The following is a 115,343-nucleotide window of genomic DNA, read 5'->3' on the forward strand; positions in this document are numbered from 1 at the left end:
ACCCAAATTTATTATGTCGTATTTTTAAGTTTTTTTTCACTGTGGTGGAAAAGTGGACTTGTACGTATTCCCATTCATACAAGTCCTAAATCACCCCAATTAAAACCCAAATTTATTATGTCGTATTTTTAAGTTTTTTCACTGTGGTGGAAAAGTGGACTTGTACGTATTCCCATTCATACAAGTCCTTAAATCACCCCAATTAAAACCCAAATTTATTATGTCGTATTTTTAAGTTTTTTTTCACTGTGGTGGAAAAGTGGACTTGTACGTATTCCCATTCATACAAGCCCTTAAATCACCCCAATTAAAACCCAAATTTATTATTTTATTATATTTATCACTTTTTGATACACAAACCAATAGTCCAAAGCAATGCCAAAAATAAAAAACAAATAACAGACAAGCACTTACATATATATAATTAAACAATTTTAATTCAAAAAGAAACGCTTGTTTTTCAAATTGAAAAACAAGCGTTAAAAAAGGGATCTATAAATTAGATTTAGAAAAGGAAGTTATACTTAATTAATAAAGATTGGAAGAAAGAAACTCTACGTTCTTTCGATTCATAACCATTGAACGTACCTGGAGCACTTGTATTCACATCATTATCAGCATCAACTTGTACAAATACATCATAGTCCCAAAATAGATTGGTCATAAATGAGATTGACAAACCTTTAAACAAGAATACATCAACGTTAGTAATCCATTCTACATCAATATGCTGAGGCAATCTCAAGTAGTTACTATATAGATTTAGCGTAGTACTCAACACTAAGCGGTGCTTATCTTTGTCATCTTCTTTATACTTAAAGAATTTGTGCGCATATCCAGCTTTTAAAGTTGCTCCAAATTGAATATAGTTATGAGCATAAAATCCATTTCCATTCGGCAAAGCACCATCAGGAGAAACTCTCCACTCATCTATAAACTCTTGTTCTGTAACACCTGACGTATCAGATGTATAAGGGTTTCCATGAAGTCCTTGACTAGCAATATTATCATCTCCTACCATAATCATTTTTAATGAAGCAGGTGACAACAAAGCATTAAAAGTACCAAACTTTGTCTTTTTCTTATAAGCAATGCCTGGGGAAACGGTCAGTGTAGCTGGAGAGAAAAACTGTGCAATTGGCAATGCATTAGATCCTTGAGGAGCAGAAAGAAAGTTTCCGTCATAAGTAGGCGTTATCTGAGTTAATAACAAGGCGTCTAAAGAGTATCCAAATGGACTTGTTGGCGTAATTCCATAAGCAACATTTGAAGAAATTCGTAATTCATCTACTGACTTTTGGAATGGAACAACTCTTCTAAAAGAGCCTAAACGCTGCACACCAAACGTAAAACCAGCAAAATTATCCCAGCTAAAACGTTCTTTCTTATATTTAGCAAAGAAACTTATATTTCCACCTAAGCCTATTTTGTCTTCTCCTGCTCCAAACTTAGGATTTATAAAGAACATTTGTGCAAAATCAACTCCTACAGCGCCCCCTACTTTCCATAGCTTTTCATCCTCTTCTTCTTGAGCGATTACATCAGCATTAAAAGCAAATAATACAACGGTTAATAGTAATAAATACTTTTTCATGATTAAATTTTTTAGTTATGAATTAATATGTCTTGTTATATTACAATAAGTGTTACATGACATTATAGAACACTTGTCGAATGCCTAGTTATCCTGAACTTTTCTGCCCAAAAATATATGCATTTTGCAAGTACCCTTTATCTTTACAAAGAACAATATCTTTGTTTATCATTATAACCAAAGACGAATTCTTGCCAAAGTTTCAGGTAATTTTGCCAAATTTATCCTAAACGAAGCAAGTAACTCACAATCAATAGACTATTTTAATAACTAAAAAGCAACTCCAAACCCCATGGAGAAATATTCAGCTATAATTCGATGAGATTTCATTGTTATGGTAACAAATGGGACAGTGGGATTCTGATATGGATCTAAGAAATAATAACGTCCAGACAAACGGATTGACATAAACCAAGGTTGACCTACGTTCTGGGTAACATAAAATCCAACTTGTGCTAAAATAGCAAAACGCCCAATCATTATTTCGTCAGCAACAAAAAGCGTAATTCTGCTGGCTTGCCAATGTAGATCTTTTCCTTGATAGCCTCCATTTTGTCTAGTAAAAGCATAAGAGGAACCAATATAGTCGTATTCGATGCCAGCCTTTAGACGATTGTTTCTAGTAATGTACAAGCCCGCATCTATAGATCCATGCCATGCAGGATATTTAGGACCACTGTTTGTTCCAATTTCTGTAAATCCCATTGAGAAAAGAGCTGAAAATTGGATTCTTTTGTTCCGTTTAGGGCGTTCTGATTGCTCTAATCGAATATAATCTTCTTCCTCTACAGGATTAGGCATGTAGCAGATTCCTAATTGAAAACTAGGAATATTAATTCCTAAGTTGGGCAAAGTAGAAGCGGCATTGGAGTAATGATTGAACGTAGCAGAAGGGCGAATCTCAAAGTTTTTGTGAACACGCCAAGCAAGTCCTAGACGCAAAGATGTGTTGTTATTCAAATAAGACCCCACCATATTGTTGAGGGGGTTTGTTCTACGGTCAAAAGGGCGAGTTACAATCCCAAGACCAACTCCTAAACGTCCAAATATTCTAACTTTCTTACGTTTAAAAAAATCAACCGTTATATTGGGCAAAATGGCAAAACAATGCCCCATTTCTTTGGCATTGCCTGAGGATTGATAAGCAACTGCGACTCCCCAACGAGGAAAGCCGCAGCGCTGATGCCAATGTTTTTGACCATACGTTTTTACTTCCATGTTCACTTCACCTCCATAACTAAAGTCTGGAAAATCTATGGTAATTGTAGAGCGGTGCTTGAATGCTTTACCAAAGTGCAAACTTCCTTCTAGATATAGACCTTTGGGAAGATTTTGAGTTTGTGCACAGTAGGATGTAACACATAAGAGAACAATCAGTAATAAGCGCATTTGAGTATAAATTTATGCGTTACCAAAATCTAGTTTTGTAAGGATAGCGTTTTACATATAAGTCATTGATTAAGGATTTCAACTTTTCTCTCAACTCCTCTAAACCTTCCTTTTTCAATGCAGAGATAAAACAAGCATTTCCTTTTGTTTCCATATTCCATTGTGCTTTAAGTTCTTCCAACAATGTTGCTCGTTCTTCTTCCAATAAAAACTCATCCAAATTATTATCTTGGTACAAGTCCATTTTATTAAAAACATACAACATAGGAATTTCGCTTGCTCCTAAGTCTTTTAATGTCTTATTAACGACTTGGATATGTTCCATATGTTGGGGATGAGAAATATCAACCACTTGTATCAACAAGTCACTTTCACGTACTTCATCCAAAGTAGACTTAAAGCTTTCAACCAAATGATGCGGTAGTTTTCGAATAAACCCAACTGTATCCGACAGCAAGAAAGGCATTCTATCTACTACAACTTTTCGTACGGTTGTATCCAAGGTAGCAAATAATTTGTTCTCTGCCAAGACTTCTGCTTTTCCCAGCACATTCATCAAAGTAGATTTGCCCACATTCGTATAACCTACTAAAGAAACTCGAATCATCTCTCCACGGTTTTTGCGCTGAGTCCGTGCTTGCAAATCAATTTTTTCTAGTCGTTTTTTTAGCAACGCAACTTTGTCTCGAACAATACGTCTATCCGTTTCAATTTCCTTCTCTCCTGGTCCACGCATTCCAATTCCCCCTTTCTGGCGCTCCAAGTGATCCCACATTCCTCTAAGTCTAGGAAGCAAGTACTGCATTTGAGCAAGTTCTACTTGTACTTTTGCTTGTGCTGTTTGAGCACGAGCTGCAAAAATATCTAAAATCAATGTACTTCGATCTAAGATTTTGCGCTCCATACGCTCCTCTAAGATACCTACTTGTTTTGCGGTTAAATCATCATCAAAAATAACAATATCAATGTCATGCTCCTGTACGTATTCACGAATTTCTTCCGCTTTTCCTTTTCCTACAAAAGTACGATTATCAGGATGTTTTAATTTTTGTAAAAACCTTTTTTTTACTTGAGCTCCTGCAGTTTGTGCTAAGAATTCCAATTCATCTAAATATTCTATAGCTTGTTCGGTTGATTGATCTTGTGAAATCAAACCTACAAGCACTGCAGTCTCTACTTCTTTTACTAAGGCGCGTTTTTTTTCGCCTAAATTCCATTCGTTTGCCATATATATTATAGTTTAATTGCACATAGATGTAAAATTAAGGTTTTCAATTGAATAAGGTAACATTCCATTCAACGATCTCCAATACCTTGTACATTTATTTTAGTATACCCAACAATAATTTTCTTCCATTGATACAGCAAATTGATGTTGCTATATTATTGATAACAAAATACCTTTGCTTTTTTCTGAACAAACATCAAGTAGAGATACTTTTGCATCAATTAATTTGAAACGCTTGTTTTTTCTAAAAATAGACAAAAGTACACCAACAGGGCATAGATTTATTACGTCACAGTATACTTAGCCTCTAAAGTAACTGATAAAAGTTTAAATTAGGTGATAATGTGCAACTATTGTAAGAGAATAAGTTTAGGCTTACCTCTTTTGAAAAAGGTAACCCATTTTTTAAATAAAACAGCATATCTTTCTGTTTTATTTTAAGATAATACGATAGGTTCTATTTGAGTTAAATAGGTATATAAAAAATCATATTACTGACCTAGAGATAGGTATTTTAAAATTTGAAATGAATTTGAACACTTACACAAAACATTTTCCTACCCAATAGTTCCTTAAAGAACTTTATTTTTAAAAATAGGTCAACTTAATATAATTTACCTTGTTATTTTGATTAGTAGTTCACAGTACTTGCACTTTGTAGTCCATCAATATTTGAGCACTATTTTACTCATTTAAACAAGATTATTATGAAAAAGATGTTGTTACTTCTATTTATTTTTATAGTTTTTTCTCCTATACAAGCACAAACATCTTTAGATGAAATCAATCAAACTCGTTGTAAACACACCTTGAATGGGATGATTGCCTTTTCTAGTTGGACTGGGGCAAACCTTATTGCTGGTACGGTAGGAGTAATTACAACTAGAGGAGAACTACAACATTTTTTTGAAATGAACCTTTACTTTAATGCCATTAACTTGGGACTAGCCATTCCAGGGCTAATTGGAGCTGTAAAAGCCAAACGTACAGGGTTGAGCTTTGAGCAGTCTGTCAAGGAAGTACAAAAAATCAAAACCGTTTATTTGGTCAATGGTGCTTTAGACTTCACTTATATTACGGTAGGTTTTCTTCTACGGGAAATGAGTAAGAACAACCGCAATGATATCAAATTAAGCAACCGATTAGCTGGGTATGGAAATTCGTTTATTGTACAAGGAGGCTTTTTGTTAATTTATGATTTCATTGAATTTGGTGTCCATGCCATTAATGGCAAACGCCTCAATGAACATTGGGACAAGATTAGTATCAGTCCTTATGGTGCTTATGGTTTGGGTATGAGTATCCAATACAACTTTAGCCATATCGGATCTCAGCAACAGCCTATGGCTTTTTCTTCCTTTTAAACAGGTTGAGCCAACAACAGATAAACAATGTAACCTATTACAGCCATCAATAAAACGCCTGCTTGCCAACGGTCAATCGTGTACGTTAGAGAACCTCCCGTTGTAGGTTTCACCCTTGTGCCTATAAATAAAAAAGCTGTTAAAACAATTGTTGCTGATAATAAAAATCCAATATCAAAATTTGCTGCTGTATCGTACTCAATCAAAGTTGGTGAAATAGTCGAACTAAAACCTAAAACCAACAAAATATTAAAAATATTAGACCCAACCACATTCCCCATTGCTATATCGCTGTTCTTTTTCATGGCAGCCACAACGGAAGTCGCCAATTCTGGTAAAGACGTTCCTATTGCGATGACGGTTAAGCCAATGACTCGCTCTGTCATGCCAAAATATTTTGCAAAAACTAGCGAATTGTCTAAGACTAAATTTCCACCGATGATCAAACCAGCCATTCCACCTATGATATACAACAAGCTTTTGGGCAATGGAATTTCTTCGATAATCTCTATATTATCTGAATTATCAGCATTCTTAGAGCTGGTGTAAACATAGTATAAGAACGCACCAAAGAACAGTAATAAAATAATTCCATCAATATGAGAGACATAATTTTCACCTCCAAAAACCAATGCGTCATTAGCTAAAAAGAACATTAGCAATATAATAAATATAGAAAATGGCAGTTCTTTTCGTACAGTAGCTTTTTGTACTGCAAGCGGATAAATGAGTCCAGCAGCTCCGATGATTAGACAAGTATTAAAGATATTAGAGCCCAATACATTTCCTATTATCATAGCATTTTTTCCTTCCCAAGCAGCTCCTATATTAACCACTAATTCAGGGGCAGATGTACCAAAAGAAACAATGGTCAAACCAATTATCATATCCGATATATCAAACTTTTTGGCAACGGCAGATGCACCATCTACTAAAAAATCAGCTCCTTTAATTAAAATGGCAAAACCAAATATAAGTAGTCCTAATGCTATTGCTAAATTCATGATGGTATGTCTTAATTCGTTTTTTAACGTTCACTTTCTACAATAGTCCTTTGTATAATTTTATTGATTGGGTTCGTGTAAAACTATTTCTAAGTTGGATTTATATTTCCAAACCACCAACCCCCAAACCAACTACGAACTACTGCCTTTATTAACCGAACAAAGGTAACAGAATTATTTTGAAGATTTATTCTTTCTAATAAAAAAGCGCCCCAATACAGTTGGTACAATTCCCGCTTTTTTATACGCCAACCAGCTCACTAAGAACTCAAATAACAATAAGCCTATCAAGGTAGCATATCCTGCTCCTTCGATTCCATAAGAAGGAATTAAAATCAGATGCAAAACGATTGTAAAAAGGACACTTAATAGCAATATCCAAGTTGCTTCTCGTTCTAAATTCACCATCATCAGCAAATAGTTTACGGGTCCAACAAATACATGGACAAACTTGGTGATGCATAAGATGAGTAAAATGGGATACCCTTCTCTAAAGTTCTCACCAAACAACATCAAAAACCACTCTCCTCCCAATACCAAGCATAACAAAATCGCGCTAATCACTAAACAAGCTAATCGAGTTGTTTTGGTAAAAAAGTTTTGCAATTCTTCCATCCGATTATTGGCGTATAAAGTTGAAAACATAGGTGCTGTGACGGTATATAGTACTGCAAAGGGGATTAAAGCCATATCCGACAGTTTTACGGCTGCATTATAATAGCCGATCTCCGCTTCCGAAACTTGATACCAACTCAAAAACAGAATATCTATTCGAGTGTTAACAATATAAAGAAGAGAGGTGAGTGCAAAGTATCGACAACTTCCCCACCAGTGATGGCTATCATAACTTGCTTTTTCTTCTCGATATGCAGTTGTAAATTTAAATAAAAGCCATAAAGCAACGATGGCCGTTATCAAGAAAGAAAACGTCCGTGCTATGATGGCATGTTCATCTGTTAATTTATAATTCTGAGTGGCATAAAAAAGCATTAAAATTATAAAAAAAGAAAAGGGTTGCACAAATTTCTCTGCAAACTGCCCCCAACCAAATAGATGTAATCCTCTTAGAGCAGCTTGATTAATGTGCATTAACACAAATAATGGAATTACCCATACTGCCCAATAGAAATAATCTACATATTGATGAAGCATTTCTATATCGGATAATTCTGCTAATAGCAACAAACATAGAGCAGAAAACACACCAACGACTAAACCCAAGCCGTTTGCCCAAGACAAAATTCCCTTAATTTTTGTTCCTTGTTTCTTGTTGTGATAAATGGGGAGTTGTTTTAATACTAAATCGTCTAGCCCCAACGTAGCCCCAACACTAATAATAGAAATCCAAGTAAAAACCGTCGTATAAACACCAAATCCAGTATCTCCTGTTACTCGAGCAATGAATAGAGCGGTAAAGAAAGTTAGCAAAGCAATAGAACCTTGCATTACAACTGATTTGTAGGCACCAGTTAAGAAATAGTGCTTAATCTTAGCATCCAATTCCTTTCCAAGCAATGCCTGCAACACAACATTAATATATCTAAACAAGGCTTTCATTCAGTCCAGTTTAAAGATTTTGATTGGGTCTATCTTATACATTACTCCGTTGAAAAATCGTATTAGTTTGATTATCAGCAAGATGTACTTTTGTTAATTTTTACACTAAAAGACTGATAATCAAACTAATGCAAGATGCTTTTTTACGTTTTTCGTAGGAAAACTAAAAAATCAACGGAGTATTATTATAATAATCTACCACCAAAATATGGATTGATAGTATAATTTACTAATAGTTGACAGTGTGTATCTACCTCAAAAAGAAAAAGTCATCTCGAAATGATTCGAGATGACTTCTATTATTGTGCAAAAAGAAGATTATTCTTCCTCTTTGGTAGTATCATCAGTGTTAACTGCCTCTTCATTATCTTCAACAACTGTTTCAGTAGCAGTTGTAGTAGTGTCAGCAGATTTTTTCTTTCTACTACGACGAGTACGTTTTTTCTTCGTAGTCTTCGTTTCTAAAGCGTCTGTGTTGAAATCAACCAATTCGATGATACACATATCTGCAGCATCATTTTGACGGAAACCAGTACGCAAGATACGAACGTAACCACCTGGACGGTCAGCGATTTTCATTGCGATTTCACCAAACAAAGTTTTAACAGCTTCTTTGTTTTGCAAATGGCTAAAGATAACACGTCTGTGGTGTGTAGCATCTTTAATTTTTTCTTCACTAGCTGCTTTTCTAGCTCTAGTCAACAAAGGCTCAATATACTGACGTAAAGCTTTTGCTTTTGCTACTGTTGTTCTAATACGTTTGTGCTCGATCAAAGCGATAGACATATTTTTCAACAATGCTTTACGATGTCCTTTTTTTCTACTAAGGTGGTTAAACTTTTTACCGTGTCTCATGATTAATGATTATTTACGTCGCAGCACATACTCCTAATCTAAGATAGATGTTTCCGTTACTGCAATTTTTATAATAAAACAGCCGCATCAATAGATGCGAGCAAATTTAAATGCTTATTCTTCGTCTAATTTGTATTTAGACAAGTCCATTCCGAAAGAAAGGCTTTTTTCAACTAAAAGTTCTTCGATTTCTACCAAAGACTTTTTACCAAAGTTACGGAATTTTAACAATTCATGTGTTTCGAACTGTACCAAATCAGCCAAAGAGTTGATTTTAGCTGCTTTTAGACAGTTGTAAGCACGAACAGAAAGATCTAAATCTTCCAAAGAAGTTTTCAATAATTTGCGCATGTGCAAGATGTGCTCATCTACAATATTATCTTCTTTTCTAGAATCATCATCAAAAGTAATGTTCTCATCAGAGATTAACATCAAGTGTTGAATCAAAATTTTAGAAGCTTCTTTGATCGCATATTCAGGATGAATAGTACCATCTGTTTTTAAATCTATAGTTAATTTCTCATAATCTGTGTGTTGACCTACACGACTACTAGAAACTGCATATTTTACATTTTTGATTGGAGTATAGATCGCATCAATTGGAATATATCCGATTGGAGCATCCTTAGGCAAGTTTTCTTCAGCCGAAACATATCCTCTACCTTTGGTAACGGTCAATTCTACTTCTAAGGTAACAGAAGTTTCCATGTGACAGATAACTAGATCAGGATTTGTTACATCAAAAACATTGGTTGCCTCACCCAAATCACCAGCAGTAAATGTATCTTTACCACTAATAGTAGCATAAATTTTCTCAGCTTCTTCTCCTTCGCCCTCTAACAAATACTTCAAACGTACTTGTTTTAGGTTTAAGATGATGTCAACAACATCTTCAACCACTCCTTTGATAGAAGAAAACTCATGGTCGACACCACGGATACGAACCGCAGAAATCGCATGTCCTTCTAAAGAAGATAACAATACACGACGTAAAGAATTACCAATAGTTTGACCAAAGCCAGGCTCTAGAGGTTTAAATTCAAATTGACCATCAAAATCATCTGCTTTCTTAAGAAGGATTTTATCTGGTTTTTGGAAGTTTAATAAACTCATAAGATTATTAGTATCTGATGGTGGAGAATTTCTAATTAATTGACAATTGCCTTTAACGATTTTTAGGACTTCGATATGAAGTCCTAAAAACAGCAAAAGTATGTTCCTTAAAAAGGATTATTTCGAGTAAAGTTCTACGATTAATTGCTCGTTGATTTTCTCTGGAATTTCTTCTCTGTTAGGTGCTTGAATAAACACACCTTCCATTTTGTCTCCATTCCACTCCAACCAAGGGAATTTGCGAACATTTTGAGAATTTGTATTGATAGAATCCAAGATAGATTGCATTCCTTGAGATTTACCACGAACTTGAACAACATCACCTGGACGTAAGGTACAAGAAGCGATATTAGTTACTACACCATTAACAGCGATGTGTTTGTGAGAAACTAATTGACGAGCTGCTCTACGAGTAGGAGCAATACCTAGACGGTAAACTGTATTGTCTAAACGAGCCTCCAACAATTTGAACAAGTTTTCACCTGTTTTACCATCTTGTCTAGATGCTTTGTCAAACATTTTGCGGAATTGACGCTCTAATACACCATAAGTATATTTAGCTTTTTGTTTTTCCGTCAATTGGATTGCATAATCCGATTTTTGTTTGCGACGCTTAGAAGGACCGTGTTGTCCTGGTCCATATTTTTTCTTTTCAAAAACTTTATCGTAACCAAAGATTGCTTCACCTAGCGCTCTTGCTTTCTTTGATTTAGGTCCTGTGTACCTTGCCATTTTTTAATAACATTTGTGTTGCAACTACCAATCCCAGCAATAGAAGGGCATTTACAACTGATTTTGATTTTTATACTCTACGTTTCTTAGGAGGACGACAACCATTGTGTGGTATAGGCGTCACGTCCAAGATGGTCAAAACTTTGATTCCAGCAGCATCAATCGCACGGATTGCAGCTTCACGTCCAGAACCTGGTCCTTTTACATATACTGTTACACTTCTTAGACCACAATCGTATGCTTCTTTAGCAGCATCAGTAGCAGCAATTTGAGCAGCATAAGGCGTGTTTTTCTTAGAACCTCTAAAGTTAGCTTTACCAGCAGAACCCCAAGAGATTGTTTGACCCGCATTATTTGTCAATGTGACAATAATATTGTTGAATGATGCACGTATGTGAGCTTGACCTTGCGCTTCAACTTTTACGTTCTTCTTTTTTACTTTTTTAGACTTTGCCATAACTATATTATATAATCTAGTCGATTAGATTTTATTTATTATTTACCTGCTTTCTTCTTGTTCGCAACAGTCTTACGTTTTCCTTTACGAGTACGAGCATTAGTTTGCGTACGTTGTCCGCGCAAAGGTAAACCTTTTCTGTGACGTAATCCTCTGTAGCAAGCAATATCCATTAAACGCTTAATGTTCAATTGAACCTCTGTACGCAATTGACCTTCTACTGTATATTTATCAGCAAGAATTTGACGAATGCTTTTGATATCTTTATCATTCCATTCTCTTACTTTGACACTTTGATCAACACCAGCTTCATTTAAGATTTCTTTTGCTGATGTTAGGCCGATACCATAGATGTATGTTAGGCCAATTACACCTCTCTTGTTCTTGGGTAAATCTACCCCTGCAATACGAGCCATATCTAACTATTAAAATTTATGCTTCTATTAATTATCCTTGACGTTGCTTGAACTTAGGATTTTTTTTATTGATAATGTAAACTTTTCCCTTTCGGCGTACGATTTTACAATCGGCAGAACGCTTCTTGACAGATGGTCTTACTTTCATGATTCTAGTTAATTTTATTTATAGCGATAAATGATGCGCCCTCTGGTTAAATCATATGGAGACATTTCAACTGCTACCTTATCACCAGGCAATATACGAATGTAATTCATTCTCATTTTTCCTGAGATTGTTGCAATAATGATATGCTCATTTTCTAATTGAACCCGAAACATTGCATTTGACAATGCCTCAGTAATAATTCCATCCTGGCGGATTAATTCTTGCTTAGCCATAGATTTTCTTTTCGGACTGCGAATATCTAAATATTAATTTAAATAACCTAATTTTTAAATGTCTATTTAATAATAACTTACAAATAAATTAGGTTGTTTGATTTTATGCTTCTTATTTTTAGAGTACTGAATCTTCCGTTTCAGTAGTTCTAGTTCTTCCTTTGATTTTTCTAACATCATATCCATGCATAGATAGATGTCCATCAATTTGCTGTAGTGTATCCAAGACAACTGCCACAAGAATCAACAATGATGTACCTCCAAAGAAGATGGCAAAACCAACATTTGAAGTAATTGTTGCAGCAGCAACACCAGGAATAATAGAAATAACACCTAAAGCAATTGATCCAGGCAAAGTGACCAAAGTGGTTACCTCATCAATATACTCTGCTGTATCATTTCCTTGTTTAACACCAGGAATAAATGCATTTTGACGCTTCAAGTGGTCTGCATATTGTTGTGGATTTACAATCAATGCTGTATAAACATATGTAAATATAACAACTAGTAAAAAGAACACTACATTATAAGGTAAAGAGGTAAAGTCAGCCAAAACAGCCCAAAATCCACTCTCACTACCCAAGGCTCCAGCCACTGCTCCAGGTACAAACATTAATGCTTGTGCAAAGATAATTGGCATTACACCTGCTGCGTTCAATTTGATAGGCAAATAATCTCTTTCTGTACCAAGTTCAGTAAGATTATTACGACCGATCATATGCTTCGCAAATTGTATTTTAATTTTTCTAACTGCTTGTACCAAAGCAACACTTGCCATTACAACAGCAACAAACAAAGCCATTTCTAGTATAAAAATAACCAATTGTCCTGTTCCTAACTTTAAGTTAAATTCGCTTACAAAAGCACCTGGTAAAGCAGCAATAATACCCGCAGTAATCAATAATGAAATACCATTACCAACTCCTTTGTCAGTAATACGCTCTCCCAACCACATACAGAACACCGTACCAGCTGTAAGAATAATAATGTTAGCCAACCAGAATACCGTAGGAGGAATCTGAGGCATAATTACCCCTTGCTGAGAGTTCAAATAAGTCAAGTAAGCAGAGCCTTGTACGATTGTAATAGCAATTGTAATAACTCGAGTGATTTGGTTCAACTTTCTTTGCCCATTTTCTCCATCTTTTTGGAGTTTCTGGAAGTATGGCACAGCAAATCCTAATAGTTGTACAATAATAGATGCAGAGATATAAGGCATAATCCCCAGTGCAAATACAGCTGCCTTGAAGAAAGAACCTCCTGTAAACGTGTCTAACAGTCCTATTAAACCACCAGAATTAGTACCTACCGCATTAGCTAAAGCCTCTGCATCGATACCAGGCAAAATAACAAAACTTCCAAAGCGATAAACTGCAAGAAATCCAACAGTAAGAAGGATACGATTACGCAATTCCTCTACCGCCCAGATGTCTTGTAATTTTTTAATTAAACCATTCATTATCTTAAGATATTATTAGATGAAGCGCACAAAAAGAATTGAAGGAATACACCTTCAATTCTTTTTTATACTTATACCAAAGCTACAGATCCGCCAAGGGCTTCTACCTGAGCTTTAGCTTCTTCAGAAATTTTATTTACTTCTAGAGTAAGTTTGTTTGAGATTGTTCCCTCTGCAACAACATGTACAGCGTCGTCCTCTCCTACAAAACTGAAATGCTTGCGAATAAGTGCTAGATCTATTTTGTCTACACCATCTGCATCAGCAATACCTTGAAGTGTGTTTAGTTTTAATTCTACGAAAGCTTTTCCACCAGCATCCAAAATTGCTTTTTTAGCAGAAGCAGAAAAACGATTAGCAGTAACCTCCAAAGCCGTTTTCAACTCACCAGCACCTAAAACTTTGCAAGATGCTGTTCCAGAAATAACTCCTAATTCTCTCAATGTAGCAGAAGTAATTTCTGTTAAGTTGTGCTTACTTGCGAAGTATTCCAATTGACTCAAGTTCATTGGAGTAAAGTCAGTTGGTCTAGTAGATTGGTAACGACGGTGTGTGTTTTTGAATCCACGCTTAGGCACTACTTTTTGCAAAGGCATTTGACCACCTTCAAAGTATCTCATATTAGAGAACCCAGAACGAGATTTAGCACCTTTGTGTCCACGAGTAGCCGTGCGTCCAGAACCAGCACCTACACCACGAGCGATACGCTTTTTATTTTTAACAGAACCTTTAGCAGGTTTTAAATTATTAAGTTTCATCTTATTTGAAATTATCTTACTGATATAAAGATATCAATAATTATAATTATGAATAACACTATTGCAAAGAGATCACCAACTAAGCTTCCTCTGTTTTTACTAAGTGCTTAACTTTGTTAATCATACCCAATATTTGTGGCGTGCTTTCATGCTCTACAGTTTGGTTCATTTTACGTAAACCTAATGCTTGCATAGTTGCTTTTTGCCTTTTTGTGCGATCGATGACGCTTTTTACTTGAGTAACTTTAATTTTAGCCATTTTAAATTGTATTTAACGATTAGCCTTCAAAAACTTTCTTTAAAGAAATTCCTCTAGTTTTAGCAATATCAATAGGAGAACGTAATCTGCTCAACGCATCGATAGTTGCTTTAATTACATTGTGTGGGTTAGAGCTACCCAAAGATTTAGCCAATACGTTATGCACTCCAGCCATCTCAAGCACTGCACGCATAGCACCACCTGCGATTACCCCTGTACCATCAGCAGCAGGTTTGATCAAAACTTTACCAGCACCATACTTCCCATGCTGAGCATGAGGGATAGTACCTTTATATACAGGCACGTGAATAAGGCTTTTCTTAGCATCGTCAGCAGCTTTTGTAATTGCACTTGCCACCTCGCGAGCTTTACCTAATCCATGCCCTACTGTTCCATTACCATCTCCTACTACTACAATAGCAGCAAAGCTAAATGTACGTCCACCTTTAGTAACTTTAGCAACACGGTTAAGTGCTACTAACTTTTCCTTCATTTCTGATTCGGTAGATTTTACTCTATTATTTTTTTTCTTAGCCATTTTTTTCAGATTTAGAATTGTAACAATTCGTTGGTTCCATCTTCTTTTCGCTCGCCACGTGCACCATCAGCCAAAGCTTTTATGCGACCATGATAAATGTAGCCACTTCTATCAAAAACTACACTTGTAATTCCTGCTTCAAGAGCTTTGGTAGCTAATAAACGACCTACCGCTTTAGCTTGATCCATTTTTGTTCCTGCTTCAACTTCTTTAGACGCTACTGCAACCAAAGTGGTAGCAGTTTCGTCGTTGATTAGTTGAGCATAGATACTTTTGTTGCTTCTAAAAACCGATAATCTAGGTCTAGCTGCAGTTCCAGAGATTTTTTTTCTAATTCGTCTGTGAACTCTTTTACGACTACTTAGTGTCTTAGAACTCATGATTCTTATATATTTAAGAGAATATTATCTAACTATTTATTTAGCAGCTGTTTTACCAGCTTTTCTACGTATTTCTTCACCTTTGAAGCGAACACCTTTACCTTTGTAAGGCTCAGTTTTACGGAACCCACGGATCTTAGCCGCTACTTGTCCTATCAACTGTTTATCAATGCTCGTCAAAATAACAGCAGGAGCTTTACCTTTTTCAGATACTGTCTCTACTTTTACTTCATCTGGTATGTAAAACATAACAGGGTGAGAATAACCTAGAGCTAATTCTAACAACTGTCCAGTGTTTTTAGCACGGTAACCGATACCATGTAATTCTAATTCAATTTTGAAGCCATTAGATACACCTTCTACCATATTATAAACAAGCTGACGGTACAATCCGTGCATAGCTTTATGGCGTTTTTGTTCAGTTGTTCTTTTAACAATAACTTGGTTGCCTTCTTGCTCTAAAGAGATACCATCAGAGTTAATGTGTTGTTTCAACTCTCCTTTAGGTCCTTTAACAGTTACCCAATTATTGTCAATTTTAAACTCTACTCCGGCTGGCAAATCGATTGGAGTTTTTCCTATTCTTGACATTTTAATATATTTTAATTATTTATGGTCTTGTTTAATTCTGTCTAACTATTCTGTTCTAGTAAACATAGAATAGAACTTCACCACCTACATTTTCTTTTCTAGCTGTTTTTTCAGTTAATACACCTTTAGAAGTAGAAACAACAGCTGTTCCTAGTCCATTGATGATATTTGGTAGTTCACTTGCTTTTACATAGTGTCTCAAACCAGGTCTAGAAACTCTCTTCAACTTTTGAATAACAGGACGTTTTGTTTCTCTATCGTATTTCAAAGCGATTAAGATTTGACCCTGCTTATTTTCAGTCTCCTCAAATTTATATTTCAAAATGTAACCTTGATTGTACAAGATTTCGGTGATACTTTTTTTCAAGTTAGATGCAGGAATTGTAACCATACGGTGTCCAGCCATCTGTGCATTACGGATACGTGTTAAGTAATCCGCAATAGGATCAGTAAGTGCCATACTTTCTGTTTTAATCGCAATTATTATCCTGGAGAAGGATGTAATTACTGATTCAAAAAATAATTTTTAAAGCTTTAGTCTAGTTGACTGTGCTATTGAATATATTGTATTGTTGGATAATTTCTAAACGCTTACCAACTAGCTTTTGTGATTCCAGGTATAAGACCTTTAAGAGCCATTTCTCTGAACGTTACACGAGAAATTCCAAATTGGCGCATATAACCTTTTGGACGACCAGTTAGTTGACAACGATTGTGCAAACGAACTTTAGAAGAGTTTTTTGGAAGTTTATCCAATGCCTCATAGTCTCCTTTAGCTTTTAGTTCTGCACGCAATTTTGCGTACTTAGCCACCAATTTTTCTCTTTTTTTCTCTCTTGCTATTACTGCTTTTCTAGCCATTTTATTTATTGGTTTTTGAAAGGTAAACCTAAAAGTTTCAATAATTCTAGTGCTTCCTCATCTGTTTCTGCGGTTGTTACAAAAGTAATATCCATACCAGTGATACGAGGAATTTTGTCCAAATCAATTTCAGGGAAAATGATTTGCTCAGTAATACCCATAGAGTAGTTCCCTCTACCGTCAAAGCTCTTATCATTGATCCCTCTAAAGTCACGTACACGAGGAAGTGCGATAGCGATCAATTTATACAAAAATTCATACATTTGGTTGTTGCGTAGAGTTACTCTAGCACCAATTGGCATACCGTCTCTAAGTTTAAAGTTAGAGATTGATTTTCTTGCCACAGTCTTTACAGCCTTCTGACCAGCGATGATAGTCATCTCATTAACTGCATTATCAACAAGTTTTTTGTCAGAAGTCGCCAACCCAACACCTTGAGAAAGGCAAATTTTGGTTAGCTTAGGTACTTGCATTACAGAGTCATAATTGAATTTCTCCATCAATTGAGGGATTAATTCTTCTCTGTATTTAGTTTTTAATGTTGGTTGATAGTCCATTACTAAATTACCTCTTGTGTTTTCTTAGAAACGCGAACCAATTTACCGTTCTCATTTCTAGTTCTTTTAATACGGCTAGCCTCACCGTTAGCATCTACCAACATTAAGTTGGAAATGTGGATAGGAGCCTCTTTTTCGACAATGCCACCAGGTTGTTCAGCAGAAGGGCGTACATGGCGTTTAACCATATTAACACCTTTTACGATTGCTCTATAATCTTCTAAGAAGACTGCTTCTACAACACCAGTATCACCTTTGCTATCACCAGAAAGTACAACAACGTTGTCTCCTTTTCTGATCTGGCATTTGATTTTCTTATTTGATTTCTTCATGACTTTATTATAATACTTCAGGTGCCAATGAAACAATTCTCATAAAATCACGCTCACGAAGTTCACGCGCTACAGGTCCGAATATACGGCTACCACGAGGTTCTTCACTAGCAGACAACAATACAACTGCATTGTCATCAAAACGGATATAAGATCCATCTTTTCTGCGGATTTCTTTTTTAGTTCTAACGATTACTGCCTTAGAAACAGTACCTTTTTTTAGACCACCAGGAGCAGCGTCTTTGACAGTTACTACGATGATATCACCAACAGAGGCATATCGTCTTCTAGAACCGCCCAAAACCTTAATACAAAGCACCTCTTTGGCACCTGTATTATCAGCTACTTTTAGTCTACTTTCTTGTTGTATCATGACTTATTATCTATTTCGCACGTTCTATAATTTCAACTAATCTCCAGCGCTTGCGTTTGCTCAATGGTCGAGTTTCCATGATGCGTACTATGTCCCCCATGTTACAAGTATTTTCTTCATCATGAGCGATGAATTTTTTAGACATTTTTACAGTCTTACTGTAAATAGGGTGCTTTACACGACGCTCAACAGAGACAGAAATACTCTTGTCCATCTTGTTGCTGGTTACGACACCAACACGCTGCTTGCGTAAGTTTCTTTTATTATCTTCCATTGCGGAATTTATTTAAATTACTTTTTAATCTTTTTTGCTAACCTTCTTCTAGCTTGAATTTTGTCTCTTTTTTGAGTTGACTCAGCTAGTTCTTTTGCTCTGATTTCAGTTTTGATGCGTGCAATATTACGTCTTACTGTTTTAATTTCAGCAGTATTTTCTAAGCTAGAAACTGCATTGTTAAACTTCAACGAGTAATAGTGCTTTTGAGTTGTTTCCAACTCTTCATTCAACTCCTGAACACTTAAGCCTTTTAATTCTAATTTAGCCATTTCCTATATTAGTTTAAGCGTTATTATTCTGCGTAGTCATTACGAACTACAAATTTAGTCGGCACTGCAAGTTTTTGAGCGGCTAAACGAAGTGCTTCTTCTGCTACAGATTGTGGCACACCATCTAATTCGAACATAATTCTTCCAGGTCTAATAACAGCTACATAGTGAGACAAAGCACCTTTACCTTTACCCATACGTACTTCTGCAGGCTTTTTGGTAACTGGTTTGTCAGGAAAAATGCGAATCCACACTTTACCTTCACGTTTCATGTAGCGAGTCATAGCAATACGAGCAGCTTCTATTTGGCGGCTAGTTATCCAAGCACCCTCTAAGGCTTTTAGACCAAAAGAGCCAAAAGCGATCTTAGAGCCTCTGTGAGCAAGACCTCTATTGCGACCTTTTTGCTGCTTGCGGTATTTTGTTTTTTTTGGCTGTAACATCTCTCTACAATTGATTAATTTCCATTAATTTTAGTCGCAATGATTCCTATTTGTCTGACAAGCAGACAGTCAAAGCGAGTGCAAAAATATAAAAAACTTTTAGAAAGTTTAAATATTTAATGCTTTTATTTTCTTCTTCTACGATCGTTGTTTCCGCTACCTCTTCTACGGTTGTTATCTCTACCTCCTTGATTTCCTTTGCGGTCACGTTTAGCTGGTGTTGGGAACAAGTCTACTTTTTCGAAGATTTCTCCACGACACAACCAAACTTTGATTCCAATTTTACCATAAACCGTCAAGGCTTCAACCATAGCATAGTCAACATCTGCACGGAAAGTATGCAAAGGACTTCTTCCTTCTTTGTACTCCTCAGAACGAGCCATCTCTGCTCCGTTCAAACGTCCAGACAAACGCACTTTGATACCTTCAGCTCCTGCACGCATAGTTGATTGGATAGCCATTTTAGTAGCTTTACGATAGTTGATACGTGCTTCTACTTGCTTGGCGATAGTTTCACCTACGATTTGAGCATTTAACTCAGGCTTGCGAATTTCTACGATATTGATTTGAACATCAGTTTTTGTCAACTGCTTCAACTCTTCACGAATTCTATCTACTTCTTGTCCACCTTTACCAATGATGATACCTGGGCGAGAAGTGTGAATAGTAACAGTAATACGCTTCAAGGTACGCTCAATAACGATACGAGCAATCCCTCCTTTATCAACACGTACTTTTAGATAACGACGGATTTTTTCATCACCAACAACATTGTCAGCAAAGGATTTACCACCGAACCAGTTAGAGTCCCATCCACGGATGATTCCTAAACGATTACCTATAGGATTTGTCTTTTGTCCCATAATATTTAATTAGTGTTATACTTCTTTTATTATTCGGTTTCTTCTACTTCTTCGTATGCAACTTCTTCGCTAACTTCTTTAATTTCCAATGTTTTTGTATTGGTTACTTGAAGTGTTACGTGACAGAAGTGTTTGCGAATACGGTGTGCGCGACCATGTGGTGCTGGGCGGAAACGCTTTAACTGAGATCCTTGGTCTACCCAAATAGCAGAAACGACCAATTCATAATCATCTGCTTCTTCATCAGTCAATACACCCCAGTTAGCGATAGCAGAAGTCAATAGTTTATCCAACCATCTAGCAGCTTCTTTTTTGGTATATTTTAAGATACCTAGCGCTTTTTCTACTTCTACACCACGGATGATATCCGCAACCAAACGCATTTTGCGCGCAGACATCTGGCAGTTTTTTATTTTCGCAACAGCTGTTACAAACTCTTGATTTTGTTCCATAACTTTTATTTGAACTTTGCTATTGTATTAATTATTTCTTTTTATTTCCTCCGTGTCCTCTGTAAGTACGAGTTGGAGAAAACTCACCGAGTTTGTGACCAACCATATTCTCAGTAACAAATACAGGAACAAAAGTTTTACCATTATGAACAGCAATCGTTTCTCCTACCATAAATGGAATAATCATCGAAGAACGAGACCATGTTTTAATTACTGTTTTCTTTCTAGATTCTTTGGCCTTAGCTACTTTTTTCAAGAGCTTGTGATAAATATAAGGCCCCTTTTTTAATGAGCGTGCCATCTATTTTTTGATTTTTCTTCTTGTAACAATAAACTTATTAGAGTACTTCTTAGGCTTTCTAGTTTTTTGACCTTTAGCCATTACACCAGTACGAGAGCGAGGATGTCCTCCAGATGCTCTACCTTCACCACCACCCATTGGGTGATCTACTGGGTTCATCGCCACACCACGAACTCTAGGACGACGACCTAACCAACGGCTACGACCAGCTTTACCTAGAACTTCTAGACCGTGATCTTTGTTAGATACCTCACCTACAGTAGCTCTACAAGTAGCCAAAACTAAGCGAGTTTCACTTGATGGCAATTTGATCAATACATATTTACCATCTTTACCTGCCAATTCAGCACTTGCTCCAGCACTTCTTACCAAAACAGCACCTTTACCTGGACGTGTTTCGATAGCGTGAATTTTAGTACCTACTGGCATTTCACCCAAAGGCATACAGTTCCCCAAATCAGGAGCGATTCCTGTTCCAGATTGGATGATGTCACCTACTTGTAATTTATTAGGAGCAACGATATAACGTTTCTCACCATCAGCATATACCAAAAGAGCGATAAATGCTGTACGGTTTGGATCATACTCTATACTTTTAACAGTAGCTGGTACACCATCTTTGTTACGTTTGAAATCGATTACACGATAACGACGCTTGTGTCCTCCACCTCTGTGACGTACAGTTCTATGACCTTCGTTGTTTCTACCTCCTGATTTCTTCATCTTTCCCAACAAACTCTTCTCAGGTCTGTCTGTAGTCAACTCCGCAAAGCTATTTGCTACGCGAGTTCTAGTACCGGGAGTAATCGGATTAAACTTTTTAACTGGCATTGTTATTTACGAATTTATCAGTTCCGCGACTATAGTTATTAAATAATTTTTCTTTTCTAGGAGTTACCTCCAATATAGTTAAGCATTTGCTTCTTCTTCGTCCTCTAGAAGTTCGATATCATCGTAGTCTCCTTCACCATAGAAACCTTCGATAAACTCTCCTTCTGCAACTGTTACGATTGCTTTCTTGATCGCAGAAGTACGACCTTTAGTATGACGACCTTTTACCACACGTGCTTTTGCTTTGCCTGGACGGATAGAAGTGTTAACAGCTTCTACTGTTACACCAAACTGCTCTTCAACAGCTTTCTTAATTTCTATTTTGTTAGCTGATTTAAGTACTTCAAAAGTATATTGATTTAGAAGTGAATTTTCAGCTAACGCATTAGTTTTTTCCGTAAGAATTGGCCTAATTATGATATTTTTCATAGCCTTTTATCTCAATTTTAATTTTTCTAGAAACTCAATTTATGAAAGCATGCTAGCCAAGCGGTTTACAGCAGACTCAGAAACCACCAAACAATTTGCGTTCAAAATTTGATAAACATTTAGTGTTTTAGCATCTGCAACACTTGCTTTTTGTAGGTTACGGCTAGACAATACGATATTGTCATACGCTTTTTCTACTTTGTCCATGTGCGCATCCAAAGAAGCCTCATAAGTTGCTTTGTCTTCTTTGTATTGCTTCAAATCACTAGAGTAAGTTTTCATTGCTTCAGCAAAAGCAGCTCTTTTCTTAGCTCCTCTTGGTTTTGCAGGCAAACTTGGTTTTGTTGGAGCTGCCAATGCTTCTGGAGCATCCAATACTAATAAACTTTTTGTATCTGCCAACGTGTTTTCACCAACTTTCAAGCTGTTTAGCAAGTTAACATACGACTTCGTTTTAGCAGCATCAAAAGTAAAATCTTCTACTACGATGATAGCACCTTCTTTTACTTTAGCAGAAAGAGCCGATTTACGAGCCAATTGTTTTACTTTTTTATTCAATTGAATTCCGTAGTTTCTTGGTTGAGGACCAAATACACGTCCACCTCCACGGAATAAAGGGTTTTTCAAACTACCTGCACGAGCTGTACCTGTTCCCTTTTGTCTTTTGATTTTCTTAGTCGAACCTTTAATTTCACCACGACTCTTTGCCTTGTGAGTTCCTTGGCGTTGTGCAGCCAAATATTGCTTAACAGCAAGGTAGACAACATGGTCATGTTTTTCGTTCAACTCAAGCCCAAAAACATTATCGGGCAATTCAACCTCTCTACCGAGGTTTTCACCTTTGATATTATATACTTCTAATTTCATGACTATTTCTTCACAATTACAAGAGAACCCTTATGACCAGGAATTGCTCCTTTTATTAGCAATAAATTTTTCTCAGCAAAAATTTTCATTACTTGCAAACCGCTAGTAGTAACTCTATCACCACCTGTGCGACCAGCCATTTTCATTCCTTTAAATACTTTTGCTGGATAAGACGCAGCACCAATAGATCCAGGTGCACGACCACGGTTGTGTTGACCATGAGTAGCTTGTCCAACACCACCAAATCCGTGACGTTTAACAACCCCTTGGAAACCTTTACCTTTTGACGTTCCAGTTACTTCTACAACATCACCTTCTTCAAATACATCTGTTACAGTTACTGAATCACCAATAGCACTTTCCAAAGCACTATCACGAAATTCAGCTACTTTAATTTTTGGAGTTGTATTTGCTTTAGCAAAATGCCCTTTCATAGGGTTTGGTGTATTTTTTGCTTTGCGCTCTCCAAATCCTAATTGGATTGCATTATAACCGTCTGTTTCTTCTGTTTTCACTTGCGTTACGACACAAGGCCCAACCTCAACAACAGTACAGGCTACATTATCACCAGCTTCGGTAAAAATGCTGGTCATACCTATTTTTTTTCCTATTAAACCTTCCACTTTATTCTTTTTTTAAGAATTGTAGTCAAAATCTACAAATGAACAAATTACATTAATTTCACTTGGATATCTACCCCACTAGGTAATTCCAATTTTTCCAACGCACTTACCGTCTTAGCAGTAGAACTGTAAATTTCTATAAGACGTTTGTGAGTACGAAGTTGAAACTGCTCACGAGATTTCTTGTTTACGTGTGGAGAACGCAATACTGTGAAGATTTTTCTATGCGTGGGCAGCGGAATCGGTCCAGTCACAACTGCACCGGTGTTACGTACTGTCTTTACAATCTTAGCTGTAGATTTGTCTACCAAATTGTGATCGTAAGAACGAAGTTTAATTCTAATTTTCTGATTCATGCCTCGATGAATTGATTTATTATGAATGTTGAATGATAAATCCCGTTCCGAAGAACGGGATTTTTATGATTATTTATTATTTACTTATACAGTAGCTTTTGAATCTTCAATCACCTTCTCTGCAACAGCATTTGGAGCTGGAGCATAGTGAGAGAAAATCATGTTAGAAGACGCACGACCAGAAGTCAAAGTACGCAAATCAGTAATGTATCCAAACATTTCAGACAATGGTACGTCTGCTTTGATTACAATACCAATACCCTTAGGCTCTTGAGATTTCATGATACCACGACGACGGTTCAAGTCACCAATGATAGATCCCATGTACTCTTCAGGAGAAGCTACTTCTAAAGCCATAATAGGTTCTAACAAAACAGGCTTACATCCTTTTGCAGCTGCTTTGAAACCTTCTTTAGCACAAAGTTCAAATGCAATCGGTTTAGAATCCACTGCGTGCATTCCTCCGTCAAAAACACGTACGCTCATGCTATCCATGTTATATCCAGCCAAGATACCGTTGTCCATCATAGCATCAAATCCTTTTTGGATTGGGTTGATGTATGCTTTATCAATAGCACCTCCTTTGATATCCCATGTAAACTCTAAACGAGTTTTGTTATTTTTGAAGTCATCACTTTCTAAGAATTCCTCAGAAGCAGGACCTAATTCGAATTCCATATCGGCAAACAAACCTGATCCACCAGATTGTTTCTTCAAACGCTCACGGTGTGTTACAGTTTTTGTTAAAGCCTCTTTATAATTTACTTGAGGAGCACCTTCGTTCACCTCAACTTTAAATTCACGTTTTAGACGATCTACGATAATCTCTAAGTGCAACTCTCCCATTCCTGAGATAACTGTTTGAGCCGTATTTTCGTCAAATTTAGCTGTAAAAGTTGGATCTTCCTCAGATAGTTTAGCCAACGCCATACCCAATTTATCTACGTCTTTTTGAGTTTTAGGCTCAATAGCAATAGAAATTACAGGTGCAGGGAAGTCCATGCTTTCCAATACGATTGGGTGATCCAAGTCTGACAAAGTATCACCAGTTTTGATGTCTTTAAAACCAACACCAGCTGCAATATCACCAGCATAAACTGTATCAATAGGTTTTTGCTCGTTAGCGTGCATTTGGTAAATACGAGAAATACGCTCTTTTTTGTTAGAACGAGTGTTTAACACGTAAGAACCTGCATCTAATTTTCCAGAGTAACAACGGAAGAAGCACAAGCGACCTACATAAGGGTCTGTTGCAATTTTGAACGCCAAAGCAGAGAATGGTGCATCAAAATCAGCTGGGCGAGATTCTTCTTCTTCTGTGTCTGGATTAGTACCCGTTACAGCTTTAACATCCAATGGAGAAGGCAAGAATGCACATACAGCATCCAATACAGCTTGTACTCCTTTATTTTTAAAGGCAGAACCACACATAACAGGAATAATACTCATGTCACATACAGCAGCACGTACAGCAGCACGGATTTCGTCGTGAGAAATAGATTCTGGATCTTCAAAGTATTTCTCCATCAACGTCTCGTCATACTCAGCTACAGCCTCCAACAATTGTTCACGAGCTTCAGCAGCAGTATCAACCAAATCAGCTGGCATTTCAACTACTTCAAAAGTCATTCCCATGTCATGCTCATTCCAAACGATTGCTTGACCTGTAATCAAATCAACCACCCCTTTGAAATCATCCTCAGCACCAATTGGTACTTGTAAAGGAACAGCATTAGCTCCCAACATATCTCTCATTTGTTGGCAAACACCAAAGAAATCGGCACCTTGACGATCCATTTTGTTTACAAATGCAATACGAGGCACTTTGTAACCATCTGCCAAACGCCAGTTTGTTTCAGATTGAGGTTCTACACCACCAGAAGCACAAAACAAAAATACCAACCCATCTAGTACACGTAAAGAACGGTTTACCTCAACCGTAAAATCAACGTGACCGGGAGTATCGATAATGTTTACAGCATATTTTTTATCTTTCCAAGGCCATTCAGTCTTAGTTGCTGCAGATGTAATTGTGATACCACGCTCTTGTTCTTGCTCCATCCAGTCCATTGTAGCAGCACCATCATGTACTTCACCAATCTTGTGACTAATACCTGTGTAATACAGAACACGTTCTGTAGTAGTGGTTTTTCCTGCATCAATATGTGCAGCAATACCAATGTTTCGCGTATAGGTTAAATCTATTTTTGCCATGACTTATATATAGTGGCTTAAAATTTTATATAAAAATTGATTAATAATATATCTTAAGGATATGTCTTTGCTAAATAAAAAATTATTTAGACTTCGTTCTCTTACGACCGAAGTGAGCAAAAGCTCTGTTAGATTCAGCCATTTTGTGTGTATCTTCTTTTTTCTTCACAGCAGAACCTTCACCTTTAGAAGCTGCTAGTAATTCAGCGGCTAATTTAGAAGCGATTCCTTTACCACTGCGTTGGCGAGAATACTTGATGGTCCATTTCATAGCCACTGAGAGGCGGCGTTCAGGACGAATTTCGGTAGGAATTTGGAAAGTAGCACCACCGATACGACGAGAGCGTACTTCGAGAGCTGGCATTACATTCTTAATTGCTTTTTGGAAAATTTCATGAGGAGACTCTCCTGTTTTTTCTTCCAAAATATCCATCGCATCGTAAAAAGCTCTAAATGCAGTACTTTTTTTACCGTCTAACATTAGCATATTTACAAAACGTGTTACTTGCTTATCACCATAACGAGGATCTGGTGCGACTTGGCGCACTTTTGGTTTTCTCTTTCTCATCTTGTTGTTAAATCTTTTAAGCTGTTGTTTGAGCCTTGTTTTGTTTCAAAACATGTAGCCCAATCTTCAGTTCCGACTTATTCAGAACTTAGTCAACGTATGATCTTTTATCTTAATTCTTATTGAAACTCTCTATTATTTCTTAGCAGCCTTTGGACGCTTAGTACCATAACGAGAACGGGCTTGTTTTCTATCTGCTACACCTGCAGTATCTAAAGCACCACGTACAACTGTGTAACGTACACCAGGCAAGTCTTTTACACGACCTCCACGTACCAATACGATAGAGTGCTCTTGTAAGTTGTGACCTTCACCAGGAATATATGCGATAACCTCAATTCCGTTTGTTAAACGTACCTTTGCTACTTTACGTAACGCTGAGTTTGGTTTCTTTGGCGTAGTAGTATATACACGAGTACATACTCCACGTTTCTGAGGACAAGAATCTAAAGCTCTTGCTTTTGAAGCTAGCTTGATCACTTTACGTCCTTTTCTTACTAATTGATTTATTGTAGGCATTTATCAAATAATTACTACTTTTTTCCGAATCCCCCTATAAAAGGGGTTTACTTAAGCGATTGCAAAAGTACGATTATTTTTCAGAAAAAGAAAATTAAAGTGTTTTTTCTTAAAAAAAGTTACGCTTTCTATTTTTTAGCAACTTAAAATTCAGCATTTAATACATTTTTCTTCTCTTTTTGCTTAGAAATTCACATTCTATTGCTCTTCAACAAAATAAATAAATTATTATATAAATATTTCAACTAAAACAGAGCTCCGTTTCACAAATCCTCTGTCCATGTATTTCCTTTTCCCATCCTTTTTTGCTACATTTAAGAACCCACAAAATTTAGATAACCAAAATTAAAGATGGTCCCCACTATGCCATCTACACACCAATACATTTATAACCAACACACACTAAAAATTATGGCAAAGATCATAGACCTTTCTAAAACGATCCAATACGACAAAGAAGATCCTTGGTTCATGCGCATTAAAATCAAACACATCTCACATCTCAAAAACATGCGTTTGATTCGCTACATTCTAAAACTTCCCAAGAAACTGATTCCTGCCCGATTTCAAGGCTGGGCCAACGACAAAATAGTCAACATGGGCGTTCACGCTAGTACTCATATTGATGCACCTTGGCATTATGGTCCAGTTGTAGAAGGCAAAAAAGCCAAAACTATTGATGAAGTGCCTTTGGACTGGCTGTATGGCGATGGGGTTGTGATTGACATGAGTCATAAAGCAGATTTTGATGCTATTACAGTAGAAGATTTAGAAAAAGCTCTGGCACAAACTCAAACCACTCTACAACCAGGCAATATTGTCCTCATTCGCACCGATAGAGATCATCTAAAAGGCAAAGATGTGCTGGCACTGGGCACAGGCATGAGCAAAGAAGCAACCCTTTGGTTGATTCAAAAAGGCATTAAGGTAATGGGAATTGATCAATGGGGATGGGATTTGCCATTAAAATACCTTGTAGAAGAAGCTAAAAAAACCAATAACAAAGAGCTCTTTTGGGAGGGGCATTTGGTTGGTCTAGACCACGAATATTTACACATGGAACAATTAACCAATCTAAAGGCACTCCCTCCACATGGGTTCAAAATAGCTGTCTTTCCTTTAAAAATAAAAGGCGCTTCGGCAGCACCTGCACGCGTTGTTGCCATCATGGAAAGTGCTTAGCTACTTAAGCTCTACTACTCTAAAAAAAGCTTTGACCACAAGGATCAAAGCTTTTTTTCGTCTTTAGGATAAGGACAGTGTCGACAACCATTACCACAACAATACCCTCTTTTTTGATGGTATAGTGCCGTAAAAACATATAGACCATTCTCAATATAATAGTCCTGCCCTTCTACTAATGGTGCAGGCTTCTTTTCTGTAGGTTTATCCTTTCTTTTTATAAATTTAAACATTGTTTTGTTCTTATCGTGGCACCTCAACTTTTGCAATTATATCCTTAATAACATCTTGTACATCCATTCCTTCCATCTCTCGCTCTGGAGTTAGAATAATACGGTGGTTAAGTACAGGATATGCCACGTATTGAATATCGTCTGGTGTAACAAAATCACGTCCATTGATTGCCGCAACAGCTTTTGCGGTCTGCATAATTGCTAACGAAGCACGAGGCGAAGCGCCTAAAAATAAATCTCCATTGTTTCGAGTATTGTGCACCAAAGCAGCGATATAATCTAGCAATTCATCTTTAATGTGGATTTTTTCAACTATTTCTTGGCATTGTTTAATTTCTTTTGCGTTTAAAACAGCGCGAACATCTGAAATCTGGCGTTTTGAGAAATCATCACGGAATCGACGTAGAATTTGCTGTTCCTCACTCAATTGAGGATAAGTTAGTTGAATGCGGAATAAAAAGCGATCCAACTGCGCTTCTGGCAATTTATAAGTTCCCTCTTGTTCTATAGGGTTTTGCGTGGCAATTACCATAAAAGGAAAAGCCATTTTGTATGTTTTTCCATCAACTGTAACTTGCTTTTCTTCCATTACCTCAAACAAAGAAGCTTGCGTTTTGGCTGGTGCACGGTTGATCTCATCAATTAGCACCATATTAGAAAACACTGGTCCTTTATTGAACATAAACTCCGCTGTTTTCATATTGTACACACTTGTTCCAGTAACATCTGAGGGCATTAAATCTGGTGTAAACTGAATTCTAGAAAAATCTACATTCAAGGTTTGAGCCAGTAATTTAGACGCTAATGTTTTGGCAACTCCAGGCACGCCTTCTAAGAGAACATGTCCACCCGCAAAAATGGATATCATGATCAATTCTATTAGATTGTCTTGTCCAATAATAACCTTTTGGACTTCCTCTCTAACTTGATCTACCGTTTCTTGTATCTTAGCAACGGACACTTCTTCTGCGCCCCAAGAATAATCCTCATTCATGTTTTGTTTTAATTTTTATTGTTCTCTAGTTTTTTTCTAACTCTTGTTCTTTTTAACATATTCACCAATGCAGTGTATCTTCAAACAATAATTTTTAAACAACCTCTTTATCAACAAACTGCATTTTATGCACCTCCTGGTGAAATTTATCAATTAAGAGATAAAAGTTATTTAAAGTGTCCACATCTACTTTGGAGTAAGGTTGTTGCAATATTTTTCTTAACCTAAAATACTCTACAAATATGTCGTTAATAATTTCCTTATCTACTTTTGAGCGAACAGCAATTCTATGAATCAGCTTATCATCCAAATCTCTCGTCACCAAATGATATCGTTGTCGCAAGTGTGCCAAGAAAAGGTGCATTTGCTTTTTAATAATTCCTTTGTGATCTTGTTGCTGAAAATACAAACGACCTATAGTTTCTACAAATTCCAAAGAAGTATTTCGATTCGTTTCTAAAATTGGAATTTTACGTTGTCTGCGCTTGGCGCCAAATAAAACATAAATAATTCCTAAACTAATAAATAAATACCAACTCCACCTTAAAGCTGGCTGAGAGAAAATATACTCTAGAGGTGACTTAGCAGCAATTTGAGGCTTGTCATCCCTTTTAGCATCTTTAGCCTTGGGTCTCATAGCACTTTCTCTATCCCAATACAATTGATTGGTTTTGATATGAGAAAGTACATTATTGGCATAGTCAATTCCTGCTGTGTCAACCAAAAACAAATTAGAAAACATAACTGGATTGGTATGAAAATAGAAATGCCCCTCTCCTACTTTTAAACGAACAAAATTAATATACTCTTTTTCTTCTTGATCAACGAAAGTTCCCAATGAAGCTAAAGGGTAAGCTCTATATCTAGATTGGCTTTCATCGCTATCACAAAAGGCTGTAGAAGGGATAAAATGCCAATAATGTGCTCGTGCATAATTTTCATATAAATATTCGAACTCGTAATAATGATCGTTAATAGCAGGGTGTTTAAAACTTGCATACACTTTTTCCTTTGTTACGGTTCGGTTTCGACCGTCCCAGTTAGACAAGCCTCCACAATCTTCGGCATAGAGTAGAATTTCTGCTAAGCTATCATTTATATTTTCCGTAATAATAAAAGCGTCTCCTCCCGCTCGAACATACTCCCTCAAATGCCATGCTTCATCCTCTGTATATTTAGCTTGTTGACCAATATACAAATAGCTTGTTCCCTTTGCTTCTTCTTCTTTTTTTGATAATTTAGTCTCAACTCGCTCCTCCAATACATCCAATTCAAATTGGCTTTCTAATAAATCATACAATACTTTCATATCGTATGGATTTTCACCCTCTACCTCATAGCTGTGTTTCCAACGATAGTAACCAGGCTGATTGCTCGCAAAGTATACAATCAGTCCAATTAGGACGATACCACCAATCAATAATGGAGCAAATTTATTCATATTATAAGGCTACTTGATATTAAATGTATAAGGATTAAGGGTATTCGCATTGGTAATCTATTCATGCTTACATTGCGACTTTTAGTTTTCTATTGTTAATCTATTTTAGCATTACTTAATAGAAGCCAATAGGTTTTTAAAATTAATTCGAACTTCCTCAAACTGACCGCCATCAAACGCTGTATTACTATACCAAACGTACTCAAAAATTCGAGTAACGGCTTTAAAATCTTTTAATTTAGGATGGTTCTTGTTTCGGAGCTCTCTCATATAGTGTCCATTTGTTTTATCTTTTTTCCATTCTATCACCCCTTTCGCAGCTAACTCTTTGATAATTGCCAAGTAGTACAATCGTATTGCCAAGCGATAATCTTTGTCTGCCAATGCCTGTTTCAAAAAACCTTCAACATCCGCCTCTTGCAAGTTGGTCTCAATTTGCTCTAATGTTACTGGCTTGCGTCTCCTAACCTCTTTATTAACCAACACCGCATCCCCCGCTACTACTTTAAAAACAACAAAAGCAAGTATGATAACAGCCAAGAACACTAATAATGTTTGTGCAAAGTCTTTAAATGAAAAATTAGATGGTTCTCTTGGTGGTGGCGGTGCGACATTGCCAGTTCCACTGGTATTCTGTGTTACTTTCTTTTTCTTTGTTTTTTTAGCCTTTGGTTTCTTAGAATATTTCATTCCTTGGGCTGTCTTTTTCCATTCTGCTTTGTCAACAGTTCTTACCGTCAAGGTTTCATTTTGGTAAGCCTTTGTAGCATCATTGGCATAGAAAGTTGTAGAAAAACCAACCACAAACCATAAGATTAGACCTATATAGAGATTCTGTTTTTTCATTCTTTTTGATTTAACTTTCTTTTTCCATTCCATAAGAAATCTTGCGAACACCAATGTTGGGTATTTGTTCAAACAAATCTGTTGCTTCTTTCGTTTCTTTAAAACTAAAAAAGCCTATTCCCATAACGACAAAAACTAGTGGAAATAAAAAACAAAACATATAAGAATGCAAGAAAATATAAAACCCTTGACGTACCAATTCCAAATCTGTGATAGGCAGTGCATTGACCAATACTCCTAAATAAAAGCTAGCAATGGGCGCTGTTATCATAAATAAAAAGATCAAGCACATTCCTCCTATTACCAAATAAGCCCCCATCATAACCACCCAATTTCCTCCTACAACTGTTAACATTCTACCTATACCAGACAATAAATTAATGTTCTCATTAAACACGGTTGCCAAAGTCATTAATATCATCGGAATAACAAAAAGAAGTAGCAAAAACAACCAACCTTCTGTTGCTAATAAACACAGATGAGCAGCTGTTATGCACAATAAAGTAGCACTAATTGTCTTAAAAAAGAAGGCAGCATTATACACAACCCCCTTTTGCTTGTTGGCATCCTTTTGTACCCAGAAAAAGACAACGTAAGCCATAATGGTAGACGCAAGCACATTCAACCACCATGTCATTGAAAACTCACCTGTCAATAATAGTTGAGATACATTTGTCAAAGTATATTCTAACAACATCCACGGATTATCCAAAAACTGCTTAATACCAACAATTGTATTAAACGTGTAGTTGTCTCCTTGCCACAATAATAAAACGGTGTATATAGCTGCCAATAAAAAAGAAAGCAATGCTGTCGGTTTTATTAACTGGCGATAGAAGATAAAAGCATCGCTAAAAATCTGAGCACTATTCTTAATTTGATTGTATTTTATTTCAGTAGATTGAGCTGGTGGCAATTTAACTTCTCCAATAAATGAAGTGAACCCTTTTTGGGCTTTCATCCAAGGATAAACAATATAATAACTAATGATAAAGGCAAAAGAACCAAAAATAACGACTCCTCGAATAATATAGGATGCTCCAGTATAACGTGTGATAAACCCTTCTATAAATGCTGCTAAGACGATTAGAGGCAAAATGGTCAGCATAATTAAGAGTCCTCTTCGAGCAGACAGTTGCAAGCTTTGTATTCGGCTCAGTGTTTTTGGGAAAACTAGTCCGCTTCCCAACGTCAACCCTGCTGCTCCAGCAATTATGATACAGGAAATTTCTATCGCTCCATGCATCCATATTGTAAAAAATGATTGCATATAAATCCCTTCTCGAATAAAGAGATACTGAAATGCCCCTAGCATAATCCCATTCTGAACAATGACAAAAATAGTTCCTACGCCAAAAAACAACCCAACAATAAAACAAAGGGTCGCAACCATTAAGTTATTCTGTGCAATACGAAAAAACATCTCTCTAGCCTTAGGGTCTTCATAAACAGCCATTGGTTTTCCATTCGCAATGTTCTCCATTGTCATATCAATGTACTCATCTCCTAAGATAACTCTAGGAAAATCGGCATCCATATAAGACGAAAACACGCCAATAAATGCAGCTCCTAAAAAAAGCAATAGGGCTAAATAAAAAGCGTTTCGAGATTCATAAATTATTTGAGGGACCGTTTCTTTCCAAAAGTCCAAAAACTTAAACAGGCGTCCTTTGCGATTTTTATAGACACTATAAAAAACTTTTTGAGCTATATTGTTTAAATATACTCGAACCGAACGATTGGGGTAAAATGTTCTAGAATACGACAAGTCGTCGGTTATTTCTATAAACAAGTTACTCAACTCATCAGGATTGGCATCGCCTTTCCCTAAGTTTCGTTCAAATTTAGCCCACTTGTCTTTGTTTTGTTTTATAAAATGAGTTTCACGCATTTGAGATTGGGTTGTTAGAACTTGTACAAAAAGTTGCAAATTGATGGTCAAAAGCTAGTCTCTTCTCTTGAACAAATTTAATGCTAAGAAAATTCACTCTAACATCTTTTAGTTTTGTCTTAAACGACAATTTCCCTACCGTCTATAATATTCTTTATCAAAATGCTTATTTACATTAGTAGTTAGCTTTGTTACTCCCTTCGGTCATGAGCTCGCATAGCTCGGTTCGCTGCTACTTCGTGGTCGTTGCTTTTTTACTTTTTTACCAAAAAGATAAAAAAGCACATTTATATTAGTTTCAATTTAAAACTAGGGATTAAAAGAATTATAGCTTCTTGGGATTTCTTTTGTTTATTTTGTTGTTATGCTTGTATTGCCTTTTGAATGAGGATTAAATGACAAAAATTCAAGTAGGCACATTCTACAATATAAATAAGATTCTTTTTCTTTTCAACAATAGTCCACTAAAAAATCGCATTAAATCCCTTCCTACATGTTTGGTTGTTGGTCTCTTTCATACTATTTGGGGACCAACAAACCTTATAAAAAACTGACTAACAAATAGATAATAGATCTCCATTTCTTTTTTTCACAAAGAAAAACAAAGCAACTCTATGAACACGAATTAATTAGCAGGTAATGATTTCAATAGAATCCACATTTCTTATTTGCTTTTAACAACATTTTTTTTGTATATTTCATATACTATCAAATACCAAAATCCATTTACTTAAATGAAAACAATCGAAATCAATACCGCTCAAAAGGTAACCATTCAATACGAGTTGGCAACACTTGGCAATCGCTTTTTGGCATATTTTATTGATTTATTAATCATGGCAGGTATCATTACCTTTCTATTAATTTTGGGACGATCAGCCATTCAGAGCTACGACAATATGTTGGTATTTGTTTATCTAATTTTAGCTCCGATCTTTTTGTTTTATACGCTCTTTTCTGAAATTGTCATGCACGGGCAAACCATTGGGAAAAAATCAATGGGCTTAAAAGTCGTTAAACTCAATGGCGATGCTCCAACAACACACGACTATGTCATGCGTTGGATGTTTCGTTTTGTTGATTTGTGGATTTCTTTGGGCTCGGTTGGTGCTTTGTTAATCAACGCCTCTCCCAAAAGTCAACGTTTGGGTGGCTTGTTGTCTGGTACAACTGTAATTCGCACGACTTCTCAACGTACCTTCACTTTAAATGATATTTTGAAAATTTCTACTCTAGATACCTATAATCCCAGCTATCCACAAATTCGTAAATTTAACGAACAGGATATGCTATTTATTAAAAAAGTATTGGAACGTGAACGCCGCTACCCTAATCCTGCTCATAAAAAAGCTGTTGCTGAATTATCAAAACATGTTGCCCAGCAACTAGATATTGCTACTATTCCCAAAGATCAAAGTAAGTTCTTGCGCACACTTATCAATGATTATATCGTTTTGACGCGTTAAAAATAAGTTGAGCCCTCATCTTGTAGGATAATTAATTCCTTCTGTCCACTTCCTTTGTGATGTATTCAAAGAAGCACCTCTTTGTTAAACATTTGGTTAAACCTATTGTTAAAAAAGATACAACTGGATTTAACAAATAATTGGTACTTCTTCTTAATGCATCCTACTTATGACTACTCCATTACAAACACTCCAAACCATTCCTCAAGAACTAGATGCTTCTGATTGGCAACTAGAAATAGATCATACTGACATTCAAGTTTATTCTAAATCAAATGCGTCTAATTCGGGTGTTATTGGTTTTAAAACTATTACAGAGCATCCCATTCCACAAGCTGTTGTGATTAATCTACTCAAAGATGTTTGTGGCGCTATGCACCGCATCAACGATTTATTTGTTTTAGGAGAACAATTGCGCACATGGTCTGTGCCTATAGATTCTGAAGGTTCTTTGGTTCGCACTTCTTTTCAAATGCCTTTTCCTATGGTCAATCGGGAGTTTCTACATGGTCTCCATAGCCAAAAACTAGATGACAAAACTTACTTGGTTGGTTATACGCCTACTGAAGCTCTTGACATTCCTGTACAAAAAAACTATGTTCGTTGCCCGATGTCTATTTCGGGACAACGTATTTCTATTGTAGACAGTGGCACTACCAAAGTAGAACACCTAATGGTCTATCGTTTGGGAGGTGCTATTGGTCCATTTATTCAAGATCATTTTTTAAAAAAATCACATATCAATGCTTATATCAAAGAATGGCGTAATTTGAGAACATTTTTATATCCTACTCCTATAGATCAAATCAATTATACACAATTAGCTAATATTGCTCTAAATACCCTTCAAGTTAGTGCAACATGGGCAACCATTGGCAAACCCAAGGTAGGACAAGTCCGAGTTGGTCGCCTTCCTTATAGCCCTCGTTCTGCATTTCGTACCGATATTGTGGTTGAGGCACCTTTAACAAAAGTTGTAGATGTCATTGCTGACCAATCTTTAAAATACTTGCCTCAATGGAATAAGGAATTTATTCAAGGCAATGTTTTAAAAATTGTAGAAGAAAGCCCGAAAAAAATGGCATGGATTATTCAAGTTCATTATCAAACCCCTCCTTTATTGGCCAATCGGGAATATATTTATTACTTTTCTAGAGAATGGTTGAATGACAAAGAAGCATTAATTATTTATAACTCGATTCAACACCCTTCTCCTGTACCCAAAGGTTTCGTGCGAGGCTTGTTGTACCCAACAGTGCATCGTTGTATTTATCAAAGTGCCCATTCCACCAAAATAGAACATATTTTGGTAACTGATTTAAAAGGCAATTTATCTACCTTTCAAGATTCTTTATTAAAAGCAGGGCTAGCCCAAGCACATTGTAGGGATATGGAAAATCAAAACCGTCTATTTCAAGATTTGTCGTAGCATTACCAATGTACGGCTACTTTTCCGATAGACTTTCGCTCTCCTAAAAAATTGTGCGCCTTAGCAATATCATCTACAGAAAACTTGCCCCCAATAGTAGGGTTAAGAATACCATCATTAACCATTTGCACCACACTTTGGATACAATATTTCAGCGCATCGGGTCTATTATCAGCTACACGCAACATATTAACTCCTGTTACGCCTTGTGATTTTAATAAAAGTTCAACAGAAGCCAAAAAGCCAAAACCAAATACAAGCTTCAAATCACCAAAAACACCTTTGCTCTTGCCTGATCGGCTAGCAGCACCATAGCAAATGATCCGCCCTGTTCCTTTCGCTAATAATTTACGAGCTTTTTTAACCGCACTACCTCCTAAACTATCAAAAGCAACATCTATAGCATTTTTGCCCGATGTCTTTTCAATATAAGTCGCAAAATCTGTCGTATTATAATTAATCGGGTGATCAACACCAAGGCTTCGCAGGTAATCTAATTTTTCTTCTGAGCCTGCCGTTCCATATACAATACAACCCTTGTGCTTGGCCATTTGAACCAACGCTGTTCCAACACCACCCGCAGCAGCTTGAATCAACACATGTTCTCCTTTGTGCAATTGAGTCGTGTAAGCAGCACAAAAATAGGCAGTAGCATACTGTGTTGCTAGAGCAGCTGCTACACAATAATCCATTTCATCAGGTATTACAGCCGCAGCACGAGCATCTGCAACGGCATATTCCGCATAACCTCCAAAGCGAGTCAATGAAACAACTCGTTGCCCTACTTCAAAGTCTTTCACATCTTTTCCCACAGCATGAATTTTACCAACAACCTCATACCCTAATACTGTTGGTAGTGGTGGGCAGTCTTGGTATAAGCCTTGACGAGCCATTACATCGGCAAAATTTAGCCCAAAAGCTTCTGACTGAATACAGATTTCATGATCTTTTGGGGTAGGAATTGGACGTTCTTGTATTTCAAAAGCTTCTTCTGGTTTTCCAAATTTGGTTAGCACTACTGCTCTCATGATTATAGTTGTTTTGACGATAAGTGAGCTTCTATAAGTACCTAATGATATTTTTAGGGTGCTTACTTATTTTATAATTGGTGTGTGTTATTTTCTAGTGTAAAGGGTATAGTTTTGGCAATTTTTACATTGCAATTCCATCCAAAGCAGATTGCTTTCCTCCTCTTCTGTACTTTCAGCAAAACGCAACTTGGTTTCTTTGCTCTCACATACAGCACAAGGGTAGCCTAATGCAGGCATGTTTCCTCCTTTTCCTTCTGTAAATGCTTTATCGTTGACTTCTATTTTCCACTCTTCGCCCATTTCTTTTTGAATCGGTGCGGCTACTTTTTGCTTTTTTGCCATATTCTTTTTAAATCATTCCCCGAGATTTCATCTCTAGGTATTTGTTGACACTATTGACCGAAAGGTCCTCTGGTCGAGTCAAAATCACTTGAATGCCATACTGACGCAACTCTTGAACAATGCGGTGTTTTTCTTCTACAAATTTAGAAGCAATAGTTTTATAATAAATTTCTTCTGTAGTGGTTGCTTCTTGATGAGAATAGTCCACTATTTCTGTATTTTCAAAAAAGACAACCACTAATAAATGAGCGGTATTAATGCGGCGCAACAAAGGTAATACTCTAGCCATAGCCGAGTAACTTTCAAAATTGGTATACAAAAACATCAAGCTTCTTCTTCTTATAAATTGCTTGGTTGCCGTATACAACAGTTCGTAATTTGCCTCATAGTTTCGAGGCTGTTCCTTGTACAGCGTTTCAATAATTCGATTGAGTTGTTTGGGACCTTCTTCTGCTTTGACAGTCGCACCTATTTTATCAGAAAAAGTCATCAAACCCGCCTTATCGTGTTTTTGCAAAGCCACACTAGAAATAACCAAACTTGTATTGATCGCATAATCCAATAGGCTCATGCCATTAAAAGGCATTTGCATGGAGCGCCCTTTGTCAATCACAGAGAAAATCTGTTGAGAGCGTTCATCTTCAAATTGATTGATCATCAAATCATTTCTACGGCTGGTCGCTTTCCAATTGATACTTCTATAGTCGTCCCCTTTTACGTAATTTCTAATCTGTGCAAACTCATAACTTGTCCCCAATCGACGCACTTTTTTCACCCCTCTCATGGTAGATATTCGAGCAACTGCCATCAAAGAGAAACGATTCATCTGCATAATAGATGGGTACACTAAAATTTTTTGTTGTTGTCGTTTTTTAATTCTTCGCTCTACCAACCCTAAGACAGAGTGTATAAATAGATTTACATCAAAAAAAGTATACTCACCTCGAATTGTTGGACGTAGCTTGTAGGTATATGTTTTGGATTCATCTGGCTCTAAATAGTCTTTTATCTCAAAATCTCTTTTTTGAAATTCTACAGGCAACTCATCTATAATAGTAATCCCCAAGCCCAAACCATATTTATTGTGTAATTTTAATCGAATCGTATTTTCATCTCCTAATGATAATTGTCTGGGCAAAGTACGTTCGCAAGCAATCTGCACCCCTTTGTTAAACAACAAAAAAACATCTACTACTACAATAGCAACCGCCGCCACCAATGCTGCCTTGGCTACTGGCATTAGAAAATAGAAGGGAAAACTGGCAACAAATAGAGCTATGACAGCACCAAATAGCCAGAAAAATCGGGCTCCAAGAAAGACATCTTGGAGGGTAAGTGTTCTAATTATTTTTTTCCACATAAGTATTATTTCTACAATTTATTGGTAGTCTAAACTATCAATAACTTATTTAGGGCTATTTGAGTTAAGTAATTAAGGTTTGTTGACAATTGTAAGTGAATTACTTAAAGATGATTTTCTTTATTCAACACAAAAAGTTAGGCTTTTTTTGTATAAAAAACAATTTTGTTAGCCGTTGAATCTACTGTATGTTCAAAAAAACAGGAACGGCTTCACTTTAGTTCAGATTAAATGGGATAATGTCGCGTATCTATTTGTTTTCTATAATAGTAGTTGTTTAAAATTTGAACCTGTTCTTATTTTTTCATAAAAAAAGATTTTTTTTTGTTGGAGGCAGCGGATTATTATTTCGTCTCGTTTTATAAACAAAGGCAATTTTTTTCGTTACGTACCCAATGGTCTTATTATTTAAGATCAAAGTAAAAGGCTAAAACAAAAGTTTACTAGAAGCAAACTCTTGTTACAAATTTTAAGGCAAATCTGAGCGGATTTGCCTTTTTGTTTTTAGTAGCCTTTGGCTTTTCTCTCAGATTGGCTTACTTTTGGTATATTACAACCATTAACCAACAGTTTGTGTTGTCACACAATCATAGATTTATGTTGTTGATTTAACTTATTGTCTTCATTTATTAGGTACTCTATAAAGTAAGTTTCTATCATTATTACAGAGTACTAAGCAACTTTACTCAACTATCTATTTGCATGAATATCTTGTCAAAGATCATTTTCATTATCGTTTTTTCTTGTACTTTTTCTTTTGGGCAATCCCAAATTAAAGAGATGGTAATACTATCCTATGGTATTGGGAAACAGGACAGTCTGATTCGATTCCGAAAAACCATGCAATACGATACTCTTGGGCGATTGATGCAGAAGCAGAATTATTATTATCATATTCGAGATAATGGGCGATTGACAAAAGAAGAAAAAGCCTTCTTTGATCTGGACAAGCAGGTTTTGACAGAAGAAATTATTGATTATCCTGAAGGGAAAGAGCCACTTCGACAAAAATTAATCACACGCTATTTGGATTATCAAGCCAAAGAAGAAGACAGCAAGTACATCTTGCGCCAATTGTATGATAAGTTTGGAGAACTAGCCAAAGAAGACACTTTAACTTATGATGAGCAACAGAATTTGACAGAGTTATGCAGTTATAACTATACTGGCAGTACGTCTTTATCATGTAATTATTACACTTACAAAGATAGTTTAAAAACTAGATGGACAACTTATGCCAAGTGGAATACAATTAATATAAAAGGAGATGTGGTAGAACGGTCTGGAAAACGAAGAGACTACCGTTATAAATACAATAAAAAGGGACAATTAACACACACCTGTGGCAAGTACTACAAGAACCGTTTTCGTCAAAAAATTAAATATGACAAACAAGGGCATATTGTAGAGGATAAAACTATTTTAAGAAGAAAAATTAAGCAGGTCGGTAGTAAAGATAAACCTCCTAAAAAGAAATATCGAATCAACAAAGAGGAACATATTTTAACCTATAAGGATGGACGTTTGATTTCAGACATCAAAAGCATTAATAAAAAAGAAATCAACAAAAAAGAAGTAACCTATGAAAATGAACACATTAAAACTGTAAGAAAAACAATTAATGGTGCACTATTAGAAGAAGTTATTTATAGTTATAATAAAGATTGGAAAATTATAGAGAAGACAAGCAACCGCTATACTAAAAAGGGAAAAATCCACTATAGAACCATCTCTTACTTTGATGAGAAAGAAAATTTAATTAGAGAAGAGCAAAACATGGGGGGAAAAATTTTGTCTATAACAAGCTTTGTATACGATAGTCTAGGGAATTTAATAGAAAAAAGTTTATCGTCACATAATAATAAAAGTTTAGAAAAAACGCTGTATATTTATAAATACTACTAACACCAACTGTTCTTAATGTCTTCATTTTGCCTCTTTTGTGCATACAAAAAGCACTTTGAAGCAAGGCAAATTTGCAGTTTAGAACATGTTTTTAACCTAAATGAAAAATGTAGTACTGTGCATTTTATTGTAACAATGGAGCAGCTCTTTTGCTTCAACACGAGCTTAATAAATAAAAAAGCAGTTGCTATTTATTGAAAAACAAATAGATACAATTATGAAAAATACACTAATAATGCCATTCTTGCTATTCGTAGCTTTTGCATTATCAGGTACTTTACAAGCACAAGATGCGAAAATAAAATCGGTCGAATTCAAATCCTACGAACGACTCCCTGACCAACCTAAAGATTCTGACCTAATCCTTACTAAGAAGGAAATAAAAGAATACGATGAAAAAAATCGTATGATCAAATTAGAATTGCACTTGGCCAATCCGATTGGTGAGCTGGTCAAAAACAAAATTCGCACACAAGAATGGCAGCAAAACTTTAGAACAGATGAAGTCGCTACCTTTGACGAGATGGGAGATCCTATTTTAACGACCAAATCTTATATCTCGAATAAGAGTAAACTAACCATTAAGGAAGAATATACGGACTACATCAAAGCTCCTGGACATCAATATACCAAAATGTTCAGTTATACATCGACGGGAAAACCTGAAAAAATTACGTTGACCAATAAAGATAGTCGTAAAGTTGGAGAAGAAGTATATAAGTACAACAACGACAATGAAGAAACTTACTATAAAAAGTGGGAAGTGCTTCCAAATGGAAAGAAATATATGGAGATCAAAAAGACAGCTTATACGCAAGAGGGCTTTTTGGCTTCTTCTGAAAAAATGGTCAAAGATGGAAAAGATGTTTATAAAGATTTAATCACATTTCAACGCAACAAGGTAAAAGAGCACCTTAAGTTTAAGAATGGTGAGCAAATTAGCAACTTTGGTGGTGCTAAAGCTGGCTATGATCCTAGCAAAGCTAGGGTTTTGATGGAATTTGGTGGTGGCGATAGTGGCGGTGGCGGCTTCGGTGGTTTTGGTCTGTGGACCAATGAAGATGAATTTGACGATAAGGGTAATAAAATAAAAACTACTCAAATGGCTGGCGAAGAGATTACGCAAATTATCACGTATTCTTATGACAAAAATTCAAATCTTACTGAAACCAAAAAAGTCTCTTTTCATGAAGGCAAAGAAACCAGCAGCAGCAAGGAGGTCTTGGAATATGATCGCCATAATAACCTCTTAAAAAAGGCGCTTTATCAGGATGAAAAACTAATTTCTAAGTATACCTATGACTATACATATTTTTAAAATTTTTATTAGGTTCTTTCTATTTAGTTTGCTATCGGTACTGTTTGTGGTATTGGTAAGCTTTCAATCTCGTTTGCCTACTTCCTCTCCCAAACCTCAAATCAAAACTCAAATTCATAAAACATTTGAACTAAAAAACAACGAAGCGATTCTTCAAAAACATACAGAAACAAAATACAATATACACGGTGAAATTATCGAACAGGCTGAATACACAGAAACAGATTTGGGAAAAGCAGCCTTGGAAAAATTAAAAATCATAAAATACAATGTAGAAGGTCTCTATATTGGTAATATGGTCTACAATCGAGATAATGCACTAATTTGGAGTGAGGAAAATGAATATGACGAAACGGATCATGTAATTAAAATTACTCATACAGATTATATTCAGCCTTCCAACTCTACTTATACTACCTTGGTTTATGACGATGAAGATCGGGTGGTGCTAAGCAAAACATACAATCAAGCAGACAATCAATTGAGTGAGCAAAAACGAACGTACTCTGCTACAGGAGAGCTCCTATCCGCCATCGACTGGTCCTATACGTATCAAAATTCTAAGTCAATAAAAAAAACAATTAGTTTAGAAAACCAATACAACAACAAAGGGCAAATTGTACAATCAACATTGCTTTCTCAAATAGGAAAAAACAGACTGAAGGATATCAAGTTGTTCAAAAATAATGCGATTATTGATTGGATCAAATATAAAAATGGTCGAATCGTAAGCCAATTTACAGCTGCCACAAGAGATACGACTGCTATTATAAAAGAATATGCCATCCCCCCTCCTATTCCAGAACAGAGGATCGTTTTGGAATACGATGATGCCAAAAGGGATCCACTAGAAAACATCCCGCACACTCCTTTCAAAACAGTTACGTACAAAACAAATAAATATGGTCTTCCTTCTAAAAAAATTACCAGAACTTATAATCAAGTTTCTGAGGTAGTCTATTATTTTTACAACGATAAGGAGGAATTAGTATCTGAAAAAACACACAACAAAATCTCCAGAGATACAGACGAAGTTAAGTACGAATACGACTCTTATAGTAATCCAGTAAAGAAAATGATTTTTCATAATGAAAAACAGGTGCAAGAGCATTTGTATCGTTACGAATATTATGGTTTATAATTGCAACTATTCTAAAACAATGCAAATGAATACTTAATTCATATTTTTATTGTAATAATACAATTAGCTATTTTTAACTCCCAAAACTTGGTATCCTTCTTGCACAACAAGAAATAACTACGTAATTATTTTAGTAATCTAAATTGCTCTTAGGTCTATGCATAGAGAAAAATCTACAACTTTTATACTTATAATTTTATTAGGCTCTTTCTTCTCATTAAGCACCCATGCGCAGAAGCTTCAAATAAAATCTATTTTGCACCAACAGTATATACCTAATGACGAGGGCAAAATGGAATTGGCAGCGCAAGTAAAAAGAGAATTTAATTTGTTTAATAAACTTGCTCTTTTTGAAGAATACAAAGTGGATAAGGACGAAAAGTTAGAACTAACGGTCCAAGAAAAACTAAGCTACGACCCCAAAGGACGCCATCAAAATACGCTAAAATATAATGGCGAGGGTATTCTTCAAGCCGAATCCAAAATCTATTGGGATGAGTACAACAACAAAAGCAAAGTAGAGCAAATCAAATACGACGATGGCCAACAAACTTCTGTCGCTGTTACTTATTTATTAGAGTATAATAGCGAAGGTCAGAAAGAACAAGAAAAATTCTTTGATATTGATGGGACACAAATCAAGGGAAAGACTTGGTTCTACAACAATCAAAAAGAAATTAGCAAGTCGCTTCTTTGGATTGAGAATCGCAAAGAGCCTCGCAAAGAAATTTTGACCAACTACAAACGTAATAATGATGGCGACTTAGTACAGTCTATTACAACAGAGAAAGTCAATGGAAAAGAATTTAGAAAAGATATTCGCTATTTCAGCAACAACTATGTTGTTGAATGGAAAACATTTATTGATGGTAAACTAGAAAGTCACTTTTTTAACGAGTATAGAGATAGTGTTATCATTCGTACTACTCGCCAAAACAAAAGGCAAGTATTAACATTAGAAGAAGCTGCTAAAGAACAGGAACGCATCAATAAACGGACAAGTAAAAGTAAAATATCTAAAGCCAATAAGGATACTGATATCTTTGTCACGAATACAGAATATGATGCCTATGGCAATATTCTAGTGACCACCCAAAGCATCAATGATCGGGTTCTTACAGTAACTCAATATGCTTATGATGACTATGGCAATCAAATTAAATTGCTAAAAGTGGATAAAGAAAATGACATCAAGGAAGAAACATTAAAAGAATATGATGACTGGGGGAATATCTCTAAACAGATTTTCAAGAAAAATGATAAAATCGTAAAAGAAGATCATTATACTTATGAATATTTTCCTAGAGACTAAATATACTTGTCTATTAAAAAAAGTTGGTCGTTCGTTAATTTACTTTGATCAACGACACCAATCCATAAAATAGTCTAATATCTGTCAATTCTTGAGTTGACAGATATTCTTATTTTAAATCAACATGCTTTATGAACTATTATTACCTTATTTGTTTTGTCCTTTTTTTTAATTTTTTGGGAAGCTCATCTATCCTTAATGCTCAACCTCAAAGAAATTTAGATAGTGTTCAAACTATAATCCATACAACTTATAAATATAAAAATGGTGTTCCTCAGTTGTCTATGACAAAGGAAAGTGTTTACGACACCAATGCTATACTTATCCGTCAAGATAGATACCATTACATGGCTGTCGATACAGGATTTGCGCCCCGTACGCACTATTCTTTTGAATACAACCCTGCTCGAAAATTGGGTAGTTATTATACAGAACAACTAACGCATAGCGACAAACCCAAGCGTCAGTATAGCAAGCAACTTTCGAAATTCAAGAGTTATGACCACGAGCACAAACGTGAATGGGTTCGCTTGTACAAAAAAAACAGCAATTTGATGTTGCGTCAAGTCGAAAAAACCTTTGACAAAAATGGTTTTCCTACACAAACAAAAACGACCAACTACGATACTTCTCCCCCCAATAGTTCTTTAGAAAAAGTAAGCCGCAATGCCCTAGGTAATATTACCAATTGGGAATCCTTTGATGATGATGGAGATACAAAAATGCAAGCCCGTTCCTTTCAAGCAACTTATAAAAACGATAGCTTACTACTCCAATCTACAGGATATTTATACCATAATTGGAATCAAGTAATCAACAAGTACGATCGCTACAACCAACTAAAGAAAACAATTTTGAGGGCTGGTACTAGAGATTCTAATGGCAAGGTAAAACGAACCGACCAAACAATTACCACATACAAATACAATCTACCAGTAAAAACGATCGAAAAAAGACTGAATAAGAAGGTAAAAACAATTACCTACACATTTAATGATAATGAAGAAATTCAACTGGTTGTAACTCCTGAAAAAACGTATGAAGAAAAGAAAACGTATGTTTATTTGGATAGTAGCAAACAACTTTTGACAACCTATACAGAAACCCTAGAAGGGCAGCCTTTTGTAAGAAAAGAAATTACTTATGATACAACTTCTAAAATTCAGACTTACACCGAAATTGAATATCGAAAAAATGGCAAGGACTGGAAAACCGTCAAAACTTATAACAACCGTGGCAATTATACACACATTGACTTTTTTATTGCCGATAAATTAAACAAAAGAGACGTGTATACATACACCTACTTTCCAAAAAAAGAAGAAGACTAACACACTCTAAATTACAAAACGTCTAATTGGATATATCCCCAATTAGACGTTTTTCATTAAAAGCCCTAAATACTACTTTTTGTCTTTGGCAAAATCAAAAGTATACACCAACCCAAAGTCGACAAAGTGAAAAAGAGCAAAATTGTATACTTGAGCAACCGATGCTCCCCCTTCTATTAATCGATACCCTGCTTTGAGTTCTAAAGCATCAATTAAGTCATAGGTTACTCCCAAAAAGATATCTTCTGCTCGCCCTTGTGGTCCAACCAAAGCATCTCCTTTTAGCAAAATAGACAACTTCTTAATTGGAGAGTAAATTAGATTGAAACTAATTAACGGAACCGCTCCTAAATCAGTATCTTCTGCCGTCCGACCTTCTTGCTCCAATGCAATTCGAGCATCTCTCAAAAGAACAGAAGCACCTATTCCAAATCTTATTTTTTCTTTTCGAACGATATTATAACGATAACTCAATCGATAAGTATTAAATTTATAATACCCTGTAATATCATCGCCACTAAACGTCCTTCCTGCAAAATCAATCACTTGATTTTTGTAACTAACATACCGAAGTTCTAAAGGCGCTGCGGTTAACTGTATGTCATGTCGATCAATAATTGTATACGATACCTCTGCTCTTATAAATGGATTGATAGATTGCGGTCTAAAATCACTACTTAGAGAAAAAAATGTTCCTTTATCAACATCACCATTTGGTGTGCGGACGTCATTGTATTGATTAAAAGCAGTACCTGTTTCTACCGCCACTCTTAGTTGAGCGTTTGCAACTTGTATTCCCAATAAAAAGAAACTCGCTAGTAATATTTTTTTTATCATAATTCTTGCTTTTTCTTTATACAACACCAACCTCTTTAATTTGTTTGCAGCAGTGGCAAAATTCTCTAAAGACTTCAAGTAATCATCCAGAAAAATAAGCAAGCTATTATTTGTTAGTAATAAACTTTTTCTTATTATGCAGCAGCTAACAACATATAGCCTGAGATTTTTATTTTTTTCCCATTACATAAACAAAAGAGTCATGTATCGCATATTAATGATTGCCAATGTTTTATTCTTTGTAATCGTTCTTGTTATCAATACATTGGCAGTTACGTCCCCTTTTTGGGGGAAATCAATCGTTGAGTTAACAGATTTACATGCCAACATGCTCACACCAGAGCATTTTTCGTCTAGTATTTGGAGTATCATTTATCCCTTATTGAGTTTATCTATTATTGATCAAATAAAAACGGTGCTAAAAAAAGAAGCAGTGCCTAGAGAAGTTCAAAGTGTTGGCATTGGATTTATAATTACCTTTGTCCTAAACTGCGGATGGCTAATTGCTTGGGAAGCTGAATATCTTATTCTTTCTTTTGCAATAATTTTTTCTAATTGGCTAACCCTTATATGGGTTTATTACCGTTTGGTAGGGGTGGAAAAAGCACGATGGATTTATACCATCCCTTTTAGTATTTATTTGGCTTGGATTTGCATAGGTGCCCTTCTTCACCTCAATCTCTTACTCATTTACTTAGGATTTGACTTTTTTGGACTATCAGAGGAATACTGGACTGCCGCCTTAATTGTTATGGGGATTTTTGGAACATTATTAGTCTTGTACCTCAATCAAGACATTTGGTTTACATTAGTTTTAATATGGGCTTTTTTAGGAATTTTCTTGAGAAGCAAACGATTGTTCTACGAAAACAATTGGGTTACTATCATGTCTTTGTTTGCTATGGTATTTTTAGCTGTAGTAGGCACATGGACTCAATTCCGAAAAATAAAATCATCCGATTAATCTTCTCTCTTATATTATAAAAGTCGTCCCATCTTAGCGAGCTAAAATGGGACGACTTTTAAGATATTCATGAACTTTTACGTTCACTTTTCTTCTATTAGAGTTAGCTGCGCTGCATAGTTTCAGCCAGCTATAGTTATATCCGTTCTATTATTTTCTTCCTAGATACACTTGCAATCCTATTGAAAAGTCAAATGCATGTGTCAAAGAGTAACTTGTTGTCTCTACTCCATTTGCAGTCAAAATACTATTACTGCTTGCAAAATTATACTTTGCTAATGCTTCGATACCAATGTTATCATTTGAAAAAATCGTAAACCCTGGCCCAATACTGAATGCAAATACATTGGTTACAGCCAATTGTTGTTCGTTGTTTATGGTAATATTATCGGTAGAGTTTCCATATCCAAAATCAGTCTCAAAGAACAAGGCTTTGTCTCCAAAAGGAATATAGTATCGTAAAAAAGGTCCAAATAATAAGTCACTATCTAACTCGTCACGGTTATTGTTTTTTACCGTACTCAATGTGTAATCAATTCCAATACCTGTTGCAAAGTTATTAACAAAGAAATAACCAACAGATGGAGCGATATTAAATTGCGTTGCACTTGACCCTTCTGTTTCTGAACCATTGACACTTACGGTAGACGACGCTGTAGATAAGCCCAATTCTCCACCTATCATGAAGTTACCTTTCTTCGTTTGGGCTTCCATTGTATTAAACGAGAATAAGACAGTTGCAAATGCCAAAGTACTGGCGAATAATATTTTCCTTAAGTTAAGCATGTTTTTTCTTTTTTATTGATTAATAATAATTCATTTTATTGATTATATTTTCATTTCATTGTGACATAACTAAATTAAAATTTAACAAAATCAATCAATCTAACAAAACAAAATACAATCACACAATAACCAGATAAGCAATACATTATACTACCAAGTCACTATATAAACAAAACAACCAAAATAAAAAAATGTTCATAAAAACCACTTTTAATTACACCTAAAAAATAAAACAAATTTTAATAATTATAATAAAATAAAAAAAGACCAATTGACAATAGCCAACTGATCTATATATATTTATAGACTACTAATCAAGTAGTTTCCATTATTTTCTTCCTAAGTATACTTGTAGACCTACAGAAAAGTCAAAAGCATGTGTGATAGAGTTACTAGTTGTCTCTACTCCATTCGCAGTCAAAATACTATTACTACTTGCAAAATTATACTTTGCCAATGCCTCAATACCAATATTATCATTAGAGAAAATTGTAAAACCTGGTCCAATACCTGCTGCAAATACATTGGTCACAGCCAATTGTTGTTCATTATTTACGGTGATATTATCTGTAGAATTCCCATATCCAAAATCGACCTCAAAGAATAAAGCCTTATCTCCAAATGGCACATAATATCTCATATATGGTCCAAATAACAAATCACTATCTAACTCATCACGTCTATTATTTTTTACCGTACTCAATGTGTAATCAACTCCAATACCCATTGCAAAGTTATTAGCAAAGAAATAACCAACAGATGGAGCGATATTAAATTGCGTTGCACTTGACCCCTCTGTTTCTGAACCATCAACGTTTACCGTAGAAGATGAAGTAGACAAACCTACCTCTCCACCAACCATAAAGTTCCCCTTCTGAGTTTGGGCATTCATTGCATTAGTTGTGAATAAAAGTGTCGCGAACGTTAATAAACTAAAGAATATTGTCTTTCTAAAATTAAGCATGTTTTTTCTTTTAATTGTTAAAAAAAATAGTTTCTATACGTTTTACACTCACTTAAAAGCATTAAAATAAACATATAATGTGTCTATAAAAACAACATACATATTAAAAATAAAGCTATAAAAAGATTAAATCAAAGCAAATGTAAACCTGTTCCATCAAGCAAAGAATTAACGTATTAATTGCGTTGCTTTCATCTATACAACATTGAGAAAATTATTTTTGTTTAAAAAAAAGTTAAAAAAAACATACTTTAGTTAAAGATGATAACATAAAAAAAGGTTTAAACAAAAAAACCAAAACCAACATAATGAACTGATAATCAAAACAAAATAAATATATAAAGTTATTTTCCAAAATTTAAGCTTATTCTCTCATTTTACGATTTTTTCATATAAAACAAAAAAAGGCGGTGCTAATGCACCGCCCTCAAACAAGGCTTCTTAATAATTTTATTGCTCTATTCTTTAACTTTCGTTTCCGTCCTTTTCTTCCTTATTAGGCTTTTCTTTCTTTTTCTTAGGAGGCGCCATTAAGTCTTTATTTGTGACATTCATTGTTCTCTCCAAACCAATCGTCCCAAAATTTAAAACGCCTTGCCCTGCATGCTTAATAATTGCTGGCAAATCCGCTGCCTCTTGATTCGTCCAACGGCCTAGTACAAAATCAACTTGTTTGCCCTTGCCAAAACGATCTCCTATGCCTATTCTCAATCTAGGATATTGGCTTGTACTTAACAGTTGCTCTATATTCTTAAGACCATTGTGCCCCCCAGCACTCCCCTTGGATTTTACTTTTACTTTGCCAAAACTCAAATTCAGGTCATCCAAAATAACCAAAAGGTTGGAAATTTTGATCTTCTCTTTTTGCAACCAATAACGAATAGCTTGTCCACTTAGATTCATATACGTATTGGGTTTCAACAAAATAAATGTTCTCCCCTTGTGGCGAAACGAACCAACCATCCCGTAACGTTCACTCTTATACTGCACGTCAAATTTATCTGCTAAATAATCCACCACATCAAAGCCAATATTATGACGAGTACCGTCATAATCTGGTCCTATGTTCCCCAAACCTGTAATAAGATATTTCACACTATTCTCTATTTTTGAAGTTTCAAGTTCTTGATTGACAAACAGACGTTTTATAAACTTGAACATATTCATTAATTTATGAAGTGATAAGATACAACAAAAGACGTATTAGAAAATCCAATACGTCTTAAGATATTATATACCTACTCTTTGTCTTAAAAAGATAAAGAATATAAAGTTTTTTATTATTGAGCAGATTCTGCTGCTGATCTTGCTTCTGCAGAACGCAAAGCACGTGGTACTTCAACAGAAGCCAAAGGAATTCCACCAGCATTCATAATCTCGATACCTTCTTCTACTTGAATTTCACGTACACGGATAGATTTACCCAACATCAAGTGCTCAACGTTTACTTCAATAAATGAAGAAAGTTTATCTGGAGTAGTTTTCACCTTAACTTTGCGAATTTTTTGCATCAAAACACCACCAACTTTTACACCTTTGGCCGTACCAACCAATTTGATTGGAATTTCTGCTTTTACACTTTGTCCTTCTACTAACTCCAACAAATCAACATGTTGAATAGCATCAGTAACTGGGTGAAACTGCACAGTTTTGATAATAGCATTGTATTTTGCGCCATCTAACTCAACCTCTGCTGTTCTAAATTCATTTGTATAAATCAAATCACGCAAAGCCTTTGTTGTAAGGCTAAAGTGAAGGTTTTTTTCGCCACCGTAAAGAACGCAAGGTACCAAACCTGCATTGCGTAGTGCTTTTGTACTTTTCTTGCCTAATTCAGTTCTTGAAGTACCTGATAATGCGATCGTTTTCATCTGAATATTTATATTTTATTCTAAGTAAATACTTTTCTTTTTGGACGTGCAAAGATAAAAAACTATTTATCATATTCAAAACAATGGCTTTAATACTTAAGCCTTTTATATCAAAAAACTAATACCTAAAAACCCCAAAACGCCATAAGAAACTGAAAATCAAAAACATCCCCCTAAACAAAGGTGCGGTATTTTTTTTAGCTGAAATACAAAAAAAAACACTTTTTTACTTTATCAGCTCTTGCAAACGCTTTATACTCTGCTGATTTTCATCTAGGTTAATGGCATTCAAAATATCATTTTTTTCTCGTTGAGTTAAATGAAGACTCAACGAGGCTCGTTCATTCAAAATCGTTGGTTTGTACACAAAATCAACTACATCTATCTTATCATATCCTATTTTTGATTTCAGATAAGATACATAAGTATCATGGTGGTAATTTTGAATAGCATCTAAGGCAAAAACGGGTCCCAAAGGATTGAAAGCCAATTCGGATAATGATTTGGTCGTTGTCTCTGCAATTTTTTCTGCCTGTGCGTACGAACGAATTGATATAATTGTAATTCCACTGGTATTTTCTCTAATCCATTTTCTAAAAATAGCAGCAAATCTTGTGGCCGTTTCCAAACCAAAATTATCTCTAAAGCCAGCATCTACTAATGTTAGTACAGGATTCGTAGGCATTTGAACACTTGGAAAAATAAAAGGGAAGGTAGCATTCATTCTCAAAGCTGTGGCAAACCTCAAGTTAAAAGGATTGTGTTTTGAAAATAAAGCCCCATAATCTACCGCATCAATTCTAGATACTCGATCCTCTCCTTGATAACTAAATGGAGGCCGCATCATATAACTAACGGCATGGGGAGAAATGACCATCATTCGACTATCATTAGAAATCAATGGTGTAATAAACATCATTGGAATTAGTGCCTCTTCTTCTGGTTTTTTATAATAATTTAAGGACTCTCCCAATAAACCTTCTGTGTTTTCAATAAACTGTTGTTCAAAAATATATCCCCGATCTTGGCGGTAAGTATACCCATTCACTTCGCGGTTAACCCAAGGAATAAATATGTCATTCACCAAAAAAGTAAATGCTAAAGAGTTCATCAAATCTTTGGCCGTATAGTCCAAATATTTTTTATCGTACAAATCAATCTTTTTTCCTTTTTGCTTTTGATAGTACAACTCTCGATACAAAGATGCTCCCCACATTCCCCCCGAAGCTCCTGTCATCAAGACAGTATGTTTCATCAACTTTCCGTTCAAAGATTTATCAATTTCACGAATAACATGATTTGACCACAAACTAGCTCGGATACCTCCACCGCTAACGCACAACAATACCAACTTAGGCTTTCTCAACAATCGACTCTTTCCAAATTTATTTCGCCAACGCTCCAAAATCTCTAAAGTAGCCTTACTATCCTCTTTGTATCTTTCTTTTGAACAAATTGAATCCAACACTTCCACAGAATAATCCACATAAGGAGCATCGTAATTTAAACCATAAGCACTATTTTGATAAGAAAACCACCCCCATGACATCATCTGACTAATAAAGAAAAAAGCTGTCAACAAAAAAAGCACTTTCCATTCTTCCATCCAGTAGGTTAAGGCTCCTATAATAGTCGTCACAATGGACAGTAGTAACAATAGACTCGCTCCTGCTGGAATCCGAAATGGTTCGTACTCGACCATAGCCGCCATCAGTATCAAAGCGGTAATGCTTAAACTTTGTATGACCAAAGCATTCGCATGATTTTGACGAAACACACGCTCTAATAATTTGAAATTATAATGCTCTACATTCCGCACAATTCTCCATTGAAAATATTCCGTCAAAAAGAAATCGACCCGCCAAGCATTTTTATAAGGACCATTATCCATGATGTTTAGTTGCCGCTCCTTTCTTTTGACAATAATTGCCTTTAGCATCTTGGACAACTTTAGCTTATTCAGTTTTCGATACGTTTGCATATCTGTATTGGTATACTGAAAATATAGCATAGAGCTTAGAACCATCAGAAAAGCCCCCAACAAAAACCCTAAACAATCAAACAAGATGCTGTACTCTCCTGTATATTCATTGTACCACTGAAAATGTACAATTTTGAATACATAGAAAATGATAAAAGTAACAGGAATGAAAAAGTTATTAAAACTAAATTTGGCAAAAGGTCGATACAAAGACGCTAAAAAAGGAAAACGATAACTATTTAATATATAAACACTAGTGTTCCAAGCAATAAAAAAACTTCCATAAGCCAAGCCAATTATAAAGAAACTCCAAAAAGTAACTTTTCCCATATATTCAGGATCTAAAAACATCTTATGAAATCCCATAGAGGACCCTATATTTCCATTTACTATAGCAAACAAAACTCCCCAAAGACTTAATAGTAGAATATTATGCTTCAGTTGTAGTTTTATTAATTGAATGGGAAACGTGTAATATATATTAGCTAAGCGTTCTTTCATTGTGATGCCCCAAATGCATGTTACAAAATAATACTCCTTCAAAGATAGTATGGCACAAGCATTGCCATATAGTTATAAGGTGATTTAACGATTTATTTAAATAAATGATTATAACAATAATCTGCTAAAATCATGCTAATAGCTCAAAGGTAACTTTTAGTCCCCCTTATTCAGCTCGTAGCTTGTCCGTTAATTCCCTTTAGTCGTGGTCTTTGGCCTTTGTGTTATTAACACTAGCTGGCTCGGCAAGCTCAATTCAAAAAAGCTAAAAATGACAAAACGACAGTACAATAAATATAAGTTAGATATAAAATTTAGCCAACGATAGGTGATCATTTACTGAGACTAGACATTTATACAATTAGACGATTCTTTTTTTTACTACTAGTCCAATATGATTAATAATCAATGGCAAAATGTTACAAAACGACTACGGTTGGCAGACCTACTAAGGCTTAATCCTATTATTTTTGAGAAATACAATAATAAATTTTTATTTTTGTGTTCACTCTAAGATAAAATTTTGCTTGTAGAATCCCCGTAGCAGCTTCAAAATAATACTAGATAGATTATGAAACAACTTATCATACTCCTCTTAGGAATTTTCGTCCCTATGCTACTTGTAGCTCAAACTGACTCTGTCCGTTACACGCTTTCGGAAGATCGAGAATTTATCAAAGAAAGTGACTTTACTGGCTATACTTTTATTCCTTCTGAAGGAAAAATGAGTACAGCCCACTATCCTGATCCTATTGCTCCTGGAGTTGTAAAATTCTCCGTATTCAACTCTTATTTATTGGTTGATGAACGTGCTAGATACACTCCTGGTGGCATTGTTGACCCTCCAACCGATGACAAGCCTTACCGTTTGCGAATTTCTCGTATTGACAAAATACCGTATGGTTATCACATGAAGCTAATAGATCCAGAAAATAGAGACTTGCAAGGATATCTCAAGATTTATATTGATGGAATTAGCCAAGTAGACATGCTCAAATATCGTCCAAGTATGGCTGATCCTGAGCATACTTACATCATTGCAAGAACTAGCAAAGAACAATTACTTGAAGATGGGAAATTTTTCACGCACCAACAAGATTTTGATGCTCGAACATTGGATGAGTTTTGGGGCAAAGTACTTTATCCTTTTTTATCGCTCGAAAATCAATCTAACTTAGATTATCGAAAAATTTCTCGAATCTACCGTTCTGATGATGTTGATATCCGTTTCGAAGAAGAAACTGTCGCTAAGGGTAAAAAAGAAAAAATACTCCAATACATTATCTTTAATCAAAAAGATGGTACGCGCCGAAAACTATTGGTCAAGAAACTAAAAGAAATTGAGTATCAAAATAGAGATGCCAAGAGAACAGTTTTAGAGGTCGAAGTAAAGGACGAAAATACACAGGAAAATTACTTTATCTTAATGCATCGAGGTATCAAGTCTTATTTAAAAGCGATTGAATTACAGGACGAAAAAACCAGACAAAGTTTGCTTTATTATGAGATGCGTCGTGGAAAACGAATTATAGAATAACAATTACACTATTATTGCCAACTAAGCTCATAGAGTGCTGTTAGATAACACATTTTGTAGTGAACATAAGCTTGGAGCAACGAATGACTGGTAGGTTTCTGACACCTTATAACAAACATTCTGTTTTCAATCCATGCAAATCAATTGCATTTTTGTACTTTTGAGGCTTCTTTTAAAGCATTCGCTCTTGTTCCCTTATCATTATGAAAAATTGGCTCTTGTTTTTAATTCTATGTTGTAGCTTATCTGCCTCAGCACAAATAGATAGCATTTCGCTTCCAAAGCAAAAGCTTGGCTTTTTTGAGAATGCTCCTAGCTTTAATCAAAGCAGATTTTGGACCTTAACAGGGATAGGAATTACAGGGTATAGTGCTGTGACCATTGGTTTGGACAGGGCATGGTATGCCAATTACCCTCGTGGACAATTTCATTTTTTTGACGATTGGCAAGGCTGGCAACAGATGGATAAGTTTGGGCATGCTATGACTGGATATTTTGAGAGCAAATGGGCTGGCAATTTGTATCGTTGGGCGGGTCTTTCTCAAAGAGATGCTGCATGGGTTGGGTTTGGTACTGGACTACTATTCCAAACCACCTTAGAAGTCATGGATGGTTTTTCAGATCAATGGGGTTTTTCTTGGGGCGATATGGGCTTTAACGTCATTGGTTCGGGCTTGTATTTAGGTCAAGAATTGCTTTGGAAAGAACAACGCATCCGTTTAAAAATGTCTACCCATCGCCCACAATATTCTACGCAATTGTTCCAAGCTAACAACAGCATGGCTACCACTTCTATCAATGCACGTACGGCCAATTTATTTGGTACAAGTCCTGCTGAACTTTTATTCAAAGAATATAATGGTCAAACAATATGGATGTCTGTCAACGTTGCTTCGTTTTTAAAGGAACGTCCTAATAATTTCCCACCCAAGTGGATCAATGTAGCTGTTGGATATGGTATTGAAAACTTTTTTGGTGCAGAAAGCAATACTTGGGAAGACAAAACAACTGGTGATCAATTTACAGCGCCACCTCAATACCAGCGCCACAGTCAATTTTTCTTATCTTTAGATATTGATTTTGAACGTATCCCAACCAAACACAAATGGCTAAAAACCGTTTTTGGAATTTTGAATATATTCAAAGTGCCTTTTCCTACACTTGAGGTCAATACTTTAGGGCAAGTAAAGTTTCATGCCTTTTACTTTTAAAAAAAGCCATGCCCCATATAGAGCATGACTTGTATATTAGTTAGATGTACTCCTCGTTATTTTGTCACTGGAGTAACCTTAAATCCTTCTTTTCTCAACAAACGAATGACACCTGTTTCACCTCCTAAATGCCCTGCTCCAACAGCATAAAATGTTGGTGCTTCTTTAGACATTTCGATGATCTGTGGAATCCATTTTTTATTTCTATTATCCAACATTTCTTCTTGACTACCCATTTCGTCTAAGTCGCCTTGCATTGCCTCTAACATACCATCAACATCTTGTGCCTTATAATAAGTTACCATTTTAGCAAACTCATTCTCTCCTCCTTTACCCTCTTTTAAATTTTTAATCATTTCAACCAAACCTTCGGCTTGTGTTTTGTAAGGAATCGAGTTAAATACCGCCATTTGATCGGCAACTGTTTCCAATCCTCCAAAAGCCATATCCGCTTCTTTTGCTTTGGATGTCAGTTCCATTTCATACATCTTAACGGGACCGTCAATCATTTCCATATACAAAAGAGATTGCAATAACATGGGTTGCCAGTTTTGAGCCATCCCAAACGTCATTTTTGCTTGTGGTGATTTAGCTTCTTTTGTAAAATAACTTTCAATTATCTGATAGTCCTCTTCTGAAATTAGGTCTTTTAATGTTTCTCCACCTTTCATTGGCGCTAGTTGCATCATTTGAACCGCCATCACCATTTGCTGACTCATGTCCATTTCCATCACCAATTTTTTGGTTTTCTTAAAGGCTTTTTCCATTGATTTATCCCAAAAGAAATCGTCTGCTCCAATCATATGAATGGTTCCAAAGACATAAGACGGCTTAATTCCTTTTCCCGTAACTTTCCACAACAGACTTTTTTCTAGTTTTCCATCTTTTGGAGCATCTTTTTGTGCTGACGCAGGTGCGAAAGAACAAGCCCAACATACAGTAATGGCCAAAAGAGTAGAGAGTGCTTTAAACATTGACATAATTTTATATTGTTTACTTGAATAATTTCTCATATTTTATAATCGATAACCGCACCATAATAACGCAGCTAAGTACTATTGATAATAATGATTATCTAAACCAAAGAGTTCAAATTCATTGCCAAATAACGACTAAGTGTCATATTTACAGGTTAAAACTACTGTTAATACAGTACAATAAATCCAAGGTACTCTATTAATTGAGTTCTTATTTTATCACATCCCCTATTCCTTATCTTTGTTGCTAATCATATTAAAAAATAGTCATATGTGATTTACATCACAAACCCTGTCAACATTATGGCTTAGCTTTGTAGCATTAGAATCATTGCTATAATTATAAGCCTATTTATTATGACACACACACATCAAATCGTCATTATTGGTGCTGGAACAGCAGGCATAACTGTCGCCGCTCAATTACAAAAAAAAGACAGAACCTTAGACATTGCCATTATTGATCCTGCTACGACACATTACTACCAACCCGCATGGACACTTGTTGGAGCAGGAACCTTTGATTATCAAAAAACAGCTCGCCCTATGGCGACTTTAATTCCCAATGGTATCAACTGGATCAAAGAGGCAGTTGCGTCATTCCTCCCTTCTTCTAATCAATTGCAACTGAACAATGGCTCTACTGTTTATTACGATTATTTAGTAGTTTGCCCTGGCATCCAAATCAATTTAGGAGACATCAAAGGGCTAAAAGAAACCATAGGCAAGAATAATGTTTGTAGCAATTACATTGATGCTAAATACACTTGGGAAGTATTGCAAAAATTTAGGGGAGGTAATGCTTTATTCACGCAACCTTCTACCCCTATAAAATGTGGTGGGGCACCCCAAAAGATAATGTATTTGGCGGATGATTATTTTCAGCAACAAGGAATAAAAAATGCGACCAATGTTATTTTTGCAACACCAGGCTCTGTTATTTTTGGGGTACCTGATTTTGCCAAAACATTACTACAAGTAGTTGATAGAAAAGCGATCAATCTAAAATTTTTCCACAAATTGGTCAAAATTGATGGTACGAATAAGGTAGCTTATTATGAAATTACAAAACTAGACGACCACAACCAACCTATAGAACACAACCCTAATCCTAAAGTAAAAGTGCAACAAGTGGCTACTAGGCTTGTAGGTATTCCTTTTGATATGCTCCACTTAGCGCCTCCTCAATCGGCTCCTGATTTTATTAGAAATTCTCCTTTGGCACATCAAGAAGGTCCTAGCAAAGGTTGGCTCAATGTCGATCCAGCTACCTTACAACACAATATCTATCCCAACATTTATGGTTTGGGCGATGCTGCTGCGCTTCCTACCGCCAAAACAGGAGCCGCTATTCGAAAACAAGCACCTGTTGTTGTCCAACAAATTATCAACACCCTCAAAGGCAGCTCTAAAGAACTGACTTACAAAGGTTATTCTTCTTGCCCGTTGGTAACAGGATATGGCAAAATGGTCTTAGCAGAATTTGGATATAATAATGTTAGAATGTCTGACCCCTTAATATCCAAATTTGTAGATACTGCGAAAGAAACCTATAGTATGTGGCTATTAAAAAAATATGGTCTTCCCTTTATGTATTGGAATTTAATGCTAAAAGGAAAGGCTTAGAATGACAATATCAAAATACATTTTATAACAATCAATGCTTTGTCGAAGCATTGCACGAATTGGGCAACAGTTCCACAAAGCACTAAAAACAAGATTATGGAATTAAATGAAGAGCAAGTTGTTATCTCAATGCCTAGAATTGGGGATCCTGCTCCTGCTTTTTTAGCAACAACAACCCAAGGAGAAATTAATTATCCCTCTGATTATTTTGGGAAGTGGAGTATCCTTTTTAGTCATCCTGCTGATTTTACTCCGGTTTGCACTTCCGAATTTATGACTTTCGCAACTTTGGAGAAAAAATTTGAAGCCGTCAACTGTAAGTTGATTGGTCTGTCTATTGATGGCTTATATAGTCACATTGCTTGGCTGAGAACGATCAAAGAAAAAATTGCCTACAAAAACATGAAGGATGTTGAGGTAACATTTCCCTTGATTGATGATATCACCATGAAAGTAGCGCATAAATATGGTATGATTCAACCCAACGAAGATAGTACCAAAGCTGTTCGTGCCGTATTTTTTGTTGATCCTAAAGGAATTATTCGTGCCATAATTTATTACCCATTAAGTTTGGGACGCAATTTTGATGAGTTGTACCGTGTTGTCGTAGCCCTTCAAACCTCCGATGCGTTTAATGTCGCAACTCCTGCGGATTGGCAACCAGGCGATGATGTTATTGTTGGACCAGCAGGTTCTTGCGGAACGGCAAAAGAACGAATGGATGATGCAGCTATAGACTGTCAAGATTGGTTTTTCTGTACCAAAAAACTGTCTAAAGAAACAGTTATGGAAAATGTGCTAAAGAAAGATTGATCCAATCATTGTTATTTTATGCCTCAAGATATTCCTCTCATTACGCAGTCAATTAACCCATCCATCATATCCATGTATCCCCAAAAACAATTGAACGAGTTTTGAGTCCCCCCCTCAAAACTCGTTTTTTTTCATTCATGCTTCCGACAAAACTACTCAATTGATTATCAAAACTATACTTTCATTTCCACTACTACTTTAAAACTCCTTTATAATAGCTTGAGTAAGTGGTCAGAAAAAATAAGAACAAAAAATGGGATTATTTTTTTGCTAAAAAAAAAAGGAAGGCTTAGCGAGCTAAGACAAGTTTTTTTGATGAAGAGTAGCGCAAAAAGAAGACTGTTTTAGCGACGCTGCTACTGCGTGGTACTTGTTATTTTTAATGTACGATAATGTCTACTTATATAGAAAAATTAAAAATTACAATTTAGAGGCATTCAAAATTAATTTTTTATGATTCATATCAATAAATTAGAGCATAGAATGGTTGACTTTTGCATCGACTTAATTGTTCAATAGTATAAATAATCATTCGTTGATCACCTGTCGGTTACGATAGGATTTAAATCAAAAGAATGTTCAAAATACAAGCACATTGCATGCTATAAGCATGCTTCTAAAATATCAACCTGTAGTTCTTTTATGGATTACAATAACTATAACTTATTATGGATGTATTAACAGCTGCCAGGCTTCAAATGGCATTTTCGTTAGGTTTCCACATCATTTTTGCCTGTATTGGAATGACCATTCCTTTCTTTATGGCATATGCTGAATGGCGATGGCTCAAAACAGGAGATGTTGTCTATAGAGATTTGACCAAAGCATGGTCCAAAGGCATTGCCATTTTTTTTGCGGTAGGAGCAGTATCTGGAACCATGTTATCGTTTGAATTAGGCTTGTTATGGCCTGAATTTATGAAACACGCTGGAGGTATTATAGGAATGCCTTTTTCTTGGGAAGGGACGGCTTTCTTTATTGAAGCCATTGCGTTAGGAGTATTTCTCTATGGTTGGGAACGGGTTCCCAAATGGACACATTGGGTTTCAGGTTTAATCGTTGGAATATCAGGTTTAGCTTCTGGAATTTTGGTCGTTGCTGCTAATAGTTGGATGAACAGCCCAGCAGGTTTTGAGGTGATTGATGGTGAATATGTCAATATTGATCCTTTGGCAGCCATGTTCAACGATGCTTGGTTTAGCCAAGCCTTGCACATGTCATTAGCCTCTTTTGTGGCAACAGGTTTTGCGGTAGCAGGATTGCATGGTTTTTACCTATTAAAAAACAAAAACAATGCTTTTCACAAAGCAGCCTTTCGCATAGCATTAAGCTTTGGAGCTATTGCTGCTATTCTCATTCCCATATCTGGTGATATTGCTGCCAAAGATATTGCGGTTCGCCAACCTGCTAAGTTAGCTGCAATGGAAGCACATTATCACACCGAACAAGGTGCTCCGTTGATTATTGGTGGAATTCCGAACAGCGAAACCCAAACTGTTGATTATGCAATTCGCATTCCATATGCGTTGAGTTTTCTAGCTCACGGAGATTTTAATGCCGAAGTAGTTGGACTAGATCAAATACCAGATGATGAGGAACCGCCCGTTTTAATTGTCCATCTTGCCTTTCAGATTATGATAGGAATCGGGAGTTTACTGGCATTGATTGGACTTATTTTTTTGGTCTTAAATTGGCGAAAAAAAGAATGGATTTATCATACTACTTTCTTAAAGACATTGGTTTTCTGTATTCCTTTAGGTTTTATCGCGTTAGAGGCAGGTTGGACAGTTACAGAAGTAGGACGACAACCATGGATTATTTATCAAGTGATGCGTACTAAGGACGCTGTCACACCAATGCCAGGTATTCAATATTCATTCTACATCACCCTCTTTGTTTATCTATTTTTATCTGCTGTTCTTTTTTGGCTCATGAAACGTCAAATTAATGCTATTCATCAACACTATCCTTTGACAACAACTACGGATAAAGAAAAAACCAATTAAGATGCTTGAATTTATTGTTTTAGTCTTAAGTATTGCCTTCTTTTTCTACACACTCTTAGGTGGAGCTGATTTTGGGGCAGGAATTATAGAATTATTAACGGGCAATAAAAGTATTCGCCCTATTTACAAAGCCATCGCTCCTGTATGGGAAGTAAACCATATGTGGCTAATTTTGGCAGTTGTGATTATCTTTAATGGATTTCCTCCTATTTTTGCACAAATGTCGATCTCTTTACATATTCCTCTATTTATTGTCTTAATGGGAATTGTATTGAGGGGAACGGCCTTTACATTTAGACATTATGACACACATGTAGATGGTACCCATGTTTATTACCACTGGATTTTTCGTATTTCTAGCTTGATAACAGCTATTTTTCTTGGGGTAACCTTAGGGGCTATGATGTATGGGCAAATAGATAATAATCCGAATGGAACATTTTACAGTCAATTCATTGCACCTTGGTTCAATTATTTTTGCGTTGGGGTTGGAATTTTTGTGGCGTTAATTTTCGCTTATATCGCTAGCATTTTTATACTTGGTGAAGCCATAGAACCTAAGCAAATCCATTTTTACTCTATTGTTGCCAAGCGATTTTCTATTGGGATGATTTTAACAGGCAGTGTTGTCCTACTATTGGCATATATTTATCAAGTTCCATTTTTTGCATTAGCCTTATCCTCTCCGATTAGTTGGATTGCATTTGTTGGGGCGACACTCCTTCTACCTTGGATATGGATGGATATTAACAAAAAATACTTTCAAAGAATTCGTATTTTAGTAGCTGTTCAGGTCGGCTTAATTATGTCTGGTTGGGCAGCTGCGCAGATTCCAATTCTGATTCATATGAAAGATGGCAATCATTTGACTGTATATAATTCTGTTGCTCCAGAAACAACACTCTATTATCTAACAATGGCACTGCTTATTGGCTCTTTACTAATATTCCCCTCTATTTATTATTTGTTTAGAATTTTTAAATTCAAGCCTTGATGTACTAGTTTTTTGACAACACTACCCATTAAAAACAAAAAGGATTAAGTAGCCAATAGCCGCTTAATCCTTTTTTATTTGTTAGGTATAAATAATGACGCAACGTCAATTACGATTTGACAAACTTTTTAGAAATAGCCATATCATTCCCCAATACTGTGACAACATACACACCACTTGGTTCATTACCAAAATGGATTTGTTGTTGGTATGTCTTGACTTGTTTAAGTTCTTGCCAAAACACTTGCTGCCCTACAGCATTGTGTATAATCACCTCTACATTATCCTGAGTTTTCAAAAACTCAATATCCAATAGAAATTTATCTTTAATTGGATTAGGTGATACCGTAATAGTCGCCTTATTTTCAATTTCAGTTACATTTACATTATTAATAACTGTAATATTCAATGTATCCGAATCACTACAAGCACCATTATTCACTGTTAAAATTACTTGCTGTTGCCCATCTGTTGTAAAAGTAAAGTTGGGATCTGCTTGTGAGGAAGTAGTTCCGTCAGGAAACGTCCAATTATACGAAGCTGCATGGAGTGAATTGGTAGAGAAAAAGTTGGCTACGCCCCCTTGATTTAAGTAAACTGTAGTTGCATTAACCGAAGCAACCGCTGTTGGCTGGTTGCTGTTATTAACAACAGTCGTGATCGTAGATTGAGCCCCCAAACCATCTTGAACCGTAATCGTGTAACTACCGACAGAAAGATTATTGAAAATAGGACTAGCTTGAAATGCTCCCCCATCAATACTATAAGTAAAATTACCATCTCCTCCTAATGCTGTTACTGTAATCATTCCATCTGACATACCACACGTTGCTGGACTTTCTGATGCCCCAACAACCAAAGGAGTAGCTTGACTAACACAGAATGTCGTTGTATCTGTATATCCATACGAAGCACCAAAAGCTACTGTATCACCATTTATATCTGTTAACAAATAATAGCCATCACCATTACCACAACAGAGACCATTACCAGAAAGATCCAACATTACTAATGTATAACAACCCGCTGCCAAACAAATAGGTTGCTCCACCAACTGACTATCTCTACCTGCCAATGCAAATTGCCGACTCTCATATAATGTACTTCCTGTATTATCCTTCAGATTCCAAGATACATCAACAGGACTGTTATCCAACTGTATACTAAGATTGAGTTCATTAGGTTGATAACTTACAGGAATAGACTTTGTCACACTATCTACTCCGTTCATATTTTGAACAATCAAGGTAACATTATACACCCCTGTAGAAGGATAAACAACTTTAGGATTTTGCTCTGTAGAACTACTTGGACTTCCACCAGGAAAACGCCATAACCAACTAGGGGCATGATCTATAGAAGCATCTGAAAATTCGATTGAATCTGTTGTACAAACTTGATCATTGCTAAATCCAAAATTAGCAGTTGGTGGCGTTGTCACAGGTTGCTTAATTGGCGATTCCCAAAGTCCTCGCCCATATGTTCCTGCACGAATTTTTCCAATCGTATAATTAATTTCCAAATCATTTACAATCACATTTGGCAAGCCAGTAGAGTAATATTGCCATCCCGCCAATAAGGAATCAGTATAATAAACTCCAGCATCTGTACCGATATAAATACCATCTGCTGAACCATTTTGGTAGACCAAACAGTTGACAGGAATATTGGGCAAATTACCTGAAATATTTGTCCAAGTCGTTCCACCATTTTCTGTCATATAGACTTTTTCTCCTATTTGTATCCCCGAAAAAGTAACCCATACTTTAAGAGGGTTGGTTGGGTGTACCGTAATAGATGACATTGCAGAGTTAGGCAAACCTGCTGTAACATCTGTCCAATTCGCACCACTATTTGTTGTTGCAAAAATCTGACTGTAGGTACCTGCGTAAAAATGGGTGTATCCATCAGACGGTGAAATCGCTAAGTTTCGTAACAAATTCCCAGGTCCTAAGTTAAACGAAGAAATAGGGCTATCTGAATTTCCTTGATCTAAGGTTAGGTAAACTTCATCAAAACCCGCCAACAACATATCATTGTCTTGTGGGTTCATTACCAAAGGAGTCACCCAAGCACCGTCACCAGATTTGGTTGGAAAAATACCAGAAAAGTTATAGCCACCATCATCGGAACGTCTAAAGTTTCCATATTGCGAACTTGTATAAATGACCGCAGAATCCAATGGAGAAATCAATGCTTCCATTCCATCACCACCATTGGTATGCAATGCTACACGGTTCGTGACTAAATTACAACCATTATCTTGTGTTCCTCCAACAATCTTATGAGGCACTTGTTCAGAACCACCAATACGATAAAATTGAGAAATGCTCAAACCATCAGATAAATCTGAAAAGCCATTACCACCATTGGTTGATTTAAAAATACCTCCATCACTACCACAATACAACCGATTGCCATACATCTCCAAAACATGAATATCTGCATGGGTATACCCAACAGTTGGAGGATAATACCAATGTGATTTGATAGTATAACTAACACCACCATCTGTTGATTTCCAAACGTTAATACCTCCAATATAAATTTCTTCAGCATTGGTTGGTGATGCTGCAATAGCCATATCGTACCAACTTTGACCAGAAGTAGTATTACTTCCTGTCATATCGTAAGCAAAAATATTTGGTGTATTAGCCTGCAAGGTAAATGAAGTTCCGCTGTTGGTAGATCGGTATAAACCATAAAAACTCGCATCAGCCTCATTACCACAAACAAAGTATACGTAATCAGGATTGGCAGGAGTAACAGCGATCTCGGCACGATTAATATTAGAAGCCGTAGGCAATCCCACATTAACTAAACTCCACGTTGTCCCACCATCTGTCGTGCGATAAACTGTTTTATTAGCAAGGTAAATCGTATTGGGGTCACCAGGTTTTAGCTCCATATCTCGCCATACTCCTGTACGCAACAATGTCCAAGTGGCACCACCATCCGTGCTTTTATGACATCCTGTTGAAGAAGCTAAAAATACCGTATTGTGGTCAACAGGATGAATAATTACTTTATAAATTTTAGCTCCAAATATAGATGCTGAAGAAGGAGTAACTTCTGCCCAAGTAGTTCCACCATCCGTTGTTTTTAACAAACCAATGCTGTAAGTGTCGTTACCATCATCGTCCCCTGTCCCTATATAAATTACATTACTATTTGTATAATCAATGGCAATTGCAGATACCCCTAATGATTGTAGATCGTCTGTTAAGACCGTCCAAGAAGCACCACCATCTGTTGATTTCCAACAACCACCAGCAGGAGCGCCAATATACAATGTATTCGGGTCATTAGGATCTTCTGCTACAGCATTGACACGACCATTTCCTGGATTATAAGAAGAAGTAGTCCAAGAATAAGGTCCCATTGGTGACCAATTGGCATTTCGAGCTCCCGAACTTGAAGATGGATAGGTTCTTTGAAAACGCAAATGTTCTTTCCATATATGTCTTACAGGAGGGCGTACTCCATGAGGAAAAACTCTAGGTTCCCAAAATGCTTCCCATCGTTTGTATTGTTTCCATCCATTGCCTCTCTCATAAGGCTTGTTGCCCCATGCAGTCTCAAAGCTCTGTTGAACAGTATAAAAATTTACAGAACGATTTTGCATTTGATCTACCCATGTTTGCGCTTTTAGCAGATAGGGTAACAATATACATCCAATGGCCCACAGCCACACAAATACCAATTTCATTGATAAAAATAGTTTGTTTTAAAATAATGGATTATTACACCAAAAATTTGTTGGTTGTGGGGACAAAACAAAATTAGTAAAAAGCAGCGAAGGAATTACTTTTATTTTGTCATAATTCTTAATTAATTCTTAATTTTTTGCTTTTAACTAAAAAACTCCAATCAATTTACTATAAGTAATCGTTCAGAAAAAATTCTATAAACCACGAAGTAGCAGCGCAGCTAAACAACCTTCTTTTTGCACTACTCTTCATCGGAAAAATTTGCTTTAGCTCGCTAAAACCGCACTTTTCCTCTTCGATTAGCACTAAAAATAAGGCTATTTTTTACCTATAATTTTTTATGCCCACTTACTTAGTTGAATCTACATTTCCAAAACAATACAAATAACCATTTCTAGAAGCTACGTATAATTTCCCTTCATCTACAACAGGGGTTGATTCACAGCGGACTTTGACCATATCTCGAAGCTTAAAATTCATATTACTATCAAAGTCAAACAAATAAATTCCTTTGTAGCTTGCTGCAATTAGCTTGTCTTTGATAATAATTGGTGTAGAAATAGAGGAACCTGTCTTGTATTTAAAAAGAAGCGTTGGTTGAGAGAAAAAATGCGTGCTATCAAATGTTGCCTTGGGTTGAGTAAGATCTAAGGAATCTGTATTAACAACATACATAAAGCCATCAATTGCTGTAAACACCGCTATATTGGGTTCCCCAAACTTCTTAAAAGAATAGTTAACTCCTGTAGAACCGATGACCCCACCATCCCAAGTCGAAAAAGGCTTGTTTTCTGTTGGAAAAAACCATTCTACTGCTTCATTCGGACTTTTGTTAGGATTTAGCTTCAAAACACCTCCATGTCCTTTTATATACTGCTTTTCAATAGTTACCAACAAACAGCTATCTTTTGTTACAACTGGCGAACCATCAATGTCTGATCCTACATAGTAATCCCAATCAATACTATCTGTCTGCAAATTGTATCCCCAAATATGCCCAGATCCTGAGGCAATATAAATTCGATGCCCCAACAAAGTGGGCGATGCTTCTGTTACCAAATTTCCTTGGTGTTTCTCCCAATCACTTTTTAGATAAAGGGTATCTTTGTTTTTATAAATTTGAGGCTGCAACAAACCACCTCTTTGAGTTGCGTTTTTGGGATCAGGGTCAAAAATAGTCCAAATGCTATTCTCCAAACCAATGTAAGCCGTATCATTTACAATCAAAGCAGAAGCATCGACATCTCTACTATAACTTGCTGTCTTAGCGCTATTCAAACGCCAAAGTTCTTCCCCTGTAATCAAAGAAATAGCTCGGTAGCTTGGAATTGTTGTGGCATAAGTGCTTTTTCCTGCCCGACTTCCTTGCAGAATCACACAAAAATGTTTCAAAGAATCTGCTTGATGATTCAACCACAAACTACCAGTCCCTTTTATTACATCATCGTATTGATACTGCCAAATCAATTGCCCTGTTTTGGCATCTATTTTTTTCAAATGATGATCGTATGCTCCTTGTATCAAATACTTTTCTCCATTTTCAGCTACTATCAAAGGCTGTCCTGTCCAACCTGCCCCTTTCCATATTTTCTCCTCTGTACCTACTTTGGTAATTCCCTGCCCTAGTTTGTGCTTCCATAGTACATTCAACTGACTTGGTGCGCTATCGCCATAATAGTTTCGCATAGGATTATGCAAAAAACTGGCATTCAATAGCTCTAACGTAAAGATACTTCCATCTTGTTTTTTGAAACTCCCCTTGTATGGATTGCGCTCGTGAGTAATAACAACCGTTGTTTCTTTAGAAGCATCTAATTCTAATTGAGAAGCTTCCATTGTTGGAACTACAACATGCCCAAGGTGCAATTGATAAAGCAAAACAACAATTCCTCCGAAGGTAATGGCAATTATTCCAACTAAAATTTTACCTGATCTGTCCATCTGTACTTAATTTCAATTGAAGGTGTACTTTTGGTCCTAAAAATAGCTGTTTTCTATTCAATTATTCTTTAAAACGTTATTCTTTTGATAATCAATTACTTGCAATACAAAAAACTTCTTAACAACTTACTGACTTACAAAGCACTATAAATCTTTTTTTTTAGCTTCCAACAAACTTATAAACAAGGATTTAAATCAAGGATAACCAAAATAAGAGAATCTTTATTTTTAAAACAATCGTATAGCAAAAGAAAATCCTTAACTTTGGTTATGTACATTTAATTATATCCACGAATTACTTTATTGGATTTTTTTGCTGATAACACGAACTCGTTTGCTCCTGTTTGTAGTTCTTAGCTAAAAAAAAACATCATTTAGTAAACTGCTGTTATTACTCTCAAATTAAAATAGAATAAAAATCATGCGTAGCATTACTCCTGGAGAAATAGAAACTAAAGATTTGCATCAATTCATATTAGGTGCGGTAGCCCCAAGACCCATTGCATTTGTGAGCACAATTGACGATAAAGGAGTGGCGAACATTGCTCCTTACAGCTTTTTTAATGCTTTTAGCTCTAATCCTCCTGTTTTAGTTTTCTCTTCCAATAGACGCGTTGCAGATAATACGACAAAAGACACCTTGCACAATATTGAGCTTAACCAAGAAGTCGTTGTTAACGTAGTTAATTATTCTATTGTTCGTCAAATGGCGTTGGCCAGCATTTCATACCCCTCTGATGTCAGCGAATTTGCAAAGTCAGGACTAACTCCTTTAAAATCCGAAATGGTACAACCATTTAGAATCAAAGAATCTCCTGCTCACTTTGAATGCAAAGTAAGTGAAATCATTACCTTAGGGGAACATGGGGGTGCAGGACATCTAATTATATGTCAGGTTTTAAAATTACATGTCAGCGAAGAGGTGCTAGATGGCGACAGAATCAACCCACACAAAATTGATTTAGTGGGAAGAATGGGGCGAGCACACTATGTTCGAGCGAGTGGTGCTAATATTTTTGACGTCTATCAATCTGTTGTCAAACTATCATTGGGTTTTGATCAATTACCTCCTCACTTAGTCAATAGTACCGTACTTACTGGTAATGATTTGGCTCAAATTGCAGGCTTATATGAATTCCCTAAAGATGATTTGATTCAAGAATTATTGATGAGTAATGAAGTCCAAGAAGTATTAATTAGTGCAGAAGCTCCTGACGAAACCATGCTAGAAGGCTTGCATAAGTTAGCCAAAAAAGCATTAAATGAGGGGGAACCAGAAAAAGCATTTGGCTTTGCTATGCTTTACGAAGCAGTAGGTTAAGCCGATTCTACAATTCTTGATGCCAACATTCTAAACAGGATAATTATGGAACATACAGAAAAAATAAATGAATGGATTCCAAAATACATTCGAAAGTTAGTTGCTTCTAAAGAAGCTTTGGTCGAAACGCTTGATATCAAAGCAGGTTTTCTGAATGCACATCGCCCTACTGGCTTGTATGGAACAGTTGGCACCGATGAAGATTATAGTCAACGTCCAGATATCAAAGCAACTCGACTCAAAGAAGAATTAGCTGCTTATACTAACTTAACGCCTCAACAAATTTGTATAGGCAACGGATCTACCGAATTGATTGATTTGGTTATTCGCACCTTTTGCCATGTTGGACAAGATCATATTATAGGATTTCAACCTTCTAACAATCGCCTAAAGCATTTTGCAAAAATGCAGGCACTTGAAATTGATTTACTAGAATTAGGTCATAATTTTGAAATGCCTATTTATGAGGTTCGCAAATCCATTACAGAAGCCACAAAACTGCTTTTTATTGAAAACCCTAATCATATTACGGGTTCTTGTTTTGCGAATTTTGATATTGTAGACTTAGTCACTAGTTTTGACGGAATTGTTGTGATCGATGAATCTGCTATCGACTATGCACCGAATCAGAGCTTAGTTTCCATTATCAATGAGTGTTCTAATGTTATCATCATTCAAAGTTTTTCTAGAGCATGGGGTTTAGCAGGGCTTCCAGTCGGCATGGCTTATGCTAGTCCAGAAATTATCCGAATTTTAAATATTTTAAAACCTCCTTTTTCGGTCAATACGGTAGCTCAAAAAATGGCCACTAAAGCATTGTATGTACCCGATCAAAAAGCGAGAATTGTAACTAGAACAATTGAGGAAAGGGCGCAAGTTAAAACAATGCTAGAAAAGCTCCCTGCGGTATTAGAAGTTTTTGACAGTGAAACGAATACACTCTTAATCAAAGTTGAAGATGCTTCTATCATGACACAACACCTTCGAAAAGAAGAGCTTATTCATGTTTTAAACGTTTCTGACTTACCAGGTTTAGACAACTGCATTCGGATTACCATTGGAAAAGGCTTAGATAACATGCGTCTGGTCAAAGCATTCAAAGATATGCCTATTAAGACATCTGGAAGTCGTTTGTTCTGGAAAGCAGTTTCTGGAACACTACGCCAAGCCAGTTCTTTTTTGGGTATTTTTAAGAAAATATTAGGGGTCTAAATTACTATATTGACACGCGATTATATCAATATAAATTGTGCCCATCCTTACCTACAAAGCTTGTTTTTGGCAAATTAAGCTAAAAACGAGCTTTTTTTTGTCCATTTACTTCTGTATTTTGTGCCATCAACAATCAAAGAATAGACACTAGTAATTTAGCTGCTGACTAATTCACAAAATTTATAAACTACTTCCACCAAAATGTAGTTTAATAATAAGGTCTGTGAGATACAAAAGAAAACCAACAGGCACATTCAAAAATCAATCAAATTTTAATATGCGAATCATACTATTTACAGGAAAAGGAGGAGTTGGAAAAACAACCACGGCTGCTGCCACAGCCTTACAATGCGCTAGAAAAGGTTTAAAAACATTAGTCGTTTCTACCGACCCTGCGCACAGTTTGTCTGATGCCCTCCATGTTGAGCTTCAGCCCGAACCTACTCTGATTACAGAAAACTTATGGGGACAAGAATTTGATGTCTACTATTCTATGAAAAAGAATTGGGAGAGTATGCGCCACTTAATGTTGTCTATTTTTAAATGGCGAGGTGTGAACAACGTTGTTGCAGAAGAGTTATCAGTATTGCCGGGTATGGAAGAAGCCTCTGCTTTCTTGTGGATTGAAAAATATTATCAAGAAAAATTTTACGATGTCTTAATTATAGATAGTGCTCCTACAGGCGAAACATTGACATTACTCACCTTGCCTCAAGTCATGCAATCTTGGTTAACCAAAGCCTTTCCTGGGCAAAAAATGGTTATCAAAGCTGTTGGCAAAATCTTAAAAAAGACCAAAGGCATTCCGCTAGAAGAGGGCTATGAAGAACTACAAAACTTATTTAATAAGTTGGAAACTGTTCAAAAAATCATGCTCAATCCTGAAATTTGTTCTATTCGTATTGTAGCCAATCCAGAGCGCATGGTTATACAAGAAGCCAAACGTGCTTATACTTACCTCAACTTGTATGGTTACAATGTAGATGCAGTCGTTGTAAATCGAATTTTACCAGAGTTGGCTGGTGGTGCGGGGTCTGTTTTTGAGCAATATGTTCAATCTCAAAGCAAGTACCTTCAAGACATCGAAGAAAGCTTTCAACCTTTGCCTATTTTTAAAGTAGAACATCAAGGACAAGAAGTATTTGGTCTAGAATTATTACAACAAATAGCCACAGCCATCTATAGCGAAGCCAATCCTGCTAAGATATTTCATAACGAAAGTCCTTTCAAAGTAGAAGAATTTTCAGATTACTACAAAGTCTCTATGTACCTTCCTTTTATTGGTGCCGAAGAATTTAGCTTAGAAAAATACGGCGATGAATTAGTCATTAGTATTGGTGGACGTAAAAAAAGTGTCCTCCTTCCTCGTTTTGCTAATTTCTTGGACTTGGATGGTCATGCTTTTAATAATTCTTGGTTGCACATACGTCTAAAAAAGGGGTAATATGACACTAAACTGGGTTTGCAAATCATTTGAAACATTATCAGGAATAGAGGTTTATCAACTTGGTCACTTGCGCCAACAAGTCTTTGTTGTAGAGCAAAACTGTCCTTATTTGGATTTTGATAACTTGGATACAATCTGTGCGCATGTTATGGCGTTCAATGACCAAAATCAACTCATGGCGTATACTCGATTGGTTCCCAAAGGAGGATCTTATGAGCATGATATTTCAATTGGGCGTGTGGTCACCAGTCCTTTGACACGAGGCAAGGGAGTTGGGCGATTGTTAATGGAAAAATCCATTGATTATTGTTGGGGTTTGTGGGGCAAACAGAATATTCGCATTTCTGCACAGGATTACTTATTGGAATTTTATGAAAGCTTAGGTTTTAAGGATACGGGTAAAAAATACCTAGAGGACAATATCCCTCATACACAAATGTATTTGGAAGTAAAGTAGGCAAAAATGCTTTGGGAAACTCTAAAATTGAAATTAAAACTATCCTTTCTCTTTTTAGCAACGTTTCTACAATTAGTAATTCACCAACACTTTGTTGTATATGGTGTCAAAAAATTAGCTTGTGTCAACTAGTCAACTATTTTCTTGATATCATGTAGTTCAATCAACTTGCAAAAATAATCATATAATGAACCTATGCATTGATGTAGGCAATACACAAGTAAAACTAGGGGTTTATGATGCACAGAATGTCTTACATTCATTTTCTATACATTCTGAATTATCAATCCCCCTCTTAGAAAAAGTATGTTCAGAATTTGCAATAAAACATGCCATTTTATCCTCTGTTCGGGCAGATTATCAGCAAATTATAGACTTTTTGAGCACACAGCTACAAACTGTCATTCAGTTATCAGCAGCAACCAAGGTTCCATTAAAGAGCCAATATCAAACTCCTAAGACATTAGGGAATGACCGGCTGGCAGCTGTGGTTGGCGCAACAGTAATACATCCTACACAAGGAGTTTTGGTCGTAGATGCAGGCACTTGTATCACTTATGATTTTGTTACAGCTCAACATGTTTATATGGGAGGAAGTATTTTACCAGGTATTCAAATGCGTTTTCGAGCTTTACACCAATTTACAGCAAAACTACCTTTGATTGAGCAAGAAAATTTGAACCACTTTATCGGTACCTCTACCAAAACATCTATTCAAACAGGAGTACTTTATGGTGTTTTGCACGAACTGAAAGGTTTTAAATTACAATATGAACAACAATTTGGCAATATTAAGGTCATTGTGACTGGAGGCGATGCATCTTATTTTGAAAGTCAACTTAAAAATGAGATATTTGCGCAGCCTAAACTCGTTTTGATAGGTTTAAATAAGATTTTAAATTATAATACACAATAGATTTGCCTCTGTTGCACCTTGATTTTGTTGGTTTGGCATAGAACCACCAATCTAAGTAAAAATTCAATGCCTTAGATAGACAATCAACAAACAACAGACAATTCAAAAATAAATTTTCATGCAACAGCTTTTTAAGCAGACATTTACACCATTTTTAGTCCTTCTTTTGATGGGAACAATGGTAACAGCTTCTTTTGGACAATATTCTAGAGGTAATTCGCCTTATTCTCGATATGGCTTAGGAGATTTGAAAGGCTCTCTTTTTACCCCTAATGCCTCTATGAGTGGAGGATTATCAGCTACCTACCGTAGTTATTGGGACATCAACCTAACCAACCCTGCTTCATTAGGAAAACTACGTTACACCTCTTTTCAACTTGGTCTGGACTATCGCCACAGCGAATTATCAGAAAAAAACACAGGTTTGTCTGCACAAGCAGATAATGGGAACTTGACCTACTTGTCTTTGGCATTTCCGATTACGAAAAGTTGGGAAGTTATGCGAGATACTTTGCGCAGAGGAGCTCCTGTTCAATGGGGAATGGCTTTTAGCTTGATGCCCTATAGCCAAGTTAATTATGATGTTTCTGTAACACGAACCGTAGGCAACATTCCTAATGTATTGTTCAATTATACAGGAGAAGGCAATAAGTATCGTGTCAATTGGTCAAATGGAGTTACCTACAAAGGCTTTTCGGCAGGACTCAATGCAGGATTATTATTTGGAAAAATTAGCAACAGCACCTATATTGATTTTAGAGATAGTTCCTATTCTTTGGCTTATGATGAGCGATTATTAGTAGAAGAAAATGGTGTTGGCTTTATTTGGGATCTTGGATTACAATACGAGTATGTCGTTCCATCCAAAAATAAAAAAGTATCCCCAGACCCAAGTTTCAGTATCGACAATAAATTAACCATTGGTGTTTATGCTGGAGGTGTTTCTGATATCATTACTACTTCTAGCCAACAATATACTAGAGTTGGCTTATACCACCCTATTGATTCTATCCAAAACGCTAGCGACATCAAAGGAAGTCTTAACATGCCTATAAAATTAGGTGGAGGCGTTTCATTTGGCAAAGATTTGGGACTGTTGGTCGGCGCATCTTATGAAACAGAGATGTGGTCAATGTTCCGTAGAAATGGGGAAAAAAGTCCTAATTTATCCAATTCTCATCGTTTTGCAGTGGGTTTACAAATTGTTCCTGATTTTGCCGATTATACCAGCTATTTTAATAGAATTCGCTACCGTGTAGGCGCACATTATGGGCTTGATGCTCGTACTTTTGTTGCTGCCAATGGCACTAGCTATCAACTAATGGACTATGGATTGTCTATTGGAGCAGGTTTCCCGATGCGTCCTCCCAAAGCAAAAAGTATCTTAGGTTTTGTTAACCTTGGCTTTGATGTAGGGTACTTAGGACACCCAGAGCTAATTGGCGATGTCTACTTTAAAGTTAACCTTGGTTTTGCCTTAAATGCTAGTGGATGGTTTGACCGTTCTAAGTTTAGATAAAAAATAAGACAAAAAAGTCTAAGAGCCAATCTGAGTTGCCTTTAATAAACTTGATAATAAGTTTTTAAGTAATTCAGATTGGCTTTAACATTTGGCAACCCACCAAGACTTCGAATAACTGCATCTAGTTGAGTATAGTTCGTTCCCCGCCAACTATAAACAAAGCAATATGACTTATTCAAATTCCAATCTTTATTATCTAATTATAATTGGAATACTATACAACTCTTACATGGTTGCCCAATGCAACTCTTGGGAAGCGCACCCGCAGGGTATTGAATATGCAAAAGAACAACACGTTCTTTATCGAGATTGGCTCAACAACAAGCAATATCAGAAAGCATTTCCAATATGGAGGGCACTATTTCTAAATGTGCAATCCCCAAAAGAAGCTCCCAACAGGCACTTCAAAGATGGTATTTATCTTTATTATAACCTTGCGAAAATAGAAACCAACTCAACTAAAAAAATTGTCCTTATTGATACGCTTATCAATTTGTATCAACAACAGGAAAATTGTTTGGGTAAAAATACCTCCAACAAAGTTTGGATGGGTTATCATCTATATGTTTTACAAGCAGAACCTAGCATCGTTGTAGAAGCTTTTCAAGAAGCACTTCAATTAGGTGGTCATCAGACATCTAGTACCGTCATTTTTCCGATGGCTCAACTCTCTGTCTATTTATACCAAAAGAAGCATCCTACATTTACAAAAAAATATGTAACTGCCTTATATCACCAACTAAAAGATTTGGTTGATCAGAACAAAAACAACCCCATCTATTTAGAAAAATGGAAAAAAGCAGAACAGGAATTTCTTCGAATTCAGGATTATTTGTCTACAATCTGGGATTGTAATTTTTTTGAAAACCATTGGCGACCACTTTATCTTCAAGACTCTAATAATATAAAGCAAAATGAAGAAATTCTAAGTATTTTAGAGAAAAAGTGTGGTCAAAACACCAAATTCTACCAGCTTGTTCAACAGCAACAACAAGCCCTACAAACTCAAAATAGTCTTTCTTGTACTCTCTTTGTACCAATATCAGAATTACCGCCCTACCAACAAGGTATGCATTACGAAATGCTTAGTAGAAAATGTCTAAAAAACAATGATTCTCTCCAATACAAAACCCATCGAGCAAATGCATTTGCTCTATATGAGGCAGCCATTGTTGCCAATGATTCTACTATAAACTCAAAAGAAAAAGCAGAATTGGCTTATAGAATCGCTTATGAGTACTTTATCCATGAAGCATTCCCTAAAGCTAAAAAATGGTGTAGAATAGCTTCTGTACATCAACCTAAGTGGGGAGCACCTTATATTCTTGTAGGGAATTTATATATCAACAGTTATACTACTTGTAAGCTTTCTGCTCCTTCCACTTGGGAGGGCAAAGCTGTTATTTGGGTAGCACTTGATGAATGGAGAAAAGCAAAAAAAATAGATGCTAGTGTAAAAGAAATTGCTAATAAGAGAATTCAACGTTATGAAAAGTATCTGCCCTCTAGTGAAGAAGTTTTTCAACAAACACTTCAAATTGGAGCACCCTACTTTGTAGATTGTTGGATTCAGCAAAAAACCACGGTGCAAGTTGCTCCCAATTAGATTGGATAAAACTAATAATAATAAAAGATTAAGCGCCAAAAGCTTTTAGGTGTTTCCATCAATTTTTGTTATTTTTGCACCGCTCTTGAACTAGGATTTTAAGAGTCTGATTTGCAGACATTTAGTGCACACCTAATTTACTATAAATTATTATGGCACGCTTTTGGACTTTTATAAAACAGGAACCTACAGGTTTAAATTAGAACTAGAACTTAAATTAAGAATAAAAAATAAAAATAGTTATGTTAAAAAAATGGAAATCTCTTTTGAAATTTGGTTCAGCCTTATCGCTTACTGTTTTAATGGCGGGACAAGCTTCTGCTCAATGTGAGTCATGGGAAGCGTATCCTAATGGTGTTGAGAGTGCCAAAGAAAAACATGTTATCTATAGAGACTTATTCAAATCAAAAAAATATAAAGAAGCTTTTCCTGTTTGGGAAGAATTATTTGCTACTGTAAAAATTCCGTTGCCTGCCAAAACAACGCACTTTAAAAATGGTATTACCATGTATAAAACCTTTGCTAAAGATGAAAAAGACAAAGCAAAGAAGGAAGAATACTTAAAAAAGATGATGGATCTATACGACCAAATGGCTGCTTGTCTTGGCGAGGATTCTAAAGATAGAGCGTGGGAAGGCTATTATATTTACTCGGCTCGTGGTAGTTCTGAAACGGCTATTGAGATGTTTGAAAAATCTATTGAATTGGGCAAAAATGAAACCGATGAAATGATTTTTGTTCCAATGGCTCAATTAACTGTTTATTTGTTCAAAAATAAACACCCCAAATTTACAGCTGAATACATGCGCGCTTTGTATGACCAATTAAAAGGAATTGCTGAGCATAACATTAAGAACAACCAAAAAGAGGGGGAAAAATACAAGAAAAAATGGGAAAAAGTAGAAGCTGAATTTGGAAAAATTGGTGGTGCTATCTGGGGTTGTGATTACTATGTTGATCAATACAAACCTAAATTTGAGGGAGACAAAACTAATATGGAGCAAAATGCAGAAATATTAGATATCTTAAAGAAAAAATGTGGCGAAGAGAATGAATTGTATGTAGAAGTTCTTGCTATCTACCAACCATGGAAAGATTCAGTAGATTACGAAATTGCTAAAGATAACTTTGGCAAACTTTGCAACTTGAAAAAAGGTCAATTCCGTGAAATGGAATCTAGAAAGTTCAAAAAAGCAGGCGACGAAGAAGCTGCTGAAAGATACAAAGAGGAAGCTTTTGATTGGTATGAAAAATCTCTAGAAGATCCTAGTTCTCCAGAATGCGAGACAACGGAGGAAGAAAAAGGAGAATTGGCATATCGTATTGCTTACCACTACTTTGGGAAAGGTGCTTATAGCAAAGCAAGAAGCTTGTGTTACAAAGCTGCTGAATTAAAATCTGGATGGGGAGAACCTTATATGCTAATTGGAAATATGTACGCTTCTAGTGGGAAACGTTGTTCTGGTGGTGCTGGAACAGGATGGGATGCACAAGTAGTCGCATGGGCTGCAATGGATATGTGGGCTAAAGCTAAAAGTGTTGACCCTAGCGTTGCATCTAAAGCTAATAGCAGTATCGCTAAATACAAAAAGTATTTACCAACCAAAGGAGATATTTTCCAACGTGGATTAAAAGAAGGTGGTAGCTATACTGTTGGATGTTGGATTGGTGCTACAACAACCATTCGTTCTAATGGAGAATAAAACAATTTGATATATAAATTAACATAACAGGTAATATTATTACCACAAAAGTCATCCAATTTGGATGGCTTTTGTTTTTTGTGCTAGCTTTTAGGGTACAAATAAGTCTGTGTACCACCTAAATAGAGGTTTCTTTCCCGAATCTACCATTTTTTGTTAGTTTTGTAAGGAGGCGCTTTGTGCAAAAAATTATTCCTTGGCAAATTATTGTAGTGACTTTTCAGATTCAAAGCAGAAAGAATCTAAAGTTGTTCATTGTTGCAGGGCTCTTTTAGTTAAGTAAGTGGGTAGAAAAAGTAAGAATAAAAACTAAACTTAGTTTTAGTACCAATCAAAAAGCTCTAGCAAGCTAAAGTGTATTGCGATAGCTACTACGTAATACTTAAATATCTTTTTCTAAACAATTACTTATCTACACTTTTTAAGCCCCCTTCTTTATATTACTAGTATAATTTCGAAAACTTGCTCAATGGCTACCCTGTCATTATTTTTTATAGAATGCATTAACACTAAAACATCAAAAATAGACAATAGATGACCCACAAACATTTAATTACTTTAGTTGCTATCGCCTTGTTTTGGACAGCTTGCACAACTAATAGTAGAATTATTACGGTTGATTATACGGTTGAAAACAGAGATTTGGACACCGTTTCAGTCACGGCTTCTAGAACATCCAATTTTGAGCGCCCTGTTTACAATCCTAGTGCCACTCGTACCAATGACTTGTTGCATACCAAACTAGATGTTTCTTTTGATTGGGCAAATCAGTATTTGAATGGAAAAGCTGTTTTAGAATTAAAACCTGTTTTTCATCCAACCAATCAGGTGCGGTTGGATGCAAAGGGTTTTGATATTCACAAAGTTGCTTTAATTGGTATTGCTGGTCAAGTACCATTGCAATATAAATATGAGAACAATAAGGATCTCTATATTACCTTGGATCGAACGTATAAAGCCAACGAAGTGTATCGTTTGTACATTGTGTATACTGCTAAACCAAATGAATTGCCTGTTGGTGGTAGCGAAGCAATTACGTCCGACAAAGGACTCTATTTTATCAATCCATTGGGAACAGAAAAGGGCAAACCTCAACAAATTTGGACACAAGGAGAAACGGAGTCTAGTTCTTGTTGGTTTCCTACCATTGATCGCCCCAACGAGCGTTGTACTCAAGAAATTTTCATTACGGTGGAAGATCGTTTCAAAACACTATCTAATGGTAACTTAGTCAATTCGGTTGAAAATTCGGATGGTACTCGTACTGACTATTGGAAAATGGATTTGCCACATGCACCATATTTATTTGCGATGGTTGTTGGTGAGTTTGCTGTTGTCTCTGAAGAATGGAACAATAAATTGTTGCAATACTTTGTAGAGCCTAAATACGAAAAAGACGCTAAGGCTATTTATAAAAACACGCCTGAAATGTTGACCTTTTTCTCCGAAAAATTGGGAGTTAGTTATCCTTGGCCTAAATATTCGCAAGCCGTTGTAAGAGATTATGTCTCTGGCGCTATGGAAAATACAACTGCTGTGATCTTTGGTGATTTTGTTCAAATGACAACAAGAGAGTTAATTGATAATAGCGACCTCAACGAAGGTATTGTAGCCCATGAAATGATGCACCATTGGTTTGGTGACTTGGTAACTTGCGAAAGTTGGGCTAATCTTGCATTGAACGAATCGTTTGCAAACTATAGCGAATACCTTTGGTTTGAACACAAATACGGTAGAGATGCTGCTGATTATATCCGCAAGAATGAAATTGATGGTTATATGAACCAAGCTATCATCGGAGGCGACAAACACCCCTTAATTTACTACGGGTATGCTGATAAAGAGGATATGTTTGATGCTCATAGTTACAACAAAGGAGGAACTATTTTGCATATGTTGCGTAACTATGTTGGAGATGATGCCTTTTTTGCAAGCTTGAAAAAGTATTTGGAAGATAATAAATATCAAGCAGCAGAGGTACACAATTTGCGTTTGGCTTTTGAAAAGGTAACAGGAGAAGATTTAAACTGGTTTTTCAACCAGTGGTTCTTTACAGCAGGGCATCCTGACTTAACTGTTACCAAGACATACGACGAAGCAACACGTACCTTAAAAGTAACCGTTAAACAAACTCAAAACTATAAAGAAAGTACTGTATTTATACTCCCCTTTGCTATTGATGTTTATACCTCGGCTAGTGGCAAACCACAACGTACGAATGTAATTATGACAGAGCAGGAGCAAACATTCTCCATTTATACAGGAAGTGCCCCTGTTTGGGTCGGAGTAGATGCAGAAAGAGTCATCTTAGGAAAACGTAAATACAAACAGAGTAAAGAAGAGTTAGTCAACCAATTTAGACTAAGCAAACGTTATCAAAATCGCTATGAAGCGTTAAAGGAATTGAGATATTCTCAGGATAAAAATCCTGATGTGCAGCGATTGTTTAGAGATGCTTTAAAAGATCCATTTTGGTCTATCCGTGAACAAGCTATTGATGCCATTAATATTGACCCTAACGACCAATTATTGATTAATAAATTGATCGAATTGGCTCAAAAAGACCCACGCTCTCAAGTTCGTCGTGCTGCCATGGAACGCATTGGAGGCTTGGAAGATGCTCAATACTTGGAGGTTGCCAAAAATGCGGTTGACAAAGAGCAGTCTTATATTGTCATCTCTGCCGCATTGCAAGCTATCTATAGAACTAGCCCTGCTTTGGGAACAGAATATGCGGAGCGTTTGAAGAAAGAGGATAATGTTTCTATTCTTTTGGGTATTGCCGCTATTTTTGAAAAAACTGGCGATAAAAAACATATTCCTTTTTATGAAAACAATTGGAATAAGACAGATAATTACGCTCGTTTTACTTTCTTCAATAGCTATGCAGCCTTACTAGAAAACACCAAAGACGAATCTTTGGTTAGAGAGAAAATTGATTATTTTAAAACCATTGCTACCAATGAGGATGTTTCTCAATGGGGACGTTATGCTGCTTCTAATGCTCTAAAAAAATTGCGAGATGATTATTTCTCCCAAGCAGAAAAAGAATATAAAAAAATCGAGACATCAATCCTAGATTTAAAAGGGCAAGATACCAAAGATGCTTTGACGCAACTTCAAATATTACTAAAAGACAAATCCAACGCCAATTATGAACGTGCCGTGGATGCCATTCAACGTTTAAAAGGTAATGAAATTGGTAGTATTTTAGATCGTGTAGATGAGTTTTCCAAAGTCAATACCTACGATATTATTGCAGAGGCAATAGAAGAAATTAAAGAATGGGAAGAAGATCCTACTTTATTGAGATTGTATCGTTCTTGGTAATTCCTATTTATTCCTTCTTTTAAAGAATACTAAAAGCAGTTTGCGAATAACACGCAAACTGCTTTTTTAGATTTATATGACAAGTTTACCTTTGTCAAAAATGCCTGTAAAACGATCTGAATAGTTCCTTATTTTGCCCAACGTTCAAACTCTTTTTTATAGGGAAAAACATAATAAAACTGTCGCACAGTTTCTACTAGAGCTTCTTTAGTATGAGGCAATACTTTCTGCATTTGTTTCAAGGTTTTTATACAACCTTTGTAATCCTCTTGCCACTCCAATATGGATAATAATTCCCAATAATACAACGCTTCATTGGGTCGTTTGGCAATAGCCTTTCTAATCTGTACTTCTGCTTCTTTAAAATCCTCCAACTGTTCATAAATCACTCCTTTTTGATAATACAGATAATCGTCTTCTCCTATAAAATCCTCAATAACTTGTACAGCAGCCAAAGCTTTCTCATACGTCTCTTCCAAAACGTACTTATCCAACATTATAAACTCAAAAGAAGGGTCGTTTGGAAATAGTTTTTGATATTCTTCAATTGTTTTAAGTATTTTTTCATTGGATTCTAGTAGGTAGCTTAAATTTAATTTTAGAATTTGATGCCCCTTTAATCGCTCATCTAAAGGAATGCCTGAAATCTTTGTATAAGCTTGTTGATATTCTTGCTTTCGCAGCAAATATGTTGCCTCTATATAAATTTCTGCGTTAGACATTCCTCGACGACTTTCTTCTCCTCCTTGAATCAATCGAATCGCCGTAGGCAGATATATTGTATTTTTCATGGTCTCACTCAAAAACTGCCCCGTCAATAAAACATAGACATCCATTGCTATCCACTGCCCGTTGATGTATTGTAATTTAAACAAAAAGTAATTGACGCCACTCTCTTCATGCCACTGTCGGATGACTAAAGATGAGTCTTCATGTATTCGGATGTATTCGTATTTGTACTGAATCGGTTGACTGGCCAACGTTCGCCCCAAACTAAACGATCTCCATTCGTGTCGTATCTTTCGATTGAATTGTTTGATGTCCTTATTTCGAGGATTTTGAAGAATAAAACGATTTAGAAATGCTGTTTTATCAAAATACTGATCAACACTTTGGTCATGAGCATTAAGTGCTTTAGCTATCTCTTGCCCTAGCTTATCCCACTCTTTGGTTGGTATTTGTGCTTGTATAGCAAAGCTAATGAGATAGCATAATAAAAATAGAAAAGGTATCTTTTTCATGGATTTTTTTAATCAATAGTACACAAAAAACAAGCAAAAGGTTCTGTGTTCTTAAGAATTGTAAAAAATTGAATTCATAAATTATAAAAAAAACGCCAACTTCGAATGAAGCCAGCGTTTGTGGTAAACCTATATTTTCTTCTATGTGATTTAGAAGTCAAATTTAATTCCTTGAGCCAATGGCAACTCTGTACTATAGTTGATTGTATTGGTTTGACGACGCATATATGCTTTCCAAGAATCAGAACCAGACTCACGTCCACCCCCTGTTTCTTTTTCACCACCAAAAGCACCTCCGATTTCAGCACCAGAAGTACCAATATTAACATTAGCAATACCACAATCAGATCCTGCTACACTCAAGAATTTTTCAGAGTCACGCAAGTTGGTTGTCATCATGGCAGAAGAAAGACCTTGAGGTACATCATTTTGCATCTCAATAGCTTCCTCTAAGCTACTATATTTCATGACATATAAAATAGGTGCAAATGTTTCGTGTTTAACGATTTCATATTGTGCATCTACCTCTATTACGCAGGGTTTTACATAACAACCACTTTCATAACCAGCTCCTTCTAGTACGCCTCCTTCAACCAATACTTTACCACCTGATTTTTTAGCCTCTTCAATAGAGTTATTATACATTTCAACGGCAGCAGTATCAATCAATGGTCCTACATGATTGTTTTGATCCAAAGGATCTCCAATGCGCAATTGTCCATAAGCATGAGCTAATTTTTTCACAAAATCGTCGTATACACTTTCGTGAATAATCAAACGACGTGTAGATGTACAACGTTGACCACAAGTTCCTACAGCACCAAAAACAGATCCAACTAAAGTTACGTCTAAGTCAGCAGAAGGTGTTACAATCATAGCATTGTTTCCTCCTAACTCCAACAAGTAACGCCCTAAACGGCTTGCTACTGTTTTAGCAACAATTTTCCCCATACGAGTAGATCCTGTTGCAGAAACCAAAGGAATACGAGCATCTGTGCTGATCCACTCTCCTACTTGGTAATCTCCTGTTACAATAGCAGAAATGCCTTCTGGCAAATCATTTTCTTTTAATACTTCTGCCAATATATTTTGACAAGCAACAGCACATAAAGGTGTTTTCTCAGAACCTTTCCATACACAAACATTACCACAAACCATAGCAATCATTGCATTCCAAGACCAAACAGCAACAGGGAAGTTAAACGCAGAAATAATTCCCACTACTCCCATTGGATGCCATTGCTCGTACATACGATGATAAGGACGCTCAGAGTGCATGCTCAATCCATATAGTTGACGAGACAATCCAACTGCAAAGTCACAAATATCAATCATTTCTTGTACTTCTCCCCATCCTTCTTGAAGGCTTTTTCCCATTTCGTAAGAAACCAAACGACCTAACTCATCCTTATATTTACGAAGTGCTTCGCCGTATTGTCTAACAATTTCTCCACGTTGAGGAGCAGGCATCAAACGCCAAGTCTTAAAAGCTTCTTGAGCACGTTCCATTACTTGCGCATACTCTTCTTTAGTAGTGGTGCTTACCTTTCCGATTAGCTTGCCATCTACAGGAGAGTACGATTCTATCAAGTTAGCATTGGTATTGCCAAAAAATTCTACACCTGTACTAGTTCCAAAATTTACCTCTTGAATTCCTAGTGTTTTTAGTACTTCTTGCATAAGTTTTTACTTCATTAAATGATTTAATTGGATAGTATATTGATTATCAATAACTATTTCTAATTAATACTAGCCACCTCAAAGCTGTATTTATGCTGGTAACCTAATCAATTATCCATGCAATACAAAATGCTTTTTTATCGTTTTTGTTCATTCCATGAGCTACCTTTTAGGATTGAAAACTCACAAAGCTCGATTTGTCAAAATACAAGCTAGTTCTATAAACTAAAAACTCAGTGGGTGACGATATAAAGCCATGAATTAGAATTACTCATCAACTTTATGCCGCAAAGATACTATTCAAGTCTAAGAATAAAGAGAAGAAAAGATAAATTATTATTTCTATAAGAAAAAGCCACGAAGTACTGTAAAAAATAATGAAAGCAGGATTCTATTTTCAAGCAATTATTTTTTGGTACGCTTGATTCATTAACCACAAATTGCCATACAAAATACCAATGGCCAATATATCGACCCAAGCAATATTTCCTGTACTAGCAATAACAATTCCTGAATAAATAGGATAGAGTAACAATCCAGCAAGATGGATCATTGTCAATTTGGCAAATATGCGTTTGTATTTGATGGATTTATAAGTAAAAATCAACAAAGTATTACTTATTGCCAAGCCTACGGCAATAAAAAAAGCCACATAAATAATAATTACTTCTGATGACCAAACACCCTCTGAGTAAGGCATTTCGAGCCAACGTTGCATGGCATAAGGAATCCAAGCAATGCTAATGAATAGATTAAAAAAGATGGCTTTCTTCATTGAGCTATAGGTTTAAAGCATTTCTATCAACTTGCCCCCATCTCATTCCTTAAAATCGTAATGTTAATGATCATTTTTTCTAGAAAGAGTGGAGTTTCGTTTCTTTTTTTTATGAAAATTTTTCTTGTAAGCCTTGTTGTTTCGTCCTTTGGGTCCTTTTCTGTTCTTAGGACTACTCCCCTTTGGAGCTGCAGAAGAGAGGAGTTGATTGATCAAATCTTGGCGATTAGCCTTGCTCAACACATTTTTAATCCAACGATGATTTTCTTGTTTGTACCAAAAGAAAAAGCGGTGTTGGTCTCTTTTTTCATCTTCAGCTTTGGGGGTAAAAGTAGGTTGTAAGGTATATGGATGATACCCCGAATAGTAAATAATCGTTGCAACGGTCATTGGTGTTGGCGTAAAATCTTGCACCTGTTCTAGCTGAAAGCCCATATCCTTTGTTTCAGCTGCTAAATTAGCCATATCTTCCAACTCACACCCAGGATGACTAGAGATAAAATAAGGAATTAGTTGTTGCTTCAAATCATGCTTACTATTGATTCGATCAAACATCTTTTTAAAAGAGTGAAAATGCTTAAACGATGGTTTGCGCATTATCTTTAGAACATTATCCGAAGTATGTTCTGGTGCTACTTTTAAACGACCAGATACGTGACGAGTAATCAACTGTTCAGAATATTCTTCCAAATCTGCCACATCAGCATTTTTATTAAACTCTGGCACCAACATATCATAACGAATACCAGAACCAATAAATGCCTTTTTGACTTTAGGATGTTCGTCTACGGCTCTATATATTTCCGTCATTGGCGCATGAGACGTATCCAAGTTACTACAAATAGTCGGCGAAATACAAGAAGGGCTAATACATTTGTCACAAATTGCTTGTACCTTTCCTTTCATCCGATACATATTGGCAGAAGGTCCTCCCAAATCACTAATGTATCCTTTAAAATCATCGTCTTGTGTAATATGTTCAACCTCTTTTAAGATCGACTCCTTAGATCGGCTTGCTATAAACTTACCTTGGTGTGCTGAAATTGTACAAAAACTACAACCACCAAAACAACCTCTATGCATATTAACCGAAAATTTAATCATTTCGTAGGCAGGTATAGCGCCTCTCTTCTTGTATTTAGGATGTGGTTTGCGCGTATACGGCAAATCGAAAGAAGCATCTATTTCTGTTTCGGTCATGGTCTGGTAAGGAGGATTAATGACCAAGGTTTTGTCCCCAACATCTTGCAACAGACGTTTCGCATTTAGGTTATTGGATTCTTGTTCTATAAATTTAAAATTACTGGCAAAGGATTTTTTGTCCTGCAAGCAAACTTCGTGTGAATGCAAGATTTTATCTTTCCAATTTTTATTTTTAGGTAAATTTCCTTTGTCAACTAAGAATGCTGTTTGAGCAATTGTTTTCAAAGACGAAAAAGGCACTCCCTTATCCAATAAAGTAACCAAGTCCCGTAGGGGTTGTTCTCCCATGCCATACACCAAGATGTCGGCTTGTGAACTTTCTAAAATTGTTGGCAATAACTCATCTTTCCAATAGTCGTAATGTGTTACCCGACGCAAAGAGGCTTCGATACCTCCAATCATAACAGGCACATCAGGGTAAATTTCTTTGAGAATTTTGGTATAAACAGTTGTTGTATAGTCTGGTCTAAAGCCACTTTTCCCTCCTGGACTATAAGCATCGGTAGAGCGTCTACGGCGATTGGCAGTATAATGATTGACCATAGAATCCATACATCCCGATGTTACTCCAAAAAACAATCTTGGCTTGCCCAATTTTTTAAAATCACGCCAATCATCTTGCCAATTCGGTTGAGGAACAATGGCTACTTTGAAGCCCATGCTTTCGATAATTCGCCCTATAACGGCCGCGCCAAATGCAGGATGATCCACATAGGCATCTCCACTAAATAAGATGACATCCAGTTCTTCCCACCCTCGTTTCTCAACTTCTTTTTTAGTAGTTGGTAGCCAATCTGTTATTTGATGTTGGTCTTGCATTTTATATAATTTAAACCTGTTATTCTATGTCCTAGTTTGTTGAAGTTACGAATTCAATACAGTCAACTCACACCGACAACATTGCAAAGATAAGCCATAATAGCGATACAATCAAATATCCCTCAAGCATCAAGTAGTACAAATCGTCATAAGAAAACGAATCTATAACCCCTTATAATCATTCGTTACTCCATTATTTAAGTACTGTTAGGAATGCTTAAAAGTCATCAGCAATTCATTTCATTGTGTATTCAACCTCAAAAAAGGCTTCTGGTTCACCAATCATTCCAAAAAACGTACCCATTAAGGCTTCATACTCATTTCTACTATTTGATAACCATCCCATTGTACTTGGCTGGTGGTATTTTCTTTTTTAATTTCAAAAACACCATCAAAATGCTCTTTTTTGAAGTCTATTGCATCATAATTAATCGGCAAAACAACTGTTCCTTCTTGATTCAATATTCCTCTTTTTCCATTTTTAGTAACGACAAACAAAGGCTGCTGTGCTATATTTAATGTTGTCCTAGACCATTGTACCAAATCAATTTGAGCATATGCCACCTCTAAGATTGATTTATTATCAATATCCACTACCCCCCATAGGTTCTTTTCCTTAACTAAAAATTGTGTCTTCTTTTTAGAATATTTATTCACCGTTACAATCGGCTTCAGTTGCTCTTTTTCAATCGGAATAATTGGCTTCAAATTCTCATTCAATACGCCCCATTTATCATCTTGCTGAACCAATAAAAAAGTTTCTTTTTGATTATACCTTGTATTATTAACCACCTCCTGTACCGTACTGTACGATGTAGTTAATGTCTGATTTTTGTGTTGGGGATTAAATAACTTCCATTTACCTTCATATTTTAATGCCAAAACATCATTGTACCATTCAATTTCTGAACAACTGGCAGATAGCAAAAATTTTCCATCTGTTTTTGCCAACCCCCAAGAGGTTCCTATCCGCACCAACACAACATCTCCCATCAAACGAGGCATAATACCATTGGCTTTTAACAGCGTTTCGCCTTTCAAATTCAATAGCAGTTGCTCAGCTTCTTTTTTTCCTATCAAATAGTTCGTATGCGTATATTGCATTGAATAATCTTTGGGGTTAAAATGGATTCTATCTAGTGCCAATAAAGTATCGTATTGCATTGCAACAACAGCTCGACCACCTGCCAAACAAAAGCCCCATTTCCCCTTTTGATTTTGTGCAAAATAATGCTGCTGATCAAAATCAATTATTTTTTTCATTCTAGCGTTCTGATGTAGTTGTTGTGCTTGTGTTGCCAAATGAAGCAAACAAAGAACGATTATGTATATGGATTTTAATTGCATAATTTGTAGGTATTGTAATGATTATCAAAATTATATTAGTGGGAATATTTCTATTTGCTCTTTTTTTACCCAAAAAGGGGCACAAAGATACAATGTAAAAAATTATTAATCAAATAATTATCAAAAATTATTATTTTTTCATCCTTGATATTTAATGCACTATGTTTATATAAGAGCAACTATAAGACCTAATTTTTCTATTTTTTTGTATATTTTTAGAGTGGTCTGTGAACTTTTATAGAAAATACTTAGTTTAAAATATAAGCAAAGTTGTTTTTTATTGTAACTTTATAAAAAGCAGCTTTCTAAAACTTAAACACAACAGCCAACTATTAACATCATCAACCGTGCTAAAATCAAAACGATCAATGAACACAATGAATTTGAATTTAGATCCTTTATTCACTCCCCTTGGAAAAGAAAATAGCATTCAGTTTCAGTCTTTTACTTTTTCTGGCGGCGAACCTCACATCAAAATCCAAAGCGACCTTAAGCTAGTAGATGAGGTGACAATTACCCATCGTATCAATTCTTTTAATGATATGGGCTTGCTTTTGATTGCAGTAGATGCACTTCAACGCTCAGGAATCAAGGCAATCAATTTGATCATTCCTTATTTTCCTGCTGCCCGCCAAGATCGAGTTATGGTAACAGGAGAAGCCTTATCTGTTAAAGTATATGCCGAATTGATCAACAATCTAGCCTTAAAACAAGTCACCATCTATGATGCCCATTCAGAAGTAGCGATTGCTCTTCTCCAAAATTGCAATGCCGTTACCAATCATGCTTTTATACGCCAAGTCATTGCGCAAACAGGTAATGTAAAACTAGTCTCTCCCGATGGAGGAGCACTAAAAAAAATCTATAAAGTTGCCGCTGCTTTAGGAGGTATGGACGTTGTAGAAGGGTCTAAATCTAGGGATGTAAAAACTGGTCAACTATCGGGCTTTAAAGTTTATTCTGATGATTTAGAGGGTGCCGATTGTCTTGTTGTCGATGATATTTGTGATGGTGGAGGTACGTTTATGGGATTGGCGACAGAACTAAAAAATAAAAATGCAGGAAAACTATATTTGGCAGTTAGTCATGGCATTTTCAGCAAGGGACTGAGCGACTTAGCTCAATATTATGATGTTATTTTCACTACAAATTCTATTCGTACGATGGATGCCCATCCTCAACTAGTTCAAATAAACTTAGCCAATGGCTTGCTATAGCAAAAAAATGCCTAAACAAGATTAAAAAAATTTAAAAACAATAAAATAGAAGACAATGAATCCATTATTATATACTGACGGATATAAAGTAGACCACAGAAGACAATACCCTGATAATACATCGCTTGTCTATTCCAACTGGACACCTAGAAAAAGTAGGATAAAAGGCATTGATCAAGTTGTTTTCTTTGGTTTACAATATTTTATCAAAAAATATATCTTAGAAGATTTTCAACGCAACTTTTTTGACCAACCTAAGGACAAGATCATCCAACAATATGCTCGTAGAATCAACAACTATTTAGGACCTAACTCGGTAGGAACAGAGCACATAGCAGCCTTACACGACTTGGGTTATATCCCCATGGTTATAAAAGCATTGCCAGAAGGAGTCAGTGTTCCTATCCGTGTGCCAATGTTTACCATGTACAATACAAAACCTGAGTTTTTTTGGTTGACAAATTATTTTGAGACACTACTATCTGCTACGGTTTGGATGCCTTGTACTTCTGCTACTTTGGCAAAAAAATATCGTCAAATTTTAGATAAGTATGCACAAGAAACAGCCAGTGACCTTAGTTTTGTAGATTGGCAAGGACACGACTTTTCTATGCGTGGAATGGCGGGTTTAGAAGCTGGAATGATGTCTTCAGCAGGACATTTACTAAGCTTTACGGGTACCGATACCATTCCTACTATTGATTTTTTGGAGCATTACTACAATGCCGATTCGGACAAAGAATTGGTGGGAGGTAGTGTTGCTGCAACAGAACATTCTGTTATGTGTATGGGAACCAATTCTGGCGAATTAGAAACATTTGAACGTCTGGTGACAGAGATTTATCCCAATGGAGTTGTATCCATTGTATCAGATACTTGGGATTTGTGGAAGGTGCTGACAGAATATCTTCCTGCCTTAAAAGCTAAAATTTTGGCTAGAGATGGAAAAGTCGTTATTCGTCCTGATAGTGGTGATCCTATTGATATTATCTGCGGTAATCCAAATGGTAAAACGGCTATTGAGCGTAAAGGAGTTGTTGAAAGTCTGTGGGAAACATTTGGAGGAACCACTAATTCCAAAGGGTACAAAGAATTAGATCCGCATATTGGAGCTATTTATGGTGATAGCATTACTTTAGAACGTGCTACTCAAATTTGTGAGCGTCTAAAACAAAAAGGGTTTGCTTCTACCAATGTTGTGCTAGGAATTGGTTCTTTTACTTATCAATACAATACAAGAGATACCTTTGGTTTTGCGATGAAAGCGACCTATGGTGAAGTAGATGGCGTAGGACGAGAAATTTTTAAGGACCCTATCACTGATGATGGAACCAAAAAATCAGCAAAAGGTCTCATCAAAGTCATCAAAGAAAATGGTACCTATACGTTGGTCGATCAAGTCAGTTGGGAAGAAGAGAAAAAAGGAGCCATGCAAGAGGTATTTAGAGACGGAAAATTATTAATTGATTGGAGTTTACAAGAAATTCGTACAACTCTAAAAAATTTCTAATTCAACACAACCTCATAACTAATTGATTTACTGAGCAAAAATTCTATTTAGATAGGATTTTTGCTTTTTTTATGGGAAAAATCCTACAACAGCACCAACTCACAAAAAACTAATTAACAAAATATTACACATTCTAAAATATCGCCTTTAACATTCAAAAACGAGAAATTCACAACTTATTGTTTTTGAATAGGTTAAACAGGTCAATTAGCTTTGTATAAATTCACAATCACTTAATTTATATAAACTATGAAAAAAATCTTGTATCTTTTTTGTGTGTTAGGAGTTACTCTTGCCTGTTCTAAGCAAGAATCAACTAACCTAACCAATAACGTCCCACAGGCAAGAAACAGTTCAGCTGATGTGGTTTATTATTACAAAGGGAAAACTTATCCCTTGCATTTCTTAGAAGGCAATACAGGAAACTTTGTTGAAGATGAAAATTTAGAAGCTCTAGAACTAGCCACCAAAGGCAAACCTCTAACTAGCTTTGAATTTTCTTATCACCCTTCCAATCATCATTTCTTATTTGACTCTGAATTTGAGGCATACGACTATGTCGAGAAAAATGGCTATCCCCTTATTGGTCGAAAATTTAAACTCGCACACCGAATTGATGAATTAAGAATTTTATTACTCAACAAGTATGGAGAACGTTTGGACTTTAACAATCCTAACATTTACACCGAGGCTTTACAACATATTAAGGGCATCTATACCGAACTAAAAATTGCCAATGACTTGCCCAAACGAATAGAAGACTTTATTGGTAAAAAAGAAGCCCATAAAAATCAACGATCTGGTCCTTTAATGCAGGTATTTGTACACGATAATATGCAAGGCAATATGCTCGACATAGAAACAGCACCAAATACAGTTACTTGGACACATGGAGCTTGGGGCTGCTATAGAACAACAGCCAACCCTGACTTATCAAAGGAGTTCCAAGCCAATGGAAATAATTGGGATGGTTGTATTTCTTCATTTTGTGTAAATTATGTAGACGGCGCAGATGGTGTCTGTTATGCCTTGTATAAGGACACGCATTATGCGCAGTATGCTTGTAGTAGGCATAAAATGGTTATAAGAGAAGGGCAAGGTATTCAAGAAGCTTGTATCCCTTCCCTAACAAACAGAGTATGGATGCCACTCTGTGGGCATATGAACGATCAAATTTCTAGTATTCGAATCAAAGTAGCTTGGCAGGGATGCCCACTTGATTGGAGTGATTTATAAATTTAAACAAAAACTAGTGAAAAGAAAATATTTATTCTTAATAGTATTTTTCTTACATATACTATTAACAAATAGTCAAGCACAACACAAAATCAGTGCTTATGGGGGATGGACGGCTTCTAAAATTCAAACTTTTCTAAGCCCTGATGCCAAAAAAGGTCCCATTTTTGATGACTTGTTTGCCCTTCCTGTACTTCATAAACCTTATCTAGCTTTTGAATATGAGTACGACTGGAAAAAACTTCGACTCTCTACTGGTCTTTCTATTGCCATCTGGGGAAGTAGTGCATTTTGGGGAGATCCTGATATTTGGGCAGAAATGTATTTGAATCTTCCTATTATCGCTGGTTTTCGATTGGATTTGCCTAAAAACTGGAATCTAACAATAGAAAGTGGCTTTGAAGCAGGAATGCGATTGACCAATTTAGGTATTTACTTTTACCCTGATGACTATGAGTTTAAATTCAGAGGTAATCTAAATGCCATCTTAGGAGCAGAAGCCAACTGGAAACAATTTAGATTGGGTACCCGTTTACAAGTTGGATTAACAACCTTTAGGTATTGGAATGATGACATTTGGTTCAAGCATTCTGGATTAACAACCTACTTAGGCTATACTATTTGGGATTCAAAAATTGCCAAAGAAAAACGTGCCAAGCGATTAGCAAAACAGCAAGCAGAAGAAATGTAGCTTATAAAATTTGAGTTTGTGGAGCAAGGACTTCCATTTGAGAAGTTTTTGCTCTTTTTATTTTTTATCAAACTTTAAGGCACGCATACTGCATTTCTATTTTCAGATTATAAACACCTTGGAATCACTACCTATATTGCTTATACCATCTGAGATTCAACAATTTCCAAAGAAAAACACATCAAGCAACAACACCCATAATCAACTAACAATCAACAACAAATAAAAAACAAAATAGTATTAGTTGAGGCAGACATCTCCTAGAGCATTATTTTTAACTGTTCTTCAGCAATTTATTATTGGTTTTTTATTGAAAAAAGTTATATTTATAATCCCTTTCTCTCCCAAAGTTATTGAGTATTTAATTTATTTTATAACTTTTGTTCCCCACACGTCTTATGAAATGTCCCTTACTACTTACAGTAATTTTCTGTTTGTTTTGTTTTAATAATTGGCTTCAAGCACAAAGCATAACAGGAACTGTTCTCAACCAAGAAACACAAGCTCCTATTGAAAATGCCTTAGTCGAATTACTGAATCACAGTCCCATTATTTCAGCGACAACCAATGCTGAAGGGAAATTTGTTCTACGTGATATTCCTATAGGAAAACATCGCCTATCTATTGATGCAGAAGACTATTTGCCACAAGTATACGCTTTTGAAACAGGGCAAACAGCCCGCATACAAATCCAACTTACTCCCTTTAACGAAGATGCCGAAACGACAGTAAGGGAACGTTTAAATACAAAAATTACAACAGCTTCTCAAAATTCAGAGAGTTTATTAAATGCACCTGCTTCTGTTCATATTGTAACCAATCAAGAAATAGAAGAACGAGGGTATACTTCGTTAACAGATATTTTAGAAGATATTCCCGAAGTAGAAATTCAAGATAAGGCAACAGGGGTTTATTACAACCACATCACTGTCAGAGGTATTCAAGGATCAGAACGTTTTTTGATTTTGCTAGATGGAATGCGCATCAACTCAATGGCAACTACTCAACATACTGTTGATAAAAACTTTCTCATTCGATACGCCAAACGAGTAGAAATTATTCTAGGTCCCGCTTCTGCATTATACGGAGCCGATGCCTTTACAGGCGTAATTAATATTATTTCTAAAGATGGTTATAAAACACAACGGGCAGAAATAGAAGGCAGTTATGGTATGTACCATACTACTGAAAATAACTTTTTTACAGGATTTGGAAATAAAGATATTTCATTTAACTTAAATGGTGGGGTTTACTATTCCAAAGAACCTAATTTGAGTAAGCTTTATCCTCAAGAATTCGCATGGCACAACAATCAATATAGCACCAATGGTTATGTCCTTAATAACTTGTCTAGGACAGATACAACTCAAATTGATATTGCCCCCTTTGATCTTACTCGTTTGGCTTATTTTGCGCATGGAAAACTAAATATAAAGCAGCTTGAATTAGGTGCCATGCACAATACCCAAACACATAGTTCCTCCTTGGGAAACAAACCTGGCTTTTCCCCTTATATTCCAGAAGCACAGTATAGTATATCCTTAACCAATGCTTACGTAAAACATCTTTGGAAAAAGAAGCCTAATAGTAAAGTTTCTATTTTGTCTAGCCTCAATTGGAATTATTACAATATCAACAACAATTCTAAATTCATCAATTTCTTTACCAGTTATAAGAAAGGGTTTAAATATGGTTTTAACCACAACATCAAATTAAATGAGTCGATCAATATCAGTCTGCACAAGAGGCATAATTTGATTGTGGGGCTTTCCTATCAATACACCTATGGACTTCCCAAAAGTAGTGATTTGCCTTTTCAATACAACCCATTTCAACCCGCAGCAGATCAAAATTTTTATTATATAGGTACCAATGTGGAAGATAAAAATGGAACCAATCAGGCTGTTGCTTCTAAATTTTATTTCTTTGACCAACATTATGCAGGGACATTTTTACAATATCAGGGAAACATCAATAATTTTTTGTTGATAACCCTAGGAGCTCGCTTTGATTATAGCGCCTCTAAGCTCAAAGATAGTGATAATGTACAGCAATATTATGATATTAACCCTCGCTTGGGAATTGTTATAAAACCAGTGGAGACCCTCCGTTTTAAATTGTTTTATGGAGAAGCATTCCTAGCACCTTCTCCAGAGAAAAGATTTGAACATTTTGGGAGTTTTTCTATAGAAAATGACCAAAATGGTGATTTTAATGCCTTTAGAGGTAATTTTTGGCATTTGCCCAATCCTGACTTAGCACCCGAAAAAATTAGAAGTGCGGAGTTTTCTACCAGTTATACCAACGAGCAATTATCCTTAAGTTTAGGTGGGTATTATAATTCGATTACGAACTTGGTTGATTTAGAAATAACTTTTGGAGAAGAGTTTCTTGGAATTCCCATTGATGTTGTTGAGCGATCTGTTAACAAATCGACCGCTTATTCTTATGGAGGTACTTTTAAAGCTCTATTTCAACATTATTTTGACCAGAGAAAAACGACTAAAATTAACGTCTATGCAAGCTATTCTCTCTCTGATGGTCGGGTGAATGATAGTTTGCCTCTTATTTTTTCGGCACAACATACCGTCAAAGCAGGCTTAACCTTTAAGTATAAGAGATTAAATATTCACGCTCGTGGCTTCTTTAGAACATCTAGCTTCAATCAATTAGGCGTTGGGAATCAACCATTCTTTTTATTAAATGCATTTGCTAATTATAGAATTTATGAAAGTAAACGAAAAAAGTTTGCCTTAGATATTTTTGTTAGAGTTCGCAACCTTACAAACGCACGATACTATAACATGACTCAAGTAGCAACTCCTGTATTTGAACAAGCACCACAAGATCCAATTCGAGTAACCGCAGGTTTGCGAGTACGTTTTGTAAAATAAATACTATCTTAGTTTAATACGTAGCTGTGTTGTTACTATTTTTTTTCGTTTTATCACCCCAATTATCACAATTATGCAAACGATTATACATAGATTTTACGATGCATTTCAGAAGGCAGATGCTCAAGGAATGATTGCCTGTTATCACGATGATATTATATTTTGTGACCCTGCATTCGGGGTACTCAAAGGCAGTGATGCCAAAGCCATGTGGACCATGCTTTGTCAGAATGCTAGAGATTTAAAAATAGAGTATTCTAACGTGCAAGCAGACAACAACAAAGGCACTGCTCACTGGGAGGCGTGGTATACGTTTTCTCAAACAGGAAGAAACGTCCACAATATCATTGATGCAAAATTTGAATTCAAGGATGGAAAAATCATTAAACATACCGATGATTTTAATTTGCGGAACTGGGCTAAACAAGCACTAGGTTTCAAAGGTTTTTTGCTAGGAGGAACTGCCTTTTTTCAGAAAAAACTACAAGAACAAACCCAAAAGTCTCTGTCTAAGTTTAAGCAACAACAAGGGCAAACATTGTAGTTTTTTTTTAGAATGAAAGGCGTACCAATGGGAAACCCCATAGTTTTTTCTTTACTGAAACAAGTCTATTTTTACATCTTTAGACTTTGCAAAACAACTCCTTATGAATTTCAAAACAACCGAAACTAGTATCCTTGTATTTGGAATATATATGATTTTTATTCCAGGATTGGGATTAATATTAATTCCTAATTTGCTTTTTGATTTGTTTCACATTAGCTATGGTCAAGAACTTTGGACGGCGCGTTTGGTTGGTCTATTGGCTTTACTTTTGGGTGTCTATTATTATCTAATCAGCAAACATAAAATCCATATTCTCTATAAGACAACAGCCATGCTTCGATATATAGCTGCTGCGTTTATGGTTGGACTATGGGCATTACAACAGGTAGAAATTAGCATTCTCCTATTTGCTTTGGTTGATGCTTTAGCAGCTAGCTGGACACTATTGACCCTAAATAAGGCAAATCTATCTCAAAATGGGTAATTTCAAACAAAAAGTGCTTTGAACACAAGATCAAAGCACTTTTTATTATTATTCTATTCCAATTCTTATATCGTAAGAATATCTTTTTCTTTGCTTTTCATCAACTCATCTACGACATTGCTATACTTATCCGTTAGAGCTTGAACAACAGCTTCTTTCGTTTTTCCTGCATCTTCAGGATACCCTTCTTTGACTGCTTTCTTAATTTCGTTCATTGCATCACGTCTAGCATTACGGATACTAACTTTTGCATTTTCAACTAAGGTATGTGCTTGCTTAATCAATTCTTTTCGTCTTTCCTCTGTCAACATCGGTAAAACAATTCGAATTATTTCGCCATCATTCTGAGGCGTAACGCCCATATTAGCTTGAAAAATAGCTTGCTCAATAGATTGCAACATTCCTTTTTCCCACGGAGCAATAACTAAAGTACGACCATCTTGTGCTTTTACATTAGCAACTTGTGCAATTGGCGTTTGAGAACCATAATAATCTACTTTGACACCATCAAACATAGCAGGTGTTGCTTTTCCTGAACGAATCCTAGAAGCCTCTTTTTTGAAATGTTCAATAGAATCTTTCATGCTGTCTTCTGTTGCCTCAATGTAAAATTGTAAGTCTTCTTCCATAATTTTGTAATATTTATAAGCTTTTGTTGTTCTCCAAGAACAGGACTTGTAGTTAATAAACGCAGTATTTTAAGACTTTCTAGTTAAACAAACAAGAATTCTAATAAGAATTATTATAAAATTCAAAAAAAGTAATTATTCCACCAATGTTCCAACTAATTCACCTTGAACAATTCTAGATAGGTTCTTAGGCTTTCCAATATTGAATACAATGATTGGCATATCGTTCTCTGCACACATTGTAAACGCCGTCATATCCATAATGTTTAACTTGGACTTGATAACTTCAGCAAAAGATACGTTATCATATTTGGTAGCCAATGGATCTTTTTCTGGGTCAGCAGTATAGACTCCATCCACACGGGTTCCCTTTAAAATAACATCCGCATTAATTTCACTTGCTCTAAGTGCAGCAGCAGAATCCGTTGTAAAATATGGATTTCCAGTCCCTGCCGAGAAAATAATGACCCTTCCTTTTTCCAAGTGCGAAATAGCACGTCTACGGATATAAGGTTCTGCAATTTGATCCATTGCAATAGCCGTCATTAATCGAGTAAAAATACCATTTTTCTCTAAAGCACTCTGCAAAGCTAGTCCATTGATAACCGTTGCTAACATTCCCATATAATCTCCTTGTACGCGACTAATATTGGACTTAGAAGCTTGTAAACCTCTAAAAATATTACCACCACCGATAACAATGGCCAATTCAACACCTTGTTTAACGATACTTGTTATTTCTTCAGCATAATGCTGTAACATATCAGGATTGATTCCATACTCGTCCTCGCCCATAAGCGATTCTCCACTCAATTTTAATAAAACTCTTTTGTAACGGATAGCCATGAATTTTTTATTTGATAAAACAGTTTTGTGTTTTGGTTTTGCACGATTTGATTTCCTGTTTGACAATTAGAATGTTTCGATTGTCAAGGAAAATTCTGCGATACAAAAAACACGAAAAAATATTCGTTAATAGTTTCTAATCAATCTATACTTTTTCAAAAAGAATCAAAAAAGCTGATTTTCAGGTTTACTTTATATAGAATATAATGTAGTTCGTTGATTAGCTGCGCTGCTACTGTGTGGTAGTTCGCTACGCTCATGACCTTGGGCTTTTGTGCTACTAGCACAAGCCTACTCGGCAAGCTTAGTTTTTTACTTCTTTAGCTCGCTGCGCTCATGAGATCGCAAGCTTAGTTACCCAAAAGACAAAAAAGCACATTTATATTAATCTGATAATCAGAATTTTAATACAAAACACAGCAAACTCACAACTTATTGATTATCAACTGCACAGCACTCACGAAGTAAACTAATAAAGTTTTTCAACGACCACGTAGTAGTAGCGCAGCTAACTATTGATATAACAAACTATTAAAAAAAAAGCGTTTCATATAAAATGAAACGCTTAAAATAAATCTTAACCTAAAGTTACATGTTTGAAATCAGTAACAGTAAGTTCTTTATCGATAGACTGAATATATTGTTTAACAGTCTCTTTCTTTTCAGCTTTTACGTATTCTTGGTTCAACAAGGTTTTTTCTTTGTAGAATTTCCCTAGTTTACCTTGAGCAATTTTTTCAAGCATTGCCTCTGGTTTACCCTCTTGGCGAGCTTGCTCTTTTCCAATTTCGATTTCTTTCTCAACTACAGAAGCATCAACACCATCTTTGTCAACAGCGATAGGATGCATTGCTGCAATTTGCATTGCTACGTTTCTTCCTGCTTCTTCTAGAGAATCGTTTGCTTTGTTGAAACCAACAATAACACCTGCTTTGTGTCCCATATGAATATAAGGAACTACTTGAGTAGCTTCTAGTCTTTCGTAAGCAGCCAATTCAATTTTTTCACCAATAACACCAGTTCTTTCAACTAATTTATCAGCAATTGTTTGACCATCCATAGTTACAGCCAACAAATCTTCTTTTGTAGCAACAAATTCTGCCAATGCTTTGTCAGCAACAGATTTAGCAAAAGCAACAAAATCATCGTTTTTAGCAACGAAATCAGTTTCACAACCGATACGAACGATAATTCCTTTAGAGTTATCCTCAGAAGTAGCAGCAACAACAACACCTTCTTTAGCATCGCGATCAGCACGCTTCTCAGTCATTTTTTGACCTTTTTTACGAAGGTATGCGATTGCTTCTTCCATATCACCGTTTGCTTCAACAAGTGCTTTTTTGCAATCCATCATCCCTGCACCAGTTTGGTCACGCAAGGCTTTTACATCTTTGGCAGTAATTTTAATAGTAGCCATGATTTTATTAAGATTTAATATATATCAAATAAATACTTCATGGATTTTTTGGCAATCCATACACTTGTAAAATTACCAAAAGAGCCATGAAGTAAAATCAAATTATTTAGAAAATTGTTTAACGTCAAAGCGTTTTACAAGTCAATCTACAATTAATTATGCAGATGTTTCTTCTGTTTTTGCTTTTTCGTCTTTTCCTTGACTTCTTTCAGCCAAGCCTTCTTTGATAGCAGCTACCAAATAATCTGTAATGATTTTGATAGACTTAGAAGCATCATCGTTAGCAGGAATTGCAAAATCTACTTTAGTTGGATCAGAGTTTGTATCTACAACACCAACTGTTTTGATTCCCAAACGAGTAGCTTCAGCTACAGCCAAGTGTTCGTGATTGATATCCAAAATCAACAAAGCATTTGGCAAACGGTTCAATTGAGCCATACCACCAAAAACACGCTCCAATTTAGTATGAGTGCGCGTCATGGTTAGACGCTCTTTCTTAGTAATATTATCCAAAGAACCATCGTTCAACATGGTTTGGATTTTTTGCATCTTGCGAATAGACTGACGAATCGTAGAGAAGTTTGTCATCATTCCTCCCAACCAACGATCTGTCACGTAAGGCATTCCTACACTTTGTGCTGCTTCAGAGATAATTTCACGAGCTTGCTTTTTAGTACCAACAAACATAATTTTTTTGCCAGACTTAGCCATTTGGCGCAACGCTTTTGCTGCTGTTTCTAAACCTTCGATCGTACGATTTAGGTCGATAACATGGATCCCTTTGCGTTCCATGAAGATATAAGGACTCATCTTTGGATTCCACTTTCTTTTCATGTGACCAAAGTGGCATCCTGCATCCAATAGTTCTTTATGAGATGGAGTTTGCATATTATATTATTCTTTGATTAGACTATTTATAGAAGTCTAAGGTTAATGTTAAATATAGGAAAGGCTTTTTGTCGAATTGCTTTTGAAAAAAAGCCAACAAGTTGCCCAACCTGAAATAGATAGACAAAAAATTAACGCTTGCTAAATTGAAAGCTTTTACGTGCTTTAGGTTTACCGTATTTCTTACGCTCAACAACGCGAGAATCACGAGATAGTAACTTAGCAGCTTTAAGAGGCTCACGAAATTCTTCGTTGATTTTGCACAATGCACGAGCAATACCCAAACGAACCGCTTCTGCTTGTCCTTTGATACCACCACCTCTAACGTTAACTTTTAAATCATAAATACTCAAGACATCAACCAATGTCAATGGCTCCAAAATTTTTCCTTGAACATGTTCTACAGGGAAGTACTCTTTGTAATCTTTGCCATTCACAACAACATTACCACTACCTTGCTTTAAGTAAACACGAGCAACAGCAGCTTTTCTTCTCCCTAGTCCATTTATAATTTCCATAATGATACTTCTTTTATTTTAGCTCTAGTTTAGACGGCTTTTGAGCGTTGTGTGGATGCTCTGACCCCTCGTAAACAAATAGTTTTTTGTACATAGCATTCCCCAATTTTGTTTTAGGCAACATTCCTTTTACAGCAATCTCGATCAAACGATTTGGGTATTTTGCTAAGATTTGTGCAGGTGTTCTTTGTTTTTGCCCACCTGGGTACCCTGAATGCGTATAGTGTACTTTTTGTGTTAATTTTTTACCTGTAAGCAATACTTTTTCAGCATTAATTACAATCACATAATCACCACAATCTACATGCGGGGTATAGCTAGCTTTGTGCTTTCCACGCAAAACTGCAGCTATTTTAGATGCCATACGGCCCAATGGCTGTCCTTCTGCATCTATGACCAACCAAGTACGAGAAACAGTCTCCTTCTTAGCCGATTGAGTTTTATAGCTCAATGTATCCACAATTATATTCTTTTAATTATTAAAAAATTGTCTCTTTAAAATGAGCTAGATATACATAGCTCAAAGCGAATGCAAAAGTACAACGAGCTTTTTTAAAAAAGAAGTTTTTTTTCCTTTTTTTTTGAAATTCATTTTATAAACCACTGAAAAACAGTAAAAAAATCGCACAGCTTTTTAAAACACCTGTTAAAAATGCGTTATTTTAGCTTTTTCAAAGGTACTTTTTAACAATTTAGTATAGTTATTGACTACCTTAATGGTATCAGATCAATAGTCGTCTATTAACTCTAAATATTCAATTATATATATGACAACAATCAAAATAATCATAACCTCCCTCCTGCTCTATTCTGTTGGCAACTTATTCGCACAAGGAAATTCGACAGCAATTCGACATGGAGAATACTACGGCACTACAACCATCAATGGTCATATTGTCAAGATATTAATTATAGATGGCGATACCCTTCCTGTGGCAGATATGGAGGGCATACAAGTAACTCAAAAACGAAATTTTGCTAACAGAGAAGAACGTAGACGCTACAAACAATGGAGAAAATATGCTGCCAAAGTATATCCCTATGCCGCTGAAGCTATTCGGCTTTATAGGGAAGTAGAAGAAGCTACTAAAGACATGAAAAAAGGTAAAAAACGAAAATATGGTCGCAAGAAAGAAAAAGAATTAAAACCACAATATACCGAAGAGCTAAAAAAGTTAACCAAATCGCAAGGGTATATTCTTATCAAAATGGTTGAGCGGGAATTAAAAAAACCTTTCTTTGATGTTGTTGTTCAATTAGAAGGTCGTTGGAAAGCCATGCAATGGCAAACATTAGGTAGATGGTATGGTTATAATCTAAAAACAGGATATGATCCCAAGGATGACGAGCTACTAGAATCTATTTTAGCCGATCTTAACATTACCTATGGAACTGAAAAAGTGAAAGAATAAAACCAAAGCGAATCTTATCAGAAATAAATTGGGCACAGAGTTCACCTCTGTTATTGCTAAACAAAACCTACAAACCTAAAAACTTGTAGGTTTTGTTTTTTACTATTCTTGTCTATAATTCAACTTCTTGTATCGTTATAATACTATATTTAATAATTGGTAGTCATTACTTTATTTCTAAAAGTAGATTTACAATCTACTAAGGGATTGTTTTGAACAAAAAACTTTAAATAGGCAAAAAATTGCAACTCAAAGGTAGGGGGCAAAGTTTTTTATTCGGTATTAACAATGGACATTGTTATTTTTTAGCCATATCTTTATTTTTTTGTCCTCTTAATAATGAATAATTAGACACAACCACACTCCCAAACGAGTATACCTTAGCCCTCTATTTTTTAGATGTAAAAATCAAGTAACTTTGTAACCTTACAATATCAACACTCTAAAATCCCCTTTAATTTAATATTCATTCAAAAATAACTTAATCGCTCCCCACATCACAGACATAATAAAACAGTATGAAAGGGATTATTTTTTCGATCACAATCAGCATTTTTCTTAGCACCTTCAGTCTTGCCCAAAACGAACAGTATGTTCCCAATCAGTTTTTGATTCAGATCAAGGCTCAGCATAATATCAAAGAACTAATGGCTCGATTAGTTGATTACAACCGTTCTATAGAGTGGCAAAAGCCACAACAACTCATTCCTAACATGGACATTTGGCTATTAGAGCACAACCAACCCAATTTGCAAGAAAAACTTTTACATATTTTGCAAGACTTGTCTATGGTACAGGTTGCTCAGTACAACCACAAAGTAAACCTTCGATCGCCTAGCCCAATGGCAACGACTCCTAATGATCCTTTATTTAACAATCAATGGCAATACATCAATACTGGAGCAGGTGGAGGCACAGCAGGTGTTGACTTAGATGCTGAATTAGCTTGGGATATTACCACAGGAGGACTGACAGCGAACAACGATACCATTGTTGTCGCCATTTTAGACAATGGAATAAGTCCATCTCAAACCGATTTTGGCAACAATATCTGGCTCAACCATGCTGAAATCCCTAATAACAATGTAGATGATGACGGAAATGGCTATAAAGACGACTACAAAGGTTGGAACCCCACTAGCAATACAGATTTAATTGCTGGAGGTTCACATGGAACATCAGTAGCAGGCATTATTGGTGCAAAAGGTGATAATAACAATGGAGTTGCTGGGGTAAATTGGAATGTAAAAATGATGATTATAAAAAATGATTTTAACACCAATGAAGCCCATGTTCTGTCTTCTTATGGATATGTACTCACACAACGAAAAATTTATAATCAAACCAATGGAGCGCGTGGAGCTTATGTAGTTGCTACCAATGCTTCTTGGGGTTTAGATAATGGACAACCCGCCAATGCACCTCTTTGGTGTTCTTTTTTTGATACCTTAGGCTCCTATGGAATACTAAACATTGCTTCTACCGCCAATGCTAATGTAGATATAGAAGTGGTTGGTGATCTTCCAACAGCTTGCCCTAGCGATTATTTAGTAGCAGTTACCAATATTAATAAATTAGGTCAAAAAGACTTTGGTGCGGCATATGGCAATATTAGTATCGATTTAGGTGCTTTTGGTGCTGGTGTCTACACCACCAAGGCGCCATCTGGTTTTGGCACCTTTGGGGGAACTTCCGCTGCCTGTCCTCATGTAGCAGGAGCTGTTGCATTGATGTATGCTGGAGCTTGTAGTAATTTTATGTCTTACTCTTTAGCGCATCCAGACAGTGCGGCACTCAAAATGAAAACATACTTGATGAGCGGAGTAGTCCCCATTACAGATTTGGCAGGACGCAGTGTTTCAGAAGGCTACTTAAACTTAAATAATAGTTTAAACTTATGTGTGAATGACTGTCCTACCAATACCTGTTTCTCTGTTTACGCCATTCACTCTAGTGCTGTTATTGATACACAAGCCCAAATCAATTTCACCTTTACTCCTACCGTTAATCAAGCTCAATATCGCTACAAAGCACAAGGTGGGGCATGGTCTTCGTACAACCTTATTCCTATAGGGCAATCCAATTTTACATTGAACAATCTCACAGCCTGTACCAATTACGATGTAGAGATTGTCTCTTTTTGTAATGGCTCAACAGGTGAAAAAAACTTTTTTAGCTTCAAAACAGATGGTTGCTGTGAAGCTCCTAGAAATATCACCCATACTTCAGTTAGTCCTGATTCGGTATATGTGGAGTGGTCTAGTGTGCTAGCTGCCAATAGTTATCTAGTTGAATACAAAGAAATTAATACCACAACATGGCAACAACTGCCTAGTACAAGTAACAACAGCTACTGGTTATCTGGTCTAAATGCCTGTAGTTATTATGATTTGCGTATTCAAACGATTTGTAATAATGGTGCTAGAACCAATTATTCGGATACCATCCACTTTGTAACATTGGGCTGTGCATCTTGCAGTACAATCAATTACTGTGCTGCCAATGGCAACAATACGACCGATGACTGGATAGATACCTTTAGGGTTGATAATTTCACCTATGCTTCTGGCAATAATAATGGCTATTTTTTATATAGCAATATTGATATTTTCCTAGGCAAAGGAGACTTTCACAACATAGCGATTAGTCAAGGTAAGAGCTTTACAGAGCATGTAAAAATTTGGTTGGATTTAAACCAAGATGGTGATTTTTGGGATCCAGGAGAAGAAATTTATAGTGCTGTTATGCCTGTTAATATGTCTACAATCTACGGTTCTATCATTGTCCCTCCAACTGCTTTGTTGGGTGTTACTCGAATGCGTGTTGGGATTCGCTGGAACAACCCTCCATTGGTCTGTGGAGTAACCGATTTAGGAGAAATTGAAGATTATTGTGTGCAAATAATTCCAGGAACAGCCATCCAACAACTTCCTAGTAGCCTTAGCACTTGCACCATTGCCCCTAATCCTTTTTCTGAAAAGATTACATTAACGCTAGATTTAAACCAAGATACAGATGTTCATTTGTCAATTCTATCGGCAACAGGACAATTGGTCTACCATAATATTTTAAAAAATCAAACAACAGGGGTTCATTCAATCGAGTTAGCTCCCAATATGCCAACAGGGGTCTATTTTCTACAAGTCAAAACACAAGACGGACAGGTCACTAAGCGAATTGTTAAATTATAAAGTAGCACTTGCTTCTCTTAGCCAGTTTTCATGCGAAAGCTGGCTTTTTTTATCCTACTGTTACGATTAGGTTGAAACCACAAAAGCTAACTACTAACTATCAACAGTTAGCTGCGCTGCTACTAAACTATACCATCAATCAAAAATCATCAAAATCAAATTTAAGTTGATAACCTATACCAGGAATATCTCCTTGTTTTTGCAAATTAGATGCAGTTAGACCTATTAGTCTTATTTTTTCAAAGCTATCTATGTTATCTCGTAATAACTCGTGGGCAAACTTCCGAATTTCATCCAAAGAAGTAATATAGTACTCCTTCGACAAAGAGCGAGTCATGAGTTGAAAATCACTTGTTTTTAACTTTAGTGTAATCGTTCTACCAAAATTATTGGCTTTGGTCAGCCGTTCAAAAAACTGTAAGATAATTGGCTCTAAGGCTATTACAATATCTTCAAATGTTGATAAATCTTCTCTAAAGGTTCGTTCTACAGCCAACGATTTTCGAATGCGATTGGAATTAACTGGTCGGTTGTCAATTCCTCGGACAATGTTATAATAAAATCGCCCGACCTTACCAAAATATTGCGCCAACTCTAGTTTGGTCAATTTTTTAAGATCTCCTCCCGTTTGAAGACCAAGGCTACGCATTTTTTCAGCCGTTACCTTTCCGACTCCATGGAATTTTTTTACGGGCAATTGCTCCAAAAAGGGAATAGCTTGATGAGGACGAATAACCGTAATGCCATTGGGTTTCTTTAAATCTGAAGCAATTTTAGCAATAAATTTACAGTAGGAAACACCCGCAGAACAGGTCAATTGTGTAGCTTCCCAAATGTCTTGCATGATGCTAGTGGCTACATCTGTTGCCAAGGCAATATTTTTTTTATTGGTTGTTACATCCAAATAAGCCTCATCCAACGAAAGAGGCTCTATCGAATCTGTATACGATTCAAAAATTGTACGAATCTGTTGCGAAACTTGCCGATACACATCAAATCGAGCAGGGACAAAAATTAGTTGAGGACATAATTGCTTGGCTCTAAAGCTAGACATTGCAGAGTGCACCCCATATTTACGAGCCTCATAACTAGCCGTTGCCACCACTCCTCTAGAACCTCCTCCTCCTACAGCTATAGCTTTTCCTTTCAGTTCTGGATGGTCTCGCTGCTCTATGGAAGCATAAAATGCATCCATATCAATGTGTATAATTCGTCTAGTATAATCAGCTTCTATTCCCAATTGTAAAAACTTAAAATGCCTGTAATTTTACTACGAATATACTATGATTTATTAGGAATAATTAGAATCATATTCTTAAATAACAACACTTCCTGCTAAAATAAAATACATTATAGCATTGCCAAAACGACGAATATGAGTTCATGTGATACCAATATTGCTTTTCTCTTGACGAATATGGATTTTTTCTTCACAAAAAGATTTAATAAGTTATATTAGAGTAATACTAATATTTAAATTCATTCATCACCTAAATTTATACAACTATGAAAAACTTATTTTTATGCAGTGTTTTCTTTTTCCTAATGAGTTTCTCTTATGGACAGACATTAGTTGTCACGAACTCAACAGGTTTCCCGCTTACCGTTGGAGCGCAACTGACCTGTGAATCTCCCAATGTATGTCCACCTAGTATTGGAGCGTCCGTCAACACAACGGATCCAGTTCCTGATGGGACAACAACAACATTAACATTTCCAGACCCTGACTCAGGTTGTACAGGACCTTATCGTCCTTATAGAATTGGAGCTAGTATTTTTGGTGGGGGATCGGCGAGTTGGCAGATAAACACTTGCTGGAATCCAGCTTGTGTCACTAGTTCTGGTCCCTTTAACATTGTCATTACATTCTGTTCAGACACAGAAACTCATGTTACTATTTTTTAGATTGTAGCTTGTTCCCTACTTGATTTCTTTTAATATTAATGCTTTGTTTCTACTGGAATAAAGCATTTTTATCTATACTTTATCGTTTCCAACGGTTGTAAATTCTCTCGCAATAAGCTTTAAAACGCCATCGAACCAACAACTCTAAGAGTATTAAAGCAGGTAAAATAGTTACCAGATACAAGACGACTAAAGTAGGTAGAAAACTATTTAGATAAATTAGAAAAGGTTGTAATAATCCAAACATTAGGGTTGTGACAAATGGCAATAAGGTAAGCAACATATAACAAAACAAATAAGTAGTATCGCCTTTGGGTCCCTTTTCTCGTCCCGATATTTCGGGTTTAACTCCAAAGATGTATACCACTTGCAAAAAAAGCATGGACAAAAATGAGTAACGCCCTAACAACTTTCCATATCCCTCTAAATTATAAAACAAATCATTGAGCAAAGTAGGTAATAAGTGCGCATAACCTAACATTGCAAAGCTAGCTGCTATTAAGATCAATAGTCGAATTAATAAAAAGTCATCGGTTATAATGGTTTTTCGCTGGTGCTTTGAAGAAATTTTTTTCTCCAGGACAGGCTCTTCCATAATTTGGTTTTGGTGGTTGATTTTTCGAATAAAGACATAGCTTGTCTGGGGTAGGTCTAGGAAAACAAAACGTCATTTAAAAAACGCCTTAGGTTTTAGTTAACTAAAAAAACAAAATAATAGTTTCACTTCAATACAAAAAAGTATTACGATCTTCTTATTAATCTATTTTTTACAACTCTCAAAGCACTTTTTTCATAATTTTCGTTAACACTTATCACATAATAAATCTTCTGACAGCTTTTCGTTCTATTTTTAGACAACAGGCTGCTTTATACAATTACAGATTACGCAGAAAAGACAGGCTTAATTTTTTCAAAAAAAAAGCCTACAGTAAATGAATACCATAGGCTTTGCAATAAATTGCTATCTGTCTTACTTCAAACAAGAAGTAGAGTCTACATATTTTTAGTAACAATATTCGTTAGACTCAATAATTGGTTTAGCGATTGCTCTACGAGCATCTCTAACGTTTACTGTTTTGTATTTTGCATAACGTTTGATTCCCATCAACATCATACGCAATGGTTCGCCTTCTGCAAATGAGCAGAGAGCGTCTTTTGCATTTTTAGCAATTCGATCAATTGCATCAAACAAGAACACCTCTAAGATATGTGTTGGATTGGTCACATCGCCCCCTTTCATAGCTAATTTTTGAACTCTCAACAACAAAGATTCTGCTGTAAAGACATCCATCATTACATCAGCAATATTCATTGTAATTTGTTGTTCCATTTTCAAATCCAAATTACCATCCATTTGAGCTTTGGCAGCACCACCAGCCACAATCAATAGAATTTTTTTCATATTCTTGACCGTGTCAATTTCCACTCCAAATGCACCTTCTGTTTTAGAAGCACTAGGCATAGATGTCAATTCTTTTTGTACCGCCCATGCTGGACCAACCAAGTCGATGTGTCCTTTCATCGCACGCTTTAAGGTCATTGCCAAAGTCAATAAGCGGTTGATTTCGTTGGTACCTTCAAAGATACGATTGATACGAGCATCGCGATAATGGCGTGCTGCTTCATACTCTTCAGAGAAACCATATCCTCCATGGATTTGAACCGTTTCATCGACAACATAGTCCAACATTTCTGATCCCAATACTTTTAACATAGCGCACTCTACAGCATATTCTTCAGCTGCTTGCAACTTCGCTTCTGCATAAGACATTCCTTTCCCATTATCATACAACGCTTCTGCTTTTTGTTGCAACAACATTGACGTACGATACAAAGCCGATTCTACAGCATAAATTTGAACTGCTTGCTCTGCCAGTTTATATTGAATAGCACCAAAACTAGAAATAGGTTGTTTGAATTGGTGACGCTCATTAGAATAAGCAATACCAGCGCGTACATTGCGTTTAGCAGCTCCCAAAGCCATTACACCTAACTTAAAGCGACCAATGTTCAATACATTAAATGCAATTAAGTGCCCTTTTCCGATTTCGCCTAAAACTGCTGATTTGTGTACTTTTACATTTTCAAAAAATACTTGACGAGTTGAAGATCCTTTGATACCCAATTTGTCCTCTTCTGCACCAAGGCTTACTCCTTCTACACCTGCTTCTACTAAGAAACCTGTAAATTTATCTCCGTCTACTTGAGCAAAAACGATAAAGACATCTGCAAATCCTGAATTCGTGATCCACATTTTTTGACCAGAAATAAGGTAGTGTTCCCCGTCTTCTGTTGGCATTGCCTTTGTTTTTGCTGCCAAAGCATCTGATCCTGAGCCTGGTTCAGTTAAACAGTAAGAAGCAACCAATTCTCCAGAACACAATCCTGGCAAATATTTTTTCTTTTGTTCTTCCGATCCATAATAAAAGATAGGAAGCATTCCAATACCAGTATGAGCAGAAACAGCAACAGAGAAACATCCTGCATAGCCAATCTCTTCTGCTATAATGGTGTTCGTATTGGTATCCATAGGCATTCCACCGTATTCTTCTGGGATATGAGGTCCCAACAATCCTAGTTCTCCAGCAACAGCTAACTTCGCTTTTGCTAGACCTTCTTCTTGCTTTTCTAGTGCTTGGTAATTGGGTTCGATCTCTGTATTAACAAAGTCCTTTACCATTGCACGAATCATATCCTGTTCTTCATTCGTATCTTCGGGGGTAAAAGTATCTTGAGGTAAAGAGTCTTTGATAATAAACTCACTTCCTTTTAAGACTTCTGTGGTCTTATTTTCTACTACATCTGCCATAATTATATTATTTAATGATTTTCTTGCTTGATTCAATACAGTACCTATACCATATTGTTTCTGCATTATTTTGTTAGTTGATTTTTGGTAATATTGGTCCATTGGTCAAGAGATTTTCACCATCAAGACTAAACTATAAACCCAATATTAGTTTAATAGTTTATCCTAAACGCAAAGAAAGAGGCAACGCTAGTGACGCGAAACCTCTCTCTTTCTCCAAAAAGGACAAAATATTCTTCGATTTATTTATACGAAGATAAGAAAAAAAATTAAAATTTACAATTCCTATAAACAAAAGAAGGATGTTTGGTTTTCTCTCTTATTTAGATCATAACTCACGTTGACTTTACAGTTTAAGTCTCTTCATTACAATAGAGTAAGTCTCACCTATCAAAACCTCCAATTGATGGTTTAAAACCTTTGGTTGTTACAACTAAAAGATAAACACTTTTGTACTCAAAAAGTTTTCGCCATCAATATCCCACAAACACATTTTATATATCTTATATCTACATAGCTAAAAAATAATTATAGCTCTCATACATTAATATTGCTCCTTAAGTTCGTTTATAATAAGGTTTCGTTTGTGCAACCAAATATCTTTAACAAAATATTTTAACTATCTTCTATATAATATGAATACATCTTTAAACAATCAGGTTACTTTTTCAACTTTTGAAAAAGCTATCAAAAATGCCCTTCCTCTGACTCAACAGGAAAAATTTTCTTCCTTTTTCACTTCTGTTTACAAAGTTGACTTTGACTTGCCTCAACTTGGACATATCAAAATTGAGACTAAAAAAATTAGCGATAGGTTTACCTTTCAAGTACTTGAAGTTTATCCTACTCAAGACGCTATACTTGATGTTACGGCAAAAAAGGCAACGGTAGGATTTAGTTTTTATGTTTCAGGAAAAGCAAATGGTTATTTAGTTGATAAAAAAATGACACTTCCCATGGTAGCTGATACAGGAATTATTTGTGTCAGTAATTATGGACGCTCGCAAATCCATTTTACCAAAAATCAGCCTTTTGTAAATATTAATCTGTTTATCCTTAGCAAGCATTTTATTGATTTTATGGGTAAATCATTCTCTTTTCTACCTAATGAATTTCAAATGGCTCTACAAGATGATAGCATTTACTACGGGATAGGAGGAGCTACAAAAGCTGAAATTAGCCAGCATCTTTGGGATTTGCGCAACGATAATTTCACCAACCATAACGCTGCTTTTTTGAGAGAAAGTACTGCTCTAAAAATCATGGGCATCCAATTGTCGGAACTAGTCTATGACAAAAAAAAGGAAAAGGCAGAAGATATAAGAAAAATCCAATTGGCGCACGATATTATCAAAAACTCTTTAATGAATCCTCCCAAAGTAAAAGCACTTGCTCAACAAGTTGGTTTAAGTGAATTCAAATTAAAAAATGGATTTAAGAATGCATTTAAAATGCCAATTTATACTTTCCTAATCGATTGCCGTATGAAAAAAGCTGTCGAATTATTGACTAAAAAAGGCTATAGCGTCAAAGAAACAGCTTATGATATCGGTTATTCCAACCCCAATGCTTTTTCTAATGCATTTCTAAAAAAGTACGGCGTATATCCAACCGAATTTGTAAAAAATCAAACCGTTTATAAAGATAATCCATCTACGCAACCATAAAGCTAGTAAGGGTGTTGCTCCGTTTTGAGTAGATTTTTCTGTAAAAATAGTAGATACTTATGCTCTAAATAGACGTAATTTGCCTTATTAACTTTCCCTTTCTTAATCATTCCCTTTTCATAACAACTACTTAATAAATAAGTAGTTGAGGCACTTTATTATTTTTATTTAACCCATTATTATTATTATTATGAAAAAACATTTTTGGATTATTTTATTCTTATTTGGTTGTCAATTATCCATCGCCCAAATAAAACTAGAGTGGGATACTCATCCATCAACTACCACACAACTTAACGAAACCCTTTGTGACCCTCAAGTCTATATTTTATATTTTGAATGGGACTCTGGAAGTGATGTACTAAAAGCAGATACAAGTGCTAATTCTGATGACTATGATGAAGTGACCCTGAGCCTAAAAGAAGAAATATCTGGGCAATGGACCACATTACAAAATGTAGGAGGTACAGGGGTTGTATTAAATACCAAACAGGTCAACCCTGGTAGCCCCTATGGTGGAATCTATGGCGTTTTTAGTGGCACTTCTTCTGGTACTAGAAAGTTCAAACTATTTGTCACTAAAAAGAACTTTGTTCCTGTTAAGGGAGGCGGATACACTAGCACTATTTACAGCCAAACAGAATCAGCCCCTTATATCCTTAAGGTTACTATGAAACCACTACAAGTTTCTTGTAAATTAAAAGCAGGAACACAGCTATTGAATAGCAATGCATCTTTCTCTGCAACTAATGTTGTTTGTGACCATGATTTAATTCTCACCAATATTACATCCTCTTGTGCAAAAGAATTTAGGATTAATATAGAGGAATATAATTCTAATGGTCAATCGTTAGGAGTAATACACACATCAGGGATTCTGTCTAGTTCTATTTTATCTCCTAGTATAAACCTTAATACCTTTTTCAATGGATTAATCCAAAAAGACAAATTATATAGAATTAATTTAAGAGTAAAAAAGGGGAATAATTGGACAAGTGTTAATAGTAACGTATTCTTCATCAATTACCACCAATCCAAAAACCCTACAATTTCTATCAATACCCCAAAAGATATTTGTATTGGAACTCCTGTTACGATTACCTTATCCGATCCACCCAACAACTTTCAATGGACATCAACAAGTGGGACATTACCAACAGGCATTAGCAGCACCATTACTCCCACTCAATCGGGCTTATACAATATAACATCTAGTGACTATTGTGTCAATTTACCCAATGATTTGGAACTGAATGTCAACCCTCTTCCCACTATTGATCTTAGCCAGAATCCAGCCGTACACTGTGCCAATGTTCACAACTTAGTGCATTTCTCTGCCATCACAAATCCAACAGGAGGCACAGGAAATTGGTCGATCAACACAGGATCTATTTCTAGTACGGGGGTATTCAATCCAACTCTAAATTTTATTCCCGCTAATTTTGTAGCCACTTATACTTATACCGACCCCAATGGCTGTACTGATAGCGAAGATTTTTCCTTTACGTATTATAATCCATCTACATTTACAACAAATGTCAACCATCTAAGTTGTTATGGTGCTAACGATGGGGAAATCTTCCCCGTAGCAACAGGCTATCCTCCTTACAATTATACCCTTAATGGTAATTCACTTCCGCCAGGCTTTTCAGGACTAGCTGCAGGAACCCATCAAGTAGCATTAACGGACGGGCACAATTGTGTTTCAACAAAAAGTATTGTCATTACTCAACCTCAAGCACTCACAGCCTC

General features: G+C 36.0%; 104 protein-coding genes and 2 pseudogenes (1 of these 106 running past the window's edge). 37 read left to right on the top strand and 69 right to left on the bottom strand.

Annotated features, from left to right (window positions below; genetic code table 11):
• Nucleotides 1-505 precede the first annotated feature (505 nt).
• From CG11_RS09440 to hflX, 3 genes are all read right to left on the bottom strand, one after another.
• Entirely contained in the window at nucleotides 506-1,594 is a 1,089-nt protein-coding gene (locus CG11_RS09440; RefSeq protein ID WP_052595483.1) for a DUF3078 domain-containing protein, read from the bottom strand.
• A gap of 270 nt (nucleotides 1,595-1,864) precedes the next feature.
• Entirely contained in the window at nucleotides 1,865-2,983 is a 1,119-nt protein-coding gene (locus CG11_RS09445) for an acyloxyacyl hydrolase (protein ID WP_052595485.1), read from the bottom strand.
• Between the two features lie 19 nt (nucleotides 2,984-3,002).
• Complete coding sequence (gene hflX, locus CG11_RS09450; RefSeq protein ID WP_052595486.1) at nucleotides 3,003-4,211, bottom strand: GTPase HflX; 1,209 nt, start codon at nucleotides 4,209-4,211, stop codon at nucleotides 3,003-3,005.
• A gap of 707 nt (nucleotides 4,212-4,918) precedes the next feature.
• On the opposite strand from hflX, the gene CG11_RS09455 reads away from it, so the two are divergent.
• Nucleotides 4,919-5,575, top strand: a complete 657-nt coding sequence (locus tag CG11_RS09455; RefSeq protein WP_052595488.1) for a hypothetical protein — start codon at nucleotides 4,919-4,921, stop codon at nucleotides 5,573-5,575.
• Here CG11_RS09455 and CG11_RS09460 read toward each other — a convergent pair.
• The 35 genes and pseudogenes from CG11_RS09460 to rpsL form a co-directional block, all read right to left on the bottom strand.
• On the bottom strand, nucleotides 5,572-6,579 hold the full coding sequence (locus tag CG11_RS09460; RefSeq protein ID WP_052595490.1) for a calcium/sodium antiporter: 1,008 nt from the start codon (nucleotides 6,577-6,579) through the stop codon (nucleotides 5,572-5,574). The genes CG11_RS09455 and CG11_RS09460 overlap by 4 nt on opposite strands.
• Before the next feature lie 174 nt (nucleotides 6,580-6,753).
• Entirely contained in the window at nucleotides 6,754-8,136 is a 1,383-nt protein-coding gene (locus CG11_RS09465) for a flippase (protein ID WP_052595492.1), read from the bottom strand.
• A gap of 318 nt (nucleotides 8,137-8,454) precedes the next feature.
• Complete coding sequence (rplQ, locus tag CG11_RS09470) at nucleotides 8,455-8,991, bottom strand: 50S ribosomal protein L17 (RefSeq protein WP_052595494.1); 537 nt, start codon at nucleotides 8,989-8,991, stop codon at nucleotides 8,455-8,457.
• Between the two features lie 114 nt (nucleotides 8,992-9,105).
• Nucleotides 9,106-10,104 (bottom strand): DNA-directed RNA polymerase subunit alpha, encoded by a 999-nt coding sequence (locus CG11_RS09475; RefSeq protein ID WP_052595496.1) that lies wholly within the window; start codon nucleotides 10,102-10,104, stop codon nucleotides 9,106-9,108.
• 117 nt (nucleotides 10,105-10,221) lie between these two features.
• Nucleotides 10,222-10,836: a 30S ribosomal protein S4 gene (gene rpsD, locus CG11_RS09480; RefSeq protein WP_052595498.1), complete on the bottom strand. Its 615-nt coding sequence runs from the start codon at nucleotides 10,834-10,836 to the stop codon at nucleotides 10,222-10,224.
• 70 nt (nucleotides 10,837-10,906) lie between these two features.
• Nucleotides 10,907-11,293 carry a 30S ribosomal protein S11 gene (rpsK, locus tag CG11_RS09485; RefSeq protein WP_052595500.1) on the bottom strand — a complete coding sequence of 129 codons (387 nt, stop codon included), beginning with the start codon at nucleotides 11,291-11,293 and terminating at the stop codon, nucleotides 10,907-10,909.
• 38 nt (nucleotides 11,294-11,331) lie between these two features.
• Nucleotides 11,332-11,709: a 30S ribosomal protein S13 gene (gene rpsM, locus CG11_RS09490; RefSeq protein ID WP_052595502.1), complete on the bottom strand. Its 378-nt coding sequence runs from the start codon at nucleotides 11,707-11,709 to the stop codon at nucleotides 11,332-11,334.
• 31 nt (nucleotides 11,710-11,740) lie between these two features.
• Nucleotides 11,741-11,857 (bottom strand): type B 50S ribosomal protein L36, encoded by a 117-nt coding sequence (ykgO, locus tag CG11_RS29190; protein ID WP_072010990.1) that lies wholly within the window; start codon nucleotides 11,855-11,857, stop codon nucleotides 11,741-11,743.
• A 14-nt stretch (nucleotides 11,858-11,871) separates the two neighbouring features.
• The gene (infA, locus tag CG11_RS09495; RefSeq protein ID WP_052595504.1) at nucleotides 11,872-12,090 is read right to left on the bottom strand and encodes a translation initiation factor IF-1; all 219 of its coding nucleotides are present in this window, start codon (nucleotides 12,088-12,090) and stop codon (nucleotides 11,872-11,874) included.
• 118 nt (nucleotides 12,091-12,208) lie between these two features.
• Nucleotides 12,209-13,549 (bottom strand): preprotein translocase subunit SecY, encoded by a 1,341-nt coding sequence (gene secY / locus CG11_RS09500; protein ID WP_052595506.1) that lies wholly within the window; start codon nucleotides 13,547-13,549, stop codon nucleotides 12,209-12,211.
• A gap of 71 nt (nucleotides 13,550-13,620) precedes the next feature.
• The gene (rplO, locus tag CG11_RS09505; RefSeq protein WP_063833073.1) at nucleotides 13,621-14,307 is read right to left on the bottom strand and encodes a 50S ribosomal protein L15; all 687 of its coding nucleotides are present in this window, start codon (nucleotides 14,305-14,307) and stop codon (nucleotides 13,621-13,623) included.
• A gap of 79 nt (nucleotides 14,308-14,386) precedes the next feature.
• Nucleotides 14,387-14,566, bottom strand: coding sequence for a 50S ribosomal protein L30 (gene rpmD / locus CG11_RS09510; protein WP_052595508.1), 180 nt, complete (start codon nucleotides 14,564-14,566; stop codon nucleotides 14,387-14,389).
• A 19-nt stretch (nucleotides 14,567-14,585) separates the two neighbouring features.
• Nucleotides 14,586-15,104, bottom strand: coding sequence for a 30S ribosomal protein S5 (gene rpsE / locus CG11_RS09515; RefSeq protein WP_052595510.1), 519 nt, complete (start codon nucleotides 15,102-15,104; stop codon nucleotides 14,586-14,588).
• An 11-nt stretch (nucleotides 15,105-15,115) separates the two neighbouring features.
• A complete protein-coding gene (gene rplR, locus CG11_RS09520) occupies nucleotides 15,116-15,484 on the bottom strand; it encodes a 50S ribosomal protein L18 (protein ID WP_052595512.1) in 369 nt (122 codons plus the stop codon).
• 36 nt (nucleotides 15,485-15,520) lie between these two features.
• On the bottom strand, nucleotides 15,521-16,075 hold the full coding sequence (gene rplF, locus CG11_RS09525) for a 50S ribosomal protein L6 (RefSeq protein ID WP_052595514.1): 555 nt from the start codon (nucleotides 16,073-16,075) through the stop codon (nucleotides 15,521-15,523).
• A 55-nt stretch (nucleotides 16,076-16,130) separates the two neighbouring features.
• The gene (rpsH, locus tag CG11_RS09530) at nucleotides 16,131-16,535 is read right to left on the bottom strand and encodes a 30S ribosomal protein S8 (protein WP_052595516.1); all 405 of its coding nucleotides are present in this window, start codon (nucleotides 16,533-16,535) and stop codon (nucleotides 16,131-16,133) included.
• Nucleotides 16,536-16,666: 131 nt separating this feature from the next.
• Nucleotides 16,667-16,936 (bottom strand): 30S ribosomal protein S14, encoded by a 270-nt coding sequence (gene rpsN, locus CG11_RS09535; RefSeq protein WP_052595518.1) that lies wholly within the window; start codon nucleotides 16,934-16,936, stop codon nucleotides 16,667-16,669.
• A 5-nt stretch (nucleotides 16,937-16,941) separates the two neighbouring features.
• Nucleotides 16,942-17,493 (bottom strand): 50S ribosomal protein L5, encoded by a 552-nt coding sequence (gene rplE, locus CG11_RS09540; protein ID WP_052595520.1) that lies wholly within the window; start codon nucleotides 17,491-17,493, stop codon nucleotides 16,942-16,944.
• A gap of 2 nt (nucleotides 17,494-17,495) precedes the next feature.
• A complete protein-coding gene (rplX, locus tag CG11_RS09545) occupies nucleotides 17,496-17,825 on the bottom strand; it encodes a 50S ribosomal protein L24 (RefSeq protein ID WP_052595522.1) in 330 nt (109 codons plus the stop codon).
• A gap of 7 nt (nucleotides 17,826-17,832) precedes the next feature.
• Nucleotides 17,833-18,198, bottom strand: a complete 366-nt coding sequence (gene rplN / locus CG11_RS09550) for a 50S ribosomal protein L14 (RefSeq protein ID WP_052595525.1) — start codon at nucleotides 18,196-18,198, stop codon at nucleotides 17,833-17,835.
• A gap of 10 nt (nucleotides 18,199-18,208) precedes the next feature.
• Nucleotides 18,209-18,472 (bottom strand): 30S ribosomal protein S17, encoded by a 264-nt coding sequence (gene rpsQ, locus CG11_RS09555; protein WP_052595527.1) that lies wholly within the window; start codon nucleotides 18,470-18,472, stop codon nucleotides 18,209-18,211.
• A 101-nt stretch (nucleotides 18,473-18,573) separates the two neighbouring features.
• Nucleotides 18,574-18,744 (bottom strand): annotated as a pseudogene (gene rpmC, locus CG11_RS09560) (50S ribosomal protein L29); the annotation flags it as partial.
• Nucleotides 18,745-18,767: 23 nt separating this feature from the next.
• Complete coding sequence (rplP, locus tag CG11_RS09565) at nucleotides 18,768-19,187, bottom strand: 50S ribosomal protein L16 (protein ID WP_052595529.1); 420 nt, start codon at nucleotides 19,185-19,187, stop codon at nucleotides 18,768-18,770.
• A gap of 125 nt (nucleotides 19,188-19,312) precedes the next feature.
• Entirely contained in the window at nucleotides 19,313-20,050 is a 738-nt protein-coding gene (rpsC, locus tag CG11_RS09570; protein WP_052595531.1) for a 30S ribosomal protein S3, read from the bottom strand.
• A 29-nt stretch (nucleotides 20,051-20,079) separates the two neighbouring features.
• Nucleotides 20,080-20,502 (bottom strand): 50S ribosomal protein L22, encoded by a 423-nt coding sequence (gene rplV, locus CG11_RS09575; RefSeq protein ID WP_052595533.1) that lies wholly within the window; start codon nucleotides 20,500-20,502, stop codon nucleotides 20,080-20,082.
• Between the two features lie 31 nt (nucleotides 20,503-20,533).
• On the bottom strand, nucleotides 20,534-20,803 hold the full coding sequence (gene rpsS / locus CG11_RS09580; RefSeq protein WP_052595536.1) for a 30S ribosomal protein S19: 270 nt from the start codon (nucleotides 20,801-20,803) through the stop codon (nucleotides 20,534-20,536).
• A complete protein-coding gene (gene rplB, locus CG11_RS09585; RefSeq protein ID WP_052595538.1) occupies nucleotides 20,804-21,634 on the bottom strand; it encodes a 50S ribosomal protein L2 in 831 nt (276 codons plus the stop codon). It lies immediately after the preceding gene.
• A gap of 78 nt (nucleotides 21,635-21,712) precedes the next feature.
• A complete protein-coding gene (rplW, locus tag CG11_RS09590; protein ID WP_052595539.1) occupies nucleotides 21,713-22,063 on the bottom strand; it encodes a 50S ribosomal protein L23 in 351 nt (116 codons plus the stop codon).
• 39 nt (nucleotides 22,064-22,102) lie between these two features.
• A complete protein-coding gene (rplD, locus tag CG11_RS31040; protein WP_368667157.1) occupies nucleotides 22,103-22,345 on the bottom strand; it encodes a 50S ribosomal protein L4 in 243 nt (80 codons plus the stop codon).
• A 90-nt stretch (nucleotides 22,346-22,435) separates the two neighbouring features.
• A pseudogene (rplD, locus tag CG11_RS31045) lies at nucleotides 22,436-22,930 on the bottom strand (50S ribosomal protein L4); the annotation flags it as partial.
• 2 nt (nucleotides 22,931-22,932) lie between these two features.
• Entirely contained in the window at nucleotides 22,933-23,553 is a 621-nt protein-coding gene (gene rplC / locus CG11_RS09600) for a 50S ribosomal protein L3 (protein ID WP_052595544.1), read from the bottom strand.
• Nucleotides 23,554-23,600: 47 nt separating this feature from the next.
• Nucleotides 23,601-23,909 carry a 30S ribosomal protein S10 gene (gene rpsJ / locus CG11_RS09605; RefSeq protein ID WP_052595546.1) on the bottom strand — a complete coding sequence of 103 codons (309 nt, stop codon included), beginning with the start codon at nucleotides 23,907-23,909 and terminating at the stop codon, nucleotides 23,601-23,603.
• 84 nt (nucleotides 23,910-23,993) lie between these two features.
• Complete coding sequence (fusA, locus tag CG11_RS09610; RefSeq protein ID WP_052595548.1) at nucleotides 23,994-26,123, bottom strand: elongation factor G; 2,130 nt, start codon at nucleotides 26,121-26,123, stop codon at nucleotides 23,994-23,996.
• 82 nt (nucleotides 26,124-26,205) lie between these two features.
• Complete coding sequence (gene rpsG, locus CG11_RS09615) at nucleotides 26,206-26,691, bottom strand: 30S ribosomal protein S7 (RefSeq protein WP_052595550.1); 486 nt, start codon at nucleotides 26,689-26,691, stop codon at nucleotides 26,206-26,208.
• A 135-nt stretch (nucleotides 26,692-26,826) separates the two neighbouring features.
• On the bottom strand, nucleotides 26,827-27,210 hold the full coding sequence (gene rpsL, locus CG11_RS09620; RefSeq protein ID WP_052595552.1) for a 30S ribosomal protein S12: 384 nt from the start codon (nucleotides 27,208-27,210) through the stop codon (nucleotides 26,827-26,829).
• A 411-nt stretch (nucleotides 27,211-27,621) separates the two neighbouring features.
• Here rpsL and CG11_RS09625 point away from each other — a divergent pair, with 411 nt between their 5' ends.
• Nucleotides 27,622-28,392: a cyclase family protein gene (locus CG11_RS09625; protein ID WP_052595753.1), complete on the top strand. Its 771-nt coding sequence runs from the start codon at nucleotides 27,622-27,624 to the stop codon at nucleotides 28,390-28,392.
• A 44-nt stretch (nucleotides 28,393-28,436) separates the two neighbouring features.
• On the opposite strand, the gene CG11_RS09630 is transcribed toward CG11_RS09625, so the two are convergent.
• From CG11_RS09630 to CG11_RS09650, 5 genes are all read right to left on the bottom strand, one after another.
• Nucleotides 28,437-28,625 carry a DUF5522 domain-containing protein gene (locus CG11_RS09630; RefSeq protein WP_052595554.1) on the bottom strand — a complete coding sequence of 63 codons (189 nt, stop codon included), beginning with the start codon at nucleotides 28,623-28,625 and terminating at the stop codon, nucleotides 28,437-28,439.
• 10 nt (nucleotides 28,626-28,635) lie between these two features.
• Nucleotides 28,636-29,619 (bottom strand): MoxR family ATPase, encoded by a 984-nt coding sequence (locus CG11_RS09635; RefSeq protein ID WP_052595556.1) that lies wholly within the window; start codon nucleotides 29,617-29,619, stop codon nucleotides 28,636-28,638.
• A 94-nt stretch (nucleotides 29,620-29,713) separates the two neighbouring features.
• Nucleotides 29,714-31,060 carry a DUF4350 domain-containing protein gene (locus CG11_RS09640; RefSeq protein ID WP_052595559.1) on the bottom strand — a complete coding sequence of 449 codons (1,347 nt, stop codon included), beginning with the start codon at nucleotides 31,058-31,060 and terminating at the stop codon, nucleotides 29,714-29,716.
• Nucleotides 31,061-31,171: 111 nt separating this feature from the next.
• Nucleotides 31,172-31,906 carry a DUF4129 domain-containing protein gene (locus tag CG11_RS09645; RefSeq protein ID WP_197043817.1) on the bottom strand — a complete coding sequence of 245 codons (735 nt, stop codon included), beginning with the start codon at nucleotides 31,904-31,906 and terminating at the stop codon, nucleotides 31,172-31,174.
• Nucleotides 31,907-31,916: 10 nt separating this feature from the next.
• Complete coding sequence (locus CG11_RS09650; RefSeq protein WP_063833076.1) at nucleotides 31,917-33,797, bottom strand: stage II sporulation protein M; 1,881 nt, start codon at nucleotides 33,795-33,797, stop codon at nucleotides 31,917-31,919.
• A 734-nt stretch (nucleotides 33,798-34,531) separates the two neighbouring features.
• Here CG11_RS09650 and CG11_RS09655 point away from each other — a divergent pair.
• Nucleotides 34,532-35,263 carry an RDD family protein gene (locus CG11_RS09655; protein WP_052595566.1) on the top strand — a complete coding sequence of 244 codons (732 nt, stop codon included), beginning with the start codon at nucleotides 34,532-34,534 and terminating at the stop codon, nucleotides 35,261-35,263.
• A gap of 169 nt (nucleotides 35,264-35,432) precedes the next feature.
• Nucleotides 35,433-36,692 (top strand): START domain-containing protein, encoded by a 1,260-nt coding sequence (locus tag CG11_RS09660; protein ID WP_052595568.1) that lies wholly within the window; start codon nucleotides 35,433-35,435, stop codon nucleotides 36,690-36,692.
• Between the two features lie 2 nt (nucleotides 36,693-36,694).
• Here the strand turns inward: CG11_RS09660 and CG11_RS09665 are convergent, their stop codons facing one another.
• The 3 genes from CG11_RS09665 to CG11_RS09675 all read right to left on the bottom strand — a co-directional run bounded on the left by CG11_RS09665 (nucleotide 36,695) and on the right by CG11_RS09675 (nucleotide 39,425).
• On the bottom strand, nucleotides 36,695-37,720 hold the full coding sequence (locus tag CG11_RS09665) for a zinc-binding dehydrogenase (protein ID WP_052595569.1): 1,026 nt from the start codon (nucleotides 37,718-37,720) through the stop codon (nucleotides 36,695-36,697).
• 87 nt (nucleotides 37,721-37,807) lie between these two features.
• Nucleotides 37,808-38,065, bottom strand: coding sequence for a hypothetical protein (locus CG11_RS09670; protein ID WP_052595571.1), 258 nt, complete (start codon nucleotides 38,063-38,065; stop codon nucleotides 37,808-37,810).
• 7 nt (nucleotides 38,066-38,072) lie between these two features.
• Nucleotides 38,073-39,425 carry a DUF58 domain-containing protein gene (locus CG11_RS09675; protein WP_052595574.1) on the bottom strand — a complete coding sequence of 451 codons (1,353 nt, stop codon included), beginning with the start codon at nucleotides 39,423-39,425 and terminating at the stop codon, nucleotides 38,073-38,075.
• A 780-nt stretch (nucleotides 39,426-40,205) separates the two neighbouring features.
• On the opposite strand from CG11_RS09675, the gene CG11_RS09680 reads away from it, so the two are divergent.
• The 5 genes from CG11_RS09680 to CG11_RS09700 all read left to right on the top strand — a co-directional run bounded on the left by CG11_RS09680 (nucleotide 40,206) and on the right by CG11_RS09700 (nucleotide 46,432).
• A complete protein-coding gene (locus CG11_RS09680; protein ID WP_156039717.1) occupies nucleotides 40,206-41,330 on the top strand; it encodes a hypothetical protein in 1,125 nt (374 codons plus the stop codon).
• A 217-nt stretch (nucleotides 41,331-41,547) separates the two neighbouring features.
• Complete coding sequence (locus tag CG11_RS09685) at nucleotides 41,548-42,648, top strand: hypothetical protein (RefSeq protein WP_052595579.1); 1,101 nt, start codon at nucleotides 41,548-41,550, stop codon at nucleotides 42,646-42,648.
• Nucleotides 42,629-43,789: a hypothetical protein gene (locus CG11_RS09690; RefSeq protein ID WP_052595580.1), complete on the top strand. Its 1,161-nt coding sequence runs from the start codon at nucleotides 42,629-42,631 to the stop codon at nucleotides 43,787-43,789. The genes CG11_RS09685 and CG11_RS09690 overlap by 20 nt, the downstream gene beginning before the upstream one ends.
• Nucleotides 43,790-43,946: 157 nt before the next feature.
• A complete protein-coding gene (locus CG11_RS09695) occupies nucleotides 43,947-45,101 on the top strand; it encodes a hypothetical protein (protein ID WP_052595582.1) in 1,155 nt (384 codons plus the stop codon).
• A 131-nt stretch (nucleotides 45,102-45,232) separates the two neighbouring features.
• Entirely contained in the window at nucleotides 45,233-46,432 is a 1,200-nt protein-coding gene (locus CG11_RS09700; protein WP_052595584.1) for a hypothetical protein, read from the top strand.
• A gap of 72 nt (nucleotides 46,433-46,504) precedes the next feature.
• Here the strand turns inward: CG11_RS09700 and CG11_RS09705 are convergent, their stop codons facing one another.
• A complete protein-coding gene (locus CG11_RS09705) occupies nucleotides 46,505-47,269 on the bottom strand; it encodes a hypothetical protein (protein WP_063833077.1) in 765 nt (254 codons plus the stop codon).
• Between the two features lie 202 nt (nucleotides 47,270-47,471).
• Here CG11_RS09705 and CG11_RS09710 point away from each other — a divergent pair, with 202 nt between their 5' ends.
• On the top strand, nucleotides 47,472-48,233 hold the full coding sequence (locus CG11_RS09710) for a hypothetical protein (RefSeq protein ID WP_156039718.1): 762 nt from the start codon (nucleotides 47,472-47,474) through the stop codon (nucleotides 48,231-48,233).
• Nucleotides 48,234-48,383: 150 nt separating this feature from the next.
• Here the strand turns inward: CG11_RS09710 and CG11_RS09715 are convergent, their stop codons facing one another.
• The 5 genes from CG11_RS09715 to CG11_RS09735 all read right to left on the bottom strand — a co-directional run bounded on the left by CG11_RS09715 (nucleotide 48,384) and on the right by CG11_RS09735 (nucleotide 54,201).
• Nucleotides 48,384-49,019 (bottom strand): outer membrane beta-barrel protein, encoded by a 636-nt coding sequence (locus CG11_RS09715; RefSeq protein WP_063833075.1) that lies wholly within the window; start codon nucleotides 49,017-49,019, stop codon nucleotides 48,384-48,386.
• Nucleotides 49,020-49,347: 328 nt separating this feature from the next.
• Nucleotides 49,348-49,911, bottom strand: coding sequence for an outer membrane beta-barrel protein (locus tag CG11_RS09720; protein WP_052595593.1), 564 nt, complete (start codon nucleotides 49,909-49,911; stop codon nucleotides 49,348-49,350).
• 537 nt (nucleotides 49,912-50,448) lie between these two features.
• Nucleotides 50,449-51,144 (bottom strand): aminoacyl-tRNA hydrolase, encoded by a 696-nt coding sequence (pth, locus tag CG11_RS09725; protein ID WP_081909518.1) that lies wholly within the window; start codon nucleotides 51,142-51,144, stop codon nucleotides 50,449-50,451.
• 119 nt (nucleotides 51,145-51,263) lie between these two features.
• Complete coding sequence (locus CG11_RS09730) at nucleotides 51,264-51,854, bottom strand: 50S ribosomal protein L25/general stress protein Ctc (protein WP_052595595.1); 591 nt, start codon at nucleotides 51,852-51,854, stop codon at nucleotides 51,264-51,266.
• A gap of 226 nt (nucleotides 51,855-52,080) precedes the next feature.
• Nucleotides 52,081-54,201, bottom strand: coding sequence for a patatin-like phospholipase family protein (locus CG11_RS09735; protein WP_231512778.1), 2,121 nt, complete (start codon nucleotides 54,199-54,201; stop codon nucleotides 52,081-52,083).
• A gap of 706 nt (nucleotides 54,202-54,907) precedes the next feature.
• Here CG11_RS09735 and CG11_RS09740 point away from each other — a divergent pair.
• Nucleotides 54,908-55,873, top strand: coding sequence for a hypothetical protein (locus tag CG11_RS09740; RefSeq protein WP_052595599.1), 966 nt, complete (start codon nucleotides 54,908-54,910; stop codon nucleotides 55,871-55,873).
• A 203-nt stretch (nucleotides 55,874-56,076) separates the two neighbouring features.
• Complete coding sequence (locus CG11_RS09745; RefSeq protein WP_231512779.1) at nucleotides 56,077-57,084, top strand: DUF2279 domain-containing protein; 1,008 nt, start codon at nucleotides 56,077-56,079, stop codon at nucleotides 57,082-57,084.
• A 56-nt stretch (nucleotides 57,085-57,140) separates the two neighbouring features.
• Here the strand turns inward: CG11_RS09745 and CG11_RS09750 are convergent, their stop codons facing one another.
• Complete coding sequence (locus CG11_RS09750) at nucleotides 57,141-58,058, bottom strand: TraB/GumN family protein (protein ID WP_197043818.1); 918 nt, start codon at nucleotides 58,056-58,058, stop codon at nucleotides 57,141-57,143.
• A 360-nt stretch (nucleotides 58,059-58,418) separates the two neighbouring features.
• On the opposite strand from CG11_RS09750, the gene CG11_RS09755 reads away from it, so the two are divergent.
• From CG11_RS09755 to CG11_RS09770, 4 genes are all read left to right on the top strand, one after another.
• Nucleotides 58,419-59,687 (top strand): FAD/NAD(P)-binding oxidoreductase, encoded by a 1,269-nt coding sequence (locus CG11_RS09755; protein ID WP_052595605.1) that lies wholly within the window; start codon nucleotides 58,419-58,421, stop codon nucleotides 59,685-59,687.
• A 96-nt stretch (nucleotides 59,688-59,783) separates the two neighbouring features.
• On the top strand, nucleotides 59,784-60,500 hold the full coding sequence (locus CG11_RS09760; protein ID WP_052595607.1) for a peroxiredoxin: 717 nt from the start codon (nucleotides 59,784-59,786) through the stop codon (nucleotides 60,498-60,500).
• Nucleotides 60,501-61,168: 668 nt separating this feature from the next.
• Entirely contained in the window at nucleotides 61,169-62,506 is a 1,338-nt protein-coding gene (locus CG11_RS09765; RefSeq protein WP_052595609.1) for a cytochrome ubiquinol oxidase subunit I, read from the top strand.
• 1 nt (nucleotide 62,507) lies between these two features.
• Nucleotides 62,508-63,500, top strand: a complete 993-nt coding sequence (locus tag CG11_RS09770; protein ID WP_052595611.1) for a cytochrome d ubiquinol oxidase subunit II — start codon at nucleotides 62,508-62,510, stop codon at nucleotides 63,498-63,500.
• Between the two features lie 109 nt (nucleotides 63,501-63,609).
• Here the strand turns inward: CG11_RS09770 and CG11_RS09775 are convergent, their stop codons facing one another.
• Complete coding sequence (locus CG11_RS09775) at nucleotides 63,610-67,209, bottom strand: PKD domain-containing protein (RefSeq protein WP_052595613.1); 3,600 nt, start codon at nucleotides 67,207-67,209, stop codon at nucleotides 63,610-63,612.
• Between the two features lie 349 nt (nucleotides 67,210-67,558).
• A complete protein-coding gene (locus CG11_RS09780) occupies nucleotides 67,559-69,151 on the bottom strand; it encodes a PQQ-binding-like beta-propeller repeat protein (RefSeq protein ID WP_052595615.1) in 1,593 nt (530 codons plus the stop codon).
• 421 nt (nucleotides 69,152-69,572) lie between these two features.
• On the opposite strand from CG11_RS09780, the gene CG11_RS09785 reads away from it, so the two are divergent.
• The 9 genes from CG11_RS09785 (at nucleotide 69,573) to CG11_RS09825 (ending at nucleotide 82,665) form a co-directional block, all read left to right on the top strand.
• Nucleotides 69,573-70,472 carry a flavin reductase family protein gene (locus tag CG11_RS09785; RefSeq protein ID WP_052595617.1) on the top strand — a complete coding sequence of 300 codons (900 nt, stop codon included), beginning with the start codon at nucleotides 69,573-69,575 and terminating at the stop codon, nucleotides 70,470-70,472.
• A 45-nt stretch (nucleotides 70,473-70,517) separates the two neighbouring features.
• Nucleotides 70,518-71,684: a histidinol-phosphate transaminase gene (locus tag CG11_RS09790; protein ID WP_052595619.1), complete on the top strand. Its 1,167-nt coding sequence runs from the start codon at nucleotides 70,518-70,520 to the stop codon at nucleotides 71,682-71,684.
• A 277-nt stretch (nucleotides 71,685-71,961) separates the two neighbouring features.
• Nucleotides 71,962-73,128 carry an ArsA family ATPase gene (locus tag CG11_RS09795; RefSeq protein WP_052595620.1) on the top strand — a complete coding sequence of 389 codons (1,167 nt, stop codon included), beginning with the start codon at nucleotides 71,962-71,964 and terminating at the stop codon, nucleotides 73,126-73,128.
• A gap of 1 nt (nucleotide 73,129) precedes the next feature.
• Entirely contained in the window at nucleotides 73,130-73,588 is a 459-nt protein-coding gene (locus CG11_RS09800) for a GNAT family N-acetyltransferase (RefSeq protein WP_052595622.1), read from the top strand.
• Nucleotides 73,589-73,775: 187 nt separating this feature from the next.
• Nucleotides 73,776-74,504, top strand: coding sequence for a type III pantothenate kinase (locus CG11_RS09805; protein ID WP_052595625.1), 729 nt, complete (start codon nucleotides 73,776-73,778; stop codon nucleotides 74,502-74,504).
• Nucleotides 74,505-74,622: 118 nt separating this feature from the next.
• Nucleotides 74,623-76,023, top strand: coding sequence for a hypothetical protein (locus tag CG11_RS09810; protein ID WP_052595627.1), 1,401 nt, complete (start codon nucleotides 74,623-74,625; stop codon nucleotides 76,021-76,023).
• A gap of 169 nt (nucleotides 76,024-76,192) precedes the next feature.
• Nucleotides 76,193-77,632 carry a hypothetical protein gene (locus tag CG11_RS09815; protein ID WP_156039720.1) on the top strand — a complete coding sequence of 480 codons (1,440 nt, stop codon included), beginning with the start codon at nucleotides 76,193-76,195 and terminating at the stop codon, nucleotides 77,630-77,632.
• A gap of 242 nt (nucleotides 77,633-77,874) precedes the next feature.
• Nucleotides 77,875-79,335: a hypothetical protein gene (locus tag CG11_RS09820; RefSeq protein WP_052595631.1), complete on the top strand. Its 1,461-nt coding sequence runs from the start codon at nucleotides 77,875-77,877 to the stop codon at nucleotides 79,333-79,335.
• Between the two features lie 534 nt (nucleotides 79,336-79,869).
• Nucleotides 79,870-82,665, top strand: a complete 2,796-nt coding sequence (locus tag CG11_RS09825) for a DUF3458 domain-containing protein (RefSeq protein ID WP_052595633.1) — start codon at nucleotides 79,870-79,872, stop codon at nucleotides 82,663-82,665.
• A gap of 128 nt (nucleotides 82,666-82,793) precedes the next feature.
• Here CG11_RS09825 and CG11_RS09830 read toward each other — a convergent pair whose 3' ends face one another.
• The 5 genes from CG11_RS09830 to CG11_RS09850 form a co-directional block, all read right to left on the bottom strand.
• Nucleotides 82,794-83,906 carry a lipopolysaccharide assembly protein LapB gene (locus tag CG11_RS09830; RefSeq protein WP_052595634.1) on the bottom strand — a complete coding sequence of 371 codons (1,113 nt, stop codon included), beginning with the start codon at nucleotides 83,904-83,906 and terminating at the stop codon, nucleotides 82,794-82,796.
• Nucleotides 83,907-84,056: 150 nt separating this feature from the next.
• Nucleotides 84,057-85,586, bottom strand: coding sequence for an aldehyde dehydrogenase family protein (locus CG11_RS09835; RefSeq protein WP_052595637.1), 1,530 nt, complete (start codon nucleotides 85,584-85,586; stop codon nucleotides 84,057-84,059).
• A 397-nt stretch (nucleotides 85,587-85,983) separates the two neighbouring features.
• Nucleotides 85,984-86,361: a hypothetical protein gene (locus CG11_RS09840; RefSeq protein ID WP_052595638.1), complete on the bottom strand. Its 378-nt coding sequence runs from the start codon at nucleotides 86,359-86,361 to the stop codon at nucleotides 85,984-85,986.
• A 63-nt stretch (nucleotides 86,362-86,424) separates the two neighbouring features.
• Nucleotides 86,425-88,383, bottom strand: coding sequence for a YgiQ family radical SAM protein (locus tag CG11_RS09845; RefSeq protein ID WP_052595640.1), 1,959 nt, complete (start codon nucleotides 88,381-88,383; stop codon nucleotides 86,425-86,427).
• A 303-nt stretch (nucleotides 88,384-88,686) separates the two neighbouring features.
• A complete protein-coding gene (locus CG11_RS09850) occupies nucleotides 88,687-89,646 on the bottom strand; it encodes a WG repeat-containing protein (protein WP_197043819.1) in 960 nt (319 codons plus the stop codon).
• 461 nt (nucleotides 89,647-90,107) lie between these two features.
• On the opposite strand from CG11_RS09850, the gene prs reads away from it, so the two are divergent.
• The 7 genes from prs to CG11_RS09885 all read left to right on the top strand — a co-directional run bounded on the left by prs (nucleotide 90,108) and on the right by CG11_RS09885 (nucleotide 98,309).
• A complete protein-coding gene (gene prs / locus CG11_RS09855; protein WP_052595644.1) occupies nucleotides 90,108-90,947 on the top strand; it encodes a ribose-phosphate diphosphokinase in 840 nt (279 codons plus the stop codon).
• Between the two features lie 55 nt (nucleotides 90,948-91,002).
• On the top strand, nucleotides 91,003-92,457 hold the full coding sequence (locus CG11_RS09860; RefSeq protein ID WP_052595645.1) for a nicotinate phosphoribosyltransferase: 1,455 nt from the start codon (nucleotides 91,003-91,005) through the stop codon (nucleotides 92,455-92,457).
• Between the two features lie 249 nt (nucleotides 92,458-92,706).
• On the top strand, nucleotides 92,707-93,693 hold the full coding sequence (locus tag CG11_RS09865) for a hypothetical protein (protein WP_052595648.1): 987 nt from the start codon (nucleotides 92,707-92,709) through the stop codon (nucleotides 93,691-93,693).
• Between the two features lie 16 nt (nucleotides 93,694-93,709).
• On the top strand, nucleotides 93,710-94,384 hold the full coding sequence (locus tag CG11_RS09870) for a hypothetical protein (RefSeq protein ID WP_156039721.1): 675 nt from the start codon (nucleotides 93,710-93,712) through the stop codon (nucleotides 94,382-94,384).
• A 398-nt stretch (nucleotides 94,385-94,782) separates the two neighbouring features.
• Nucleotides 94,783-97,278 carry a TonB-dependent receptor gene (locus tag CG11_RS09875; RefSeq protein ID WP_052595653.1) on the top strand — a complete coding sequence of 832 codons (2,496 nt, stop codon included), beginning with the start codon at nucleotides 94,783-94,785 and terminating at the stop codon, nucleotides 97,276-97,278.
• Nucleotides 97,279-97,351: 73 nt separating this feature from the next.
• On the top strand, nucleotides 97,352-97,822 hold the full coding sequence (locus CG11_RS09880; protein WP_052595655.1) for a nuclear transport factor 2 family protein: 471 nt from the start codon (nucleotides 97,352-97,354) through the stop codon (nucleotides 97,820-97,822).
• Between the two features lie 103 nt (nucleotides 97,823-97,925).
• Nucleotides 97,926-98,309 (top strand): hypothetical protein, encoded by a 384-nt coding sequence (locus tag CG11_RS09885; RefSeq protein WP_052595656.1) that lies wholly within the window; start codon nucleotides 97,926-97,928, stop codon nucleotides 98,307-98,309.
• 65 nt (nucleotides 98,310-98,374) lie between these two features.
• On the opposite strand, the gene frr is transcribed toward CG11_RS09885, so the two are convergent.
• The 6 genes from frr to rplM all read right to left on the bottom strand — a co-directional run bounded on the left by frr (nucleotide 98,375) and on the right by rplM (nucleotide 103,067).
• The gene (gene frr / locus CG11_RS09890) at nucleotides 98,375-98,938 is read right to left on the bottom strand and encodes a ribosome recycling factor (protein WP_052595658.1); all 564 of its coding nucleotides are present in this window, start codon (nucleotides 98,936-98,938) and stop codon (nucleotides 98,375-98,377) included.
• A gap of 135 nt (nucleotides 98,939-99,073) precedes the next feature.
• Nucleotides 99,074-99,784, bottom strand: a complete 711-nt coding sequence (gene pyrH / locus CG11_RS09895) for a UMP kinase (protein ID WP_052595660.1) — start codon at nucleotides 99,782-99,784, stop codon at nucleotides 99,074-99,076.
• 577 nt (nucleotides 99,785-100,361) lie between these two features.
• The gene (tsf, locus tag CG11_RS09900) at nucleotides 100,362-101,201 is read right to left on the bottom strand and encodes a translation elongation factor Ts (RefSeq protein ID WP_052595662.1); all 840 of its coding nucleotides are present in this window, start codon (nucleotides 101,199-101,201) and stop codon (nucleotides 100,362-100,364) included.
• 156 nt (nucleotides 101,202-101,357) lie between these two features.
• The gene (gene rpsB / locus CG11_RS09905) at nucleotides 101,358-102,089 is read right to left on the bottom strand and encodes a 30S ribosomal protein S2 (RefSeq protein ID WP_052595664.1); all 732 of its coding nucleotides are present in this window, start codon (nucleotides 102,087-102,089) and stop codon (nucleotides 101,358-101,360) included.
• 131 nt (nucleotides 102,090-102,220) lie between these two features.
• Nucleotides 102,221-102,607 (bottom strand): 30S ribosomal protein S9, encoded by a 387-nt coding sequence (gene rpsI / locus CG11_RS09910; RefSeq protein WP_052595666.1) that lies wholly within the window; start codon nucleotides 102,605-102,607, stop codon nucleotides 102,221-102,223.
• Between the two features lie 13 nt (nucleotides 102,608-102,620).
• Nucleotides 102,621-103,067 carry a 50S ribosomal protein L13 gene (gene rplM, locus CG11_RS09915; protein WP_052595668.1) on the bottom strand — a complete coding sequence of 149 codons (447 nt, stop codon included), beginning with the start codon at nucleotides 103,065-103,067 and terminating at the stop codon, nucleotides 102,621-102,623.
• A gap of 307 nt (nucleotides 103,068-103,374) precedes the next feature.
• Between rplM and CG11_RS09920 the strand changes: the two genes are divergently transcribed.
• On the top strand, nucleotides 103,375-104,019 hold the full coding sequence (locus CG11_RS09920) for a DUF4294 domain-containing protein (protein WP_052595670.1): 645 nt from the start codon (nucleotides 103,375-103,377) through the stop codon (nucleotides 104,017-104,019).
• Nucleotides 104,020-104,537: 518 nt separating this feature from the next.
• On the top strand, nucleotides 104,538-107,210 hold the full coding sequence (locus CG11_RS09925; RefSeq protein WP_052595672.1) for a S8 family serine peptidase: 2,673 nt from the start codon (nucleotides 104,538-104,540) through the stop codon (nucleotides 107,208-107,210).
• A gap of 139 nt (nucleotides 107,211-107,349) precedes the next feature.
• Here the strand turns inward: CG11_RS09925 and dinB are convergent, their stop codons facing one another.
• Entirely contained in the window at nucleotides 107,350-108,444 is a 1,095-nt protein-coding gene (gene dinB, locus CG11_RS09930) for a DNA polymerase IV (protein WP_072010991.1), read from the bottom strand.
• A 272-nt stretch (nucleotides 108,445-108,716) separates the two neighbouring features.
• On the opposite strand from dinB, the gene CG11_RS09935 reads away from it, so the two are divergent.
• A complete protein-coding gene (locus CG11_RS09935) occupies nucleotides 108,717-109,115 on the top strand; it encodes a hypothetical protein (RefSeq protein ID WP_156039722.1) in 399 nt (132 codons plus the stop codon).
• A 79-nt stretch (nucleotides 109,116-109,194) separates the two neighbouring features.
• Here CG11_RS09935 and CG11_RS09940 read toward each other — a convergent pair whose 3' ends face one another.
• Together CG11_RS09940 and CG11_RS09945 are read right to left on the bottom strand one after the other, a co-directional pair.
• Nucleotides 109,195-109,710: a hypothetical protein gene (locus CG11_RS09940; RefSeq protein WP_052595678.1), complete on the bottom strand. Its 516-nt coding sequence runs from the start codon at nucleotides 109,708-109,710 to the stop codon at nucleotides 109,195-109,197.
• Nucleotides 109,711-110,118: 408 nt separating this feature from the next.
• Nucleotides 110,119-111,924 (bottom strand): acyl-CoA dehydrogenase family protein, encoded by a 1,806-nt coding sequence (locus CG11_RS09945; RefSeq protein WP_052595755.1) that lies wholly within the window; start codon nucleotides 111,922-111,924, stop codon nucleotides 110,119-110,121.
• Between the two features lie 635 nt (nucleotides 111,925-112,559).
• Between CG11_RS09945 and CG11_RS09950 the strand changes: the two genes are divergently transcribed.
• Nucleotides 112,560-113,591: an AraC family transcriptional regulator gene (locus CG11_RS09950; RefSeq protein ID WP_052595680.1), complete on the top strand. Its 1,032-nt coding sequence runs from the start codon at nucleotides 112,560-112,562 to the stop codon at nucleotides 113,589-113,591.
• 190 nt (nucleotides 113,592-113,781) lie between these two features.
• Nucleotides 113,782-115,343, top strand: the 5' portion of a protein-coding gene (locus CG11_RS09955) for a T9SS type A sorting domain-containing protein (RefSeq protein ID WP_052595682.1). 2,416 nt of this gene lie beyond the right edge of the window; only the first 1,562 of its 3,978 coding nucleotides appear in the window; it begins with the start codon at nucleotides 113,782-113,784; its stop codon lies off the right edge, out of view.

Origin of the sequence: Aureispira sp. CCB-QB1 (assembly GCF_000724545.1) — a bacterium.
GTDB lineage: Bacteria > Bacteroidota > Bacteroidia > Chitinophagales > Saprospiraceae > Aureispira.

Coding starts and splice junctions, on each gene's coding strand:
- CG11_RS09810 (WP_052595627.1), top strand. CDS start 74,623: ATGCAACAGCTTTTTAAGCAGACATTTACACCATTTTTAGTCCTTCTT.
- CG11_RS09670 (WP_052595571.1), bottom strand. CDS start 38,065: ATGGCAAAAAAGCAAAAAGTAGCCGCACCGATTCAAAAAGAAATGGGC.
- rplX (WP_052595522.1), bottom strand. CDS start 17,825: ATGAAGAAATCAAATAAGAAAATCAAATGCCAGATCAGAAAAGGAGAC.
- frr (WP_052595658.1), bottom strand. CDS start 98,938: ATGGAAGAAGACTTACAATTTTACATTGAGGCAACAGAAGACAGCATG.
- CG11_RS09940 (WP_052595678.1), bottom strand. CDS start 109,710: ATGGAAGAGCCTGTCCTGGAGAAAAAAATTTCTTCAAAGCACCAGCGA.
- rpsL (WP_052595552.1), bottom strand. CDS start 27,210: ATGCCTACAATAAATCAATTAGTAAGAAAAGGACGTAAAGTGATCAAG.
- CG11_RS09860 (WP_052595645.1), top strand. CDS start 91,003: ATGAATCCATTATTATATACTGACGGATATAAAGTAGACCACAGAAGA.
- tsf (WP_052595662.1), bottom strand. CDS start 101,201: ATGGCTACTATTAAAATTACTGCCAAAGATGTAAAAGCCTTGCGTGAC.
- CG11_RS09440 (WP_052595483.1), bottom strand. CDS start 1,594: ATGAAAAAGTATTTATTACTATTAACCGTTGTATTATTTGCTTTTAAT.
- rpmD (WP_052595508.1), bottom strand. CDS start 14,566: ATGGCTAAAATTAAAGTTACTCAAGTAAAAAGCGTCATCGATCGCACA.
- CG11_RS09820 (WP_052595631.1), top strand. CDS start 77,875: ATGTTAAAAAAATGGAAATCTCTTTTGAAATTTGGTTCAGCCTTATCG.
- rpsN (WP_052595518.1), bottom strand. CDS start 16,936: ATGGCTAGAAAAGCAGTAATAGCAAGAGAGAAAAAAAGAGAAAAATTG.
- rpsI (WP_052595666.1), bottom strand. CDS start 102,607: ATGGAAATTATAAATGGACTAGGGAGAAGAAAAGCTGCTGTTGCTCGT.
- CG11_RS09650 (WP_063833076.1), bottom strand. CDS start 33,797: ATGCGTGAAACTCATTTTATAAAACAAAACAAAGACAAGTGGGCTAAA.
- fusA (WP_052595548.1), bottom strand. CDS start 26,123: ATGGCAAAAATAGATTTAACCTATACGCGAAACATTGGTATTGCTGCA.
- secY (WP_052595506.1), bottom strand. CDS start 13,549: ATGAATGGTTTAATTAAAAAATTACAAGACATCTGGGCGGTAGAGGAA.
- CG11_RS09925 (WP_052595672.1), top strand. CDS start 104,538: ATGAAAGGGATTATTTTTTCGATCACAATCAGCATTTTTCTTAGCACC.
- CG11_RS09465 (WP_052595492.1), bottom strand. CDS start 8,136: ATGAAAGCCTTGTTTAGATATATTAATGTTGTGTTGCAGGCATTGCTT.
- CG11_RS09705 (WP_063833077.1), bottom strand. CDS start 47,269: ATGATAAAAAAAATATTACTAGCGAGTTTCTTTTTATTGGGAATACAA.
- rplB (WP_052595538.1), bottom strand. CDS start 21,634: ATGCCAGTTAAAAAGTTTAATCCGATTACTCCCGGTACTAGAACTCGC.
- ykgO (WP_072010990.1), bottom strand. CDS start 11,857: ATGAAAGTAAGACCATCTGTCAAGAAGCGTTCTGCCGATTGTAAAATC.
- CG11_RS09625 (WP_052595753.1), top strand. CDS start 27,622: ATGGCAAAGATCATAGACCTTTCTAAAACGATCCAATACGACAAAGAA.
- CG11_RS09690 (WP_052595580.1), top strand. CDS start 42,629: ATGACTATACATATTTTTAAAATTTTTATTAGGTTCTTTCTATTTAGT.
- rplF (WP_052595514.1), bottom strand. CDS start 16,075: ATGTCAAGAATAGGAAAAACTCCAATCGATTTGCCAGCCGGAGTAGAG.
- CG11_RS09715 (WP_063833075.1), bottom strand. CDS start 49,019: ATGCTTAACTTAAGGAAAATATTATTCGCCAGTACTTTGGCATTTGCA.
- CG11_RS09850 (WP_197043819.1), bottom strand. CDS start 89,646: ATGAAAAAAATAATTGATTTTGATCAGCAGCATTATTTTGCACAAAAT.
- rpsB (WP_052595664.1), bottom strand. CDS start 102,089: ATGCAAACTCCATCTCATAAAGAACTATTGGATGCAGGATGCCACTTT.
- rplV (WP_052595533.1), bottom strand. CDS start 20,502: ATGGAACAAAATCAAGAGTTTGTAACAGCTGTTGCGAAAATAAAAAAC.
- rpsC (WP_052595531.1), bottom strand. CDS start 20,050: ATGGGACAAAAGACAAATCCTATAGGTAATCGTTTAGGAATCATCCGT.
- rpsK (WP_052595500.1), bottom strand. CDS start 11,293: ATGGCAAAGTCTAAAAAAGTAAAAAAGAAGAACGTAAAAGTTGAAGCG.
- rplP (WP_052595529.1), bottom strand. CDS start 19,187: ATGTTACAGCCAAAAAAAACAAAATACCGCAAGCAGCAAAAAGGTCGC.
- CG11_RS09445 (WP_052595485.1), bottom strand. CDS start 2,983: ATGCGCTTATTACTGATTGTTCTCTTATGTGTTACATCCTACTGTGCA.
- CG11_RS09735 (WP_231512778.1), bottom strand. CDS start 54,201: ATGGGATTTCATAAGATGTTTTTAGATCCTGAATATATGGGAAAAGTT.
- CG11_RS09790 (WP_052595619.1), top strand. CDS start 70,518: ATGGAACATACAGAAAAAATAAATGAATGGATTCCAAAATACATTCGA.
- CG11_RS09685 (WP_052595579.1), top strand. CDS start 41,548: ATGAAAAATACACTAATAATGCCATTCTTGCTATTCGTAGCTTTTGCA.
- CG11_RS09655 (WP_052595566.1), top strand. CDS start 34,532: ATGAAAACAATCGAAATCAATACCGCTCAAAAGGTAACCATTCAATAC.
- rplE (WP_052595520.1), bottom strand. CDS start 17,493: ATGGACTATCAACCAACATTAAAAACTAAATACAGAGAAGAATTAATC.
- CG11_RS09665 (WP_052595569.1), bottom strand. CDS start 37,720: ATGAGAGCAGTAGTGCTAACCAAATTTGGAAAACCAGAAGAAGCTTTT.
- CG11_RS09775 (WP_052595613.1), bottom strand. CDS start 67,209: ATGAAATTGGTATTTGTGTGGCTGTGGGCCATTGGATGTATATTGTTA.
- rpsD (WP_052595498.1), bottom strand. CDS start 10,836: ATGGCAAGGTACACAGGACCTAAATCAAAGAAAGCAAGAGCGCTAGGT.
- rplQ (WP_052595494.1), bottom strand. CDS start 8,991: ATGAGACACGGTAAAAAGTTTAACCACCTTAGTAGAAAAAAAGGACAT.
- CG11_RS09885 (WP_052595656.1), top strand. CDS start 97,926: ATGAATTTCAAAACAACCGAAACTAGTATCCTTGTATTTGGAATATAT.
- CG11_RS09475 (WP_052595496.1), bottom strand. CDS start 10,104: ATGAGTTTATTAAACTTCCAAAAACCAGATAAAATCCTTCTTAAGAAA.
- CG11_RS09640 (WP_052595559.1), bottom strand. CDS start 31,060: ATGAATAAATTTGCTCCATTATTGATTGGTGGTATCGTCCTAATTGGA.
- rplD (WP_368667157.1), bottom strand. CDS start 22,345: ATGAAAACTTACTCTAGTGATTTGAAGCAATACAAAGAAGACAAAGCA.
- CG11_RS09460 (WP_052595490.1), bottom strand. CDS start 6,579: ATGAATTTAGCAATAGCATTAGGACTACTTATATTTGGTTTTGCCATT.
- CG11_RS09675 (WP_052595574.1), bottom strand. CDS start 39,425: ATGTGGAAAAAAATAATTAGAACACTTACCCTCCAAGATGTCTTTCTT.
- rplN (WP_052595525.1), bottom strand. CDS start 18,198: ATGATACAACAAGAAAGTAGACTAAAAGTAGCTGATAATACAGGTGCC.
- CG11_RS09920 (WP_052595670.1), top strand. CDS start 103,375: ATGACAACAATCAAAATAATCATAACCTCCCTCCTGCTCTATTCTGTT.
- CG11_RS09830 (WP_052595634.1), bottom strand. CDS start 83,906: ATGAAAAAGATACCTTTTCTATTTTTATTATGCTATCTCATTAGCTTT.
- CG11_RS09645 (WP_197043817.1), bottom strand. CDS start 31,906: ATGAAAAAACAGAATCTCTATATAGGTCTAATCTTATGGTTTGTGGTT.
- CG11_RS09760 (WP_052595607.1), top strand. CDS start 59,784: ATGGAATTAAATGAAGAGCAAGTTGTTATCTCAATGCCTAGAATTGGG.
- rplW (WP_052595539.1), bottom strand. CDS start 22,063: ATGAAAAATATCATAATTAGGCCAATTCTTACGGAAAAAACTAATGCG.
- hflX (WP_052595486.1), bottom strand. CDS start 4,211: ATGGCAAACGAATGGAATTTAGGCGAAAAAAAACGCGCCTTAGTAAAA.
- CG11_RS09730 (WP_052595595.1), bottom strand. CDS start 51,854: ATGAAAACGATCGCATTATCAGGTACTTCAAGAACTGAATTAGGCAAG.
- CG11_RS09785 (WP_052595617.1), top strand. CDS start 69,573: ATGCGTAGCATTACTCCTGGAGAAATAGAAACTAAAGATTTGCATCAA.
- CG11_RS09770 (WP_052595611.1), top strand. CDS start 62,508: ATGCTTGAATTTATTGTTTTAGTCTTAAGTATTGCCTTCTTTTTCTAC.
- CG11_RS09680 (WP_156039717.1), top strand. CDS start 40,206: ATGGTAATACTATCCTATGGTATTGGGAAACAGGACAGTCTGATTCGA.
- pyrH (WP_052595660.1), bottom strand. CDS start 99,784: ATGGCTATCCGTTACAAAAGAGTTTTATTAAAATTGAGTGGAGAATCG.
- CG11_RS09455 (WP_052595488.1), top strand. CDS start 4,919: ATGAAAAAGATGTTGTTACTTCTATTTATTTTTATAGTTTTTTCTCCT.
- CG11_RS09875 (WP_052595653.1), top strand. CDS start 94,783: ATGAAATGTCCCTTACTACTTACAGTAATTTTCTGTTTGTTTTGTTTT.
- CG11_RS09815 (WP_156039720.1), top strand. CDS start 76,193: ATGACTTATTCAAATTCCAATCTTTATTATCTAATTATAATTGGAATA.
- infA (WP_052595504.1), bottom strand. CDS start 12,090: ATGGCTAAGCAAGAATTAATCCGCCAGGATGGAATTATTACTGAGGCA.
- CG11_RS09945 (WP_052595755.1), bottom strand. CDS start 111,924: ATGGCAGATGTAGTAGAAAATAAGACCACAGAAGTCTTAAAAGGAAGT.
- CG11_RS09635 (WP_052595556.1), bottom strand. CDS start 29,619: ATGAATGAGGATTATTCTTGGGGCGCAGAAGAAGTGTCCGTTGCTAAG.
- CG11_RS09660 (WP_052595568.1), top strand. CDS start 35,433: ATGACTACTCCATTACAAACACTCCAAACCATTCCTCAAGAACTAGAT.
- CG11_RS09800 (WP_052595622.1), top strand. CDS start 73,130: ATGACACTAAACTGGGTTTGCAAATCATTTGAAACATTATCAGGAATA.
- rpsE (WP_052595510.1), bottom strand. CDS start 15,104: ATGGCTAAGAAAAAAAATAATAGAGTAAAATCTACCGAATCAGAAATG.
- CG11_RS09630 (WP_052595554.1), bottom strand. CDS start 28,625: ATGTTTAAATTTATAAAAAGAAAGGATAAACCTACAGAAAAGAAGCCT.
- CG11_RS09795 (WP_052595620.1), top strand. CDS start 71,962: ATGCGAATCATACTATTTACAGGAAAAGGAGGAGTTGGAAAAACAACC.
- pth (WP_081909518.1), bottom strand. CDS start 51,144: ATGTTCAAGTTTATAAAACGTCTGTTTGTCAATCAAGAACTTGAAACT.
- CG11_RS09805 (WP_052595625.1), top strand. CDS start 73,776: ATGAACCTATGCATTGATGTAGGCAATACACAAGTAAAACTAGGGGTT.
- rpsJ (WP_052595546.1), bottom strand. CDS start 23,909: ATGAATCAGAAAATTAGAATTAAACTTCGTTCTTACGATCACAATTTG.
- rplR (WP_052595512.1), bottom strand. CDS start 15,484: ATGAGTTCTAAGACACTAAGTAGTCGTAAAAGAGTTCACAGACGAATT.
- CG11_RS09695 (WP_052595582.1), top strand. CDS start 43,947: ATGCATAGAGAAAAATCTACAACTTTTATACTTATAATTTTATTAGGC.
- CG11_RS09710 (WP_156039718.1), top strand. CDS start 47,472: ATGTATCGCATATTAATGATTGCCAATGTTTTATTCTTTGTAATCGTT.
- CG11_RS09845 (WP_052595640.1), bottom strand. CDS start 88,383: ATGCAAGACCAACATCAAATAACAGATTGGCTACCAACTACTAAAAAA.
- CG11_RS09935 (WP_156039722.1), top strand. CDS start 108,717: ATGAAAAACTTATTTTTATGCAGTGTTTTCTTTTTCCTAATGAGTTTC.
- rpsH (WP_052595516.1), bottom strand. CDS start 16,535: ATGGCACTTACTGATCCTATTGCGGATTACTTAACACGTATCCGTAAT.
- CG11_RS09740 (WP_052595599.1), top strand. CDS start 54,908: ATGAAACAACTTATCATACTCCTCTTAGGAATTTTCGTCCCTATGCTA.
- CG11_RS09720 (WP_052595593.1), bottom strand. CDS start 49,911: ATGAATGCCCAAACTCAGAAGGGGAACTTTATGGTTGGTGGAGAGGTA.
- CG11_RS09880 (WP_052595655.1), top strand. CDS start 97,352: ATGCAAACGATTATACATAGATTTTACGATGCATTTCAGAAGGCAGAT.
- rpsQ (WP_052595527.1), bottom strand. CDS start 18,472: ATGGAAGATAATAAAAGAAACTTACGCAAGCAGCGTGTTGGTGTCGTA.
- CG11_RS09835 (WP_052595637.1), bottom strand. CDS start 85,586: ATGCAAGAAGTACTAAAAACACTAGGAATTCAAGAGGTAAATTTTGGA.
- CG11_RS09825 (WP_052595633.1), top strand. CDS start 79,870: ATGACCCACAAACATTTAATTACTTTAGTTGCTATCGCCTTGTTTTGG.
- CG11_RS09700 (WP_052595584.1), top strand. CDS start 45,233: ATGAACTATTATTACCTTATTTGTTTTGTCCTTTTTTTTAATTTTTTG.
- rpsG (WP_052595550.1), bottom strand. CDS start 26,691: ATGAGAAAGAGAAAACCAAAAGTGCGCCAAGTCGCACCAGATCCTCGT.
- rplO (WP_063833073.1), bottom strand. CDS start 14,307: ATGAAACTTAATAATTTAAAACCTGCTAAAGGTTCTGTTAAAAATAAA.
- CG11_RS09765 (WP_052595609.1), top strand. CDS start 61,169: ATGGATGTATTAACAGCTGCCAGGCTTCAAATGGCATTTTCGTTAGGT.
- rpsS (WP_052595536.1), bottom strand. CDS start 20,803: ATGGCACGCTCATTAAAAAAGGGGCCTTATATTTATCACAAGCTCTTG.
- CG11_RS09840 (WP_052595638.1), bottom strand. CDS start 86,361: ATGAAGAAAGCCATCTTTTTTAATCTATTCATTAGCATTGCTTGGATT.
- CG11_RS09865 (WP_052595648.1), top strand. CDS start 92,707: ATGAAAAAAATCTTGTATCTTTTTTGTGTGTTAGGAGTTACTCTTGCC.
- prs (WP_052595644.1), top strand. CDS start 90,108: ATGAATTTGAATTTAGATCCTTTATTCACTCCCCTTGGAAAAGAAAAT.
- rpsM (WP_052595502.1), bottom strand. CDS start 11,709: ATGGCTCGTATTGCAGGGGTAGATTTACCCAAGAACAAGAGAGGTGTA.
- CG11_RS09755 (WP_052595605.1), top strand. CDS start 58,419: ATGACACACACACATCAAATCGTCATTATTGGTGCTGGAACAGCAGGC.
- CG11_RS09750 (WP_197043818.1), bottom strand. CDS start 58,058: ATGTTTAAAGCACTCTCTACTCTTTTGGCCATTACTGTATGTTGGGCT.
- CG11_RS09950 (WP_052595680.1), top strand. CDS start 112,560: ATGAATACATCTTTAAACAATCAGGTTACTTTTTCAACTTTTGAAAAA.
- CG11_RS09745 (WP_231512779.1), top strand. CDS start 56,077: ATGAAAAATTGGCTCTTGTTTTTAATTCTATGTTGTAGCTTATCTGCC.
- CG11_RS09780 (WP_052595615.1), bottom strand. CDS start 69,151: ATGGACAGATCAGGTAAAATTTTAGTTGGAATAATTGCCATTACCTTC.